The organism is Pseudomonas sp. GW456-12-1-14-TSB6, from assembly GCF_059424205.1.
On record NZ_JBWKZE010000016.1, the window covers coordinates 11,442 to 126,784 of the forward strand.

A 115,343-nucleotide genomic window follows, 5' to 3' on the forward strand; every position below is an offset into this window, starting at 1 on the left:
CCCAAAAAGGGCGCCGCCGGCTTTTTGATGTGCCGTCCATCGAACCTGCTGAGCAACACCGACAAACGTGATTTAATAGCCGCCTTTCACGGTTCCGGGACACGGGAGCAACGTGATCCGCGCGCCTTGCGCGGCACCCGCCACCCACCCCCATCGCCCTTAAGTCGTTCTCACATAAGGCTGTCATGGATACGGGTTCTCGACTCAAACTAGTACGCGAAAGCTACAAACTCTCCCAGCGCGAGCTGGCCCGGCGTAGCGGCGTGACCAATGCCACCATCTCCCTGATCGAACAGAATCGTGTCAGTCCTTCCGTCAGCTCACTGAAAAAGCTGCTCGAAGGCATCCCGATGTCCCTGGCCGACTTCTTCACCTTCGACCAGCCCCCCCGCGAACACCAATACGTCTTCCGCGCCAACGAACAACCCGACCTCGGCCGCCACGGCCTGCGCCTGCTGCTGATCGGCGCCTCGGTCCCAAGCCGCCAGATGCGCTTGCTGCGCGAGCAATACGCCCCGGGCGCGAGTTCCGGGGAAGAGCCGATTGTTCACGCGGAAGGCGAGGAGTGTGGGTTGGTGACCCGTGGCACCGTGGAGTTGACGGTGGATGGGCAGGTGAGCGTGTTGAGTGCGGGGGATGGGTATTATTTTCCGACGACGCTGCCGCATAAGTTTCGGAATATCGGGGCGGATGAGGCTGAGATTATTAGTGCGAATACGCCGGCGAATTTTTGATTCGTACAACTGCAGCGCGTGAATAATTTTATGTTTAAAGTAAAAGCCGGCGTGCAAATACTGCCGGCTAAATTTTTCGTAGCTACTACAATAGATGGTTTCTTGCTGTCGGCTAATTGCCTCTAGGCTATATTTTTTAGACGTCTTTTATTTTTAAGTTTACATGCGCTTTCGTGGGCTGATCGCTAAATAGACTTTATTGTTTTTATCATTATTTTTACCGGCGGAGCCGGATGTTTGATCAGGCCGCGAGGAGGTCCGTCTGCAATGAAAATATTTGCTAAAAGGGATACTAATGCGCCTAGTAATACATACCCATAAAGAACCTGCGCGATTATTACGCATTGGGCTGTCCAACTGCCTAGAGATGCTGACATGTCTCCATAGCCTAATGTTGTCATCGTAACTATGGAGAAATAAAGAGATTGTACGGGTTCGTGCGTGCCTAGACCTTTGATGAGTCCTGGAAAGAGAAAATATATTGAGGCGAAAAATATGGAGGCGATTAGGAAGGCATAGATAACATGTCTTGCTGATCTTCCATAGTCGGAGTGTAACCAGAATGTTCTCACCAGAAAGCTTTTAAGGTGTCCTTGATCTCTATACCAATCTATCCAATTGTGTCGGCGATTGCAGTATTGTAGTGATTGTTTAAGGCCACACGAAAATGTCGAGTTTTCGAAAGTGCTAGATCTGAAATCAGTGTTTTTAGATATGTTAAATAAATCGAAGTAAGTGGCGTTGTTAAATTTCGCTCTGTTGAACGATGCTCCGCACATGTTTCGTCGTTGCTCTTTTTTTAAAAAAGGGTTGCGTCCGCCTCCCATGAATTTTGCACTCTCCACATTTGCCATCGTAAATAATGCTTCATAAAAGTCGCATTCATAAAATTCAGTGTTTCTTAAGTTTGCTTGATGTAAGTTTGCCCGAGAAAAGTTTACAAGTACAAATGTTGCGCTTGTGAAATTTGTTTTTATGCAGGTGCTTTCTGAAAATAAACAGTTTGAAATTTTAGCATTTCGAAAATTTACTTTTGAAAGGTGTACCTTTGAGAAGTCGATTGTATCAATTTTTGAGTTTTCTAAGTTTGCGGCGTAAAGATCTGCGCCTTTGCCTTTTTTGTTTGTGAGTAAAATGGATGTTAACGTGAGCCCGCTTAAGTCAGCTCCACGAAGCTTTATAACGTCATCACTAATAGATACGAAGTCGTTCCACTCGCTAAAGTCTTCTTTTTGTGCACATCTAAGCAATAGTTCGTAATGAGATTTGTTAGGGGTTTCTTCGGTTTCATCTGTCATGTTGTCTTCCATGTTTTTGCTTTTTTGGGTGTGCGGTTATAGATTTTGAATATTGTTTTCGATTTTCGTGGCGTACGCCCAAATGAAAGCGGCGGGAACCGTCCAGAAAAAAATTATCATAAATAAGTTGGTTATGGAGGTTGTTGCTGGGAGTTCTGGGGAGCATGCAAGTATGTATAAAGGGACTGCGAGTAGCATTTGAAATATAACAATTAGAAAAGAATTGCCGTGTTCTCTCATGTGTCTGTAGGATTCGATGTATTCGGCGTGTTTGGGCTCTTTTCTCTTGTCTATGATTGCTGTGTAAAATGTTATTGCTATGCTCCAGCTGCCACTTATAATTCTTGTAACGATTTGCAGTTGAAGTAATACAAGTATTAGGTACGCGGTTAGTGCTCCGGTTTCTGCATTGCTTATTCTATTGGTTGAGGAAAGAAAAGCGGGGATACCTATTGATATTGTGAGTAACGATAGGGTGCGTATTGATGCTCCCTTATAAGGTGTGGGATTCACAGCGCTTTTAAATATTAAGGCTCGACCCGCATGCATTACTAGAATTGGCGCGCTTGCAATGTAGCAATATGTCAGGCCATATATCGCGAGCAGTGTGAGGTGAGCTACTCCGAAGTCTTTAGCCTCTGTGGGCATGAATAGAAGTTTTTTTAAGTTGCTGTTTTGTGAAAATAAAAAATATACGATCATTGCACCAATTACAGTTCCTTGTGCATATCTTATTCCGTAAAATTCCCACCAGTTTTTTTCAGAACTATTGCTCATTTTAATATCCGTTTTTCGGCTGACTAATGATCGCTGGAAAAAGTGAAAAAGTGACAGATTTATTTGTGTGGTGTTTTATAGGTCTGTCACCTTTAAGTTTCGTACTTTAATTACCATGTAAGGCTTTTGTTCTTGGCTTCAAAATTTTTCTTATACATCATCCATATAGTGCTGTAATTACACATGTCAATTTTCTCGCAGTAGTCATGAATCACTGCGTTCATTATTTTTCGATCTGTGGCTTTAGTCGCTTCTTTAAAGGAGTCAAGATTCTTCTTTTCCATCATGCGAAGAGTGCTTTCCTGACACATGTCGATTTTTTCGCAGTAATCCTTCCTCACCGTTGCGGTGATGGAATCAATGACCTGTTGTTTCTGTGCTTCTGAACCGTCGAAATCCATCGGATTGAGAATTGTCGCGGCGGTGCAAGAAAATGAGCTGAAGAGTGTGAGAATGAAGAGCAGTTTTTTCATGGAGATATCCTTCCCTAGTCTACTGTTGCCGTGATTGTCGGTGATCAGGATCGAAGATCCTCAGTACACCGATCAATTGCTGGATGTCAGAGTGCCACTAAGTTTTTGTCAGTGGAAGACGCTGAGACCAAAGTCGATAGCCGGCGGAGGCTCAGCCGACTTTGCGACTGAGTTTTTACTCCGACCCATCCAAGGGACTAAAAAACCGCGGTATCGCGGTTTTTTATGGTTTCAAAGGGGGGCAGAGCGCTTGGGTCAGGATTCAATTGCTCGTTGCCCAATTACCCGAAATACATCCCTAACGTCCTGCACCAGGATCCTCGCGATCGTGGTGATGGTGCTGATGTCGTGTTCGGAATGGTCGGGGAGGCTGGTGCACGCCATGAGATCTAGATACTTGAGGACTGCCTCAAGGCGTTCGGATGCGCAGGCATGTAGGTCACTTAAGGGGGCTTCGGCATTAATCAGCAGGACAGGGTGATCCGAAGCCGGATAGGACATGTCAGCGCAGTAGTAGAGCGGTTTTTTGTTCGCCATGGTGCTAATCCTTTAATGAGAAGAATTGCCACCGTTCTGCTGCGAAACAAAATGGGTGGCAGCTATGCGCGGGTTCGCAGACCGGAGGATTAACACCAAGACCCGGCAGACCCGAAGGTCTCCCACGCACAACCGCCATAAAATTTGCGCAGCCGAGAGTCGGCCGTGCTAGGCGGAACAGGGTGTCAATCTTAAGGGCTGCGAAACCCTATCGCCAAATTCGTTCAGCGACAGACCCACTCTAGGCACCGATTCCCACCGTCGCAATTAGCCTGTAGGACGTGAAATCACCATGTCTGGCCAGAGAGTTCGCTCGCGTTCGGCGGCGCAATCGGCGTAAATCAAGGGCTGCGGAGCAACAGGGAAAAACGACTTGCCAGATTTCGGCCCGCTTCACAGCCCCGCAAGAACAAGCTCCCTCACCACGCAGGGTAATTTCCTACGCCGTTTTCAGATCAAAAAAATCATCACACATTCCAGCCCCGGAACTTTCCTCAAAACCGATGTCAATTTGATGGCGTGTCGCGACGCTCATTCAACGGCTCAAGCAGTGCCAGGCTGGTTCCTGGTCAACCATGGAAGTGTGTGATGAGACTATTACTCGCAATATTGTTGATGTTCAGCGGCTACAGCTTTGCCAGTTGCGGCAACATTGATGACCACGATCAGCGTGCCTATTGCAATGCGAGGGAGAGCGGCAGCAGTTGCGGCAACATCGACAATCACGATTTGCGGGCGGCGTGTAACGCGGAGATGGGCGGCAGTTCCTGCGGCAACATTGACGACCATGACCAGCGTGCCTACTGCAATGCCAAACAGAGCGGCAGCAGTTGCGGCAACATCGATGATCATGACCTGCGTGCGCGGTGCAACGCGGAGCAGGGTGGCAGTTCCTGCGGCAACATCGATGACCACGACCAGCGTGCTTACTGCAATGCCACCACGGGCGGCAGTAGTTGCGGGAATATCGATAACCATGACTTGCGTACGCGGTGTGAAGCCATGAAGCGCTGAGTTGATGGCGTGTCGCGAGGCTCATTCAATTCGGATTAAACAGCGCCAGTCTGCTTACTGGTAAGCCAAGGAAGCGTGTCATGAAGAAAATACTTGCGATGCTGTTGATGTTTGCCTTCGCCGGCCATGCTTTTGCTGGCTGCACCGGCATCAACGATCAGGATCAGCGCAGATATTGCGAAGCCAAGACTGGCAGCGGCAATTGCAGCGGGATCGGCAATCAGGATTTGCGCAGGATGTGCGAGGCAGAAACTGGCCATGGCAATTGCAGCGGCATCAACGATCAGGATCAGCGCAGATATTGCGAAGCCAAGTCCGGCAGTGGTAATTGCAGCGGGATTGGCAGTCAGGATCTTCGAAGAATGTGTGAAGCAGAGACAGGAAGCGGCAATTGCAGTGGTATCGGTAATCAGGACCAGCGCCGGTTCTGTGAAGCCAAGACCGGAAACGGCAATTGCAGCGGCATTGGTGATCAAGACCTGCGCCGTCAGTGTGAAGCCATGAAACGTTGATCGATCGGCTTACCCCAAACGTAAAAAGGGACGCCCAACGGTGTCCCTTTTTTGTGGCCGACTGAAACGGATTTCCCGGACTACCCAGTCAAACCTTTAACTTGTCACAACCCGGCTCATCACCAAAGGTTCCCCCCATCGGCACCACGTCGTAGACTGCGAAACAAGTTGTAACGCCTCTCCCACGGACGGAACCGCGCATGATTCACATCGGCAGCCGCAACAACGCCCCCACGCCGCAGCACAAAACCCAGGACATCTACATCTTCAGCATCGACCTGTCCCGCCCGGCGACGCCGTTCTGTTTCGAGCAATCGATTGGCGGCGGGCATGTTGAGCAGGGCGGTGCGCGGTGGTTGGCGCTGGATGAGCTGGATGGCTGGCCCGGTGAATGGCGTGAGCATTCGAAGAAGGCCGGTTGTGGCTGGGTGGCCGAATTGATGGACGCGCATTCGGGGGAGAGTCAGGCTGAACTGGTCTCGCTGATCCTCCAGCGCTATGCCGAGCCGGCGCAGCCCACCGGGCGTTTGCAGGCGATCGGGCGCTGGTTCAAGCGCCACTTCTATATTGGCGGCCGGTACGGCGTCTGACCCGAGGAAACCCCCATGACTCAGACACTGGAACGCGCCATCGCGATTGCCGCCACAGCCCACGCGGGGCAGGTGGACAAGGGCGGCGCGCCGTACATTTTGCATCCGCTGAAAGTCATGTTGCGCATGAACAGCCTGGAAGAGCGCATCGTTGCGGTGCTGCACGATGTGGTCGAGGACTGCGGCATCAGCCTGGAGGATTTGCGCAAGGAAGGTTTCAGCGAAGCCGTTTTGTCGGCCATCGAATCGGTGACCAAAGTGCCCGGCGAATCCTACGAGGACTTCGTCGAGCGCGCGGCGCAGAACCCGATCGGGCGGGTAGTGAAACTGGCGGATCTGGAAGAGAACAGCGACCTGTCGCGGATTGCCTCGCCGAGTTGGGAGGATCTGGAGCGGATCGAAAAATATCGGCGGGCGATTGGACGGTTGCGCGCCTGACTTAACTGAAAAGCATCTTGAATAGCCAGGAAGGCGACCATGAAATCCATTCTGTGTTTGTTGATTGCTGCCGGCTTCGGCGCGCTGTTGCAGTTCGAAGGCGTGCCTCACGGTTTGTTGTTGGGCTCGATCCTTGTCACCGCGCTTGTAGTCACCAGATTCGGCATCGTGCCGGCAACGCCTTATGGCCTGGGCTACATTCAGGTCACGCTGGGCATCGCCACCGGGCTGATGTTCGAAGCGTGGGACAGCGCGACCGTCTCGACGATGTTGCCGAGCCTCGGCGTGTTGTTGCTGTGCCTGGCAGTGCAAGTGGCGCTGGCCGCTTGGTGGCTGTCGCGCGGGGCTGGGTGGAATCGCACGGATGCCTTGTTGGCCGTGTATCCGGGTGCGCTGGCGGCGGTGTTCGATTTGCTGGAATCGCATCAGGCGTCGAGCAAGGTGATCATCGTGCACTTGATGCGGCTGCTGCTGATCACGGTGCTGGTGAGTTTGCTGATTCCCGGAACGGCACCGGTTGCCGTGGTCGAGGTCGATCCGCTGTCGACGGGCATGGCGTTGACCGTGCTGGCAGTGATCGGTTTAAGCGTGGTGGTCGGGCGTTTGCTGCTGGCCGTTGGCGTGCCGGCGCCGTTCATGCTGACAGCAATCATCATCACCGCCGTGTTCGTGAAATCAGGATGGCTGCAGGGCTTTCAAATGCCTGATTGGAGTCTGAATCTGGCTGCGCTGATTCTGGGTGTGCGGATCGGCTCCCGATTCCAGGGCTTGGGCCTCGCGGAACTGGGACGTCATGGTCGCACGGCATTGGTGTCGGTGGGTTTGATGATTCTGGTCGCGGCGGTTTTTGCATTGGCGGCGGCACGGTTGCTGGGCAGCGATGCGTTGTCGCTGTGGCTGGCCTACATGCCGGGGGCAATCGAAACCATCGCGATTGTGGCGTTCGCGGGCGGGCTGAATGTGGTGTTTATCCTGACTCACCATCTGGCGCGGATGGTGGTGCTGCATTTTGCGCCTGCGTTGCTAGTGCAGTTGCGGAGAGTTAAGGAGATAGTCTAGTTGGATTTTATTATCGTTGAATGCCTCTTTTACTTATGTTTGATTTTGTTGTAATTGGCTTTGGTATATTCCACTAATCTTGCGTAGGAGTTATTTAGTGCCGTATATATTTACATTGCATCGTGAAAGTCTGAAGCGTAAATATTCTATCTATGTAGTAGTGGCGGCGGGGGCGGAGGATATACAGTTGTACGTCGGGAAGGTTGGGGATAATAGGGAGGGCTGTAATCCCTTGATATCGCGATGTGGTAATCACTTTTCATATAATAAAATTCACAGCCAGATTCGTAATAAAATCACTGATCATGAAGATCGTGACTACACCTATGTGTTTGAACATATTGATGACTATCCTGAGGATAAAAAATGGAGGCGTGGGTGCATCGACAAAGTTAATGAGCTGGAACGATGGTTGAATAAAGAGGTGCAGTTGTTGATTGTCGGTATGGAAAGGGTGAAGTTAGTCAATCCTTTTGATGGAAAGTATTTGTCATCTAATGAGCGCAGCAAACGTCAAGCAATGCGAACGGAAGGGCTTGTCGCAATTATGGGTTCCATGGTTTCTGCAGTTTCGTCTGAAATAGTTAAGGCTCAACTGCTGTTGAAAGCAGAAAGTTAAATGCATTTTTCTTAATGGGTTGTTGCTAAATGGCAAAGAGTTTTGCGTACACGTCGCAATGGGGCGGGCACTCTGACAAAGTGACGGCGAAGCAAATAGAAAGTTGTCGCAGAGATGAGTTTAATGGGCAGCCAACGGGGCAAAGTTTTTATAGTACTCATAAGCCTGGTAGTCGAAAGGCGGTAAAGCATGTGATGAAAGGGGGCACAAGTTTTTTTGCGTACATAAATAGTAGCGGTGGCGGAGGAGGTGAAGGTGGTGAGTCTCTAAATCATCAGTTGTTCAAGGAAGCGTTGCTGACGATCGAAACTACCAGGCTAAGTCTGATTTTCAATGCGGGAACCAGAGCTCAACGGCAAGAAAATATTGTTGTTAAAATCATTCAGGCGGAATCAGAAAAAAGAGTGATCATTCCCCCGCAGGGTCATAGATCCGTTGATGTGTATCTAAAATTTGAAACGGATAGCCATATTGGGCGTAAGTGGGAGGGTGAACTTTATCTGGAAATACACAGTACTCATGCTGTAGATGCGGAGAAACAGACTGAGCTCAGGGCCCTTTCAGTGCCAGTAGTGGAGGTTGATATTCCAGATGTGTTTATTTATAAGTTTTCTGATGAGAATACAACTGATGAGCGCGAGGCTGCACATAAAGTTTTTGTTAGGAATGTTCTTGAAGGGGTGAATGGTTTTCTGAAGTGTGTGGTTTTAAGTAATCCTAGTTCTAAGGCTTATTTGGAGGAGCAGGTTGTTCTTCAGCAGCGGAGCCTGAGTGAACTGCGAAAGCGAAATGAAGAGTCGGAAGGGCTTCGCGCAGATCTTTCGAAGAGATTGGATGCAGTTGGCGATGCATTCAAGTCATCTGAAGCCAATGGCGTAAACTTGAAATTTCAGTTGAGTGCACTCGGTAATGCTCACGAAACGGCCTCGCGGCAACTAGTGATAGTTAGGAATTCTCTTGTTGAGGCAGAGGTTGCTAATCTGAAACTCAAAAGTGACATCGAGAATCTTTCAGATGCATTGGAAAAAAAGGACGGCGAACATAGAAAAATTCTGGAAGCCCTCACCAGGCTGAAGGCAGCTTACGGTGCTCTTAACACAGATAAACAGAAATATGTCATTCGTAGTCGGCGATTAGGGGTGGCTTTGGCGTCCCTGTTCATTGCTGGTGGCGGAGCTGTCTGGCTGGTCTCGTCGAGTGTAAAAATGTCTTCAGTGTTTAAACCACTTCATGCGATTTTGACCTGGTTCTGATTTCTTGAATTTTGGACGCGGAAGCTTGAAAAAGATACGCGAACTACACTGGTGGGCAGCCCCGTCTGTTGTGGTAAAGGCCCTGTGGGAGGTCATCATGAACCGTTTACCAATATTTAGCCTTTTCATCTTCGCAACACTTGCGACTACTCAAGCCTCAGCCGAATCCGTCGTCCCGCTCAAGGGCCAGACTTCCCAGCAAACCCAGATCGACATCAACGATTGCCATTCCATCGCGTCCACCTCAACCACGTCGACACCCCAGGCCGGTGGTCGGCTGAAGGGCGCTGCCGCGGGTGCGGCGGCCGGCGCTACTGCCGCTGAAGTGCGCGGGCGTCAGCACGACGAGTTCTATGAAGCCGTGGACGATGACCGCAAGCAGGATTACCGCCAGAACCGAGCCAAAGAGACGGCTGCCGCCGGTGCGGTAGTCGGCGGTGCGCGGCAGCGGCAGGATCGACGCGAGCAGCGGCGGACCGATGCTTCAGCCAGTTCAAGCGCCTACACCGGTTGCCTGCAAGGGCGGGGTTATCAGGTCACGCCCTGACGGTTTTCCCGGTGCGCGACGAGCAGGTGCATCATTACGCCGCTGTAGAGCGTCACCAGAATGAACAAGCCCATGCGCACCGCGAAGGCGGTGTAGACGTCCTTGCCCGCCGCGCTGTCCTCAACAGACTGGCCGAGCAGGATGATCATGGTGATCAGCGTATTGAGCCAGAACCCTGGCGCGAGCTGCGTCGGGTGCAGTCGATAGAGTTTGCGCGCCACCAACAGCCCGAACAGCAGCATCCACAGAAAGAACATCCACAGGTGCACGAACAGGCTCAACGCACACCAGAACAACACCGCCAGCAGCCCGCCCAATAAGGTCGAGCCGAGCAATTCGCGCCCGGCGTGGTGGGTGCGGGTGGTGGTGCTTTGCTGGCCAAGGCTGACGGCTTTGAGAATGATCGGCAGGTAGCTCGCCGGGTCGATTAGCACCAGCAAGAAGGTCGGCAGCACGATCAGCGTTGCGCGCATCGCTACGCGGGGCACGTCTTCGGCGGGCAGGGCGGGAGCGGGTGGTGGCGCGGGGCTGTTGGCCGGTTCCGGGAACAGGACGTGGCTCAGGCCGACGATGACGACGGCCAGCAACAGGCCTTTGACCAGCGCGCCGATCACCGCCATCGCCAGTTCGAATGAGGCAAAACCGGCGGCGGAGATCATGGTCATGCCGATCACCAGAAACGTCATGATCAGCACATTGCCGCCACGCAAGCCGTAGGTGAACACCAGAAACAGCCCGACACCAATCAGCAGCACGCCGCACACTGGGTAATAACGCAGCAACGGCACCAGCAACAGCCCGAGGCTGGTGGTGAATGCGGCGACCAACGTCAGCACCAGCGCCATTTTCACCGGCAACGGTCGGGGCATGCTGGCCAGCAGCAACACCGCGAGCACCGGCGACAGAAACGACAACGGCAAGGCGAGACCGTAACTGGCGGCGGTGCACAACGCCGTGCCGCAGGCCAGGCGCAAGGCACGTTGCGCCGGGACGCTGCGTTCAATAGGCATACGACAGCCAGCTCATCAGCCAGACAAACACCCGGCCCAACGGATTGAGCAGATTGCCCTCGCTGGGAAACGCCATGACTTCCGCCTGCCCGCCAGCGCGAATCGAACGACTCTCGAACAGGCGCTTTTTCGCCTCCTCGCTGAACTCGATGATCACCGGAAAACGCTGGGCCGGACGCAGCCAGTCGCGGCTGTTCTGGATCGTCGGCAGGGTGCCGGGCGGCGGCGTCTGGCCGATGCTGACCCCGTAACCGACGCTGCGCACCCGGCCGTCGAGCACTTCGCCGGGCAGGGCGTCGAGGATGATCGACACCGGCGTGCCGGGCTTGATCCGGCCGAGGTTGTTTTCGGTGAGATCGGCGCTGACCCACACGTCCTGGATCGTGATCAGCGTCATCACCGGGCTGCCGGCAGCGGCGAACTGGCCGACGTCGGTGCGCAAGTCGGTGATCAGGCCCGCCGAACGCGCACCAATGCGGGTGTTGGCCAGATCCAGTTCGGCCTTGGCCAGCGTGGCGGCGGCGCTGAGCAGTTTGGCGTTGGTGTCGGTGTTGCCGCCTTCCTGCTCCTGCGCGCGCAGCACTTCGGCCCGGGCGGCGGCGACCTGACTGACAGCGGCCTCGTGATTGGCCCGGGACACTTCCAGCAGCCGAACCGAAACCGTGCCCGGATCTTCTTTGTACAAGCCTTCCAGCCGTCGATTGTCCTGGCGCGTTTTGAGTTCATTGGCTTGCGCGGCCCGCAACGACGCCTGTGCCGAAGCGATGCCCGCGGTGCTGGCGCCGACCGTGCGCCGGGTGTTTTCCAGATCGGCGCGGGCCCGGTCGACAGCAATTTGCAGCGGCTGTGGATCGAGCTCGAAAAGGATGTCGCCGGCCTGCACGTCCTGATTGTTGCGCACGTTGACCTTGATCACCCGGCCCGCGACTTCCGCTGCCACCGGGATCACGAATGCGCCGACCCGCGCCTGTTGGGTGTAGGGCGTAAAACGGTCGGCCAGCAGATACCAGACCAGGCTCAGCACAATCACCAGCAGCACCCAGCGGATGCCTTTTTTCGCCGGATCCGGCGGCGCTTCATCACTCATGGCGGTCTACCTGCGAGGGAATCGGATAGGTCGGTTGCGGCGGCGGGGCGCTCAGCAGATCGCCCCAGTCGGTGCGTTGTTGCATCTGCTGGCGGGTTGCTGAATCAATCTGCGGCCCGGCGCTTTGCCAGCCACCGCCAACGGCGCGGTACAGGGCGATCAGATTGCTCACGGCGTTGCTGCGGCTGACCAGATAGTTGTCCTGCAGCTCCAGCAATGCGCGCTGGGCGTCGAGCACCCGCTGAAAGTCCGAATAGCCTTCGCGATATTGAGTGTTGGCCAGCACCAGCGAACGCCGCGCCGCGCCTTCGGCCTCGCCGAGAATACGCTCGCGTTCCAGCGCCTTGGTCAGGCCGCTGGCGGCGTCGTCGGCTTCGCGGGCAGCCTGGCGGACCTTGTCGCGATAGGCCTCGATCAGTTGCTGCAAGCGCGCATCCTGCACGCGGATGTTGTTGTGGATGCGGCCGTAGTCGAACAGGTTCCAGCGCAGGCTCGGGCCGCCGATCAGGTCGAGGCTGCGCGGGGTGGCGCCGAGGGTGTCGCTGGACCAGACGATGCTGCCGAGCAGGGTCAGCGAGGGATACAGATCGGTTTCAGCCACGCCGACCAGCGCCGATTGCGCAGCAACGTTCAGCTCCGCCGCGCGCACATCGGGACGGCGCAACAGCAGGTTGGCCGGGACATCCTGCAACACGGCGCGATCCACCAGCGGAATCAGCCCCGGTTGTTCGGCCAGGAACGCCGGGCCACCGGGCGGCTGGCCGACCAGCACCGCCAGCGCATTGCGGGTGCGCAGCAACTGGTCTTCGAACGCCGGAATGCTGCTCAGGGTGCCGAGGTATTGGGTTCTGGCCTGTTGCAGGTCGAGTTCGGCGGTCTGGCCGCTGCGAAAGAGTTTTTCGGTGATCTCGAAGTTGCGCTTTTGTTGGGCGGCATTTTCCCGGGCGACCCGCAGCCGGGCTTCGGTGGTGCGCAGGGCAAAGTAGGTGTCGGCCACTTGAGCGCGTAATAGAACGAGGGCGTCTTCGTAGTTGGCCTGGGCGGCGAAGTAGCTGGCGTCGGCGGATTCGATGGCGCGGCTGAAGCGACCCCAGAAATCCAGTTCCCAGCCGACATCGAATGCGGCGCTGTGCTGCCAGAAGTGCAAGTCCTGCGGGTTGTTGCCGCCGGACTGACGGCGGTCGATGTACAGGCTGTCGGCGCTGGCCTGTTGCAGTTGCGGGTAGCGACCGCTGTCGGCGATGCCCAGTTGCGCACGGGCTTCGAGCACCCGCAGGCCGGCGATTTTCAGGCTGCTGTTGCGGGCTTCGGCGTCGCTGATCAAGCGGTCGAGGATCGGATCGGCAAACACCTGCCACCACTGGCGCAGATCCGGTACCGTGCCGCGTTCGCTGGCCTGTTCCAACGCCGGACTTTGCCACTGCTTGCTCCAGGCCTCGGCCGGCGGCTGGAAATCCGGGCCCAGCCGCAGGCAGCCGCCAAGGCTCAGCGCACCGAGCAGCAGCAGGTGGCCGGGACGGATCAGCAGGGCTGGCGTTGCAGGCATACCGGGAGGCCCCAGCGGGAAATGTCACTGGAGCATAGACCGCAGATTGCGGGTTGTTCGAAGCAATCAGCTGCTACGCTTTTTCAGGCGAACGCCACCGAACCCCGCCCCGGATAAAAAGGTAGGAAGCCATGGACACTGCTCAAGAACCGCTTGCCCCCACCAGCAGCGCCAGCTGGCGTTTCAAGGTCGGCGTGGCAATCATCTGCCTGATGCTCGGTTCGTGGCTGATGGTGCCGATTGCCGCCGCCCTCGACGTGCCGGGCTCGAAAGTCGCGGCGCTGACCGGGGTGCTGTTCATCAGTAATAAAGTGCTGTTGCTGCTGGTGATCGCGGTGATGGGCAAGGCCGGGTTCGCCGAACTCAAGCGCACGATCGGCCACTATATTTCCGGCGTGATTCCGACCCCGGTGGCCGAAGTCAGCCCGCTGCGCCACAAGATCGGCGTGGTGATGTTCTGCCTGCCGCTGCTGTCGTCATTCCTGGAGCCGTATTTCGATAACTTCTTTCCGGGCGTGCGGCCCAATCTCTGGCAGTTGCAGGCGCTCGGCGACTTGATGTTCATCGGCAGCTTCTTCGTGCTGGGCGGCAACTTCTGGGACAAGGTGCATGCGTTGTTCGTGCGCAAGGCGCGGGTGGTGGAATGATCGCCAAGTGAGCCTTGATTTTGATCAGGCGTGCACGAGCGCGATGGCAAACGATACGACGACCATGCAGGCGAAAGCGAAATTGAGGTTCATGGGGTGTTCATCCTGGTCCTTTTGAAAGTGGGGCCATTCTGCCGGGGGCGGGTCAAAAGAAAAAATTCGGCTTCGTGATTCCAATGATCGAAGCCATTGATACCGGCGTTGTGTTTGCCGGTTTGCTTGGCTAAGCTCGCGCAAACCTGCAATTAAAGGCACAAACAGGCAAAACCATGCACGATCATTCCGCTTCCGAGCTTCCGTCCCTGCGTCGGCAGAAAATCCTTCTGATCCTCGAACGTGACGGCAAGGTCATGGCGTCCGAGTTGAGCCAGCATTTTGCGGTGTCCGAAGACACCATCCGCCGCGATCTCGCCGAGCTGGACAACGCCGGACTGGTGCAGCGAGTGCACGGCGGCGCGCTGCCGAGGCCCAAGGACACCGGCAAGGATTACTTCACCCGGCTGGATGAGATCGACGAGGTGAAGATTCGTCTGGCGCAGTTGGCGGCGCAGCAGGTGCGCAACGGGCAGACGGTGATGTTCGATTCCGGTTCCACCTCGTTGCAGGTGGCGCGCTCGTTGCCCAGGGACATCAGCCTCACGGCGGTCACGGCCTCACCGATGACGGCGATCGCGTTGTCCGAATACCCGGGCATCAAGGTGATTCTGGCAGGCGGGCAGTTGAATCCGAAAACCCTGTCTGCTGGCGGTCACGAGGCGTTGCGTCTGCTGTCGGGGATCAAGGCGGATCTGGCGATCACCGGGGTCTGCGCGATTCATCCGGAGGTGGGCATCACCTCGCTGCATTTCGATGAAGTGCCGGTCAAGCAGGCGCTGCTCGACTGTGCGGCGCGGGTGATTGCCGTGACCACGGCGGACAAGCTCGGTGCGGTGGAGCCGTTTGTGGTGGCGCCGTGCGAGCGCTTGCACACGCTGATCACCGAGCGGCATGTGGCGTCGGGGAATATTGAGGACTACCGGCGGTTGGGGATTGAGGTGGAGCAGTTGCCTGACTGAGGTTTTGCGGCAAAAAAGGCCCCATCACTGGCGATGGGGCCTGTTCGATCAGCGCAGTTTTTCCAGCATCTGGTAGTACCACATGCCCGCCGCCAACATCGGATTCCCCAGCAGATCGCCCATCGGCACGCGAATGTGCGAGCACGCGGCAAACGTGTCGAACTGCTGCATCTGCCCGGTGATCGCCCGGCTCATGATCTCGCCCATGATGTGGGTCGTGGCGATGCCGTGGCCGGAGTAACCCTGGCAATACCAGACGTTGTCCGAAAGCTTGCCCAGTTGCGGGATGCGGTTGATGACGATGCCCATCGCGCAGCTCCACTGGTAATCGATCTTCACCCCTTTGAGCGCCGGGAAAGTCTGTTCGATGCACGGCCGCAGTTCGCCGGCGATGTCTCGTGAGTCCTTGCCGCTGTAGTTGGCGCCGCCGCCGAACAGCAGGCGCCCGTCGGCGGTGAGGCGGTAGTAGTCGAGCACGAAGCGGCAGTCGTAAACGGCGAGGTCTTCAGGGTTGATCTGTTTTGCCAGATCGCCCAGCGGTTCGGTGGTGACAATGCCGCCCATGGCCGGGAAAATCTTGCCCTTGAGCTGGCCCGGTTCGAGTTTGTGGTAAACGTCGCCGGCCAGCAGCACCTGATTGGCGTCGACCCGGCCGTGGGCGGTGCGCACGCCAGGGCTGTCGCCGTGAATGATCTCCAGCACTTCGCTGTTTTCGAAGATCAGCGCGCCGAGGCTTTGCGCCGCTCGCGCCTCGCCGATGCACAGGTTGAGCGGGTGCAGGTGCATGTTGCGGGCGTTCTTGATGGCGCCGTGGTAGAGATCGCTTTGCAGCAGATCGCGCACCTGGCTGCGGTCGAGCAGGCTGACTTCATCACCCATGCCTCGGCGCACGGCTTCGTCGTAGTCGCTGCGCAAACCGGCCATGTGGCTCGGCTTGTAGGCGGCGTGCAAGTGGCCGTGCTTGAGGTCGCAATCGATCGTGTATTTCTCGACCCGTTGCTTGATGATTTCGTGGCCGCGCCAGCGCAGGTGCCAGATGAAATCATCGACCTCATCGCCCAATGTATTGCGCATCTGTTTGCGCATCGCGCCGTCGCCGGACAGGCTGCCTGTGACCTGCCCGCCATTGCGCCCGGTGGCGCCCCAGCCGATCTTGTGGCTTTCGACGATGGCGACTTTCAGGCCTTTTTCGGCCAGTTCGACGGCGGTGGCAACGCCGGTGAAACCGCCGCCGATGATCACCACATCGACCTTGTGCCGGCCTTGCAGGGTCGGGTAGTCGGTGTCGCGGTTGAGGGTCGCGGTGTAGTAGGAGTTGCTGCGTTCAGTCATGTCGGTATCCAAGGCAAAAAGAGGAAAAAAGGATCAGGCTTCGGTCAGATACCAGCGCCAGTCCTGCTCGCCCACTTCGGCCATGAACTGCCGGTATTCCGCACGTTTAACTGCCAGATACACCCCGAGAAATTCCTGCCCCAGCGCATCCCGCGCCCACGCCGAATTCTCCAGCGCCGTAAGCGAGGTCAGCCAGTCGGTCGGCAGCAATTCTTTCGCCTGCGCGTAACCGTTGCCTTCCACCGGTTCACCCGGATCGATGTCTTCTTTTATCCCGCGATGAATGCCCGCCAGGATCGCTGCCGCTGCCAGATAGGGGTTGGCATCGGCGCCGCAGATGCGGTGTTCGATGTGCCGGGTGTTGGCCGGGCCGCCCGGCACGCGCAGGCTGACGGTGCGGTTGTCGACGCCCCAGGTCGGTGCCAGCGGTGCGTAGCTGTTGGCCTGGAAACGGCGGTAGGAGTTGGCGTTCGGGCAGAACAGCAGCAGCGAATCGAGCAAGGAGGCGAGCATCCCGCCAATCGCCGTGCGCAACAGCGGCGTGCCGGCCGGGTCTTCGGAGGCAAACAGATTGCGCCCCTCGGCATCGGCAAGGCTGACGTGCATGTGCATGCCGGTACCCGCCAGATGATCGAACGGCTTGGCCATGAACGTCGCCTGCATCCCGTGCTTGTGCGCCACGGCTTTGACCAGCCGTTTGTAGCGCACGGCCTGGTCCATCGCCTCCAGCGCATCGCCGTGTTCGAGGGTGATTTCCACCTGGCCCGGCGCGTATTCCGAGATAGCCGTGCGCGCCGGAATGCCGTGCAGTTTGCAGGCGCTGTAGAGGTCGGCAAGGAACGGTTCGATCTGCTCCAGCTCACGCAAACCGTAGACCTGCGTGTGTCGCGGTCGCCCACCGTCGGCATCCAGCGCCGGTTGCGGACGACCGTTGTGATCGCGTTTGGCGTCGAGCAGATAGAACTCCAGCTCGCAGGCCATGACCGGGTGGTAACCCTCGGCTTTCAAGCGGTCGATGACCTTGATCAACAGGTGGCGCGGGTCGGCGATACTCGCCGGCATGCCTTGTTCCGGGTGCATGCTGACCTGCACCGCAGCGGTCGGAATCTGCCGCCACGGCAGGCGCACCAGACTGCCTTCCAATGGGTAGGCGCGGCAGTCGATGTCGCCGACGTCCCAGACCAGACCGGAGTTTTCTACGTCCTCGCCATGCACCGTCAGGCCGAGGATGGTGCTTGGCAGCGGGCGGCCGCTTTCGTACACGGCGAGCAGTTCTTCGCGGTGCAACAGCTTGCCGCGCGGCACGCCGTTGGCGTCGAGGATGAACAGCTCGATCATGTCGATGTCGGGGTTCTGCTCGAGAAAATGACGGGCGTCTTCAATGGCTGCGAATTTCATAATCAATCACTCACGATGGCGCCGCACAGGCGCGCAGATTCGGGCCGGACGCAGCTCGGCAAAAGGCGCGGGCGTCCTGGCAGGGATATCGAAAAAAGAGGGGGAGCTGTCGCGATTTTTACCGGCGCGATCAGACGGGCAGGCAGATATCCGGCGGGCGTGCGGAGTGACGCAGCTTGGAACGGCTCAGGGCCATGGGGAGATTGACGATGCGATTCATGCGCGGCCCCTGTGAAGAAGGGCGCGCAGTGCAGAGACGTTCAACGATTCTGATTGTTGGAGTGACGTGCTCATGACGCGTGTTTCCGTTGGCGGAAAACGTCGGCGGCGGGAGCGTCCCGCCATGCCGGTGTGGCTGGATAGTAAGGGGGAATCCCCGGATAAGTAAACGCCTGTTTCCGCAGGCGTTGGCGTGCACCCCGGTTCAGCGCAGCAGGTAAAACCCCAGCCCGACGAGGGCGCAAACGATCAACACCTCGATCACGCCGCGCTTGAAAAAGAACAGGGCGAGGGCGGCCATGAGGGCCAGCACGATCGAGAACACATCGGGCTGACCGGTAAAACCGGCGGGCCAGAACACGTGGTAAGCAAAGAAACACGCCAGATTGAGGATCACCCCGACCACCGCCGCCGTGATCGCGGTCAGCGGCGCGGTGAACTTCAATTCGTTGTGGGTCGACTCCACCAATGGCCCGCCGGCGAGGATGAACAGGAACGAAGGCAGGAAGGTGAACCAGGTCACCAGCGTCGCGGCCAGCGCGCCGGCGGCGAACGCGTGTTCCGGACCGAACGTCGGTTGCACGTAAGCGCCGACGAACCCGACAAACGCCACGACCATGATCAGCGGCCCCGGCGTGGTTTCGCCCAGGGCCAGGCCGTCGATCATCTGCGTCGGCGTCAGCCAGCCGTAATGCCCGACCGCGCCCTGATACACGTAGGGCAGCACGGCGTAAGCGCCGCCGAAGGTGAGCAACGCCGCTTTGGTGAAGAACCAGCCCATCTGCGTGAGGGTGCCGTCCCAGCCGAACAACGCGGTCAGCAACGCCATCGGCAGGCACCACAGCAGCGCACCGATCAGCGCCAGACGCAGCAGCCTGGGCAGGTTGAACCGCGCATGTTCGGGTGGCGGTGTGTCGTCATCGATCAGCGCCGGGCCGAAGGATTTTTCGCCGCCGCGATGGCCGCCGTTGCTGAACCGCTGCGGCGCCCAGCGTCCGCCGAAATAACCGATCAATGCCGCGCCGAGCACGATCAGCGGGAACGGCAGGTTGAAGGCAAAAATCGCCACGAACGCCGCTCCGGCGATCGCCCAGAGCCAGCTGTTCTTCAAGGCTCGGGAGCCGATGCGATGGGCCGCGTGCAACACAATCGCGGTCACCGCCGGTTTGATTCCGTAAAACACCCCGGCCACCGCCGGTACGTCGCCGAACGCGATGTACACCCACGACAAGGCGATCAGGATCAGCAACGATGGCATCACAAACAACGCCCCGGCCAGCACGCCGCCACGGGTGCGATGCAGCAGCCAGCCGATGTAAGTCGCCAGTTGCTGCGCCTCGGGGCCTGGCAGCAACATGCAGTAGTTGAGCGCATGCAGGAAACGTCGCTCCGAGATCCAGCGCCGGCGCTCCACCAGTTCCTGATGCATGATCGCGATCTGCCCGGCGGGGCCGCCGAAGCCGATGCAGCCGAGTTTGAGCCAGAACGGCCAGGCCTGGCGCAGGGTGATGGGTTGAGGACGGGGCAAGTCTTTTGGCGTTTGGCTCAAGTGTGGCTCCCGAGTTGAGTTGTGGTGGAGCGGCTATCTAATCAGGCTTTTGTTAAGGAGTGGTATCGAGATTGCAGCCCTCACCCCAGCCCTCTCACGGAGGGAGAGGGGGCCGACCGAAGTGTCTTGCGTCAAACATCGACCTGAAAGTCCGAGTCGATTATGGATTCGAAACTGCTTGCATTCGAATTCAACGCTATACGTTCAGGTCGGCGTATTTCTGAAATATCCCCCAATCGCTCCCCTCTCCCTCTGGGAGAGGGCTAGGGTGAGGGCTTTCGGTCTTCAGGCATGCGCCAGACTCCAGCGAAACGCCGCATTTTGATCACTCTCCCGCGCCTCGACCCAATGCGAACCCTCCGGCGTGGTCTCACGCTTCCAGAACGGCGCACGGGTCTTCAGCACATCCATGATGAACGCACAGGCCTCGAACGCCGCATGCCGATGCTTGCTGCTGACGCCAACGAACACGATCGGTTCGGTCACCGACAACGCACCGACCCGATGCACAATCTCCACCGCCAATAGCGGCCACCGCTCGCGGGCCTGTTCGGCGATCTGCTCCAAGGCCTTTTCGGTCATGCCCGGATAGTGCTCCAGAAACAGCTCGGTCACCGGCTGCCCGACGTTCAGATCCCGCACATAACCAATGAAATTCACCACCGCGCCCACCCGTGGATTGCGCGCATGCAGGTCGGCAATCAACTGACCGGCATCGAAGCCTTTACGCTGGACTCGAACACCCATGCCTCAACCCCCCGTAACTGGCGGGAAAAACGCAATCTCGTCGAAATCCTCGATCGTCTGATCCGGCTGACACAGCTCCTGATTCACCGCGCACATCAGGTTGCCGGCGCCGAGCACTTCACGCCAGACATCGCCACGCTGCATCAGCATCTGTCGTACATCCTCGACACAAGCGAGGGTGTCGCTGGCCGGAATCTTTTCACCGCCCAGATTGAGCCGGTCACGGTAGCTGGCGAAGTAGTTGATCAGAATCATTGCGGGTTCTCCCATTGAAAGTGGCCGGAGCGGCCGCCCTGTTTGCTCAGCAGGCGGATGTCGCCGATGACCATCGCCCGGTCCACCGCCTTGCACATGTCGTAGATCGTCAGTGCGGCGACGCTGGCGGCGGTCAGGGCCTCGAGTTCGACGCCGGTCTGGCCGGTGAGGCGGCAGGTGCTGGTGATCTGTACGCGGTCCGGTTCGCAGGCTTTGAGCTCGACGTGGATCGAGCTGAGCAGCAGCGCATGACACAGTGGAATCAACTCATGAGTGCGCTTGGCCGCCTGAATCCCGGCGATCCGCGCCACGGCGAACACATCGCCCTTGGGGTGGCCGTTGGACTGGATCATTTGCAGGGTTTCCGGACGCATCTGCACCCAGGCTTGCGCGGTGGCTTCGCGGCGGGTGGCGGCTTTGTCGCTGACGTCGACCATGTTGGCGCGACCCTGATCGTCGAGGTGGGTGAGGGTGTTGCTCATGCGGTGGGCTCCTGGATCGGGCTGTAGATTCGCGGGGCGTTGCGGTGCGGGACGTGGATCAGGTTCAAGCGGTGCTTGAGCGCCCAGCGCACGGTCAGCGCGGTGGGGGCAGACAGGCTGACGAGGGTGCCGAGGCGGGCGCGCACGGCTTTGTGAATCAGTTCGAGGCTGCAACGGCTGGTGACCACGACGAAGCCCTGACGCGCATCGAGACCTTCGAATTGCAGGGCGCCGATCAGCTTGTCGAGGGCGTTGTGGCGGCCGATGTCTTCGCGGCACAGCAACGCTTGGCCGTCGGCGTCGAAGTACAACGCCGCGTGCAGGGCGCCGCTGCTGCGGGCCAGTTGCTGGGCCTGTTCGATGCGTTGGCGGATCCCCTCGAAATGTGCGGAAGGTGGCAAGGGTGTCGGGGTCAGGATCTCCAGTTGCGGCAGCGCCTGCTCAAGGGCTTCCACGCCGCAGAGGCCGCAACCGCTGGTGCCTGCCATCTGCCGCCGGTGATCCTTCAGGGCCCAGAACGCGCGGCTGGAAATCTGCACGTCGGCCTGGCAGGCCTGGTCGAAATGGGTCAGGCGAATGTCGTGGATATCGTCGAGGCGGTCGACGATGGCGTTGCTCAGGCTGAACCCGCGAATGAAGTCCTCGATGTTGCCTGGAGAGACCATCATCACCGCCTGATTCAGGCCGTTGTAGCTGATGGCCAGGGCGATTTCCGCCGCCAGCGCCGCGTGGGACACCGGCGCGTCGTCGAGGTATTCGCGATAAGCCACTGACGCCGGTTGTGGCGCGGGGGCGTTGGCGTCGCCCGGTTCGATGAGTTGTTCAACTTGGCACAGCATCTTGAAAGTCCCACGAAGCGCTGAAGTGGGTTCAGGCTACGGGGCAGGGAAAAGTGCGTCCAATCGCTTGTTCCGATGCAGTGATTGGATTGGTCGATGACCGCAGGCGCACCTGAAGTCGTTGCACCGAAGTGCAATGGGGAGGGTTAAACGGCAGGCGCCTCGATCCCGAACATCTTGCGCGCCTCGGCAAAACACTTCTCGGCAATCGCCGAGCGCGGTTCGGTCTTGCGCATCACCAGCCCCAGCGGCGCGAGCACGCTGGCATCCGGCAGGTTAATGAAAGCCAGATGTTCGATCGGCTCTTCCAGCCCGCTGTCCAGCGGCATGATCGAGCAGCAGAAGCCCTGGTGAATCGCCTGCAGCAGTTGATAGGTCGAGTCGCTTTCCAGGATCGGCTGCGGATTCAACCCGCGACTGCGGAAACTCAGGTCGATGGATTTGCGGTAGTGCATGCCGGTAGTGATCATCCCCAGCGGCAGTTCGGCGGCGTCTTCCCAGCTCATTTCCGGGCCTTCGAAATGGAAGTGGCGGGTGTCGTAGAGCAGGCCGACGCGGGTTTCGCCGATCTCGAAGAACTCGAAATAGTTCGGGTTGACGTGGTCCAGATAACACACGCCCAGATCCAGCTGATTGTTGCCCAGGCCTTCGATGATCTCGTCCGAACTCAGCGACGACAGGCTGTACTTCAGCTCCGGATAAGTCCCGGACAAACCCTGAATGTAATTCACCGGATTGAAGTTGCTCAGCGGCACCAGCCCCAGGCGCAGGCTACCCACCAGTTGCCCCCGGCAGGCCGCCGCTTCGGCAAACAGCCCGTCGTGAGCGGCCAGCAACGTGCGGGCCCAGGCGAGGACGCGCTCGCCGGCCTGGGTGAAACCTTCGAAGCGCTGGCCGCGATTGACCAGCACCAGATCCAGCTCGTCTTCCAGATTGCGCAGGCGCATCGACAGGGTCGGCTGGGTGATGTGGCAGCGCGCGGCGGCCTGGCCGAAGTGGCGGGTTTCGTCCAGCGCGATCAGGAACTTGAGTTGTTTGATGTCCACGACGGCACCTGCTCGATAAGGAACTTTGATTGAGTATTGACGCAGATGCGTACAGCGCACGGAAAGCGCAGGGAACGACGATCCCATTGATGGTTTTTTTCGTCCAATCGGCAGTGTCTAAGAGCCTATCGAGGATTTCGATGACGCCCGGTTTCATTGGGCCGGACAGTGGTCGAGGGGCTGAAAAAAATCACCGATAGAGCAGGTCGATAGTGTGGTTGGCCAGAGTGATTAGACAGCTCTCACAAGCGGCACTTAGGCTCGTCACCCACTGAATTGACGACGGCCGGAGAGTGCCATGAGTGTGAAATCGGATGCCTTGTTCGTTCCCCTGAATATTGCCGTGCTGACGGTCAGCGATACCCGCGATTACGCCAGCGACACCTCCGGCCAGTTGCTGGTCAGCCGCCTGCTGGAGGCCGGCCACACCCTGAGCGAACGCAACCTGCTCAAGGACGACCTGTACAAGATCCGCGCCCAGGTCGCGCAGTGGATCGCCGACGACGGCATTCAAGTGGTGCTGATCACCGGTGGCACCGGTTTCACCGGTCGCGACAGCACTCCGGAAGCCGTGGCTTGCCTGCTGGACAAGCAGATCGACGGCTTTGGCGAGCTGTTCCGCGCCATCTCGATTCTCGACATCGGCACCTCGACCGTACAAAGCCGCGCGCTGGCCGGCCTGTCCAACGGCACGCTGGTGTGCTGCCTGCCGGGTTCCACCGGCGCTTGCCGCACCGCGTGGGAAGGCATCCTCGCCGAACAACTGGATAACCGTCACCGCCCGTGCAACTTCGTTCCGCACCTCAAACCGGTGCAAGCCTGCGGGCCGCGCGGATGAGCAAGCCCGGGTTGATGCCGGTCGAGGACGCCCTCGACCAACTGCTGGCCATGGCCAATGAACAACGTCTGCCGGACAGTGAATCGGTGCCGCTCAATGAGGCTCGCGGGCGCGTGCTGGCCAGCGATCTGGTCGCCACCCTCGACCTGCCGCCGTGGCCGAACAGCGCCATGGACGGTTATGCCTTGAACCTTGCCGACCTGCATCGCCAGCCGTTGAGCGTGTCACAGCGGGTCTACGCCGGGATGGCGCCGGACGCCTTGCTGTCCGGCACCTGCGCACGGATTTTCACCGGTGCGCCGTTGCCCATGGGCGCCAATTGCGTGGAGATGCAGGAAAACGTCGAAGTGCTGGAGGACGGTCGCGTACATTTCCTGCAACCGCTGAAGGTCGGCCAGAACATCCGTCCCCAGGGCCAGGAGAACCGCGTCGGCGACACCTTGCTGCGCGCCGGCAAACGCCTCGGCCCGTTCGAGCTGGCCGTCGCCGCAGGGCAGGGCATGACCCATTTGCCGGTGGTGCGTCGTCCGCGCGTGGCGTTGCTGTCGACCGGTGATGAGCTGGTGGAGCCGGGTCAGCCGCTGCGTCCTGGCAGCATCTACAACAGCAACCGCACCTTGCTCGACCACTGGTTGCGGGAACTGGGTTGCGAAGTGATCGACGCCGGGATTCTGCCTGATCGCCCGGCGCAGACCCGACTCAAGCTTGAGCAGTTGCAAGTGGCGGCCGATCTGATTCTGACCACCGGCGGCGTGTCTGCCGGTGACGCCGATTTTCTCGGCCAGGTGCTGCGCGACAATGGCAAACCGCTGCTGTGGAAACTCGCGATCAAACCCGGTAAACCGCTGACGGTCGGCCATTTCGGCACGGTGCCGGTGATCGGCCTGCCGGGCAATCCGACCTCGGCGCTGGTGACCTTCGGCCTGCTGGCGCGCCCGTACCTGCTGCGCATTCAAGGCGTGGAAGAGGTGATGCCGCTGAGCTTCACGGTCAACGCCGGCTTCGATTGGCCGAAACCCGGCAGCCGTCGCGAATACCTGCGCGTGCGTCTGGAGGGCGGTCAGGCGGCGCTGTATCCGAACCAGAGTTCCGGGGTGCTGCTCGGCGCGACCTGGGCTGACGGGCTGGTGGAAATTCCCGAGAACAGCACCTTGCGGGTCGGTGATCCGCTGCGCTTCATCCCGTTCAGCGAGCTGTTCTGAGCGCGATCAAAAGCTGTAGACCACTTGCCCGGCCAACGAGGTCTGCAACCGGCGCTCGACAATCGGGCTGTCGGCCGCTTCGTGGCTCAGGTACTGCACCGCCAGAACGGTCGACACGCTCCATTGCTCATCCAGCGGCAACGACCAGGTCAGATCCGCACCGCGACTGACCAGGCCACCTCGGGCGTTGTAGGCCCGGAACTGGCTGCGCGAGGCCTGGGTGTCGCTGACGCCGTACCAGGTGCGCATGTAGTTGCTGTCGCCGAACTGGCTGTTGAGGCCGCCGGTAACCTTGCCGTAACGGCCTTCGTAGAACGGCGCGCTGATGCTCAGCTTGAGGCGGTTCCACGACGAGCCGGTGTCGTGGTCATCGTCGTCCTTTTCCAGCGCATGCTCGAAACTCGCGCCGAGAATGATCGGGCCCATGTGATAGGTCCCGTCGAGCCCGATCACCGGGCGCAACTTGATCGAACCCATGCCGTTGAGCTCGTCCGAGCCTTTGAATCCGGTCTTGCGATCCTTGCGCACGTCGCTGGCGCCGACGTAGACGCTGAGGCCGAAATCCTCTTCGTCGAAGCCCCAGCCGAGGCCTCGGCTGCTGTCGAGAAACACACCATAAGGGCTGACGATTTCGACCCCCACCAACGGCGCCACCACCCGTTCATCACTGCCGCTGTAACGCGGCGCACTGGCCGCCCCGGCACGCAGGGTGGCGTGCCAGTCTTCGGCACGCAACGAATCGCCCGGCAGCAGCAGGCAGAGGGAAGTCAGGGACAGCGAAAGTGTGCGTAACGAAACCGGCATGGGGCACCCGAGGGAAGATTGGATGCGCCCATGCTAGTGAGGGGGCGGCCGGCAATCTTTGGCAGCTTTGTCGGGAAACTATCAAAGACTGTGAAGGCGGTTATCGGCTCAGTCCCAGCCGTTCGTGCCACTGGGCGATGGACTCTTCGGGATAGACCTCGAATTGTTGATCCTTCTTGCTCGCCTGCACTTCGACCCACGGTGCCTTCGAACCGAGCATCAGGTGGGTATGTTCCGGCGGCACCGGCAACGGCGTGTCGATGGCCGAGGCGAACGGGTGGATCAGCTCCGGCCATTCCGGGCTGAACAGCCACAGTCCGCTGCCGCACAACGAGCAGAAGTGCCGTTCGGCGCTGCTGCGGTGGGCGCGGGCATCGCCTTCGTCTTTCATTTTCGCGTGGTAGATCGTGATGTGTTTGCGTCCGCGCACCGTGAGGCTGGCCGCGTCGCCGCCGAGATTGATCGCATAGCCGCCACCGCCCTGGGTCTTGCGGCAGATCGAGCAGTAGCAGCGCTGATAAGGGTAGGGGTGGGCGCTGTCGAGGGTGAATGAAACCGCGCCGCAGTGGCAGGAGCCTTCGAGTTGCATGAGTGGCCTCCGGTTGGGCTGAAGTCGTTCGATTCAGCCTAGACGAGAAGATCCCGGGCGCCCGGAGCGTCAGTTGTATCTTTACCCCGCGCCGGTCTGGTGCTGGAAACTCGGCGCAAGGGCAGGCGTGGTGATGGATCACACAATCAGGGCGCAGAAACATCTGCAGAACGGCCGCAGACGCTGTTGGCCGGAGCGCGCCGGGAATCAATTTGAAGCGGTTTGTGCGTGGGTGGGCGTGGTCGGAGTCTGGTAGCCTTTTTTCGCCATGTAGATGAACCGGCAATGACGCCGAACACCGGCCGGCTTCAGATTCACAGGATTTGATCCGGCCATTTATCAAGGAAGTTGGATATGCCAGTCAAACCGCCAACCAAGGGTGCAGGCCCGGTTGATGTCCATTTTAAACCGCCCGCTGATGGCGCGGTGTCGGGGCCGACGATTCGCCCCGGTGGCCACTTCACGCAGCCAGATCCACCCGCTTTTTCCGGAGGCTCAAGGGCCCCGCATGACCGCACTGGAGAGGTCGTCAGTCCTCCGGCTTCGATCACTGTTCACGAGGCGCAGCCGACGATTGAAATACCCGCCTCCGGGCAACAGTCGTTGGAGGCCTACCACGTCCCGGGGGCAGGCCGGCTGACGGAGATCGATGCCGATGGCTTCAGGACGTTCAAAGGGCGCCAGTTCGCCGAATTGCCCGATCAGGCCATCGTCCAGGTCAGTGCCGATCCGCAGACGGGGTTGTACCGTGCCAGGCTGGCCAGCGAACTCAATCCTTCCGGCCCGGTTCTGGAGCGCGATAGCGATGGCAGGCGCTGGCACCCGCTTCAAGAGTTTGACACTGACCGTTTTCGCACCCCGGACCCGCGCAGTGAAGTCGACTCGCCCCTCGAGACAATGCCTCACCCGGAAGGTGACGAAGGGCGCAGTCGTCAGGACGCTTCTGACGACGAGTTCGAGCTGGCTTCCGAATCAATGCAGATCAAGCCTTACACCGAACAGGAACTGGCGGCCATGCGTCACGAGGTGCGCTATTCGTTCCGGGCCAATCGTCTGGCTTCGTACGACCGCACCAACAACGGCAAATACCCGTTGCGCGATCCGCAGGGCAGGCCGGTACGGATTCGCAAACTGGAAACGCTGGTGACCTTGCGCACGGGGGAGCGATATCGTTCGGAGCTGATCAAGCCTTACATCAAGTTCGAAGGCTATGAAGACGTTGCCAGGCTCTATGAAGAGAAACTCGAGCTGCGTACTTTCACCAGTGCCGACGTGAAAGTACCCGGCGAGAAAGCGCTGATCGGCCAGCTTATGGTGGTCGCGAACAAGCGAATCACCAGAGGCGAGGCGCTGGGCCTTTACGGCGGAACGATCAGCCGGGCAGGGCTGCTGCGGCCAGAGGAGCAGACGTACACCATGCTCGCGGGCACTTATTTGCATTACGGACCGGGAAGGTTCATCGAAGAGCCCCTGGTGGTCATCGGTGACAATATTGTTTCGCGGATCAACACGAACTTCGAATATGACGCCGCCGACAAGCCAGTCAGGCAAGCGGCGGGGGGCTATAACGTGAACATAATCGGGTTCAAGGTTGAAGCAGACCTGCAGATCGGCACCCGGTTCGAACGTCGGCGTTATATCCTGAGTGCGCTGTTCGCCGCGGACGATATTCCGGCGGGGACCGAGTTGCGCTGCAAGTACAATTATTCGGAACAGGACATGAAGCTGCTGTTTCCATGAGAAAACGGCGTGCGGCCGACTCCCTGGGGAGGAGCGAGATGAACGGCTCCTCACCTCGGCCTGTCGAAACATCCGACTGAACAGGGTAATGGGGCAAGGTCAGAGCGCCTTAGGCACACGCCACAGGTACCACGCCGCCACCGTGCGAAACGGACTCCACGCCAATCCGATGTCAATCATCTGCTTGCGCGTCGGCTGCACCTCCAGCCCCTTCAACCGCCGATAGCCCTCGCGTACGCCAAAGTCATCCGCCGGCAGAATATCCGGCCGCTCCAGGCTGTAGATCAGCAACATCTCTACAGTCCAGCGGCCAACCCCGCGCAGGCTGACCAGACGCTCGATCAGCGCTTCGTCCTCCATCACCAGCGCGCTCGAGTAATCCGGCACCACACCGTCCAGGGTCGCCTGGGCAATCCCCTGAATCGTCGCAATCTTGCCCGCCGAAAACCCGCAACCGCGCAATTGATCGAAGTCCGTCGCCAGAATCTGCTCGGGACGCGGAAACGTCTGCCCGGGAAACAACCCCACCAACCGCCCGACAATCGCATCGCCCGCCTTGGCGTGCAGTTGCTGATAGGCAATCGCCCGCACCAGCGACTCATACGGATCGCGCGTCGGATGCGGCTGATGTAGACAAGGGCCTATGGCAGCAATGTGGCGCTGCCAGTCGGCGTCGAGGCTGGCCAGAAACACGCTGGCCGGTTGGTAGGGATCGGGCATGAGTTACTTCAGCAAACCGTTGACTTCGCCATAGGTGAAGGCCTTGAGGTCATGGGTGTCGAGCTTGCCGCTGGCGAGAAAGCTTTTCACCAGCGAACCCATGGCGCCGTACATGAACTCGGCGATCCCGGAGCCTGCGCTCAAGCGGCGCACGCCGAGGGCTATCAGTTCTTCGGGAGAGGGCAGGCAAGCGAAGCCCAGAACGTTGACCGGTAAAGTTGTGCCCTTGCAGATTGCTTCGATTTCGTAGGCAGACGTCACCCCGGCAGCGAACAACCCATCGGCCCCGGCTGCCTGATAAAGCGCGGCGCGGTGCAGGGTTTCGGCGACGCGATCCTCGGCAGGCACCAGGCTTTTCAGATAAACGTCGGTGCGGGCATTGATAAACAGCTTCACATTGCGCTTGTCGGCCACTTGTCGCGCGACTTCGATCTTGCGCGCCAGCAGTTCCGGCGTGCCGCTGCCGTCTTCGATATTGATCCCGACCGCACCCGCAGCGATCACGGCATCGATCACTTCAGCGACCCGGCCGAGGTCATCGGAATAACCGGCCTCGATGTCCACGCTCAACGGCACCTCGATGACTCGCGCAATCGACTCCACGCTGCTGATCAAACGCTCGAGCGGCAGAGTGTTGCCGTCCGGGTAACCGTGGGCCCAGGCGACCGCGGCGCTGCTGGTGGCGACCGCTTTGCCACCCAGTTGCTCGACCAGTCGCGCGCCGGTGGCGTCGGCGACGTTGGTCAGGATCAGCAGGCCATCGTGGTGCAACTGGTGAAACTGAGTGTCGAGCGCGTTCATCGAGATCCCTTCTTGTCGGTTGTTCAGAAAGCCAGTGGTTGCGTCAGCTGCACGGCGGCGTTTTCCAGCCGGAGCAAAAACGCCTTGCGCGGTTGCCCACCACCATAGCCGGTCAACGAGCCGTCCGCACCGATCACCCGATGGCATGGCACCACGATCGACAGCCGATTCTGCCCGTTGGCCAGCCCCACAGCGCGACTGGCGCCGGGTTTGCCCAGCCGCGCTGCGATGGTGCCGTACGTGCTGGTGTGGCCGTAGGGGATTTGCCGCAGTTCGCTCCAGACCTGCCGGGCAAACTCGCTGCCGGGCAGGTGCAGCGGCACGCCGAATTCGCTCAGCTTGCCGGCGAAGTACAGCGCCAGCTCGTTTTCGAGCTGCTGCAAATGCGCGTTGTGCCCCGGTGCGACCACGTAGCCGTAGCGGTTCTGCAGTTCTTCGACTTCCCGGGTCAGCGCCGGGCGGTCGAGAAACTCCAGCAGCACCAGTCCACGGCGTTCGGCCATGGCGATCATCGGCCCCAGCGGCGTGGTCAGGCGAGTGAACAGCAGCGGCTCGCTGGCTGCCGCGCGTCCCGGCGTGATGTGGAACGATTTCTGAAACGCATCGCGAAAACCGCTGAGGGATTCATAGCCGGAATCGAACGCGGCGTGGTCGATGGACGTGCCTTGCTTGATCCCGCCCAACGCCATGCCGAGCCGGCGGGTGCGCAGCCACGCGTGGAAGGTCATGCCGAAATGCTGCTTGAACCAGCGCCGCAGCTTCAGCGGCTCGATGCCCTCGGCGAGCAATTGCGCATCGCTCCAGCGCAGCTCCGGATCGGCGTCGACCGCTTTTAGCAGCCGCTGCACCCAGTCCGGGGCGATGGCCGCAGCGTCTAGCGGTTTACAACGCAGACAAGCGCGGTAACCGGCGGACAGGCACTCGTCAGCGTGGGCGAAGAACTCGACATTTTCCGGTTTCGGCTTGCGCGCCGTGCAGGTAGGGCGGCAAAAGATCCCGGTGGTTTTCACGGCCGTGAAGAACACGCCTTCATAGGCAGTGTCGCTTGCGAGCATGGCGCGAACCATTTCGGCGTGAGGGGGCAGGGCAGCGGTCTGTATGTTCATGGGCCGAGGATAAAACCAGTTATTCGACGGCTCCACCGAAAAATCGACAGTGAATTTTTGGTGCGCTTCACTAAACGGACCCATTCAAGCTGTCGGTACCACGATGTTCTCGCTAAGGCAGATTACATGACCGTTTGTCGGTTTTCGACCGACACCTGTTATTTCTGACAGTAGACGTGATGATTGATTATGCGTTTACTTGCTGTGCCTCAGATTCTTATTGTTTGAGGGCTGTGAGATGCGTTTCTTTGTAACTGTTCGACGAAGCGTTTGCGGAGCATGAATCCTGTGTAAATGATTGAGGCCAATATAGAGGATTATAAAAATGTCCAATGAAGAAGCACTGCCAGCTATGAAGTTCCTTAATGTTTTTGGTGAGATTAAAAGGAGCAGTTTGATCGAGGGGAAATTATTTATTCTAATTAGAATGCCGAAGCCGGAGAGCGACGGTACCTGTACCGTATGGCTGGAAGCTGATGAAAAAACCGTAAAAACGATTGATTTTCCGGCCGGCTCCGAGAATTTCGTAATTACTCACTTATCTGAGGACGACTTAGTGAAGCTAGGTAATGGTAAGTATTATTTTGATTATGGTAAAGCGCCTACGCCTGGTCATCCGGTATTCATACCTTCCGATAAAGTGCAAGTGACGATCAATTTGTAAAAAAAAGGATCCTGGATTTGGCTCGGTTTGAGACTTGATAAGAAGATGAGTATGTTCTGATAACAATGGTTATTTGGATGTGCTTGGTAAGTTGAGCCATTTTTATTTGGGTTTTTCTGCAAGAAATTGAAGTCCGATGCCAGTATTGGCATCGGATTATTTTATGTGTCTCGCTCGGCATTGAAACTAACCTACCTCATCGCCTTCACCCCCCGGCGCTATTGATGGGCTGAATTCTTTGTTCGATCTTGCGCCCGCGGTTTGATCAGTTCGGCAAGCAGCGACGAACAGTTTCAGGTCAGATCCAGATTCGCGATCGAAGGGTTATGTGTCCACAAGCCGAGGATAAAACCAGTTATTCGATGGCTCCACCGAAAAATCGACAGTGAATTTTCGGGCCGCTGCACTACAGTGATCGGGTCGCTACAACTCGGGAAATGAAGGTATGCCACCGTTCACGATTCAACACATCGATCACATCGTGCTGCGCGTCGCCGATCTGCAACGCAGCATTGATTTCTACGACCGGGTTTTCGGCGCCGAAGTGGTCAAGCGCAATGAAAAGTTCGGTCTGGTGCACCTGCGCGCCGGCACGTCGATGATCGATCTGGTCGACCTCGACGGCGAAATCGGTCGCAAGGGCGGCGCCGCTGCCGGCAGCGAACGGCGCAATGTCGATCACTTCTGCCTGCGCATCGAGCCGTTCGATGAAGCGGCGCTGGTCAGTCATTTGCAAGCCTGCGGCCTGACCGTCGAAAAAGCCGCCACCCGTTTTGGCGCCGAGGGCTACGGCCTGTCGCTGTACTGCTTCGACCCGGACGGCAACCAGGTCGAACTCAAGGGCCCTTCCGAAGCTTAGGCGCGCTTGGCCATTAACAATACCGAAGCTGCCGCCGACAGCAGCCCGGCGCAGCAACGGTTGAAGATCCGTTTGCCGCGCGGCTCGGCGAACCAGCGGCGCATGTGCAGGCCCATGTAGGCGTAAGCGCTGATGGCGATCCATTCCAGCAGCAGGAACAGCACGCCCAGCAGCATGAACTGCGGGGTGATGGCGCGGGTCGGGTCAACGAATTGCGGCAGGAATGCGGTAAAGATCAGGATTGCCTTGGGATTGCCTGCCGCCACCAGAAACTCCTGACGCGCCAGGGCCAGAAGCCCGTTCGCCGGCGCAGTAACCGCGTCTTCGGCGGCAGGATTGGCCCGCCACAGCTGCCACGCCAGATACAACAGATACCCCGCGCCAATAATCTTGATCCCATAGAACAACAGTTCAGACGTTTGCAGCACCACCGCCAGCCCCGCCGCCGCGAGGGCGATCATCCCGGCGAACGCCAGCAGCCGACCGACCCCGGCCACGCAGGCGCGGCGATAGCCGTAGCGGGTGGCGTTGCTGACCGACAGCAGGTTGTTCGGCCCCGGCGCCATGTTCAAGGCAAAGCAGGCGGGCAGGAACAGGGAGAGGGTGGCAAGATCCATGGTGCGGGCTCCGGTGGCGGGAGCGCTATTTCTATCATGCAGGCGTGTGGGCCTGAACCGTACAGTCAGGTAGCAAAGTCGCGGTACAGCGATGGACGGGCGCGAATCCGTTCGAACTTTCTGCTGCCCCGTCAACTCTGAAACCATCAAAGGGTGATGAATCCGACAGAAAAAAATCATCTGGCGGGTCAGAAAGGCCAATTGCCGTGTAAGCTTTCGCGCCATGCTTCTCCATTCCCCCATGGCCCCAGGCGGCCCATTGTACGAGCGACTACATGCAAGCAAAGGCCCGCGAGGTTCATGTACCACCGGTGTTGCAAGATCTGCGCGCCGGCACGGCCGAACTGCACATTGCTCTGGAAAAACGCCTTCCTTTCTTCTCCGACACCCTTGATCTCCACGCTTTCGAGCGACTGATGCGCGCCTATTACGGCTTCTATCAGCCACTGGAAAGCGCATTGCAGGACAGCGGCGAGATCCCCGCCGATTTCGATCTGGTTTCGCGGCTCAAGACCCCGACTCTGCAACGCGATCTGCAGGCGCTGGGCGCAAGCGGCGGAGAGTTTTCGCTCTGCCGCCAGTTGCCCGCCATCGACTCCGCCGCCGCCTGCCTTGGCGTGCTGTACGTGCTGGAAGGCGCCACCCTCGGCGGACAGATCCTGCGCCGGGAAATCGCCACGCGGTTGAGCCTGGGCGCGGACAACGGCGCAGCGTTTCTGGACATCTACGGCGCTGCCACCGGCCGGCGCTGGCGCGATTTCATCGAATACCTGGGCAGTCGCCCGATGGACGCCGACGAGCGTGAAGCCGTCGTGGTGGCCGCCCACACTACATTCAGCTGTTTCGAGCAGTGGCTCGAAAGCCAGGAGGTTCTGGTATGAACCCGCAAGACAAAGAAGCCTTTGAAGAGTTGCTGGCCAACTGCGCCGACGAGCCGATCCGCTTTCCCGGCGCTATCCAGCCGCACGGTTTGCTGCTGACCCTGAGCGAGCCGGACCTTTCGATCATCCAGATCAGCGCCAACGTCGAAACCTTGCTCGCGCGCCCGGCGCAAGAGCTGATCGGCCAGCCCCTGCAAAGCCTGATCGGCGATGCCCACGCTGCGCAGGTTCGCCAGGCCTTGCAACAACCGACCCTGTCCGACGCGCCGCCGCTGCACTTTCGCCTCAACGGCACCGCGTTCGAAGGCTTGCTGCACCGGCATCAGGATGTGCTGATTCTGGAGCTGGAAATCCACGTCGAAAACTTCCAGCCACGCAACGTCGCCGGCACCGAGACCCATCTGGGGCGGATGCTCGCGCGCCTGCAAAAGGCCCAGAGCCTGCAGGCGCTGTACGACATCAGCGTCAAGGAAATCCAGGCCATGACCGGTTACGACCGGGTATTGATCTACCGTTTTGAGGAAGAGGGCCACGGCCAAGTCATTGCCGAAGCGTCCGACCCCTCGATGGAAGTGTTCAACGGTCTGTTTTTCCCGGCCTCCGACATCCCCGAGCAGGCCCGCGAGCTGTACCGCACCAACTGGCTGCGGATCATCCCGAATGCCGACTACCAACCGGTGCCGCTGGTGCCCAAGTTGCGCCCGGACACCCAGACTCCGCTGGACCTGAGCTTCGCGACGCTGCGCAGCGTGTCGCCGATCCACTGCCAGTACATGAAGAACATGGGCGTGCTGTCCTCGATGAGCATTTCCCTGCTCAAGGGCGACAAGCTCTGGGGCCTGATCAGTTGCGGCAATCGCCAGCCGCTGCATGTACCGCATGAATTGCGCACCGCGTGCCAGACCATCGGCCAGGTGCTGTCGTTGCAGATCAGCGCGATGGAAGCACTGGAAGTCAGCCGTCAACGGGAAGAAAAAGTCGAAGCGTTGGCGCTGCTCAATCAAGCAATGATCGATTCGCCACAGAACGTATTCGATGGTTTGGCCAACCAGCCACAAGTCCTGATGGCGCTGGCCAATGCCGGCGGCATCGCGATCATCGAAGACAAGCAATTGCACCGTTACGGCAACTGCCCGGAGCCGGAAGAGATCCGTGCCCTGCACAAATGGTTGCAGGAGCGTGGCGAGCCGGTGTTTGCCAGTCACCACCTGGCCAGCGTCTATCCGCCGGCCGCGCACTATCAGCAAGTTGCCAGCGGCGTGCTCGCCATGAGCCTGCCCAAACCGGTGGACAACGGCGTGCTGTGGTTCCGCCCCGAAGTCAAAGAGAACATCAACTGGAGCGGCGACCCGCGCAAGCCGCTGGATTTGGAAAACTCCGACGCCGGCCTGCGCCTGCGGCCGCGTACTTCGTTCGAAATCTGGAAGGTCGAGATGGCCGGGATTTCCACCAAGTGGAGTCACGGCGATCTGTTCGCCGCCAACGACTTGCGTCGCTCGGCGCTGGAAAATGATCTGGCCCGTCAGGTGCGCCGGGAGCAGGAGGCGGTGCGTGCCCGCGATGAATTGGTTGCTGTGGTTTCACACGATCTGCGCAACCCGATGACCGTGATCTCGATGCTGTGCGGCATGATGCAGAAGGCTTTCAGCTCCGACGGGCCGCACACTTCGCGGCGCATCTCGACTGCGATCGACACCATGCAACAAGCCGCCGGGCGCATGAACACGCTGCTGGAAGACTTGCTCGATACCTCGAAAATCGACGCCGGCCGCTACACCATCGCGCCGCAGAAACTCGATGTCGCGCAGATGTTCGAAGAGGCGCAATCGCTGCTCGCGCCGCTGGCGCTGGACAAGGACATCAGCATCTCGTTCGAGGCCGATCCCGACCTGAGCATCCATGCCGACCCCGAGCGACTGTTTCAGGTGCTGTCGAATCTGGTCGGCAACGCGATCAAATTCACTCCGCGCCTGGGCACGGTCGACGTGTATGCCAAATCGGTCGGTGACGACATCGTCTTCACGGTCCGCGACAGCGGCGAAGGCATTCCCAAGGATCACCTGCCGCACGTATTCGACCGTTACTGGACGGTGAAGGAAGGCAATCCGACCGGCACCGGGCTGGGCCTGTATATCACGCAAGGCATCGTCGAGGCCCATGGCGGGCAGATCGTTGCCGAGAGCGAGCCGGGGCAGGGCAGTGAGTTCCGTTTCACCGTGCCGCGTCTGGACTGAAACGCGGATCAGCGCTCGGGTGGCTGCAACATGGCCACCCATTCTGCGGCGAATCGATGGCAATCGCCTGGCCAGCGCGCTGTCAGCAGTTGGCCGTCGCGCACCACAAATCCTGATTGCAGTTTCTGCGCACAATCGCGCTTGGCGATCAGCGGCCCGCGTTGGAAGTCGGCTTTGCTGGCCAGCGCGGTCTTCACTTCCGCTTCGACGGTCTGCTTGTAGGTGCGGTAGTAGCGCCCCAGCCACGCAGCTGTCATCAGCCACGCCGGCAACTCCATGGTTGCCGCGAGCAACGCCGTCACCTTGCGCCCGAACAACACCGAACGCCCGGTGTCGGGGTCGAGCGTCCTCGCCAGCAACAGCACACCATGACACACCGCCGCCACGGGTTTTTCGGCCTTGAAAAATTGCAGGGCGATCTGCTGGGCCTGCGTCGATTCCAACAGCGTGCGCATCCCTTTGGCGTGGCCGCCGGGAATCAGCAGGCCCTCAAATTGGCTCGTATCGACATCGGCATACGCCAGCGGCTGCCTGAACGCTTCGGACTCGATCATCTGCGTGTAACTGTCCAGATCGGCCTTGCGCGTCATCAGCATCGGGCTCAACAGGCCGAAGCCGATATTCACCAACCGTGGATCGGCGTGGGCAGGCAAGCCTTGCGGCGTGGCAAAACGTACTTCGATGCCCGCATTGCGCATCGCCTGCCACGGCACGCTGCTTTCGGTCGGGTCGTAATCGGCAGAGGGCAACAGAATCAGAATCATCGAGGGGCAGACTTCCTGGTCAAAAGTGATCGCATAGCCAGAGCGTAGTGGGTCTGCGCGCGCGGGGGTAATTTCCTTCAATACCGCCTGCTGTGCGTCGGCTACCGTGAGCGCCTTGTTCCTCGATTTGAAGCAGGTGTGCGATGAGTCTGATTGTATCGATGGCGGCGTTTGCCCTGGCCGCGTCCATTACCCCCGGGCCGGTGAATATCGTGGCGTTGAGTTCGGGGGCGCAGTTCGGCTTTCGCGCGAGCCAGCGGCATGTGGCCGGGGCGACGCTGGGGTTTGTGTTGTTGCTGGTGTTGATGGGGCTGGGGCTGCACGAAGTACTGAAACTGTGGCCGTCGCTGACCCGCGTGGTGCAACTGGCCGGGGTGGCGTTTTTGCTGTTCATGGCCTGGAAGCTGGCAATGGATGACGGGAAGTTGAATGCGGGAGAAGCGGGAAGGGCACCTTCGATGCTCTACGGCGCGGTGATGCAGTGGCTCAACCCCAAGGCCTGGCTGGCCTGTGTGGCGGGGATGGGCGCGTTTGTCGCTGACGGCGAAGCGCGGCTGGTGTGGCAGTTTGCGGCGGTGTATCTGGTGATCTGTTATCTGTCGGTCGGGTGCTGGGCGTATGCCGGGACGTTTTTGCGTGGCTATCTCGGCAACCCGGCAGGGATGCGTTTGTTCAACCGGGTGATGGCATCGCTGCTGGCGGTGAGTGCGATTTACCTGCTGGCGCCTCAAGCCCCGTGGGAATCACTCCCACGGGTATTTGCAGGTTGAATCAGTTCAGTCCGCTCAGGGCGTCTTCAGCCGCTTTACCTAAAGGATGAAAGCGATTTTTGCGCAGCTCCGCAATCGCATACACCGCTCGCGCCGTGCGCCCGTTGCCATCGACAAAGCTGTGATAACCGAGCATCGCTCCCAGCATCTGCCTGGAAAAATGTTCACCCGCAGGATCCAGAGCCTTGGCGTGTTGTTCCAGCAACGCTGCGCCTGAAACATTGGAAGGATAGCGTGCCTCCCCCGTTGGACTGCGCAAGCCGCCGGCATCCTTGGGAGCAATGCGTTTGTGCAGCTCGGCGTATACCGCCGGATCGTTCAGTGGCTTGTTGTTACGGCTGAATTCGAGCAGAAGGTCCTTCACACGATCGACGTCGTTACGAGAACTGGATGCGTGAACAATCCAGGCCGCGGCGCGATCTGTGTTATCGGTCAGTCCAGCGGGATTGAACTTCATTTCATCCAGTAGGCTGTCGAATGGCGCCTTGCCCAAATCCGTGGTCAGCAGTGTGCGCTGGTGGTTGTGCATGAACTGCAGGTTTTTGTATTCAATGGTCAACGTCGTTTCGAACAACTCGGGCAGTGTATTGTGATTGCTGAACTGGTGGAGATTAGCCAGCGTATATTTTTTCGCCTGTTGCCTGATCAGACTTTCGACCACTTGTGGATCCAGCACTTTCTTCAACGACTGGGCCGCGTCGGACTGGCGCGCAATGTCGCCCAATGTCTTTTCCAACAGGTGCGCGAGCTCCGACTCGGGAATCTTGCTCAATCGTTTTGCGTCGTTTGCATGCAGTTTCTGCAGAACCTGATGCGCATCCTCTATGAGATCATTTTTGAACAGTGCTCGAGCGTGAGCGACGGTATCCAGCGACGTTCGAAGTTGGGTAGCCGAGCCGGTGTGCTCAATGGCTTTGATCAGGTCGTAGCTGTTGGCACCGGTCAGAAACCTGAGTTGCTGCTTGGCTTGATGTGCCAGTGAGAGCGTATGGCCGCTCAGTTTCGTCAGCCCTCGTCCGATCAGTTTGCCACCCGCCTTGAGCAGTTGCGGCAAACCCGATAACGGATTGAACAGGCTGAGGGCCGTCTTTGCCAGAACCCGCGAAGCGGACAGCAGTTTGCCGGCGATGGCCGCAGCTTTGCTGGCGGCGGCAGCGATGGCGACGGGCGCGGCAAAAATGGTCATCGCCAGTACGGCAGCGTCGACAATACAGTCGAAAATGGCACCGCCGTGTTTCTTCGGATCCCCTGAAGTCAGTCCTTCCACGCAGCCTTTGAAGGGAATGATCAGGTTGAGAATAATGTTGAAGATAGCGTCGGTTTTTTCGATCGCCTTTTCTCGTGCGGTTTGCTGCAGGCCCAACTGGTGAATCTCTTTTTCGGTGATGTACGGATTTTGCCTGGCGACCAGCCTGCCCAGTGTTTCCATGCGTGAGGATCGATAAAAGGGTATTTGATTATCCCGGTCGCTGTGGTCGGCAGGTGCTTCAAGTACGCCGATCCTGCGGACGTGGACTCTGGACAGGACACCCGTTTTGGGTGGCACGTTTTGCAAGTAGGCCTGAAGGTCGACGGGGATCAATTCAAATTTTTTCTTGTCTGCGAAGCGAGTGTCGAGCGGGTAGCCGTTTCCGGTTATCAGCGGCTTGAAGAACGCTTCAAGATTTGGGTTGTACCGGCATTCCATCCTGAGTGGAAACAGTTCAAAGCACTTGACGGCATAACCGTGCTTTACACAAAGAATGACGCCGTAGCGCCCGGTTTCACCCGGGACGTAAGTCGCCGGACTGAAACCATAACGCCCGGTAACTCTCGCCGGTTTGTAGTTCATATTCTGAACGCAATAGATCCCGATCGCACCGTATTGGAGGGACGCTGTATCTTCCGGGAGTACCTGAGAAATGGCGATCTGGATATTGCGCGCCAGCCCCTCGAGTACAGACTCGAAATGACTGTTGGTCGCCGACTCGTAAAGCTCGGTAACGGGATAGAGATAGGGCAGGTTCGGGAAGGATTTGTAGATACTGGTGCCTTTGATGCGATCCCAGTCTTGAGTGTGAAGTTCGTCGCCCATGTAAAGGTCCAGCACTGACACTTTACGACCGGCGCCACCACCACTGCCGCGATGTTTGACCAGCAGTTCATCGGGGTCGCAATGGCGCTCCTGCGATTTCAGCTCTTGCAACGCAAGTTGTCTTCGGTCGGGCAATGGTGTGGAAAAACATTCAGCGGCTTTCAGCGTCATGTCGATGTACTGATCGTATTCGCGCATCGCGCGTTCGATTTCTTTTGCGCTGAGATCGCCTTGCGCATCTCGCGTGATGACACCGTTCATCCAGGCCCAGGTCACCACCGGGTCCACCGAGCCCTCAGCTTGTAACGCAGCCAGAGGCGCGAGTGATTTCGTCGATTGGCTGAATCCCATCAAATGTTGATAAGTCATTTTGCGGCTGGCACCGGGTGCCAGTGCTTCTACCAGATGCACCGCCTGAGTAGCGATTACCCAGGCTGGTGTTCCCATTCGCAGGCTGGACGGCCAGTCTGCAAAAAGGTACTCCGGCGCCATGCCTGCCAGAATCATCTGTGCCACCAACGGAGCGAATGGGGGAGCGACGTGCAAATGCTTGATCAGATGCGCTTCCAGTTCCGTTCGAACCTGGCTCGGATGCTGTTTGAAGTAGCGTCTGGCGTATAGATCGAAACCGGCGAAGTGGGTATTGGCAATATCGAGCGCCGGGTCGAGATCAAGCAATATCGCGGCAACCGCCAGTTGCTCTGCGAGTTCAGTCGATTGTTGAGTGGCAGCTGCTTCATTAAGCCAGCCCAGTCGGGACAGATAATCTTGCCCGTGCCGGGACGCTGTACTTTCGAGCAATTGTTGAAGGCGGTAGTCCATGCTGGTTGTAGCGCCGTCACTTGGTCCGCTCTCAATCAGCACGCTTCTGCCGAGGACATTGACGATGGCTTCAGAATACATAGTGAAACTTTGTTTCAGATCAAGAATGATTGCCCGGTTGTTTCCTTCAAGCTTGAATGGCGACGTATCTGGCGCGTCCAGCAGTTGCCAATAGTTTCCATACTTCGGGGGCTCGGGCAATGTCGAGAAGTTCAACAGGTCCAGCAGGTCACGGGTCTCTTGTTCGTTTGTCGGTACTTGCAATCCGTTGAATCGCAGCCACTGGCCGACACTGATTTCGTCTCCTGACACGATCCATCCGCCGCTGGATGCGGCGATCCTGGCCAACAATCGCAGATCGTCTTCCAAGTCCGCCCGACCTGTGACATCCACGGTGATATCCCTGAGAGAAACAAACGGGGTAGCAGGCCGACCGTTGCTGGAAACCAGATTTCGATGACTGAAGTAGAGCCGGCCTCGCTCATCCAGCAGAAAAATCGCGTTGTCCGGAATCTGGTGGCGAGCGCGGACAAAGTGAAAATCGTCGTGGCGAAGAAGTATGGAAAGCGAAACTTTACTGCTGCGGTGAATCTGGTCAAATGTGCTGTCCTCCACGCACGGAACCAGAATTTCATCCCATTTCCAGCCAAGGCGTTCATTGGCGTATTTATCGTCGATAAAGTTTGTAATGGTCTGGCTTACTGTCTTCTTTTGAAGTGTGTTGTTGGAGTTGTAAACATAGTTGTCCATTGGCTTCATGACTCGGAATCCATTCTCTGGTAGCGAAATAAATGAGATGTGTGGTGGTTGTTTATTGACTGTCGTTTTTGTGCGGTAGACAGGTTTTTAGAGTAAGGCGCCAAGGCGAAAATTGGCGTGGATTAATGTTCGAAGTGTTTCTTTGTCGTGGCGGGAATGAGAGGGGGGATTATTTTTAAAGGCCTGAAGCTTTGTTGGCGATAAATATGTATATCTTTCCGGGTATGTAGACTTATCAAAGTGACCGAGGCGCCTCTGTAACCTGATCGTTCCCACGCTCTGGGTGGGAATGCCTCAAGGGACGCTCCGCGTTCCAGCTCTGGAAGGGACGCGGAGCGTCCCGGGCTGCATTCCCACGCAGAGCGTGGGAACGATCCAAAACATTTCAGTGCGACGGGATTGAGCGTGTGGAGCTATCCCCGATACTGCCCCGGCGTAGCCGCCAGATGCTGCTTGAACGCCCGCTGAAAATGCGCCTGATCAGCAAACCCCGCCTCCAGCGCCACATCCGCAATCAACTGCCCGCGCCGCAAGCGCTCGCGGGCGAACTGGATGCGCTGGTTGACCAAAAACGCATGGGGCGTCATGCCGTAATGCTGTTTGAAGGCGCGGATCAGGTAGGACGGTGACAGCTCGGCAGCGGCGCAGATGTCGTCGAGGCTGAGCAGGTCGGTGCAGTGTTGGCGGATGAAGTCGGCGGCGCGTTCGAGTTTGCAGTTCGGTTCGCGCAACGGTTGCTCGATGGGATTCAAACGTAGTTGCAGGTCGCTGAAAAACTCCACGGCTGCGCTCTGCTTGCACAGCACGTCTTGCTGATCGTCGACCAACACGCCGTACAACCCATTCAAGTCGCGAAACAGGCGGGCGTCATTCAAATGGGTATCGGTAAACCGCCGAAACTCAAGCTCCGCACTGAACCCCAGTTGATGCTGCAGATCCGTCAGCCACGGCGTTTCCACATACAGCATCAAATACGACCACGGTTGGTCATCGATCGGGTTGCACGCGTGCACGTCCCCCGGATTCATCAGCACCACGGTGCCGGCCGCCACTTCGAACGAGGATTGCTCATGCACATAGGTGCTGCGTCCGGCGGTGATCGCGCCGATGGAAAAGTGCGCGTGGGAATGACGGGAATAGCAGACCTCGCGGCCATCGGCGATGGCCCGCGCTTCAATGAAGGGCAGGGCGTCGTCGCGCCAGAAGCGAGGGGCTTGTTCGGGGTTCTTGGCGGCAGCGTGTTTCATCGTTGTGATTCTCGGCAGTCGGGCCTGAGTTTAGCGAGCGCTGACTGCCGTTGGCCAGTCATCGTTATTACACGAACTCCAGCTTATCGATTAACACACTATCACCGGTGACTTCGATCTGAACCCTCGTGAATGAAGGCTGGATGGTATGTCCGAATGCTTTCTCGCCAGCACCATGCGCAGGTTCAATGAACTCGTCAATCTTCGAACCATCCTGCGCAAAAAAGCGCACAGTCAGTCCTTTATCTGCGTTTGCAAACCAAAAGCTGAAGCTGTTTTGGGCCGGGTTGAGGTCGATCTCCACGGTGCCTGGACGAATGACCAGGACTTGCCCATTAACGTGGGTACCGCTTGATCCCTGAATGGACATCGGTGCTGTAGATCCTGGCAAAAGGTGAAAAGGTACCCCGTAGCTGGTGAATGTCTGCCCGGGAGCATAAGTTTTTGATGCCTGATCTTCGAAATCCACTGTGTTCATGGCGGCATACCTTCAAATGGAGGAATGGCCATGGTCAAGCACCGTCAGATCAAAAACACCTGTCATATCTGACAGGTTACGTGGATTCCCGATGAGCGGTTGGCTGCGTTCAGCGGCTTAGCTCTGGCCGGCGAAGGCTCGTTCCAGTTCGGCGATGTCGAGTTTTTTCATCCCGAACATGGCCTGCATTGCCCGTTGGACTTTGGTCTGGTCGGGGTCGGTCATCATGTGCATGAACGCCACCGGCACGATCTGCCACGACACGCCGAACCGGTCCTTGAGCCAGCCGCATTGCTGCGCTTGCACCGGCCCGCCGGCGCTGAGGTTGCCCCAGAAATGGTCGACTTCCTCCTGGTTCTGGCAATTGACCTGAAACGAAATCGCCTCGTTGAACGTGAACACCGGGCCGCCGTTGAGTCCGGTGAAGGTCTGGCCGTCGAGTTCGAAACTGACGGTCATCACCGAGCCTTCCGGGCGGCCGTGGAATTCCTGGCCGACCTTGCTGTAGTGGGTGAGGGCGGTGATTTTCGAATGATCGAAGATCGAGCAGTAAAACTTCGCCGCCGTTTCCGCCTGATCGTCGAACCACAGGCACGGCGTCAGCTTTTGAAAGCGTTGCATGGCAGTCATCCTCGGCAGGTTGGACACGCTGGATTAATAGCGTAGTCAGTCTGTGGTCGGCTGGCAGCGCAACGGGCCGAATGGTCGGTTGCTGCGAATCAAGCCGAGGCTGCAGGGTTTACCCGCGACGCTCGGCAATCATCAGCAACGACTGCGGCACCGGGCTTTGCGGATGCTGCGGCTCGCGCAGGCCGGTCAACTGCAGGCCGGCCATGTCCAGCGCATTGAGCCAGCTGGACAAGGTGCGGAAATACCACGGCATCGGCTGCCAATCGCCCTGGAGTCCGTCGAAGGTTTCTTCCCGCCAGCCGTCCTGATAATCACCGGCAGCCACCGACCACGGATGTAGCGTCTGGATCACCAACGCACCGCCCGGCACGAGCAGTGCATGCATCGCCGCGAGCAGCGGAATGATGTCCTGATGCAGCAGGGAAAAATTGGCGCAGATCAGGTCGTAATCGCGGCCAATGTCGACCTTCGCCTCAACCAAATCTTCGTAGCTGGCGACCTGCGCGGGCGATGATCCTGCCTCGCGCGCGGCCTCGATCAGCGTCGGATCACCGTCCACGCCTAACGCGTCGACCCCGCGCTCGGCCAGCGCCCGCAACAGCCAGCCCTCACCGCATCCCAGATCGAGAACCCGTTCGGGCTGGCGCCCCATCACCGCCAGCAGCATGGCCTGATCGGTCACCTGCCGGCGACTCTCGATGGCGCCGCTGCGCACGGCTTCGGTCCAGGCCCGGGCGTTGTGGTGCCAGCTCTGGAGCAGGGTGGATTCAGGCGAGGACATGACGGACTCCGGGATCGCGGGATGCAGGCAAGGATAGGTCAGGTGTAGTCGGCCAGCTGAATCCGGTTACGACCGCCGCGCTTGGATTCGTAGAGCGCGCTGTCGCCCTGTTCGATCAACGCCGCGAGGCTGGCCGGCGGCTGATCGAACACCTTGGCGCCGATGCTCAGGGTGACGGCCTGCGGGGTGGTGTAGGTCTGGGAAGTCATCTGCTGAAACTGCTCACGCAGCGCACAGCCCAGATCCATGATCTGTGCGTGGGACGCATCACCCAGCAGCATCACGAATTCGTCACCGCCCAGCCTTGCTGCCAGCGCGCCTTTGGGCAGCACCGCGCGGATCATTTCGCTGAGGGCGATAAGCAACCGGTCGCCGGCGGTGTGGCCGTACAGGTCGTTGATCAGTTTGAAATTGTCGATGTCGATCAGCAGCAGCGCGCCGGGGCGGGCGCTGGAGACTTCGTCGAGCAGACGCGGCGCGCGGACTTCCAGGGCGCGGCGGTTGTACAGCGCGGTCAGCGGGTCCCGGGCGGCCAGTTCGGCAATCTGCTTTTCCCGCCGGTAGCGCTCGGTGCCGGTCATCGACAGCGCGATCAGCATGATCGCCATCGCGCCTTCGACCAGGGAAATCTGAATGATCTCGCCGCGCAGCGACGCCAGATCGATCAGCGTGCCGGGAATCACCGCGATGATCGCCTTGGTGAAATAGAACGCGCCGTGGATCAGCAACACATAACGCAACTGCACCGCGCCTACGCTCAATGATTTGCCGTGCGGGCGCAGCAACAGGCTGGCTCGCAGCATCAATGCGGCCACCAGCAGCGAGTTGGCCATCAACATGATCTTCGACCACGACGGATCTTCCGGTAACAGCAGCAACGCCAGCCAGAGCAGGAACATCAAGTACCAGGCCCGCGACAACCGCTGCTGGGTAAACCGCGCGACCCCCAGCAGAAACAGCCAGTGCGCGACCACCAGCAAACCGTTGGCGAACCAGATGCCGATCAGCGGATAACCGTTGGCGCGCAACAGGGCCAGGCTCGAGCCGACGGTGATGGTGGCGAAACCGGCGCTCCAGAACAGCAGGGAAGATTCGCGGATACTGCGCCATTCGACCGCCAGATACAGGGCGGCCGCCGCGGCCAGGGCGGTGGAAATGGTGAGCATCGTGAGAGGATCGAGCGCCATGAAAGGACAGGTCTGCCTGGATAGTGTTAATGGGCCACGATTGTAAGCGTTCCCCCAATGGGCTGCTATTTTCACTCACCGGATATTCCATTTTCAGGCGGAGGTGTCCCATGGACCGATTGACCGGCGGTTGTCTGTGCGGCGAGGTGCGGATCGAGGCGTCGGGGCGACCCTACAGGGTTGGCGTTTGCCATTGTCTTGACTGCCGCAAACACCAGGGCGCGCTGTTTGCCGCGTCGGCGATCTTTCCCGAGGATGCTGTGACGATCAGCGGTGAAACCCGTGACTATGCGGGGCGGCATTTCTGTCCGCGCTGTGGCTCGTCGGTGTTCGGCCGCAGCGGCGATGAAGTCGAGGTCAATCTCGGCGCGCTGGATGCACCGGATCAATTCCAGCCCACGTACGAGCTGTGGACGGTGCGTCGCGAGTCGTGGCTACCGGCCTTTCCATTGGCCAGACACTACGTGCGCGATCGTGAGAGAACGGGGCGAACCGAAGAATAGCCGGGGTCAGGCAGGGCGCCTGACCCCGGCGGGTATGATCAGCCGCGAATGAACGCCAGCAGATCCGCGTTGATCGTCGCAGCCTCGGTGGTCGGCATCCCGTGGGGGAAGCCCGGATAGATCTTCAGCGTGCTGTTTTTCAGCAGTTTCGCCGACAGCACGCCGGCGTTCTCATAGGGCACGATCTGGTCGTCGTCGCCGTGCATCACCAGCACCGGAATCGAGATGCTTTTGAGGTCAGCGGTGAAGTCGGTCTGGGAAAAGGCAACGATGCCGTCGTAGTGAGCTTTGGCGCTGCCGATCATGCCTTGGCGCCACCAGTTCGCAATGATCCCTTCCGATGGCTTGGCGCCGGGGCGGTTGTAGCCGTAGAACGGCCCACTGGGCACGTCGCGATAGAACTGCGCACGATTGGCTGCCAGTTGCGCCTGAAGATCGTCGAACACCGACTTGGGCAAACCACCGGGGCTGCTGTCGGTTTTCACCATCAGCGGTGGCACGGCGCTGATGATCGCGGCTTTCGATACCCGATCCTCGCCATGCCGGGCGATGTAGTGAATCACTTCGCCGCCACCGGTGGAGTGGCCCACATGCACGGCTTTCTGCGTCCCCAGATGATTGACTACCGCCGCCACATCGTCGGCGTAGTGATCCATGTCGTGACCGTCCCAGACCTGGCTGGAACGCCCGTGACCCCGTCGATCATGGGCCACGACCCGGAACCCCTGCGCCAGGAAGAACAGCATCTGCGCATCCCAGTCGTCCGCACTCAGCGGCCAGCCGTGGTGGAAGTGAATGACCGGGGCGTCCTTGGGCCCCCAGTCCTTGTAGAAGATTTCGACGCCGTCTTTCGTTGTGACAAATCCCATGTTCGCGACTCCTGGAAAGTGTGAAAGGGCAGTTCTTGCGGTGACAAGCGGTATCAACTGTAGGAGCAAAAACGACACCCTGATCGATGATTTTCCGAACGGTGCCGGATGACCGGTGGTCGCGGCGGCTGGTCGTCGGGTCAAAATGCGCTTAGCTGAAAGGGATAAGCCGAGGCGCGCACCGCCAACGATGGCCGGAGCAGCGCCCTTCAGAACACCGTGAGTCTGAGGAAGTCCCCGATGCTGACCTTGAACATCAATGGCAAGGATCAGGAGCTCGATGTCCCCGCGGACATGCCGTTGCTCTGGGTCCTGCGCGATGTCGCGCACCTGACCGGTACCAAATTCGGCTGCGGCATGGCCCAGTGCGGTGCCTGCACCGTGCACGTCGATGGCGCACCGCTGCGCTCCTGCATCACCCCGGCCACGGCCGTCGCCCATGGCCAGAAAATCCTCACCATCGAAGGCCTGTCCAGCGACGGTTCGCACCCGGTGCAGCAGGCCTGGGCCGAACTGGACGTGGTGCAATGCGGCTACTGCCAGTCCGGGCAGATCATGTCCGCCGCCGCGTTGCTGGCGAAAATCCCCAAACCCACCGACAGCGATATCGATCAGGCGCTCTCCGGCAACATCTGCCGCTGCGGCACGTACCCAAGAATCCGCGCGGCGGTCAAACGTGCCGCCGACATCGGCTGAGCGAGGGGAGGTGAGTGATGAACAGTCCTGTATCCCGTCGCGGATTTCTCAAGGGCAGCGCCGTGCTTGGCGGTGGTCTGGTGGTGGCGTTCGTGGTGCCTGGCGGCAACCGGTTCGCCATGGCGGCCGAGAACGAAGGCAAGGTCTTTGCGCCGAACGCGTTCCTGCGCATCGCGGCAGATAACAGCGTCACTGTGCTGCTCGGCCATTCGGAAATGGGCCAGGGCATCTGGACCGGCCTGACCATGTTGATCGCCGAAGAGCTGGACGCCGACTGGTCGAAGATCCGCGTCGAGCATTCCCCGGCTTCGGCTGCCGATTACGGCATGCCTGCGTTTGGCGGGATGCAGATTACCGGCGGCTCCACTTCAACCTGGATGGAGTTCGACCGCTACCGGCTCGCCGGCGCCACCGCGCGGCAGATGCTGATCGAAGCGGCGGCCAAGCGTTTCAATGTGGCACCGTCGACGATTCGCACCGAATCCGGCGTGGTGATTGCCGGCGACAACCGCGCCACCTACGGCGAACTGGCGGACGCCGCCGGGCAACTGCCGGTGCCGGATCCGAAGTCGATCACCTTCAAGGAAGCCAAGGACTGGAAAGTCATCGGCAAACCCACCAAACGCCTCGACACCCCGGAAAAAATCACCGGTCGCGCCAAATTCGGCATGGACGTGCAGTTCGACGGATTGATGACCGCGATGGTGGCGCGCGCGCCGGCGTTCGGCGCCACGGTGAAATCCTTTGAGGGCGCAGAAGCCCTGGCGATTCCCGGCGTGCACAAAGTGGTGCAAGTGCCGACCGGTGTGGCGGTGGTCGCCGAGCATTACTGGGCGGCGAAGCTCGGTCGCGATGCGTTGAAGGTCGATTGGGACCTGGGGCCGAACGCTGATCTGAGCAGTGAAAAGTTGTTGGCGAGTTTCCGCAAACTGGCGGCTACACCGGGCACCTCGGCGGCGCAGGCCGGCGATGCCAAGGGCAATTTCGGCAAGGCAGCGAAGAAAATCGATGTCGAATACAGCGTGCCGTACCTGGCCCACGCGCCGATGGAGCCGCTGAACTGCACGGTGAAGATCAGCGCCGACAAGTGCGAGATCTGGACCGGCACCCAGTTCCAGACGCTGGATCAGATGGTTGCCGGCAAGATCACCGGGCTCAAGCCGGAGCAGGTGGAGATTCACACCGAATTTCTCGGTGGCGGTTTTGGTCGCCGAGCCAACCCGACCTCGGATTTTGTCGCCGAAGCGGTGCAAGTGGCCAAGGCTGCCGCGATGCCGGTGAAAACCGTGTGGTCGCGTGAAGACGATATTCGCGGTGGTTACTACCGCTCGATGTTTCTGCATCAGGCGAAGATCGGCCTCGGCGCCGACGGCCTGCCGCTGGCCTGGCAGCACGTGCTGGTTGGGCAGTCGATCATGGCCGGCACCATGCTCGAGAAAACCATGGTCAAGAACGGCGTCGACCAGACCTCGGTCGAGGGCGTTTCCGACAGCCCGTACATCAAGGGCCTGGCCCATCATCAGGTTGATCTGCACTCGCCGACCACCGGGATCAACGTGCTCTGGCTGCGTTCGGTGGGCCATAGCCATACCGCGTTTGTCATGGAATCGCTGATCGATGAAATGGCCACGGCGGCGGGCAAGGATCCGGTGGAGTACCGACGAACGCTGCTCAAGGATCATGCCCGGCATCTCGGCGTGCTGAACCTGGCGGTGGAGAAGGCCAACTGGAAAGCGCCGCTGCCGGACGGCCATGCGCTGGGCGTGGCGGTGCATGAGTCGTTCGGCAGTTATGTGGCGCAAGTGGCCGAGGTGTCCCAGGACAATCTGGCGATCCGCGTACACCGGGTGGTCTGTGCGGTGGACTGCGGAATTGCGGTCAACCCGCAGAGCATCGCGGCGCAGATGGAGTCGTGCATCACCTTCGGCCTGGGCATGGCGCTGCACAGCAAACTGACCCTCAAGGACGGCCATGTCGTGCAGTCCAACTATCACGACTATCAGGTGTTGCGGCTCAATGAAATGCCGCTGGTCGAGGTACACATCGTGCCGAGCAGCGAGAAACCCGGCGGCATCGGCGAGGCCGGTGTGCCGCCCACGGCGCCGGCGGTGGCCAACGCAGTGTTCGCCCTGACCGGGCAGCGCCTGCGGGAACTGCCACTGCAAATGTCGGGGGTGTGAGATGAAACGACATCTGTTGTTGGGCACGGTGATTCTGCTTGGGCTGGGCGGTTACGCGTCGGATCTGTTTGCCGACGATCAGGAAGCCTTGAAAGCTTTCGGCACGGTGCAGAAAGTCTTCCAGAGCCCGCGCTGCCAGAATTGTCACATTCCCGGCGATTCGCCGTTGCAGTTCGACGCCGGCATCCCCCACGCGATGAACGTGGTGCGCGGCATGGACGGCAAAGGCGCAGCCGGTTTGCCCTGTGCCACTTGCCACGCCGAAAGCAATCCGCCGGCCAGTTACGGCCCCCATGCGCCACCGGGCGCGCCGCACTGGAGCCTGCCGCCGGCCGCCCACAAAATGGCCTGGATCGGTCTGCCGCCGGATCGTTTGTGCGCAATGATCAAGGACCGCGCCAGCAACGGCGACCGGGACTTCGCCGCGCTGATCAAACACGTCAGCGAGGACAAACTGGTGCTCTGGGGCTGGAATCCCGGCGCAGGGCGCGCGCCGGTGCCGGTGCCGCACGATATCTTCGTGACCCAGTTCAAACTCTGGGCCGATGCGGGCGGACCATGTCCGGTGACCGGCGGATGAGAAGTTGAGTCATTGCTGATTCGGGCTACGCTCAACTGCATCGACGACAAAGGAGTGTGTGATGCTGGTACCCGGCAAACCCGCCAATGAAGCTGTCCGAGTTCAAGTGCTGCATGATTTGAAATTGCTCGATTCCGCACCGGAAGAGCGCTTCGACCGGCTGACGCGACTGGCCAAGCGGCTGTTCAACGTGCCGATCGCGCTGGTCACGCTGGTGGATAAGGAGCGGCAATGGTTCAAGTCCTGCGTGGGTCTGGACACGACCGAAACGCCACGCTCTATTTCATTCTGTGGCCATGCGATTCTCAGGGACGAGCTCATGCTAGTACCTGACGCCCGAGAGGACGAGCGTTTCCACGACAACCCTTTGGTTACCGGGGAGCCGAACATCCGGTTCTACGCCGGTTATCCGCTGACCGTACCCAGCGGCAACAAGATGGGCACCTTGTGCCTGATCGACACCAAACCCCGCGATCTCGACGAAGAGGAGCGCGCCCTGCTGCGCGATCTGGCGGGCATGGCCGAGCAGGAACTGATGGCCGTGCAGATGGCGAGCATGGACGAGCTGACGCTGCTGTCCAACCGTCGCGGCTTCAAGATGCTCGCCCAGCACGCGCTGGACGCCTGCGCGCGGCTGGAAAGACCGGCGACGCTGCTGTTTTTCGACCTCAATGATTTCAAGCAGATCAACGACCTTTATGGGCACGCCGAGGGCGACAGCGCGCTCAAGACTTTCGCCGATGTGCTGCGCATCGCGTTTCGCGAGAGCGATGTGGTGGGACGGCTAGGCGGTGATGAGTTCGTGGCGTTGCTGACCGGCTCGAGCCATGTCGAAACCACGGCGATCATGGCGCGACTCAAGGAAATCCTCGAAGAACGCAATGCCACGTTGCACCGCGGCTACGCGATTCGCTTCAGCGTCGGCCAGATCGAATACAACCCGCAGCGCCATGACACCGTGGATAAGCTGTTGGCGGACGCGGATGAGGCGATGTATGCGCACAAGCAGGCTTTGAAGCGTTGTTAGTGCTGGCGTCATCGCAAGCAGGCTCGCTCCCACAGCAGGCTTATTTCAAGTTGTATGCGCGGCTTCCTGCGAGGCGTTCTCCGGCGCCAGGTGAATCACCAATTGATGAGCAAAGAAATTGAAGTCGGCAGGTGTTTGAAAATTGTCTGCACGCAGAAGACTGGCGCCTCAATAGTCGGATGGCCGGTGGATTGCATTGCTATTCAACGAAAGTCAACTGGCATATTTGACAGTGGTTTTTGGCAAGGATCAAAGCTAAGGTCGGTATGGTCAAATTGAACATTCCGCGTTGTAGGGAGAGCGCTCTCGCTATATCTCAGGCAGGAATATAGCCGCTGAGGGAGTTGCCATGAATGTGCCCATCAATTCACAGCAGACATCTGGAGAGTTAGACGTACTTTTTGCCAATCAGGGAAAAATAGAGGCAGGTGAGGGGGCATGTTTCAGTGTCGCAAACATAGGCACAGACAAGCTGCTTTATGTAATCAGTGCCGACAATAATTCAGTGCGGATAAACCAAGCCAGGGCTGACGGTTCCGACGACCCTGTGTTCACCTCTTTCGACTGGTCATTCCTTGAAACTGGAAATTGTGCGGCGTCCAGCATTCTGATTCAACCCGACGGCAAGTTCCTGGTCGTAGGTGAAGTCGGCCCAAGTTTTGGCAGGTTGGCAGCGATTTCACGATTCAATTCTTCAGGAAGCTCGGATCTGGTTTTCGGAACAAAGAACTTTCCTTTGCCTGTTGATCCTCTTCCTCCAGGTCATAGCGTTGTCACTGATATTGCAGAGGGATGCATTCTTGCCGACGGGGTAGTCTTGCTGGTGCAAAGTTTCACTGAGGCTGATTCGGCTGGCGGAACTGTTGATCGAGTGGGGGTTGTCCGCTGTTATGACACGGGTGGTAATCCTGATTTGAGCTTTGGCGTTGCCGGCAAACTTGAGGTGAGATTCAAAGGCGAGTACTCACAAGTCGAAGGCATCGCCGCGTTGCCGGATGGAGGATTTGTTCTGTTGGGATCAATCAAACGTATATCTGACAACCAAATTCATTCCAGGGCTGTCCTGGCCAGCTATAACCGGGATGGAACACCGAAAACAACCTTCGCTGACAAGGGGGTCTGGGAATACGACCAAGAAAGTCAGTTCGGCAGGCTGGCGGTGAGCGGCAATAAAATTGTCATGAGTACTATGGTTGGTATCGCCAATGGTGAAAAACGCCTCGCGATCCTGCGATTCGAGCGTAACGGCGTGCTTGATCCGACCTTCAACAATGGTGCGCCTCGTTTGGTGGATCTGGACCCGAGATACATTGTCATTGGAGGTGTTGTTGTGCAGGCGGATGAAAAGATTGTTGTAACGGGACATTCAGGTGCTCGTGGCTCACAGATGTACTGTTTGCGACTTCTTGAAAATGGGCAGCCCGATACCGGGTTCGGTAACGGTGGCATTGCTCAGCGGCTCGAGGGGCGTATGCGCGACTGCGTTATTCAAAACAATACCAGCCGAATCATTATTGCCACCGATGAACACTCATCGGATGGCACACCGGAAGCAAAAGTGTTTGGTGTTTTAGGTTGATTGTTTCGTGTTCCAAGGCCTGCTCGACCAGAGAGGGGTCAAGCAACGAGTCCAATCCCTAGAGGGAATCGGGAGTCGAGACGAAGTTGTGGGTCAGCTCCAATGCCCGAGCCAAACGCATAAAAAAATCCGATGCCTATTCAGGCATCGGATTTTGATTTCTTGCGGCCAAGGGTCAAGCAACGAGGCTTAACTGATTGGCATTCGCCAGAGCAGGCGGTTTTTATCGCCTAGCCGAAGATCACTCTTCAATGTTGCCCATGGCGGTGGTGTTGAAGCCGCCGTCCACGTACATGATTTCACCGCTGATGCCCGACGCCAGGTCGGAGCACAGGAAGGCGCCGGCGTTGCCGACTTCTTCGATGGTGACGTTGCGGCGCAGCGGGGTTTGCGCTTCGTTGGCGGCCAGCATCTTGCGGAAGTTCTTGATGCCGGAAGCGGCCAGGGTGCGGATCGGGCCGGCCGATACGCAGTTGACGCGGGTGCCGTCCGGGCCCAGGGAGCCGGCCAGGTAACGCACGCCGGCTTCCAGCGAAGCCTTGGCCATGCCCATCACGTTGTAGTTCGGCATGGTGCGCTCGGCGCCCAGGTAGGACAGGGTCAGCAGGCTGCCGTTGCGGCCTTTCATCATTTCGCGACCGGCTTTGGCCAGGGCCACGAAGCTGTAGGCGCTGATGTCGTGAGCGATGCGGAAGCCTTCACGGGTGGTGGCTTCGGTGAAGTCGCCGTCCAGTTGGTCGCCCGGGGCGAAGCCGACGGAGTGCACGATGCAGTCCAGGCCGTCCCACTTTTTGCTCAGTTCTTCGAAGACCTTGGCGATTTCTTCATCGCTGGCCACGTCGCACGGGAAGCACAGCTCAGGGCTCGAACCCCAGCCCTGTGCGAACTCTTCTACGCGACCTTTCAGTTTGTCGTTCTGATAAGTGAAGGCAAGCTCAGCGCCCTCGCGATGCATGGCGGCAGCGATGCCGGATGCGATGGACAGCTTGCTGGCGACACCGACGATCAGTACGCGCTTACCGGCGAGAAAACCCATGTGTTGCTCCTCTTTCAGGTTATTGCGCAGTAGCTGGTGCCAGGAAAGCGGCCTCCAGCAACTGCTGTGTATACGGATGTTGGGGGGCGGCAAAGATACTTTGCGCGTCTCCCTGTTCGACCACTTGGCCATGCTTGACCACCATCAGCTGGTGGCTCAGCGCTTTGACGACAGCCAGGTCATGGCTGATGAACAAATACGTCAGGTTGTACTTGGCTTGCAGTGAACGCAACAGCTCCACCACTTGCCGCTGCACCGTCCGGTCGAGGGCCGAGGTCGGCTCGTCCAGCAGGATCAGCGCCGGTTTGAGCACCAGGGCCCGGGCTATGGCAATCCGCTGCCGCTGCCCACCGGAAAATTCGTGGGGGTAGCGGTGCCGGGTTTCCGGATCCAGACCTACCTCCTTCAATGCCGCAATAATCGCCGCTTCCTGCTCGGCGGCGGTGCCCATCTTGTGGATCCGCAGGCCTTCGCCAACGATGTCATTCACGCACATCCGCGGGCTCAGGCTGCCGAACGGGTCCTGAAACACCACCTGCATCTCCCGGCGTAGCGGCCGGACCTCGCTCTGCGTCAGGCAGTCTAGCTGCTTGCCCTCAAAACGGATCCCGCCTTGGCTGCCGATCAATCGCAGGATCGCCAGACCCAGGGTGGATTTACCGGAACCGCTTTCCCCCACGATCCCCAGGGTCTGACCCTGGGGCAGGCTGAAATTGATGCCGTCCACTGCCTTGACGTGATCCACCGTGCGCTTGAGCAGGCCTTTCTTGATCGGGAACCAGACTTTCAGATCCTCGACCTCAAGCAGCGGCGCCCCGATTTTATTGCTCGCCGGGCCTCCGCTGGGCTCCGCGCCAAGCAGTTCCCGAGTGTACGGATGCTGCGGCGAACGGAACAGCTCTTCGCACGATGCCTGTTCGACGATGCAACCGCGCTGCATGACACATACACGATGCGCAATTCTTCGCACGAGGTTCAAATCGTGACTGATCAGTAACAGCGCCATGCCCAATCGAGCCTGCAATTCCTTGAGCAGGTCGAGGATTTTCAGCTGAACGGTCACGTCCAGCGCAGTGGTCGGTTCGTCGGCAATCAGCAGTTCCGGCTCGTTGGCCAAGGCCATGGCGATCATCACCCGCTGACGCTGGCCGCCAGACAATTCGTGGGGCAGGGCCTTGAGGCGCTTGTGCGGCTCGGGGATGCCGACCATCTCCAGCAACTCCAGCGTACGCTTGGTCGCGACCTTGCCGGTCAGGCCCTTGTGGATGCCCAGCACCTCGTTGATCTGCTTCTCGATCGAGTGCAGCGGGTTGAGCGAGGTCATCGGCTCCTGAAAAATCATCGCGATCCGGTTGCCACGGATATGACGAATGGTCTTTTCACTCAGCTCCAGCAGGTTCTGCCCGGAATAATTGATGCTGCCGGCCGGATGCCGCGCCAGCGGGTAGGGCAGCAGGCGCAGGATCGAATGCGCCGTCACCGACTTGCCCGAGCCTGACTCGCCCACCAGCGCCAGGGTTTCGCCGCGCTTGATGTCGAAACTCACGCCTTCGACCACCCGTTGCACGCGATCACCGATGCCGAATTCGACGGCCAGGTCGCGGATTTCGATCAGATTGTCCTGATTCATGTCACTTCCTCGGGTCGAAGGCATCGCGAGCGGACTCGCCGATGAACACCAGCAAACTCAACATCAGCGCCAGCACCGCAAACGCGCTCATGCCCAGCCACGGCGCCTGCAGGTTGGATTTGCCCTGGGCCACCAGTTCACCCAGCGACGGGCTGCCGGCCGGCAAGCCGAAACCGAGGAAGTCCAGGGCGGTGAGGGTGCCGATGGCGCCGGTCAGGATGAAGGGCATGAAGGTCATGGTCGAAACCATCGCGTTAGGCAGGATGTGGCGGAACATGATCGCGCCGTTCTGCATGCCCAGCGCCCGGGCCGCACGCACGTATTCGAGGTTGCGCCCGCGCAGGAACTCGGCACGCACCACGTCCACCAGGCTCATCCACGAGAACAACAGCATGATGCCCAGCAGCCACCAGAAGTTCGGCTGGACGAAACTGGCGAGGATGATCAGCAGGTACAGCACCGGCAACCCCGACCAGATCTCCAGAAAGCGCTGGCCGGCCAGATCGACCCAGCCGCCATAGAAACCCTGCAAGGCGCCGGCGATCACGCCGATGATCGAGCTGAGCACGGTCAGGGTCAGGGCGAACAGCACCGAGACCCGGAAACCGTAGATCACTCGCGCCAGCACATCGCGGCCCTGATCGTCGGTGCCCAGCAGGTTGTCCGCCGACGGCGGCGCGGGGGCCGGGACTTTCAGGTCGTAGTTGATGCTCTGGTAGCTGAACGGAATCGGCGCCCACAGCACCCACGCGTCCTTGGCCTTGAGCAGTTCGCGGATGTACGGGCTCTTGTAGTTGGCTTCCAGCGGGAATTCGCCGCCGAAGGTGGTTTCCGGGTAGCGCTTGATCGCCGGGAAATACCAGTTGTTGTCGTAATGCACCACCAGCGGCTTGTCGTTGGCGATCAGCTCGGCACCGAGGCTCAGGCCGAACAGGATCAGGAACAGCCACAGCGACCACCAGCCACGCTTGTTGGCCTTGAACAGTTCGAAGCGCCGGCGGTTGAGAGGGGACAGGTTCATCTCAATGCTCCCGGCTGGCAAAGTCGATACGCGGATCGACCAGGGTGTAGGTGAGGTCGCCGATCAGTTTCACCACCAGCCCCAGCAGGGTGAAGATGAACAGGGTGCCGAAAACCACCGGGTAGTCGCGGTTGATCGCCGCTTCAAAGCTCATCAGGCCGAGGCCGTCGAGGGAGAAGATCACTTCCACCAGCAGGGAACCTGTGAAGAAGATGCCGATGAACGCCGAGGGGAAACCGGCGATCACCAGCAACATCGCATTGCGGAACACATGGCCATAGAGCACGCGGTGGCGCGTCAGGCCCTTGGCCTTGGCGGTGACCACGTACTGCTTGTTGATCTCGTCGAGGAAGCTGTTTTTGGTCAGCAGGGTCATGGTCGCGAAGTTGCCGATCACCAGCGCCGTCACGGGCAGCGCCAGGTGCCAGAAGTAATCGAGGATCTTGCCGCCCAGGCTCAGCTCGTCGAAGTTGTTCGAGGTCAGTCCGCGTAAAGGAAACCAGTCCAGATAACTGCCGCCGGCAAACACCACGATCAGCAAAATCGCAAACAGGAACGCCGGAATCGCATAGCCGACGATGATCGCCGAACTGGTCCAGACGTCGAAATGGCTGCCGTGCCGCGTGGCCTTGGCAATCCCCAGCGGGATCGACACCAGGTACATGATCAGCGTGCTCCACAGCCCGAGGGAGATCGACACCGGCATCTTTTCCTTGATCAGGTCGATGACCTTGGCGTCGCGGAAGAAGCTGTCGCCGAAATCCAGCCGGGCGTAGTTCTTGACCATGATCCACAGACGTTCCGGGGCCGATTTGTCGAACCCGTACATCTTCTCGATTTCCTTGATCAGCGCCGGGTCCAGGCCCTGCGCACCACGATAGGAGGAGCCGGCCACCGACACTTCGGCACCGCCGCCGGCGATGCGGCTGGTGGCGCCTTCGAAACCTTCGAGCTTGGCGATCATCTGCTCCACCGGCCCGCCGGGCGCGGCCTGGATGATCACGAAGTTGATCAGCAGAATGCCGAACAGGGTCGGGATGATCAGCAGCAGTCGCCGAAAAATGTACGCCAGCATCTGATTACTCCGTGCCCACAGGGTCGGCTTGCAGTTGGGTTTCGACTTCTACCGCAGGTTTCGCATCGGGTTTGATCCACCAGGTGTTAATGCCGATGTCGTACTTGGGGGAGACTTTCGGGTGGCCGATGTGGTTCCAGTACGCCACGCGCCAGGTCTTGATGTGCCAGTTGGGGATCACGTAGTAACCCCATTGCAGCACACGGTCCAGAGCGCGGGCGTGGGCCACCAGGCTTTTGCGCGAGTCGGCGTTGATCAGGTTTTCCACCAGATGGTCGACCACGGGGTCCTTGAGGCCCATTGAATTGCGGCTGCTGGACTTATCGGCGGCGGCGCTCATCCAGAACTCACGCTGTTCGTTACCCGGCGAGTTGGACTGCGGGAAGCTGCCGACGATCATGTCGAAATCCCGCGAACGCACGCGATTGACGTATTGCGAGACGTCGACGCGGCGGATCACCAGATCGATGCCCAGATCGCTGAGGTTGCGCTTGAACGGCAACAACACGCGCTCGAATTCGGTTTGCGCCAGCAGGAATTCGATGGCTACCGGTTTGCCAGTGGCGTCGACCATTTTGTCGTCGACGATTTTCCAGCCGGCCTCTTGCAGCAGTTGATACGCCTCGCGCTGTTGCGTGCGGATCATGCCGCTGGCGTCGGTTTTCGGATTCTCGAAGGCTTCGCTGAACACCTGCGCCGGCAGCTTGCTGCGGAACGGGTCGAGGATTGCCACCTGTTCTGCATCCGGCAGGCCGGTGGCGGCCATTTCCGAGTTTTCAAAATAACTGCGGGTGCGCGCATAAGCGCCGTTGAACAGTTGCTTGTTGGTCCATTCGAAGTCGAACAGCAGGCCGAGGGCCTGGCGTACCCGCACGTCCTGAAATACCGGACGGCGCAGATTGAAGACGAAGCCCTGCATGCCGGTCGGGTTGCTGTTGGCAATCTGTTCCTTGATCAGCCGCCCTTCGGTCACTGCCGGCACGTTGTAGGCATTGGCCCAGTTTTTCGCGGCCATTTCCAGCCAATAGTCGAATTGCCCGGCCTTCAACGCTTCCAGCGCGACGGTATTGTCGCGGTAATAGTCGGTGGTCATCACATCGAAGTTGTAGAAACCGCGATTGACCGGCAGGTCCTTGCCCCAGTAGTCCTTTACCCGCTCGTAACGCACCGAACGCCCGGCCTTCACTTCGGTGACCTTGTACGGGCCGCTGCCCAACGGGATTTCCAGGTTGCCCTTGTTGAAATCACGCTCGGCCCACCAATGTTTCGGCAGCACCGGCAACTGGCCGAGGATCAGCGGCAGTTCGCGGTTGTTGGTGTGCTTGAACTTGAACAGCACCTTGAGCGGATCTTCGGCGATTACCTCCTCAACGTCGGCGTAGTAACCGCGATACATCGGCGCGCCTTCCTTGGTCAGGGTCTGGAAGCTGAACACCACGTCGTCGGCGCGTACCGGGTGGCCGTCGTGAAACTTCGCTTCGGGACGCAGGTAGAAGCGCACCCAGCTGTTGTCCGGGGCTTTTTCGATCTTGCTGGCGATCAGGCCGTATTCGGTGAACGGCTCGTCGAGGCCCTGTTTGGCCAGGGTGTCGTAGATCAGGCCGATATCGTCCGCCGGCACGCCTTTGCTGATGAACGGGTTGAGGCTGTCGAAACCGCCGAAGCCGGCCTGGCGGAAGATCCCGCCCTTGGGTGCGTCGGGGTTCACGTAATCGAAGTGTTTGAAGTCGGCGGGGTATTTCGGCGGCTCGTTGTACAGGGTCACGGCGTGTTGCGGGGCGGCACAAGCCAGCCCGGCGAACAGCAGACCGCTGGCCTGCACAAGCAGGGCGCGGATAGGCTTCATCGATCTTTCTCCGAAGATTTCAGCCACCACGCGCTCAGGCCCAGGGTGTAGGGCGGCGTAGTGACGAAGGCGAACCGGTTGCGGTACGCCAGACGGTGATAATTGAGGTACCAGTTGGGAATGCTGTAGTGCTGCCAGAGCAGCACGCGGTCCAGCGCCTTGCCGGCGGCGACCTGTTCATCGCGGGTTTGCGCGGCGAGCAAGTGTTCAAGCAGATGATCGACCACCGGATTGGCGATGCCCGCGTAATTCTTGCTGCCCTTGACGTTTACCTGGCTGGAGTGGAAGTACTGCCATTGTTCCAGGCCCGGGCTTAAGGTCTGGCCCAGCGTCATCGAGATCATGTCGAAATCAAATTGATCGAGGCGCTGTTTGTACTGCGCGCGATCGACGGTGCGCAGGCGCGCCTCGATGCCGATACTGTTGAGGTTCTCGATGTACGGCTGATAGAGACGCTCCAGGCTGGGATTGACCAGCATTAGCTCGAAGCGCAGCGGCTGGCCGGCGGCGTTCTGCAGGCGCTGGCCGTTGAGCTTCCAGCCGGCCTCGGCCAGCAACGCCAGGGCTTTACGCATGGTTTCCCGGGGGATGCCGCGCCCGTCGGTCTGCGGCAGCGTGAACGGTTCGGTGAACAGGCGCGCCGGCAGTTGATCCTTGTACGGTTTGAGCATCAGCCATTCATGGCCGACCGGCAGGCCGACGGCGCTGAACTCGCTGTTGGGGTAGTAGCTGGTGGTGCGCTTGTAGGCGTCGCTGAACAGCGCGCGGTTGGTCCATTCGAAATCGAACATCAGGCCGAGAGCTTCGCGGGTCTTGACGTCAGCGAAGGTCGCGCGCCGGGTGTTCATGAACAGACCCTGGCTCTGGGTCGGGATCTGGTGCGGGATCTGCGCCTTGATCACGTCGCCACGGCGCACGGCCGGGAAGTTGTAGCCATTGGCCCAGTTCTTCGCCTGATGTTCGATATAGATGTCGAACTCGCCGGCCTTGAACGCTTCGAAGGCCACATCGCTGTCGCGGTAGAACTCGACTTCCATGCGATCGAAGTTGTATTTGCCGCGATTGACTGGCAGGTCCTTGCCCCAGTAGTCCTTGACTCGCTCGAATATCAACTGCCGCCCCGGCGTGACCGAGGTGATGCGGTAAGGTCCGCTGCCCAGTGGGGGCTCGAAGGTGGTGGCCTTGAAGTCGCGGCCCTTCCAGTAATGCTGGGGCAGCACCGGCAATTCACCGAGGCGCAGGATCAGCAACGGATTACCGCTGCGCTTGAGCACAAACCGGATGCGCTGCGGGTTGAGGATGTCGACGCGCAGCACTTCCTGAAGGGCGGTGCGGTACAGCGGGTGACCTTCCTTGAGCAGCAAACGGTAGGAGAACGCCACGTCGTAAGCGGTGATCGGCGTGCCGTCGTGGAAGCGCGCTTGCGGGCGCAGGTTGAACACCACCCAGCTGCGATCTTCGCTGTACTCCACCGACTGGGCGATCAAACCGTAACTGGAGGCCGGTTCGTCACCGGACGGCGCGTATTGCCCGGTGCCGACCATCAGCGGCTCGTTCAGCTCGTTGATGCCGTATTGCAGGAAATTCGCCGTGGTGACCGGGCTGGTGCCCTTGAAGGTGTAGGGGTTGAGCGTATCGAAGGTGCCAAACGCCATCACCCGCAACGTACCGCCCTTGGGCGCTTGCGGGTTGACCCAGTCGAAGTGGGTAAATCTGGCCGGGTACTTGAGCGTGCCGAACTGCGCATAACCGTGGCTTTCGGTGATCGTCGCGCTGACGGGGGAGCTCAAGGCCAGGCTGATCAGGAGCAGGAGGAGGGGACGCTTCAAGTCAGATCCGATCCAGGCGGCTTGGGCTTTGTGGGCCGTACAGTAACAGCTTGTATGGACAGGAAAAAGACAGGGGCTTAATGCGCGGTTAATTGTGGGAGCTGTCTGCGTCGATCTACGGAAATATCAAAAAATGACAGGCGAAAAAAAGCCCCTGAAATTCAGGGGCTCTTGGTCAGTGCGGCTGGTAGACCGTGAGCATCTGCCCAGGTTTGAGCGCCTTGCCGGCGCCCGGATTCCAGCGCTTGAGATGTTGCATCTCGACGTTGAAACGCTTGGCGACCACGTACAGTGTGTCGCCGCGTTTAACCTTGTACTGGGTCTGTTTACCGTCGTCCTTTTCTCTGGTCTTGCTGCTGGTCTTGCTGTTGGCTGCGATGACGGTGTTGATGCGCCCGCCACTGCTGCGCGCCGGTGTGCGCTTGCTGGTGTCCTGCATGACCAGGGTCTGGCCGACCTTGAGGTTCTTGCCGGTGAGCTTGTTCCAGCGTTGCAGGTCCTTGACCTCGACCTTGTTGGCCTTGGCGATGGAACCGAGGTTGTCGCCACGCTTGACCCGATAAGCGCGCTTGGCCTGTGCGATCTCGCTCGGATCGGCGCCTTCGAACACCGGTTTCAGCGAACGCGGGCTGATCAGTTCGTCAGGGCGCATGGTCTGCAGGCTGGCGGTCAGCAGCTGCGCCTTCGAGGTCGGCACCAGCAGGTGCTGCGGGCCGTCGATGGTGGTGCGCTGCTTGAAGGCGGGGTTGAGCTGGAACAGCTCGTCTTCGTCGATGTTGGCCACCGCCGCGACCTTGGACAGGTCCATGCGCTGGTTGATTTCGACAACCTGGAAATACGGTTCGTTGGCGATCGGGTTGAGGTTCACGCCATAGGCTTCAGGCGTCAGGACCACTTGCGAGAGCGCCAGCAGTTTCGGCACGTAGGCTTGGGTTTCCGCTGGCAGCGGCAGGTTCCAGTAGTCGGTCGGCAGGCCGAGCTTTTCGTTGCGCTCGATGGCGCGGCTGACCGTGCCTTCGCCGGCGTTGTACGCGGCCAGTGCCAGCAACCAGTCACCGTTGAACATGTCGTGCAGGCGGGTCAGGTAGTCCATCGCTGCCGTGGTCGAGGCAGTAATGTCGCGACGGCCATCGTAGAAACGGGTCTGACGCAGGTTGAAATAGCGCCCGGTGGACGGGATGAACTGCCAGAGGCCCACCGCGTCGGCCCGGGAATAGGCCATCGGGTTGTAGGCGCTTTCGATGACCGGCAGCAGCGCCAGTTCCAGCGGCATGTTGCGTTCTTCGAGGCGCTCGACGATGTAATGAATGTAGAGGCTGCCGCGTTCGCCGGCGTTCTCGAGGAAGGAAGGGTTACTGGCGAACCACAGGCGCTGTTGCTCGATGCGCGGGTTCACGCCCAGACCTTCCTGCAGCTGGAAACCCCCGCGCATGCGCTCCCAGATGTCCTGAGGCACCTGCGGGCTGGGCTTTTCCGACAACCAGATGGGCTTCTGCTTGGCTCGCGCAGCAATGTTCGGCGTATGTGTCGCTTCAGTCTGCGGAGCATGGCTGGAACAGCCCGCCAGTGTGGCGGACACAGCCACCGCGATGGCTTGCGCCAGGCGGGTCAATGCATCTGAATTGACGGACTTACGTATGGATGACGACATTGGCTGGAAGTAAGTTCCGGGCAAAAATGTCGGGCGATTCTAGAAAGCGCACCCCCTGCGGTCAACCATTCAGAATTTTTGGACCAGGCGGCGAGCCACTCAGAACGTATCTTTCCATGCCCGCAGAGCCGCAAAAACCTCACTCGGCGCCCGGTTTTGAGGGCCGTTCCGTTCGTCCACTTTTTGTGTAACCAATATTTCACCGGTGCGCAAAAACGGGTTTGTGAGCTTTTCCAGCGCAAGGGTCGAGGGCAGCGTCATCACGCCATTCGCACGTTGCTGGCTGACTTTTTCCAGACGGGCGGCGATGTCCCGGTTGCCCGGCTCCACGGCGGCGGCGAATTTCAGGTTGCTCAGGGTGTATTCGTGGGTGCAGTAGACCAGCGTGTCTTCCGGCAGGGCCGCCAGACGGCTTAACGACTGGTGCATCTGTTGCGGCGTGCCTTCGAACAAACGGCCGCAGCCGGCAGCGAACAGGGTATCGCCACAGAACAGCAGGCCATGATGGTAGTAGGCGATGTGTCCCAGGGTGTGGCCGGGAACGGCATGGACGTCGAAGTCCCAGCCGAGCACGCGCACCGTGTCGTTGTCCTTGAGGGCCACGTCGCGCCCCGGAATGCTTTCGCTGGCCGGTCCGTAGACCGTGGCCCCGGTGGCCTTTTTCAGCGTCTCGACGCCGCCGACATGGTCGTGGTGATGGTGAGTGATGAGGATGTCGCCGAGCACCCAGCCCGGATGCGCGTCGAGCCACGCCTGCACGGGGGCGGCATCCCCCGGATCGACCACTGCGCAACGCTGGGTGGCATGATCCTGTAACAACCAGATGTAGTTGTCGGTGAAGGCGGGCAGGGCACTGATCTGTATCATCGTCGAATTCGCCAAGCGGGTAACATTGGCGCATCTTAGAGGTTCCTGGCGTGTTGGAGAATGCAATGATCGATAAAGCGTTCGCTCAGGCCGATCCTGACTGGCTCGCGCTGATCGGTGCAGCCCGTGAATGGCTGTCCGGCCCCCTCGGGCAATTTCTGCTGGACGAAGAACGGCGCATGCTCGAAGACGAGCTGGGCCGGTTCTTCGGCGGCTATCTGGTGCATTACGGCCCGTCCGCCGAAACGCCGCCGTCGGCGCCGCAGGTGCAGCGCAACGTGCGGCTGGGCGCGCCCTTGCCGGGCGTGGAAATCGTCTGCGAAGAACAGGCCTGGCCGTTGAGCGAGCACGCCGCCGATGTGGTGGTGTTGCAGCACGGCCTGGATTTCTGTCTGTCGCCCCACGGTCTTCTGCGAGAAGCGGCCAGCAGCGTGCGCCCCGGCGGGCATCTGCTGATTGTCGGCATCAACCCCTGGAGCACCTGGGGGCTGCGCCACGTGTTCGCCCATGACGCCTTGCATCAGGCGCGCTGTATCTCGCCGTCGCGGGTGGCGGACTGGCTCAACCTGCTGGGCTTCGCGCTGGAGAAACGCCGCTTCGGGTGCTATCGTCCGCCGCTCGCGTCACCCAAGTGGCAGGCCCGTCTGGCCGGCTGGGAACGCAAGGCCGGCGATTGGCAACTGTCGGGCGGCGGCTTCTATTTGCTGGTCGCGCGCAAGATCGTGGTCGGCCTGCGTCCGGTGCGTCAGGAACGCCGCGAGCCGATGGGCAAGCTGATTCCGCTGCCGATGGCCAAGGTCAACCGCCGACGCATCGAACCGTAAACCTTCTTTTATTTATGGCCGGGTATATCCCGGCCTTGGCCATCGTCGATCCGTGATCGGCGAGGCCACGCATTTTTTCTGGATAGACTGGCATGAGCGAAAGCGTCGATAGCGTAGAACTGTTCACTGACGGCGCCTGTAAAGGCAACCCCGGCCCCGGCGGCTGGGGCGCCTTGCTGGTGTGCAAGGGTGTTGAAAAGGAACTGTGGGGCGGCGAAGCCAACACCACCAACAACCGCATGGAGCTGCTCGGCGCGATTCGCGGCCTGGAAGCCCTCAAGCGTCCGTGCGAAGTGCTGCTGGTCACCGACTCGCAATACGTGATGAAAGGCATCAACGAGTGGATGGCCAACTGGAAGAAACGCGGCTGGAAAACCGCCGCCAAGGAGCCAGTCAAAAACGCTGACCTGTGGAAGGAGCTCGACGAGCAGGTCAATCGCCACAAGGTCACCTGGAAATGGGTCCGCGGCCACATCGGCCACCACGGCAACGAACGGGCTGACCAGTTGGCCAACCGTGGGGTGGATGAGGTTCGCGGTTACAAGCAGGATTGATCAAAGCATCAAAATGGCCTTGGCCAGTTGCAGGTCGGTATAGGGCTGACCTGGCAGCAGGCTGCGAATTCGCGTCAGTGCTGCTTCCATCTGTGCGCCGCGAATGTCCCCGTCGCTGGCAACGAACGCCGCCGCGTCATCCTTGGCCGCCAACACGATCTTGTCGTCCTTGAACGAACCGCTGGTGCCTTTGCTGGCGCTGAGCGTAAGGCTCATGGTGATGTCGGTGCTGATGACGAAACTGGTGGCGTGCGCTTCGGCCGCCAGCAGGCAGCCGCCGAGCATTAAAACGTATGCAGTCTTCATGACGCTCTCAAATCCGCAGGAAACAAGGCGCGCACGCTAACAAGGCGGTTTGCCGCCGACTTTATGAACATTGCTAATGATTGTTAAAAACTGCATGAGCGCCGATCACCTGACGGCGCGCGACGCGTACCGCGAGCGTGTTAACATCGCCGCTTTTGCACGATTGACCCCGTTGAGAGCTGAACACTGATGGCCACCAGATCCGTTGTACTCGATACCGAAACCACCGGCATGCCAGTGACCGACGGCCACCGGATTATCGAAATCGGTTGTGTTGAGCTGATCGGTCGACGCCTGACGGGCCGGCACTTTCACGTTTATCTGCAACCGGATCGCGAGAGTGATGAAGGCGCGATCGCCGTTCACGGCATCACCAACGAATTCCTGGTCGGCAAGCCGCGCTTCGCGGAAGTGGCCGACGAATTTTTCGAGTTCATCAACGGCGCGCAGCTGATCATCCATAACGCGGCGTTCGACGTTGGCTTCATCAACAATGAATTCGCCCTGATGGGCCAGCAGGATCGCGCGGACATCACGCAGCACTGCACGATCCTCGACACCCTGATGATGGCCCGGGAACGTCACCCGGGTCAGCGCAACAGCCTCGATGCCTTGTGCAAACGCTACGGCGTCGACAACTCCGGCCGTGAGCTGCACGGCGCATTGCTCGACTCGGAGATTCTCGCCGACGTCTACCTGACCATGACCGGTGGCCAGACCAGCCTGTCGCTGGCCGGCAACGCCTCCGACGGCAATGGCACGGGCGAGGGCGCGGACAACTCGGCCACCGAAATCCGCCGTCTGCCGGCAGATCGCAAACCGGGGCGGATCATTCGCGCTACCGAAGCCGAACTGGCCGAACACCAGGTGCGCCTGGAAATCATCGCCAAGTCGGCCGGTGCCCCGGCGTTGTGGACTCAGCTGCTGGAAGCCGAAGCTCAGGCGTAAGACAAAAAGGATCGCCCGAACACCCAGGCCGTGTTCAGGCGATCCTTTGTTTTTGGCAGTACTGACAACTGGCCACCCTCGCCACATCCGCTCCGACCCTCTACCCTGAGGACATTGGCAGATCACTCTCCGCCGCCTCAGGACACTGAGCCTCATGTACAAAGATTTGAAGTTCCCGGTGTTGATCGTCCACCGCGACATCAAGGCCGACACGGTTGCCGGTGAACGCATTCGCGGCATCGCCCGAGAGCTGGAGCTGGAAGGTTTCAGTATCGTTTCGGCCACGGACTACACCGAGGGCCGGCTGGTGGCGTCGACCCACCATGGTCTGGCGTGCATGCTGATCGCCGCCGAAGACGCCAGCACCAACTCCCACTTGTTGCAGAACATGGCCGAACTGATCGGTCTGGCCCGGGTGCGGGCGCCGGATCTGCCGATTTTTGCCCTCGGCGAGCAAGTCACCCTGGAAAACGCCCCGGCCGATGCCATGGCCGAGCTCAATCAGTTGCGCGGCATTCTCTACCTGTTCGAAGACACGGTGCCGTTTCTCGCCCGGCAAGTGGCGCGGGCGGCACGCAAGTACCTGGACGGCCTGTTGCCGCCATTCTTCAAGGCGCTGGTGCAGCACACCGCCGATTCCAATTATTCCTGGCACACCCCAGGCCATGGCGGCGGGGTGGCTTATCACAAGAGTCCGGTGGGGCAGGCGTTTCACCAGTTCTTCGGGGAAAACACCCTGCGTTCGGATTTGTCGGTGTCGGTGCCGGAGCTGGGTTCCTTGCTCGACCACACCGGGCCATTGGCCGAGGCGGAAGCACGCGCCGCGCGCAATTTCGGCGCCGATCACACCTTTTTCGTGATCAATGGCACCTCGACCGCCAACAAGATCGTCTGGCACTCGATGGTCGGGCGCGATGATCTGGTGCTGGTGGATCGCAACTGCCACAAGTCGGTGTTGCACGCGATCATCATGACCGGCGCGATTCCACTGTACCTGTGCCCGGAACGCAATGAGCTGGGGATCATCGGGCCGATTCCGCTCAGTGAATTCAGCCGCGAATCGATCCAGGCCAAGATCGATGCCAGCCCGTTGACCAAGGGCCGCGAGCCGAAAGTCAAACTGGCGGTGATCACCAACTCCACCTACGACGGCCTCTGCTACAACGCCGAGCTGATCAAGCAGAGTCTGGGCAATAGCGTCGAAGTCCTGCATTTCGACGAGGCCTGGTACGCCTACGCCGCGTTTCACGAGTTTTTCGCCGGCCGTTACGGCATGGCTACCTCGCGCAGCGAGGACAGTCCGCTGGTGTTCACCACCCATTCCACCCACAAACTGCTGGCGGCGTTCAGCCAGGCCTCGATGATTCATGTGCAGGACGGCGGGGCGCGGCAGCTGGATCGGGACCGGTTCAACGAAGCGTTCATGATGCACATCTCGACGTCGCCGCAGTACAGCATCATCGCCTCGCTGGACGTGGCGTCGGCGATGATGGAAGGACCGGCCGGACGCTCGCTGCTACAGGAAACCTTCGACGAAGCCCTGAGTTTTCGCCGGGCGCTGGCCAATTTGCGCCAGCACATTGCCGCCGACGACTGGTGGTTTTCGATCTGGCAGCCGCCGGGTGTCGAAGGCATCGACCGGGTGCAGACCGAGGACTGGCTGCTGAAGCCTGATGCGGACTGGCATGGTTTCGGCGAGGTCAGCGACGATTATGTGCTGCTCGATCCGATCAAAGTGACTTTGGTGATGCCGGGCCTGACTGCTGGCGGCGCTTTGAGCGACAAGGGCATCCCGGCGGCAGTGGTCAGTCGCTTCCTCTGGGAGCGCGGACTGGTGGTGGAGAAAACCGGCCTGTATTCATTCCTGGTGCTGTTCTCCATGGGCATCACCAAGGGCAAGTGGAGCACGCTGCTGACCGAACTGCTGGAGTTCAAGCGCAGTTACGACGCCAACGTCAGCCTCGACATCTGCCTGAAGTGTGTGGCCCAGGAAGATCCTGTGCGCTATCGCGGCATGGGCCTGCGCGATCTGTGCGATCAACTCCACGCCTGCTATCGCAGTAACGCCACCGCCAAACACCTCAAGCGCATGTACACGGTGCTGCCGGACATCGCCATGAAACCGGCCCATGCTTACGATCAACTGGTGCGCGGCGAGGTCGAGGCGGTGCCGATCGATGAGCTGGAAGGCCGGGTGGCAGCGGTGATGCTGGTGCCATACCCGCCGGGCATTCCGCTGATCATGCCAGGCGAACGCTTTACCGAATCCACGCGCTCAATCATCGAATACCTCAGGTTTGCCCGCACGTTCGACGCAACGTTTCCGGGGTTCGTGGTCGATGTGCACGGTCTGCAACACGAAGATGAGGGCAATGGACGGCAATACACCGTCGATTGCGTCAAGGAATGAGGGCTTTTCCGAGTATGCAACCGGTCATGAATCCGAAATACCCAGGGTTGTCGGTGCGAGTCGCCGACGACGGTTTTGCCGCTTACATCTGGGGCAGCGATTTCAGCTTCGAGGTGGCTGCCTACGGCGCGGCCGAAATCGGCAAACCCGTGGCGCAATGGGCCGTGACGCCCATCGTGCCGTATCGCAAGTGCTATGGCATCGATCCGGAGGAATTCAGCAGTTTTCGCGATGCTGCCGACAGCGCGATTTTCATGGCGTACCTTGAGGATGAGCCGGTCGGGCACTTGGTGATCAGCACCAACTGGAACGGCTTTGCCCATATCGATGAACTGGCGGTGCACGCCCCGGCGCGGCGCCATGGGGTGGCCAAGGCCTTGCTCGACGTGGCGCAGTTCTGGAGTCGCAAGAAAAAGCTGCCGGGGATCATGCTGGAAACCCAGAACAACAACCTCGGCGCCTGCCGTCTGTATGAGCGCTGCGGGTATGTGATCGGCGGCATCGACCACTTGCGTTATCGCGGCATCGATCCGAACACCGCCGAAGTGGCGCTGTTCTGGTATCGTTTGTTCGATAACCCGCTGGAGCATCCGATCAGTTCGCCAGCATCGCCTCGGCTTGTTCCGTGACGATCCCGAGCAGCGTCTGAATCGCCGCTGACGGCGTGGCGTGTTTGAAGGTCAGGGCATAGAGGCTGATCGGCACCGCCGGCGACAACGGGCAGACGTCGAGACCGCCCGCCCGCGCACCAAGGGCGGTGAAGGGGTCGACGATCGCCAGGCCTTCGCCGGCCTCGACCATGCTGCGCATCATCTGGTGGGTCTGCACCCGGGTCTGGATGGTCGGCGCCGGGCGCAGGGCCTGGAGTTTGTTTTCCAGGGCCGGGCTCAGCGGGTCCTGACCTTCGAGGCCGACCATCGCCTGACCGGCCAGATCCTGCAGGGAAACGTATTTCTGCTTCGGTTGCAGCCAGCCGTGGGGCGCAAGCAATTGCAACTTGCCCTGGGCCAGCGGCTGGCAATGGATATCGGGGTGCTGTGGATCGTGCAGGCTCAGGCCCAGATCGCTGTCGCGCAGCAGCAGATGTCGGACGATGTCGCGGGTCGGTTCGCTGAGCAGGGTGCAGGGCAAGTCGGGCAGACGCCGGCGCAGGGCAGCGAGACTTTGCGGCAGCAGTTGCTGGGCCAGCGGCGGGGTGCCGATGATCCGCAAGGGTGGGGCGAGGTATTGTTTGAGGCTGCTGGCCAGCCGTTGCACCGGCTCCAGTGCTTCATAGATGTGGCCAATCTCGACTTGCAGCGCCCGGGCCTCCGGGGTTGGCTGAAGTCGTCCGCGTACGCTGGCGAACAGCATGAACCCGAGCTGACTCTCGGCTTCTCGCAAACGCTCCTCGACCTCGGGCGCCGGTAGTTGCAGCCATTCGGCGGCGGTGCCCACGTGACCGGTCTGCAAAAGCGCCTGAATCACTTCGATATGACGTAAACGCATGCGTGAAGTCCATGTCCGGCCGTTGGGGTCAGTGGCTGAATCCTACCCCAACTCGGCGCGGATGACTTCTGCTCATAACGATCGGTTATGAAGCGACCGATGGCTCGGGTTCGCGGATCAGGGTGATGCCCGACTGAACCAGCAGGAACTCGTTGTCGTCGATCTTGTTGACGCGGTCGCCAATCGCCAGCTTGTAGGTGGTAACGGGCTCCGTGCCGGTGAAACCGTCTGCCGACGGGTTGGATTCCTGGAACTCATGCACGGAATAAACGCGGCCTTCCGCATCTCTTGCATGGAACTGACCGACGAGTACTGCTGCCATCTGCTTAGAACCTCTGGAGATAAAACGCTTGATTTGCGGCTTGGTAGACCGTCATCGAGCTTGGTAAGTTTTCCTACAGGAAAAAAATATTCCAGACGCAGGAAATAACCTTCGGCGTCTGGTGGAATCGTCACCGGATCATCTATAACTAGTGGCTCCTCCCACGGACAGTCGAGAGTCTTCCAATGAGCAATGTCTATAACGTCGCAGTAGTGGTCGGCAGCCTGCGCAAGGCGTCCATCAACCGCAAGGTCGCCCTGGCGCTGGCGGAACTGGCACCGGCCAATCTCAAGCTGAACATTGTCGAAATTGGCGATCTGCCACTTTACAACGAAGACATCGACGGCGATTCACCGCCGGCAGCCTACAGCACTTTCCGGCAAAAAGTGGGTTCATCCGACGCTCTGCTGTTTGTCACCCCGGAGTACAACCGCTCGGTGCCGGCGCCTTTGAAGAACGCGATCGACGTCGGTTCGCGGCCGTATGGCAAGAGTGTCTGGAGCGGCAAACCGGGAGCGGTGATCAGCGTTTCGCCGGGTGCCATCGGTGGTTTCGGAGCCAACCAGCATCTGCGTCAGTCTTTTGTTTTCCTCAACGTGCCTTGCATGCAGCAGCCGGAAGCCTATCTGGGCGGCGCGGGCACGGCGTTCGACGAGGCGGGCAAACTGAACGAGTCGGTGAAGCCGTTCCTGCAAAGTTTCATCAATGCGTTTGGCGAGTGGGTGGCGCAGCACAAGAAGTGATTCGCTGAATTTTCTGACAAGATATCGACCCTGTGGGAGCGAGCCTGCTCGCGATCTCGGTGTATCAGCTGGCACATCAGTTGAATGACACACCGCCATCGCGAGCAGGCTCGCTCCCACAGGTTTTGTGGTGTGGCTCAATTTTTCCCTTTTATTGAAGGCTGTCGCGAATGCTCGCTGCTTCACTGATTTTCCTGCTGACCATTACCCTGGTGATCTGGCAACCCAAAGGCCTCGGGGTCGGCTGGAGTGCAACGTTCGGCGCCATCGTTGCGCTGATTTTCGGCGTGGTGCATCTGAGCGACATCCCGCTGGTGTGGCAGATCATCTGGAACGCCACTGGCACGTTCGTAGCGCTGATCATCATCAGCCTGTTGCTCGACGAGGCGGGGTTCTTCGCCTGGGCGGCGTTGCACGTAGCGCGGTGGGGACGGGGCAGCGGGCGCAAGCTGTTTGCCTTCATGGTGCTGCTGGGTGCGCTGGTCTCGGCGCTGTTCGCCAATGACGGTGCCGCGCTGATCCTCACACCCATCGTGATTTCCATGCTGCTGGCCCTGCGTTTTTCTCCGGCGGCGACCCTGGCGTTCGTCATGGGCGCGGGCTTCATTGCCGACACCGCGAGCCTGCCGCTGGTGGTGTCGAACCTGGTGAATATCGTCTCGGCCGATTTCTTTCACATCGGATTCAACCGTTATGCGGCGGTGATGGTGCCGGTCAACTTTGTCAGCGTCGCGGCCACGCTGGGCATGTTGCTCTGGTTCTTCCGCCGCGACATTCCCAAGGCCTACGACCCGGAACAGCTTGAACACCCGGAAACCGCCATCCACGACAAAGCCACGTTCTACGCCGGTTGGGCGGTGCTGGTGATTCTGCTGATCGGCTGTTTCGCGCTGGAGCCGCTGGGCATTCCGATCAGCGCGATCTCGGCGGTGTGCGCGGCGCTGTTGCTGGCGATTGCCGCGCGCGGGCACAAGATCTCCACGCGCAAGGTGATGAAAGAGGCGCCGTGGCAGATCGTGATTTTCTCGCTGGGCATGTATTTGGTGGTCTACGGACTGCGCAATGCCGGGCTCACCGACTATCTGGCCGGGTGGCTCGATGTGTTCGGCGATTACGGTGTATGGGGCGCGGCGATGGGCACCGGGGTGCTGACGGCGTTGTTGTCGTCGATCATGAACAACCTGCCGACGGTGCTGGTCGGTCTGCTGTCGATCGATGCCAGCCAGGCCAGCGGTGTGGTGAAGGAGGCGATGATCTACGCCAACGTGATCGGCAGCGACCTGGGACCGAAAATCACCCCGATCGGCAGTCTGGCGACCTTGCTCTGGCTGCATGTGCTGGAGCGCAAGAACATCAAGATCGGCTGGGGGTATTACTTCAAGGTCGGGATCGTGCTGACGGTGCCGGTGTTGCTGGTAACGCTGGCCGCACTGGCTGTGCGGTTGTCGGTTTAACTCTGGCCCGGCACATTCGGCCACAGATCCGACACCAGAAACAGCCGCTCGGCTTCTTCCCACTCGCCCCGGGCATTTTCGGTCAGGCGCACCATCAGTTGCGCCGGGGCCAGCGGTTCGAGCTCATCGAGCCAGGCCTGCAAATGCCCGTTGCTCCAGGTCTGCTCCGCCGGGTAGTGCGCCGGCGCCAGCCAGGCGTGGCGGGGCAGGGGTTGCCAGCGTCCGGCCGGGCGCTGAGCGACAAACGCCGGCCAGTCTTTCTGATGCAGCCAGCTGCCGCGCAAATGCTGCGGGTGGGCGCCGCTGGGCGGCACGGACTGACCGGGCCACGGATACAGCAAGTATCCGCCCAGCCACAGTTGCGCACTGAACGACCCGACATCCAGCGCCTCCAGCACTTCGCGGCTTTCCGGGCGCGCGGAGATCGGCAGCTGATGTTCGCTCAAATGCGCCAGTTTGCGATCCAGTCGATCATGACAACCCGGCCCCAGCCATGACGCCGGATCATGCCCGTCGCCGTTCTGCGGGCCGAGGTAGAGCTTGATGGCCAGTTCCAGGTGGTGCACGCCGTCGCGATCGCGCAGCAGCATGTCCCGCTCGCCGAGGGTGTGACCGTCGCGGCGGATCGGCAGGTTGGCGGCTATCAGTTCGATACCCGGCGCGTGTTCCACCGCAAATTGCCACAAACGCTCGTAATACAGGCCCAGGCGCCGGGTGCGGGCCTGGGACAGCCAGTGCAGCAGGCCGTAACTGTCGCGGTCGAGCTGGCGCAGCCAGTGTTCAAGGCGCTCGGGATCGCCGACCCAGTCGCTGCCCGCCAGCGGATGGCGCTGCGGCCACGGGGTAGCGGCGAGCATTGGCGGGGCGAGGATCACCCACGCCAGATCACGCACCTCGGGGTGGCGTAACTGGTGGGGCAACTGCAGCAAATCGGGAAATAGGATCATCTTGCGAGCATAGCCTCAAACACCGGTGCAGCCTCGGGGCTGAAAGGATTTTGTCTATCCGGCGCTTTCGCCCATAATCGTGCTTTTCGCCGTCTCAGTCCCCGCAGGAGTCCCATGGAGCAATTTCGTAATATCGGCATCATCGGTCGCTTGGGCAGCTCCCAGGTGCTGGATACCGTCCGCCGACTGAAACGCTTCCTGCTCGATCGTCACCTGCATGTGATTCTCGAAGACACCATCGCCGAAGTCCTGCCGGGCCATGGCCTGCAAACCTCGTCGCGCAAGATGCTCGGCGAAGTCTGCGACATGGTCATCGTGGTCGGCGGTGACGGCAGCCTGCTCGGCGCGGCGCGGGCACTGGCCAAACACAATATTCCGGTACTCGGGATCAACCGTGGCAGCCTCGGCTTTCTCACCGACATTCGCCCCGACGAGCTGGAAATCAAGGTCGCCGAAGTGCTCGACGGCCATTATCTGGTGGAAAACCGCTTCCTGTTGCAAGCCGAAGTCCGTCGCCACGCCGAAGCCATCGGCCAGGGCGATGCGCTGAACGACGTGGTGCTGCACCCCGGCAAATCGACGCGGATGATCGAGTTCGAGCTGTACATCGACGGCCAGTTCGTCTGCAGCCAGAAGGCTGACGGCCTGATCGTCGCCACCCCGACCGGTTCCACCGCGTACGCACTGTCCGCCGGCGGCCCGATCATGCATCCCAAGCTTGACGCTATTGTGATTGTGCCGATGTACCCCCATACCTTGTCGGGCAGACCGATCGTGGTCGATGGCAACAGTGAGCTGAAAATCGTCGTGTCCAAAGATATGCAGATCTACCCGCAGGTCTCCTGCGACGGGCAGAACCACTTCACCTGCGCGCCGGGCGACACCATTACCGTCAGCAAGAAAGCGCAGAAGCTGCGGCTGATTCATCCGCTCGACCACAACTACTACGAAGTCTGCCGGACCAAGCTTGGCTGGGGCAGCAAGTTGGGTGGTGGAGGCGACTGATGCTCGATCCCGCGCGCAGTTATGACCTGATTGGTGACGTGCACGGATGCGCCCTGACCCTGGAACACCTGCTGGACCGTCTGGGTTATCACAAGCAGGGCGGAGTCTGGCGGCATCCGTCGCGCATGGCCGTGTTTGTCGGCGACATCATCGACCGCGGCCCGCGGATTCGCGAGGCGCTGCACATCGTCCACGATATGGTCGAGGCCGGTCAGGCGTTGTGCATCATGGGCAACCACGAGTTCAACGCCCTCGGCTGGAGCACCCCGGCGCCTCCGGGCAGCGGCAAGCAGTTCGTCCGTGAACACACGCCGCGCCATGCCCGTCTGCTGCACGAAACCCTGACCCAGTTCGAAGACCATCCGGGCGACTGGCACGACTTCCAGCAGTGGTTCTACAAACTGCCGTTGTTCGTCGACGCCGGACGTTTCCGCGTGGTGCATGCCTGTTGGGATGCCGGCCTGATCGAGCCGTTGCGCGCGCTGTTCCCCGATGGCTGCATTGATGAACACTTTCTCCAGGCATCGGCCGTACCGGGCAGTTTCGCCTGCACCGTGTTCGATCGCCTGCTGCGTGGCACCGACATGCGCCTGCCGGATGGCCTGACCATGACCAGCGGTGATGGCCTGGTGCGTTCGTTCTTCCGCACCAAGTTCTGGGAAGACGACCCGCAAACCTACGGCGACATCGTGTTCCAGCCCGACGCACTGCCGGAGCCGGTAGCGCAGAAGCCGCTGACCTCCAGCGAAAAGAATTCCCTGCTGCGCTACGGCGTCGATGAGCCGTTGCTGTTCGTCGGTCATTACTGGCGCAGCGGCAAACCGGCGCCGATCCGGCCGAACCTCGCGTGCCTGGATTACAGCGCGGTGCTCTACGGCAAACTGGTCGCCTATCGTCTGGATCAGGAAACCCGCCTCGATCCGCATAAATTTGTCTGGGTCGACGTCGAGCGGCCGGAGGTGCTGCGATGAGTGCCATAGCGGTCTTGCGTGTGCCGTTGGCGGCGGACCTGAGTGGGTTCGTCAAACTGCTGCAACGCATGCAAGTGCCTCATCGCGTCAGCGAAGAGGCGGGCGAGCAGGTGTTGTGGGTGCCCTCGGAAATCAGCGACGACGTGCGCTCGCTGTACGAGCGTTTCCCGGCGGGTGATCCGGATCAGCAGCTGGAAATTCCGTCGGCGCCGACGCTCAAGCGCCCGAGCTTCGCCGAACAACTGAAACATGCCAGGGCCACCGGGTTCGTTCTGCTGCTGAGTCTGATCGTCGGCGGGTTGACCTTCCTTGGCGATAACCTCGACACCATGCGTTGGCTGACCTTCCTCGATTTTCGCGTGGTCGGCGACTACATCCACTTCACACCAATGGCCGACAGCCTGGCAGCGGGGCAGTGGTGGCGCCTGTTTACCCCGATGCTGATCCACTTCGGCATCCTGCACCTGGCCATGAACGGCATGTGGTACTGGGAGCTGGGGCGGCGCATCGAGTCGCGCCAGGGCAGCGTCAACCTGATCGGTCTGACGTTGCTGTTCGGCCTGGTGTCCAACTATGCGCAATTCGCGTGGAGCGGCCCGAGCCTGTTCGGCGGCCTGTCCGGCGTACTTTACGGATTGCTCGGTCACTGCTGGATCTTCCAGTTGCTGGCGCCGAACCCGGCCTATCGCCTGCCGCGCGGCGTGCTGGCAATGATGCTGGTGTGGTTGCTGGTGTGCATGTCCGGGCTGATCTCGATGATCGGTTTCGGCGAAATCGCCAACGCTGCCCACGTCAGCGGGTTACTCATCGGATGCTTAACCGGTTTGTTGGGCGGTTTGTACAACCGCCGTAAACTGGCCGCCTGAATTTTTTGAATAAAGAGCACGGAGACCCTGATGTCCTCTTTTAACGATTTGATCAAGAACATCACCCCGGACATCTACCAGAGCCTGAAACTGGCGGTAGAGATCGGCAAATGGTCCGACGGCGGCAAACTCACCGCCGAGCAGCGCGAGCTGTCGTTGCAGGCAATGATCGCCTGGGAAATGCAGAACCTGCCCGAGGAAGAGCGCACCGGTTACATGGGCCCACAGGAATGCGCCTCGAAGTCGATCGAAGTGCCGAACATTCTGTTCAAGTCGGACGCCCTCCATTGATCGAGATCGGCCGCGGTGCAATCAGCAAAATGTCGGCGCGCCTGGACGGGCCGAACGTGCAGTACGCGTTTCGTCTGGATGACGTCGAGGTGCCGGTCAACCCGTTGATCGGCAGCACGGTGCGTCTGGAATACCTGGGAGCGATTCACTGCACCCATTGCGGGCGCAGGACCAAGACCAGTTTCAGTCAGGGTTACTGCTACCCGTGCATGACCAAACTGGCCCAGTGCGACATTTGCATCATGAGCCCGGAGCGCTGCCACTTCGAGGCCGGCACCTGCCGTGAGCCGGAGTGGGGCGAGAAGTTCTGCATGACCGACCACATCGTCTACCTGGCCAATTCGTCGGGGATCAAGGTCGGCATCACCCGCGCCACCCAGTTGCCGACCCGCTGGCTCGACCAGGGCGCCAGTCAGGCGCTGCCGATCATGCGCGTTTCGACGCGGCAGCAGTCGGGCTTCGTCGAAGACCTGTTCCGCAGCCAGGTGGCGGACAAGACCAACTGGCGCGCCTTGCTCAAGGGCGATGCGGCGGCGGTGGATCTGGCGCAGGTGCGCGATCAACTGTTCGAAAGCTGCGCCCCGGGTCTGCAAGGTTTGCAGAAGCGATTCGGTCTCCAGGCCATTCAGACCATCGCCGATGTCGAGCCGCTGGAAATCCGCTACCCGGTCGAGCAGTACCCGGCCAAGATCGTCAGCTTCAACCTGGACAAGAACCCGATTGCCGAAGGCACGCTGCTGGGGATCAAGGGCCAGTACCTGATCTTCGACACCGGCGTGATCAACATTCGTAAATACACGGCCTACCAGCTCGCCGTGCATCAATAAGGACTTCAGCATGCGCACCGAACAACCGAAGATGATTTACCTGAAGGACTATCAGGCGCCCGAGTACCTGATCGACGAAACACACCTGACCTTCGAGTTGTTCGAGGACCACAGTCTGGTCCACGCGCAACTGGTGATGCGCCGCAACCCGGCTCGTGGCCCGGGCCTGCCGCCGCTGGTGCTCGACGGCCAGCAGCTGGAGTTGCTCTCGGTGACCCTGGCCGACCAGGAACTGAGCGCCGCCGACTACCAGCTGACGGAAAATCACCTGACCCTGCAACCGGCCAGCGAAACCTTCACGGTCGACACCAGCGTCAGGATCCATCCGGAAACCAACACTGCACTGGAAGGCCTGTACAAGTCCGGCACGATGTTCTGCACCCAGTGCGAGGCCGAAGGCTTCCGCAAGATCACCTATTACCTCGACCGCCCGGACGTGATGAGCAAGTTCACCACCACCGTGGTCGCCGAGCAGCACAGCTATCCGGTGCTCTTGTCCAACGGCAACCCGATCGCCAGCGGCCCCGGCGAAGATGGCCGGCACTGGGCGACCTGGGAAGACCCGTTCATGAAACCGGCGTACCTGTTCGCGCTGGTGGCCGGTGACCTGTGGTGCGTTGAAGACTCCTTCACCACCATGACCAACCGCAATGTGGCGCTGCGCATTTACGTCGAGCCGGAAAACATTGACAAGTGCCAGCACGCCATGAATAGCCTGAAGAAGTCGATGCGCTGGGACGAAGAGGTCTACGGTCGCGAGTACGATCTGGACATCTTCATGATCGTCGCCGTGAACGACTTCAACATGGGCGCGATGGAGAACAAGGGCCTCAACATCTTCAACTCCAGCGCCGTGCTGGCCCGCGCCGAAACCGCCACCGACGCCGCGCACCAGCGGGTCGAAGCGATCGTCGCCCACGAATACTTCCACAACTGGTCGGGCAACCGCGTGACCTGCCGCGACTGGTTCCAGCTGTCTCTCAAGGAAGGCTTCACGGTGTTCCGCGATGCCGGTTTCTCCTCTGACATGAACTCGGCCACGGTCAAGCGCATTCAGGACGTGGCGTACCTGCGTACCCACCAGTTCGCCGAAGATGCAGGTCCCATGGCCCACGCCGTCCGCCCGGACAGCTTCATCGAGATTTCCAACTTCTACACCCTGACCGTGTACGAAAAGGGCTCGGAAGTGGTCGGCATGATCCACACCCTGCTGGGCGCCGAAGGCTTCCGCAAGGGCAGCGATCTGTACTTCGAACGCCACGACGGCCAGGCCGTGACCTGCGATGACTTCATTAAGGCCATGGAAGATGCCAACGGCGTCGACCTGACTCAGTTCAAGCGCTGGTACAGCCAGGCCGGCACACCGCGTCTGGCGGTGAGCGAGTCTTACGATGCGGCCGCGAAAACCTACAGCCTGACCTTCCGCCAGAGCTGCCCGGAAACCCCGGACAAGGTTGAAAAACTGCCGTTCGTGATCCCGGTCGAACTGGGCCTGCTCGACAGCCAAGGCAACGAGATTGCCCTGCGTCTGGCCGGCGAAGACTCGGCTCAAGGCACCACCCGAGTGATTTCGGTGACCGAAGCCGAGCAGACCTTCACCTTCGTCGACATCGCCGAACAACCGCTGCCGTCCTTGCTGCGTGGCTTCTCGGCGCCGGTGAAACTGAGCTTCCCGTACAACCGCGATCAGCTGATGTTCCTGATGCAGCACGACACCGATGGTTTCAATCGTTGGGATGCCGGCCAGCAACTGTCGGTGCAGGTGCTGCAAGAGTTGATCGGCCAGCAGCAGAAGGGCGAAAGCCTGGTGCTCGACCCACGTCTGGTTTCCGCTTTGCGCACCGTGCTGTCGGACGAAACGCTGGATCAGGCGATGGTCGCGGAAATGCTCTCGCTGCCAAGTGAGGCGTACCTGACCGAAATCAGCGAAATCGCCGATGTGGACGCGATCCACACCGCCCGCGAATTCGCCCGTCAGCAACTGGCGGAGAACCTGTTCGAACCACTGTGGCTGCGTTATCAGGCCAACCGCGACTTGTCGAAGCAAACCCCGTACGTGGCCGAGGCCGAGCACTTCGCCCGTCGCGCGTTGCAGAACATCGCGCTGTCGTACCTGATGCTCAGCGGCAAGCCGGAAGTGCTGGCGGCAACGCTGGAACAGTTCGACAGCTGCGACAACATGACCGAGCGCCTGACCGCGCTGGCGGTGCTGGTCAACTCGCCGTTCGACGAGCAGAAAGCCACCGCACTGGCCAGTTTCGCCGAGCACTTCAAGGACAATCCGCTGGTCATGGATCAGTGGTTCAGCGTGCAGGCCGGCAGCACCTTGCCGGGCGGTCTGGAGCGTGTGAAGGCACTGATGCAGCACCCGGCGTTCAACATCAAGAACCCGAACAAGGTGCGCGCGCTGGTCGGTGCGTTCGCCGGACAGAACCTGATCAACTTCCACGCGGCGGATGGCTCGGGTTATCGCTTCCTGGCGGATCTGGTGATCGAGCTGAACGGCTTCAACCCGCAGATCGCTTCGCGTCAACTGGCGCCGCTGACCCGCTGGCGCAAGTATGACGGCGCTCGTCAGGCGCTGATGAAGGCTGAGTTGGAGCGGATTCTGGCTTCGGGGCAGCTGTCCAGCGATGTGTATGAGGTGGTGAGCAAGAGTTTGGCTTGAGGCTGGTTGGTTGGGGGTGGTCTTGAGGTGGTGTTTCAACTTTAGATCCAGCCCTCACCCTAACCCTCTCCCGGAGGGAGAGGGGACTGACCGAGTCGTTCTGTCGAGCTGCATCGACCTGATAGTGCTTTGCCGAATCCATAATCGACTCGATTCTTCAGGTCGATGTATCGCGCAATACACCTCGGTCGGCTCCCTCTCCCTCGGGGCGGTCCGACGTTTCGGGAGGGCTGGGGTGAGGGGGTTGGGTTTCAGCCGCACCACATCACTCACGCCGAATAGAAAAACGCCGCTCGATGAGCGGCGTTCTTTGTGGCTGGATGAAAAAGCCCTTATTGCCGCAAATCAAACCGATCCAGATCCATCACCTTCGCCCACGCAGCAACGAAGTCGTTGACGAACTTTTCCTTCGCATCGGAGCTGGCATACACCTCGGCCAGCGCCCGCAGTACGGCGTTGGAACCGAATACCAGATCGACCCGGGTCGCCGTCCATTTCACGCTGCCGGTTTTACGGTCGCGGCCTTCGAACTCGGTTTTCGACGTCGGTTTCCATTCCACGCCCATGTCCAGCAGGTTGCGGAAGAAGTCGTTGGTCAGGGTGCCGGGTTTGTCGGTGAACACGCCGTGTTTCGTTTTACCGACGTTGGTGTCCAGCACGCGCAGGCCGCCGATCAGTACGGTCATTTCCGGGGCGGAAAGGGTCAGCAGTTGCGCCTTGTCGATCAGCAACGCTTCGGCCGGCACGCGGTAGGTGTTGGCGGCGTAGTTGCGGAAGCCGTCGGTATGCGGCTCGAGGAAGCCGAATGACTCGACATCGGTTTGCTCCTGAGTTGCATCGGTGCGCCCCGGATTGAACGGCACGGTCACGGTATGCCCGGCGTTTTGCGCCGCTTGCTCGACACCGGCGTTACCGGCCAGCACGATCAGGTCCGCCAGCGAGACTTGCTTGCCTGTCGCCCCGGCGTTGAACTCGTTCTGAATGCCTTCAAGAACTTTCAGCACCTTGTCCAGTTGCTCAGGCTGGTTGGCCTGCCAGAATTTCTGCGGTGCCAGACGCAGACGCCCGCCATTGGCGCCGCCGCGTTTGTCCGAGCCCCGGAAGGTCGATGCGGCCGCCCAAGCGGTGGAAACCAGTTCCGAAACTGACAGCCCCGACGCCAGTACTTTGCCTTTCAACGCCCTGATATCGCTGTCGTCCACCAGTGGATGCGTGGCCACGGGAATCGGGTCTTGCCAAAGCAATTCTTCCTGGGGCAATTCCGGGCCGAGATAACGCGAGAGCGGGCCCATGTCGCGGTGAATCAGTTTGTACCAGGCCCGGGCGAAGGCATCGGCCAGTTGATCGGGATTGGCCAGGAAGCGCCGCGAAATCTTCTCGTAGGCCGGGTCGAAACGCAGGGCCAGGTCGGAGGTGAGCATGGTCGGGTCGATGCGTTTGTTCGGGTCGTGGGCGTGGGGGATGGTGCCGGCGCCGGCGCCGTTTTTCGGTTTCCACTGATGGGCACCAGCCGGGCTTTTGGTCAGTTCCCACTCGAAGCCGAACAGGTTTTCCAGGTAGTTGTTGCTCCACTTGGTCGGGGTGGTGGTCCAGGTCACTTCCAGGCCGCTGGTGATGGTGTCGGCGCCTTTGCCGGTGCCGAAGCTGTTTTTCCAGCCCAGGCCCTGTTCTTCGAGGCCGGCGGCTTCCGGTTCCGGGCCGACGTTGTCGGCGGGGCCGGCGCCGTGGGTCTTGCCGAAGGCGTGACCACCAGCGATCAGGGCGACGGTTTCCTCGTCGTTCATGGCCATGCGGCCGAAGGTTTCGCGGATGTCCTTGGCCGAGGCCACCGGGTCGGGATTGCCTTCGGGGCCCTCCGGGTTCACGTAGATCAGGCCCATCTGCACGGCGGCGAGCGGGTTTTCCAGGTTGCGTTCGCCTTGGTTGGTGCGGCTTTCCTCATTGCCGTGTTCGGCGGGTTCCGCGACCAGTGTGCCTTCGCCCGGCGGCTGCATGGATTCCGGATCCTTGCCGTAGCGGTTGTCGCCGCCCAGCCACTTGTTTTCCGAGCCCCAGTACACGTCTTCATCGGGTTCCCAGACGTCCGCGCGGCCACCGGAGAAACCGAAGGTCTTGAAGCCCATGGATTCCAGCGCGACGTTGCCGGTGAGCACGATCAGGTCGGCCCAGGAAATGTTGCGGCCATATTTCTGCTTGATCGGCCACAGCAGCCGTCGGGCCTTGTCGAGGCTGACGTTGTCTGGCCAGCTGTTGAGCGGGGCGAAGCGTTGCTGGCCGGAGCCGGCGCCACCACGGCCGTCAGCGGTGCGATAGGTGCCGGCGCTGTGCCAGGCCATGCGGATGAAGAGCGGGCCGTAGTGGCCGAAGTCCGCTGGCCACCACTCCTGGGAGTCGGTCATCAGCGCCGTCAGATCGCGTTTGAGGGCCTGGAAATCCAGGCTCTTGAAAGCCTTGGCGTAGTCGAAGTCCTTGCCCATCGGATCGGATGCGGGCGAGTGCTGACTCAGGATTTTCAGGTTCAGTTGATTCGGCCACCAATCGCGGTTCGTCGTGCCACCGCCGGCGGCGTGATTGAACGGGCATTTCGATTCATTTGCCATGTTCGGGATCCTTATCAGGTCTTCTGCGGCCGGCTCGTGCCGACTTCGGACTAGTAAGGCTAGACCCGACTTGGCAAGTCAGCTAATAGGCCGACTATTGGTGCCTGATAGGCGCAGTCTCTTATGCGAAGTGCGGGGAACCTGCAGGGGCAGGGCGCTGAAATGCCCGTGCTTGAGCGCTGGTTTGCATGTGTCTGGGCGAAACGGGATGGTCATTGGAAATGTTATTGTATAACATAAAAATGATTTCATCTGATTGCCGCCGGTAATACACCCTGTGTAGCGCTGGCATCGATCCTCACTTTTCTGCCTGACGGATTCCTGAAATGCCTTCCCGTTTCCACACCTTCCAACCCCGCCTGACGCTCATGGCCTCGGCGCTGCTGATCGCTTCGCCCGCATTTGCCGCCGACCCGCTGGAGCTGCAACCGCAAGTCATCACCGGCAATCCGCTGGGCAGTCAGACCCTGGCCTCGCCCTCGACCGTGTTGAGCGGTGACAGCCTGACGCTGCAGCAAAAGGGCAGCCTCGGCGAAACCCTGAACAAGCAGCCGGGCGTGTCGTCGTCCTACTTCGGCCCGGGTGCCAGTCGGCCGATCATTCGCGGGCAGGACGGCGATCGCATTCGCATCCTGCGCAACGGCGTCGGCGCGCTGGATGCCTCGTCGCTGTCCTACGATCACGCGGTGCCGCTGGACCCGGTCAATGTCGAGCGCATCGAAATCGTCCGTGGCCCGGCGGCCTTGCTGTACGGCGGCAGCGCCATCGGCGGGGTGGTCAACACCTTCGACAACCGCATCCCGACCGAAGCCATCGAAGGCATTCACGGTGCCGGCGAGTTGCGCTACGGCGGCGCCGACACCACCCGCAGCAGCGCCGGCAAGCTTGAAGCCGGTAACGGCCAGTTCGCCTTGCACCTGGACGCCAGCGCCCGCGAGTTCAATGACCTGAAGATTCCCGGCTACGCCAAAACCGGCCGTGAACGGGCGAACGACGATGGCGATTCGAAGAAACATCGGCTGGCCAACAGCGACGGTCGTCAGGACGGCGGTGCGGTGGGCGGTTCCTACACCTGGGATGACGGTTACGCGGGGCTGTCGTACAGCAATTACGACTCCAACTACGGCTCGCCGGCCGAAGACGATGTGCGCATCCGCATGGAGCAGGAGCACTACGCGTTCGCCTCGGAAATCCGCAACCTCGACGGCCCGTTCAGCTCGGTGAAACTCGACGCTGGTTACACCGATTACCAGCACCGGGAAATCGAGGGCGGCGAAGTCGGCACCACGTTCAAGAACAAGGGCTACGAGGCGCGGGTCGAGGCCCGGCATCAGCCGCTCGGGCCGTTCAACGGGGTGATTGGCGCGCAAGTCAGTCGCAACGAGTTCTCGGCGCTGGGCGAAGAAGCGTTCGTGCCGCACACCGATACCGACGCCGGTGCACTGTTCATTCTCGAAGAGCTGCAAGCCACGGATCGTCTGCTGTTCACCCTCGGCGGACGCCTTGAACACACCACGGTCGACCCGGACGCCAAAGGCAACGAGCGTTTCGCCAATGCCGATCGCTCCAGCAGTTTCACCGCCGGCAGCCTGTCATCCGGTGCGGTGTACACGCTGACGCCGGTCTGGTCGGTCGCCGCCACGCTGGGCTACACCGAGCGCGCGCCGACGTTCTATGAGCTTTACGCCAACGGCGCCCACGTCGCCACCGGCACTTATGAAGTCGGGGATGCGGGGCTGTCGAAAGAGAAAGCCGTCTCCAGCGACCTGGCCCTGCGTTTCGATAACGGTACGCACAAGGGCAGCGTTGGCGTGTTCTATAGCCATTTCTCCAACTACATCGGCCTGCTCGGGACCGGGCGCACGCTCAACGACGAAGGGGAGGAGGACGCCGACGGCATTCCTGAATACACCTACTCCGGCGTGCGGGCGCGCTTCAGTGGCATCGAAGCGCAGGATCGCTGGACCCTCGGCGAAAACGCCTACGGCAAGTTTGCGCTGGAACTGTCGGGCGACTACACCCGCGCCAAGAACCTCGACAACGGCCAGGACCTGCCGCGCATCGCACCGCTGCGGTTGAACACCGGTCTGTTGTGGGAGCTGGATCGCTGGCAGGCGCGCATCGATGTGGAACACGCCAGTTCCCAGCACCGGGTGCCGGACAATGAAAGCAGCACCGACGGCTACACCACGCTGGGGGCGAATGTGGGTTATCACTTTGATGTTGGCCAGAGCAAATGGCTGGCCTTCGTCAATGCCGAGAACCTGACCAACCAGACCGTGCGTTATGCCAGCTCGATCCTGCGCGATATTGCGCCGGCAGAAGGGCGCAGCATTCAGGTAGGGCTGCGCACCACGTTCTGATCGGTCACATCGGACAGGCGCCAGCGTCGTTGCGACGCTGGCGTCGACCTCAACTCGATTGAGCGGTGTCTTCTTCCGGGATCTCGTCCAGCAGATCCTGTTGCCCTGGCAGTTCGGTGATCACGCTGAAATCACTGACCTCCACGGCGCCCAGGCCATACCCCAACAAGTGAAACGAGAACGCCTTGCGCGGTTGCGGGTTGTCGAAGCTGAAATCCATCTCCAGCGGCTGATCCGCCGTGGCGACCATCTCGGTCGGCAGGCCCAGTTGCACGTCCTGTTCGAATTCCTTGGCCTTGAGCTGAATGTACGCTGCCTGCTGCGGATCGACCGAACGTACGGTCAGGCGTACGCGGGTGTGGGAGCCTTTAGGCATCTCCAGGTATTGCGCGCCGATCAGGTTGTCGGCCCAGTCGTCCTTGATCTGCGCTTGCAGCGGAATGACGTTGGTGCTGCCGAACTGATAACGCTGGTTCAGCGGGGTACGCAGCAGCGACAGGTCCAGGGCCGAGGCGCGGGCGGCGATGTCCCGGGCATTCTGGCTGCTGGCGTTGCCCTTGAACGTGGCGCTTTCGGCGATGAATCCATTGCTTGCGTAATTGCGGCAGCGGCGCGGCATGTCGCATTCGGTCAGCAGGCCGCGACCGTCGTGGTAACGCAGCTTGCCGTTGGTGAACGACATGATTTCGCGGCCCGAATCGTAATCGCGAAACAAAGAGCGACCGCTGAGGGCGGAGGGCACCGGAAAGTCGAAGTAATCCAGAATCGACGCGCTCAGATCGACGTGACCGTAGACCCCGGCGTTCAGGCGCGGCAACTGCGCCTGCTCCGGCGCGAGGGTCAGGTTGAAGCCCCAGGACGACGCGAGGCGGACACCGTCGATGCCGTGGGACTCGTCCGAAGTGATCACCACCAGCGTGTCTTTCAGCACGCCCTGGCGTTCGAGGCCGCTGAGAAACTGTTCCAGTGCATCGTCCAGATAACCGACGGCGGCCTGCTTGGGTGTGTCGTAGCGTTGCAGGTAATCCTCCGGCGCGGAGTAGGGCTGGTGGGTGCCGACGGTCAGCAGCGTCAGCATCCATGGCTGTTTCTGCTTCTTCAGTTCGCCGACGTATTTCAGTGCGCCTTCGAAAAACGCCTTGTCATCCTTGCCCCACGGGAATTCCAGGTAGTTGGCGTTGGTGAACCATTCCAAGCCATGGGTCGCATCGAACCCGATGTGCGGCATGATCTTGTCTTTGGCCATGAACCGCAGCCCTGCGCCTTGCAGGTAGTGCGTGGCAAAACCGTGCTGACGCAACTGGGCCGGCAGACAAGCCTGATTGCGTTCGTGCTGGGTCAGCATTTCCACGCCTTTGGGCGTGCCGTTGTCGAGTTTGTCGTAATCGCCGCAGAGCATGGCGTACAGACCGCGAATGGTCTGGTGGGTGTGCAGCACGTAATCCGGGGTGTTCATGCCGCGCTCGGCCCAGCGGCTGAGGTTGGGCATCAGGTCTTCCTGATAATGGCTGCCGATGGCCTGGCGATTGGCGCCGATGTAAGCGCCGGGAATGCCTTCGAGGGCGACGATCAGCACATTGCGCGCCTGGCCCTTGGCCGCCAGCAACGGGTGACCGTTCAGATCGACATCGGTGAGCCCGGCCATCGGTGGAGGCGCGACTTGAGTGTTGCCGTCCAGCCATTCTTCAGCCTGCATCTGCACGTCGGCAACCTGCGCGGCCAGCAGTTGGTGCGGCAGGTTGTACAGACGCCACGGATCGGCATCGCTCGGGTTCAGGTGCTGCGCGCCCCAGTACGCGGAGAACAGCAGCACCGGGGTCGCCCAGGCTGCTTGGGGCAGAGCGCGAACCGGTGTCGCACGTCGAGTCCAATGACTGAGCAGCCACAGGGCCAGGGCCACAAGCAGCGCAACCGCCACGCCGGGATGGGCGAAGCCGCCGCCGGTGGAGTTTTCCACGAACTGCGGGTCGATCAGATAATGCAGGTCCGCCACGGTCGGCAGGCGGCCGACCGCGCTGACCAGTTCCGCGGTCGCCACCGCCAGCAATCCCCAGAACAGCAGCACCGGCAGCGCCAGCCACCAGGGGCGGCGGTGCAACACCACCACCAGCAGACTGCCGATGGCCAGATCCGACAGGTAACCAAACAGGCTCGACCAGCCGAGTGCCGCCCGCAGGCACACCGGCACGATCAGTACCAGAAAAACCAGAGAGAGAAGGCGGGCATCCAGGCACCGCAGCCGTTGAAAAAGAGCGCTCACAAAAAAAGACCTTCCAGCCATTAAACCGTCATAAAAGTGTGGGCGATGATACCAAGCGTCGGCAGTCTGATCGCCTTTTTAAACGGCTGGATGATCCGGTCCCGAAGATCGCTGTGATCCATCCGCAAGGGGCGGGACCTTGATCGGCGTACGTCCTGGCGGTTTTCCGACCTGAGCGAGGCGCCGGTTTTATTGTTTCAGGCTGTTTAACCGGCCTTTGATCCGTTCGTGCTGCATTTGCGAACCAGTGCGATTTACAATGCGCGACCTCTGATGGAGATCAAGCTCCGTGGATGTCCTCACGCAACTCTTTGCGCAGCTCAGCCGCTGGGTGATCGATCCGGTCACCGAACGGTTCCTTGGCCTGTTCGATTTGAACGGCCGCCTCGGTGTGGTGTTTCTGCTCACGTCCTACGGCGTGGCATACGGCCTTTATCGCCACCGAAAATCCCGGCACCTGACGCAAGCCCGATCCTTCTGGCAATTTGTCGGCGGCGGTCGTGTTCACGGGCATCGTTCGGCCTGGCTGGATTACCGTTATTACTTCATCAAGGCGATTCTTCGGGTGACGCTGGTGTTGCCCGTGGTCGGCCTGGTCGACCCGCATATTCTGCGTTCGGGCGACTACGCACAGTTTTTCACTCAGCTGTGGGGCGCGCGCGAGCAAGTGCCGGATCACCCGATGATCGCGCTGTTCTACGGACTGGGCGTGTTCCTGCTCAGGGATTTTCTGCATTACTGGATTCACCGTGCCTTTCATTCCCGCTATCTGTGGGAGTTCCACAAGGTTCACCATTCGGCGCCGGTGCTGGTGCCGGCCACGGCCAGCCGGATTCACATTGCCGAATCGATCGTTGAACGAATCGTCATCACCGCCGGCCTCGGCGCGTTTGCCGGGGTGGTCTGGTACGCCTGTGGCGGTGAGGTCAGCCGCTACACGCTGTTCGGCGTGACCTGGCTGGTGCTGATCATCAACAGCCTGGGCTCCAATCTGCGCCACAGCCATGTCTGGCTGTCGTTCGGGCCGGCAGTCGAGCATGTGCTCAGCAGCCCGGCCCAGCACCAGATTCACCACAGCGACGCACCGCGCCATTTCAACAAGAATTTCGCGATCAATCTGTCACTCTGGGACTGGCTGTTCGGCACACTTTACGTCACCACTTCAAAGCCCGAAGCCTTGCGCTTCGGCACGGGCGAGCAGGACCGCACGCGTTATCTGACGCTGTACAGCCTGATCGTCACGCCGTTCGTGGACACCGCGAAGCGCCTGTCGTTGAACGCCGACGGTCTTAGAACCCGGTTCAATCAGCGTACGCCTTGAACTTCGGTATCAGCCTGTTCATCAGTTTTTCGAAGCTGGTTTTCCAGTGATATCAATATGCGATAACGGTATTTAAATTTCGTTTTTTATAGCGATAAAGTCCGGCCTCACAGATTTCTCTATAAATCGTTGCGAGGTTGTCATGGCCCTACCGTTCAAACGTTCTGCACTGACGCTGCTGGCGGCCTCGCTGGCCGGCGCATTGCTCGGTAACACTGCACAAGCCGAAGGCAAGATCAGCATCGCCCAGCAATTCGGCATCGGTTATCTGATTCTGGATGTGGTGCGCGATCAGCACTTGATCGAGAAGCATGGCAAGGCCCAGGGCCTGGACATCAAGGTCGACTGGAACAGCATTTCCGGCGCCACCGCCATGAATGAAGCGCTGCTCACCGGATCGCTGGACGTGGTCTCGGCGGGCGTGCCGCCGATGCTCACCGTGTGGGATCGCACCAAGGGCAAGCAGAACGTCAAGGCCATCGCTTCGCTGGGTTCGATGCCCAACTACCTGCTGACCAATAACCCGAACGTGAAAACCCTCAAGGACTTCAGCGACAAGGATCGCATCGCCGTTCCGGCGGCGGGTGTGGGCTTCCAGTCGCGCACGCTGCAGATCGAAACGGCCAAGGAATTCGGCAATGACCAATACAAGAAATTCGACGACATCTCCGTCAGCCTGCCGCACCCGGATGCGACGGCTGCACTGATCGCCGGCGGCTCGGAAATCAACGCGCATTTCTCCAGCCCGCCGTTCCAGTACCAGGCGTTGCAGAATCCCAACGTGCATAAAGTGCTGAGTTCCTACGACGTGCTCGGCGGCCAGGCCACGTTCAACGTGCTCTACACCACGGAAAAATTCCACGACGAAAACCCGAAAACCTACAAGGCGTTCTACGACGCGCTGGCCGAGGCCGCGAAAATCATCAAGGCCGACAAGCCTGCGGCGGCTCAGGCCTACATTCGGGTTGAACAGTCAAAGCTGCCGCTGGCGCTGGTCGAGAAAATCGTCACCGATCCGGAAATCGATTTCACCGTGGTGCCGCAGCGCACCTTTATCTATGCCGAGAAATTGCAGGAGCTGGGCGTGCTGAAAAACAAGGCGGACAGCTGGAAGGATTATTTCTTTGAAGAGGCGCATGGTGGGGCGGGGAGTTGAACGGCCGTCATTTCTGAACAACCCGCACGTCCGCCGACCGGGTAAGCGACAAACCCACGTCTATAGTGAGAGGGCTGTGTGAAACCGGTGGCGCACCTCAAGGCTGCGGGGAGAGGCGCCGAGTGAACAATCTGCTGTTATTCATTCAGGAGAACGCCATGAGTCAGATCGAAAAAGTCCTCTACACCGCGAAAACCCACACCACCGGCGGACGTGACGGCGCCTCGCGCAGTTCCGACGGGATCCTCGACGTAAAACTGTCGTCGCCCGGTTCCAGTGGCGGCGGGACCAATCCGGAACAATTGTTCGCGGCAGGCTGGTCGGCGTGTTTCATCGGTGCGATGAAAGCGGTGGCGGGGCAGCAGAAAATCAGCCTGCCAGCGGACCTGGCGGTGGATGCCGAAGTGGACCTGGGTACCAACTCGGGAGGTTATCTGTTGCAGGCGCGACTCAATGTAAGCCTGCCGGGCATGGAGCGCGGCGCGGCGCAGCAGCTGGTGGATGCGGCGCATCAGGTGTGCCCGTACTCCAAGGCCACGCGCAACAATATAGAGGTCGAATTGAAACTGGTCTGACATCCGGATGCAAAAGGGGCGGCATGATCATCGATCATGCCGCCCCTTTTGTTTTTTGAGGCCGTAAATCTGTCAGTCAGCGATCAATGCATCTTGCTGTGATCGTGGCCTTCCATGGTCAGCGCCTTGACCGGCGCTTTCACTTCCACGGTTTCCTTTTCGCCCTTGGCGTTTTCGATAGTCAGGGTCAGCGGGACGCTGTCGCCTTCCTTCAGTTGAGCGGTCAGGCCCATCAGCATCACGTGGTAGCCATTCGGATCGAAGTTGACGGCTTTGCCCGCCGGCAGGTCGACCGATTTCACCGGGCCCATGCTCATCACGTCGTTTTTCATGGTCATCTCATGAATCTGCACGTCCTTGGCCGCCGGCGAAGCAACGCTGAGCAGCTTGCTGTCGCTGTCGGCGGTGACGCTCATGAACGCGCCGCTGGCCGACTGGTTCGGCACGGTCGCACGCACCCAGGCGTCGTCGACCCTGGTCTGCGCCGATACCTGGAACGCCAGGCCCAGCAGGGACAGGCCCAGTGCGGCACGTTTGATGTGGTTCAGAAAAGGGTTCATCAGCAGACCTCCATGACGGTAAGCAAATCTTCCGTGCACTCTTGTGCAGAAAGCGATTGAGACAGGCCCACACGCAACGTGCCCCGGGTGTCGTAGACATAGCTGGTGGCGGTGTGGGAGAGGGTATAGGTGTCGCCGGCCGGGACTTTTTCGTAGAAAACGTCGAATTCCTTGGCGGTGGCCTTGGTTTCTTCGAGGGTGCCGTACAGCGCGACGAAGCTCGGGTCGAAGGTCTTGACGTAGGCGTCGAGGATTTCCGGGGTGTCGCGTTCCGGGTCGAGGGTGATGAACACCACTTGCAGGATGTCACCGTCCTTGCCCATCAGCTTCTTGATTTTCGCGGCGCGGGCCAGCGTCGTCGGGCAGATCGCCGGGCACTGGGTGAAGCCGAAGAAAATCATCGGCATCAGACCGCGAAAGCTCGACAGCGTCACGGTGTTGCCTTCGGTGTCCTTGAGCTTGAAGGTGCGTCCGAGGATCTTGTCGCTCAGATCCTTGCCGTACTTGTACGACAGTTCGCCGCGGGTGTCGCAGCCGGCGAGCAGGCCGAGACCGAGTACGCCCATTCCCGCAAGCACCTTGCGGCGAGTCAACAAAGCCGTCATTTCATACCGCCCTTTGGAGCCCGCCGGTCGGCAGGACAGGCGGGGGGTTAACCGTAAAAGCGGCGCATGATACCAAAATGATCCGGCAGGTCGGTTTTTGATCACCTGTCAATGTCGGAACAGGCGACAAAAGGTGTAAGAAAACATGACTCAAGGTGCTGGCGGTGGCGACTCGACCGGGCTCCAGCCGCCGCCCAGCGCGGTGTACAGATTCACTTGCGCCACCAGCTGCGCCAACCGATCGGTAATCAGCCCTTGCTGAGAACTGAACAACGAACGCTGGGCATCGAGGAACGTCAGGCTGCTGTCGACGCCGCTGCGATAGCGATGCTGCGCCATGTCGTAATAATCCTGGGTCGCCTGCACCAGATCGCGCTGGGCCTGGAGCTGTTGTCCGTAGGTCTGGCGCGCCGCGAGGCCGTCGGATACTTCCTTGAATGCCGTCTGAATGGTCTTTTCGTACTCGGCGACGCTGATGTCTTTTTGCAGCTTCGCGTAGTCCAGGCTGGCGCGCAGACTGCCGGCGTTGAAGATCGGCAGGTTGATCTGCGGCTGGAATGTCCAGGCACCGGAGCCGCCCTTGAACAGCCCGGACAGATCGCGGCTGGATGTCCCGGCATTGGCGGTCAGGCTGACACTCGGGAAAAACGCCGCCCGCGCCGCGCCGATGTTGGCATTGGCAGCGCGCAGCTTGTATTCGGCCTGGAGAATGTCCGGCCGACGTTGCAGCAGATCGGACGGCAACCCGGCCGGCACGGATGCCACCAGGTCGCTGTCCAGCGGACGCGCCGGAAGGTGCTCGGGCACCGGCGCACCCACCAGCAACGTCAGGCTGTTCAAGTCCTGGGCGACCTGACGCTGATAACGAGCGAGGCTTGCGCGGGTGCTGTCGACGCTGGTCTGCGCCTGAATCTGGTCCAGCGCCGAGGATTTGCCGGCCTCGCGGTTGCGGGTGGTCAGGTGCAGGCTTCGTTCGTCGGCGGCCAGCGTTTCCCGGGCCAGCACCAGCAACTCCTGATCGGCGCGCCAGGTCAGGTAAGCGTTGGCGACATTGGCCACCAGACTCAATTGCGCACTGCGCCGGGCCTCTTCGGTGGACAGCCAGGTCAGCAGCGCCTGCTCGCTGAGGCTGCGCACCCGGCCGAAGAAGTCCAGTTCATAGGCGCTGATGCCCAGATTCACCGAGTAGGTCGAGGTGATCGCCGCTTGGGTTCGGGTCACGCTGGACGGCACCCGCTGACGCAGTTGGTTGGCATTGGCCGAGACCGCCGGCAGCAGATCGGCGCGCTGGATGCGGTATTGCGCCTGAAACGCCTCGACATTCAGCGCGGCCACCCGCAGATCGCGGTTGTTGACCAGCGCGCTTTCAATCAATTGCTGCAACGCCGGGTCATTGAACAGTGCGCGCCAGTCCTCGGCGCGGGGTGTGACCGGGGATTGCGCGGCATACGCGGGACCTTGCGGATACTGCGCGGCACTCGGCGATGCCGGTCGCTGGTAATCGGGGATCAACGAACAACCGCCCAGCAGCGCAGCGGACAGCAGGGAAATCGGCAACCTGAACATCAAACAGCCTCGTTCACGAATGAGGGCGGACGCCGGGCGCCCGGAATGAGAAAAATGCCGGATCAGGCCCCGGCCATCCATTTCGCCAGACCGTGTCGCCCGCTGACCCCGAGCTTGGCGGCCGCACGTTTGAGGTAGGTCTCTATCGAGCTGTTCTTGACCCGCAACTTTTCCGCCATCTGCGGCACGGTGCCGCCGGTCAGCAGGCCCAGACAGACCTCTTTCTCACGCACCGACAAGGTGATGTCACCCAACGCCAGGCGTTCGTCGAACACCTGTTGCAACGGCGTCTGGGGTTGATCGGCTTGTGGCGCGCGGGGTTGGCGGGCGATGGCTTGTCGACTGATGTGCGCGTGGCGCTCGATCAAGGGCAACAGGGTGTCGGACAGGCGCTTGAGAAACGACAGCTCCGGCAGGGAAAACACCCGATGCGTGTGGGGACGGTAGAACGAAATGACGCAACGGCGGTTGGACGTGCGGGACACCAGATTGCATTGGTGGACGCTGTGGTGCGGGTGTCGATGCTGGAGCGAGGCTTTCAATTGAATCAATAGCGAGTCGTTCATCTCGATCATCTGTTGCAGCAGCGGGTGGTCGTCCGGGTGCTGCAACGGGGCCGGGGGCGGGAAGGTGTCCGGCAAACCGGCGCTGCCCAATGCCCTGATCTCGACCACACTGGACTCCCGTTCGTCCAGGGTCCACTCACTGAGATCGACGCGATTGACCGGAACGAGGTTGTCGACCAGCTGGAACATGTTGGTGGCAAAACGCTCGTTGCCGGTGCTGGCGATCAGTTCTCCCAGTTGCCAGTAAAAGTGCGGATTTTCCATGTTGCGAAGACTGCCGGTCAGGTTCATATCCTTGTCATCCTTGATTTAGAGCCATTGCCGAATCGTCTGCCGTGCATGCACCCGTGAAACGCCCACCCAGTTGTTTCTCCTGAAAATCGATCTGGAACGGGATTTAAGCCTATGCATTTGTCCTACGTCTGTAGGGGAAAACAGGGACACAAAGTGCCACCATTTCCGAAAAAATGGCGTCACGTTTCTGTCAGATCAATGTGTACGGACTCGTAGTCTATGACTGTACGATCTAGTACGAACCCCGGATTCCGGGGCTCGGACCGCGGTGCCCCGCCATTGCGGGGCACTAACGGGTAGTCGAGTGTGGCGATTGTCCTACAGGATTTTCAGTCATTTCTTTCCGAACTTTTAGGGGATTAGCTGACTTCTCAGGCCCTGTTGGTTCGCACAACTGTACAAAGTGGGGAGTGCTGTCCGGGTTTTACGTGTCACGCGGATTTCGGGGCCGATGCTTGAATACGCGCCAAATCACGTGAGATGGATCTTATGAACCAATTTGCTGCCGATGCGGCGGACGGTCTGTCCGCGATTTCCGAGGCCTTTCCGCTGACTGCCGCCCAGCGCGACATCTGGCTTGATCAACTGCGTCAGGGGAACTCGCCGATGTACAACATCGGTGGCTATGTCGAACTGACCGGGCCGCTGGATCCGGCGCTGATGCAGGCGGCGCTTGAAGGGCTCGTGGCCCGGCATGACGCGATGCGCACCAGCCTGCTGCCGGGGGCCGGCGAGGATGGGCTGCCGTTGCAACGTTTTGCCCGGTCCATGCCGGTGCCGATGCCGGTACACGATTTACGCAGCCATCCCGATCCATACGCCGCAGCGCGCCAACTGACGCAGGAAAACATCGAGCAACTGTTTACGCTGGATGGCGGGCCGTTGTTCCGGTTTCGTCTGCTCTGGCTCGATGACGACCGTCATTGGCTGTCACTCCAGGCCCACCACCTGATCGTCGATGGCTGGGGTTTCGGCGAGATGCTCAAATCCCTCGACGAGATCTACAACGCGCTGGCGCTCGGGCAATTGCCGCCCGATTCGGCGCCGTCCTATGTCGATTTCATCCGTGACGATGCGCGGTATTTTCAGTCCGACCGTTACGCCCGTGACCGGGCGTATTGGCTGGACAAATACCAACATCGGCCCGAGCCTCTGTTGCTGCCGCGTTATCAAGAGCGCTTTGCCAGTGCTGCGGCACCGACCCGGATTTTCTCGCAAGTGTTTCCGGCTCGCTTGCACGAACGCATGAAACAGGTGGCCCGGGAGTACGGCGCATCGGCGTTTCATGTGCTGCTGGCAGCGATCCATGTGTATTTCAGCCGCAGCGCCCAGCGTGACGAATGGGTGGTGGGCGTGCCGCTGCTCAACCGCTCCGGCGCCCGGTTCAAATCGACCCTGGGGCTGTTCACCCAGGTCAGCGCGGTGCGCATGGGGTTTGGCCGCGAGTTGTCATTCAAGACGCTGGTCAAGGCGATTCACGACGAGTTGAAAAAAGACTTTCGCCATCAGCGTTTTCCCTTGAGCGAAATGAACCGTGCCCTCGGCTTGCTGCGCGAGGATCGCTCGCAGTTGTTCGAAGTGACCGTGTCCTATGAGCGCGATGTGCATGAATACCGCTACGGCGAGGCGCAGGGGCGGGTGGTCAAAGTGTCGAACCACGAAGAGGGCACGCCGTTGTCGGTGCACCTGCTGAGCAGCCGTGGCGACTACGAGGACAGTTTGTACATGGTGTACAACGAGGCCTACTTTGACGCCGATGAAATCGCGGCGCTGAGCGGGCGCTTGCTGTGGGTGCTGGAGCAGGGGCTTGAAGAACCCGCGCTGGCGGTGGGCGATTTCAGCCTGAGCCTGCCGGCCGAAACGGCGTTGCTGCAACAATGGAATGACACACGCGCGCAATACCCTCAAAACCTGACCATCCACCAGCGCATCGAAGCGCAAGTGGCGACACGCCCGGATGCGGTAGCGGTCGAACTTCAGGGACAGCGGCTGACCTATGCCGAGCTGAACCGACAGGCCAACGCCCTGGCCCATCATTTGATCGGGCTTGGCGTTCGACCCGACGCCCGCGTGGCGCTGGTCGCGCGCCGAGGGCTGGACACGCTGGTCGCGCTGCTGGCGATTCTCAAGTCCGGCGCCGGTTATGTGCCGGTCGATCCGGCTCATCCTGCGGAACGGCTGAGCTATTTATTGCGCGACAGTGCTCCGGCCGTGGTCCTGACCCAGCACGATCTGCGCGAGCGTTTGCCGATGCTCGACGTGCCGGTGATTGAAATCGATTCGCGCGGCTGGCCGATCAACGATCTCAACCCTGACGTTTCGGGGCTGACCACTGCACATCTGGCCTACGTGATCTACACCTCCGGTTCTACCGGCCAGCCCAAAGGCGTGATGGTCGAACATCACACGTTATCGAACCTGGTCGACTGGCATTGCACGGCCTTTGACCTGAGCGCCGGTTGCCACACGTCAAGCCTCGCCGGCTTCGGTTTCGACGCCATGGCCTGGGAAGTCTGGCCGGCGCTGTGTGCCGGCGCGACCCTGCACCTGGCGCCGTCCCGTGATGGCGGCGAAGACATCGACGCGCTGCTCGACTGGTGGCGTGCGCAACCGCTGGACGTGAGTTTCCTGCCGACCCCGATTGCCGAGTACGCCTTCAGCCGTCACCTCGAACACCCGACCCTGCGCACACTGCTGATCGGCGGCGATCGCCTGCGCCAGTTCAATCGCCAGCAGACGTTCGCGGTGATCAACAACTACGGCCCGACCGAAGCGACAGTGGTCGCGACCTCGGGGCGAATCGAACCGGGTCGGACGCTGCACATCGGCAAACCCGTGAGCAATGCCACGGCCTATCTGCTGGATGACCGACAACGCCCGGTGCCGATTGGCGTGGCCGGTGAACTGTACGTCGGAGGCGCCGGGGTGGCGCGGGGTTACTTCAACCGGCCGGAGCTGACCGCCGAACGCTTTCTCGACGATCCTTTCAGCCGCCAGCCCAACGCCCGGATGTACCGCACCGGCGACCTCGCACGCTGGCGCCCGGACGGCACCCTCGAGTACCTGGGCCGCAACGACGATCAGGTGAAAATCCGTGGCGTGCGCATCGAGCCCGGCGAAATCGAAGCGGCGTTGAGCAGCCATGAGTCGGTGCGCGATGCGGTGGTGCAGGTGCGCGACGGACAGTTGCTGGCCTGGTTCACCGAACGCCAGCCGCTGGATATCACGCAGCTGCATGCTCACCTCAAGACCCGTCTGCCCAGCGCGATGCTGCCATCGGCCTATGTGCGCTTGACGGCGTTGCCGCTGACGGCCAACGGCAAACTGGATCGCCAGGCGTTGCCGGCGCCGGGGCCGGAGGCGTTGATCCGCCGCGAATATGAAGCCCCGCAAGGCGACGTCGAAATCCTCCTGGCGCAGATCTGGGCCGAGGTGCTGCAAGTCGAAAATGTCGGGCGTCACGATCACTTTTTCGAACTGGGCGGGCACTCGCTGCTGGCGGTCAACCTGATCGAACGCATGCGTCAGCTGGGGATGAGCAGCGATGTGCGCGTGCTGTTTGGCCAGCCGACGCTGGCGGCACTGGCCGCATCGGTGGGCACTGGTCGCGAGATCGAAGTGCCGGCCAACCGTATTGCGCCAGGTTGCACGCAGATCACCCCGGATCTGTTGCCGTTGGTGCAACTGGATCAGGCAACCCTCGACCGGATCATCGCCACGGTGCCGGGTGGGGCGGCCAACGTGCAGGACATTTATCCGCTGGCGCCGTTGCAGGAAGGCATCCTTTATCACCACATCACCGCCGCACAGGGTGATCCGTACCTGCTGCAGTCGCAGCTGGCGTTCGACAGCGTCGAGCGGGTCGAGGCCTATGCGGCGGCGCTGCGTCAGGTCATGGCGCGCCACGATATTCTGCGCACTGCGGTGGTCTGGGAAGGTTTGACCACTCCGGTGCAGGTGGTCTGGCGCGAAGCCGAGTTGCCGGTACAGGAAGTCAATCTTGATCCGGTCGAGGGCGATGTCCTCGCGCAACTGCATGAGCGCTTCGATGCCCGGCGGTATCGCATCGATGTCAGTCAGGCGCCGCTGATCCGGCTGATGTATGCGCGCGACCCGGCCCACGGGCGGATCGTGGCGATTCTGTTGTTTCATCACCTGGCGCTGGATCACATCGCGCTGGAAGTCCTGCGTCATGAAATGCGCGCCAATTTGCTTGGGCAGCGCGAACCGCTGCCGCCAGCGGTGCCGTATCGCAATTACGTGGCCCAGACCCGATTCGGTGTCAGCGAGCAGGAACACGAAGCGTTCTTCCGCGAGATGCTCGCCGACATCGACGAGCCGACCTTGCCGTTCGGCTTGCAGGATGTGCAGGGCGACGGTCGCGGTATCGACGAAGCCGTGCGAACGCTTGCGCCTGAACTGGATCGGCGCTTGCGTCTTCAGGCGCGGCAGGCCGGCGTCAGCGTGGCCAGCCTGATTCACCTGGCCTGGGCGCAGGTGCTGGCGGCGACCTCGGGGCAGGAACACGTGGTGTTTGGCAGCGTTTTTATGGGCCGGATGCAAGGCGGCGAGGGCGCGGATCGGGCGCTCGGGGTGTTCATCAACACCTTGCCATTGCGGGTGGACATGGACCGTGGCGCGCGCGATGCGGTGCTGCTCACCCACGCCCGACTGACCGATTTGCTCGGGCACGAACATGCGTCACTGGCGCTGGCCCAGCGTTGCAGCGGGGTTGCGTCACCGGCACCGCTGTTCAGTGCGTTGCTCAACTATCGGCACACCGACCTTGAGGCGCAGGAATCGGCGTCGGAGCCAGCCTGGCAAGGCATTCAGACCCTGGAGAACGAAGAGCGCACCAACTACCCGATGACCCTGAGCGTCGATGATCTGGGCAGCGCTTTGCAGATCACCACGCGAACCCTGATGAGCATCGGTGCGCAGCGCATCGGCGACTACGTGCAAAGCGCGTTGCAGGCACTGGTCGATGCCCTTGAGCAAACCCCGCAACAGCCGCTGAATCGCTTGCCGATCCTGCCGGCGGCGGAGCTTGAACAACTGCTGGTCGAGTTCAATGCCAGCGAAGTCGATTGTCCGCTCGATCAGCCGCTTCAGGTGTTGTTCGAGCAACAAGTACAGCGCAGACCCGACACCATCGCATTGCAGGCTGGCGAGCAGCAACTGACCTATCGACAACTGAACGAACAGGCCAACCGTCTGGCGCATCATCTGCGCGAGCAAGGCGTGCAGCCCGATTCACGAGTGGCGATCTGTGTCGAACGCAGCCTGGATCTGGTGATCGGCTTGCTCGGCATTCTCAAGGCCGGCGGTGCGTATGTGCCGCTGGATCCCGACTATCCGCTGGAACGCCTGCATTACATGCTGCAGGACAGCGCGCCGGTGGCGGTGCTGGTGCATGAGGCCACCCGCAATCTGTTGGACGATCCGGGTGTGCCGGTCATCGATTTCGACCGCTGCACCTGGCAGGGCGGATCGACTGAAAACCTGCAAGTACCGGGTTTGAGCGCTTCAAACCTGGCCTACATGATCTACACCTCGGGCTCCACCGGCACGCCGAAGGGCGTGATGATCGAACATCGGGGGTTATGCAATCTGGTGCATTGGGGGTCGCAGATCAGTCCCCCGAGGACGCATGGTGCGTTGTTGCAGAAAGCACCGTTCAGTTTCGATGGCTCAGTGTGGGAGTTTTTCTGGCCGCTGACAGTCGGTATGCGACTGGTTCTGGCACGTCCCGGCGGCCATCGTGAACCGGCCTATCTGGCGCAAGCGATCGGCGAGCAGCAGATCAGCGTGGTCAAATTCGTCCCGGCGCTGTTACAACAGTTTCTTGAGTTGGACGATGTCAGTCAGTGCACCACTCTCACTGATGTGTTTTGTGGGGGTGGCGAACTCACCGCTGCACTGGCCCAAGCGGTGCGCAAAAAACTGCCATGGGTGCGCTTGCACAATGTCTATGGTCCAACCGAAGCCACGGTCGACAGCTCCGCATGGACGCTGGAACCGTACATGCCTGTACCCGACTCCGTGCTACCGATTGGCAGGGCCATTTGCAACACCCGGCTCTACGTGCTGGACGCCCACGATCAACCGGTGCCATTCGGTGTCAGCGGTCACCTGCACATCGGCGGGGTCGGGGTCGCGCGGGGGTATCTGGGCTTGCCGGAGATGCAGGCCGAACGCTTCATCGACAGCCCGTTCGTGGCCGGTGATCGCCTGTATCGCACCGGCGATCTGGTGCGCTACCGGGCGGACGGCAACCTCGAATTCCTCGGTCGCAACGACTTCCAGATCAAGCTGCGCGGCCTGCGTCTGGAACCGGGGGAAATCGAAGCACGGCTGATCGAGCATCCCGCCGTGCGTGAAGCGGTAGTGCTGGTGCGGGACGAGCGGCTGGTGGCGTATTTCACCGTGCGCGAAGGCTTCGACGCGCCCCCCATCGAAACCTTGCGCGCCCATGTGCTCGAGCGTTTGCCGGAGTACATGGCACCGGGTGCTTACGTAAAACTCGACGCATTGCCCCTGACCCCGAACGGCAAGGTTGACCGCAAAGCCTTGCCGGCACCGGGGGCTGAGGCGGTGCTCAGTCGCCGCTACGAGGCGCCCGAGGGCGAAGTCGAAATCCGGCTGGCGCAGATCTGGGCCGAAGTGCTGCAACTGGAGCAGGTCGGGCGCAACGATCACTTCTTTGAACTCGGCGGGCATTCGTTGCTGGCGGTCAGCCTGGTGGCGCGCATGCGTCAGGCCGGGCTACACGTCGATGCGCGAACGCTGTTCAGCCAGCCGACTCTGGCCGCGCTGGCGGCGCAAACCTCGGACCAGGCAAAACAGGTGGAAGTCCCACCAACCACCATACCGACGCTCAACCGCAAACGCCGGCTCTGAGCCGACACCGGCGTCGATTCGCGGTTCCCGCGGATCGACGCCATGACTGGCCGGTCACGGGTCTTGTCCCCGCTTCCCATGTCAGACACCCAAGCCCCGATGTTTTAGCTTTTCCAGGCTGCGCGCCGCCGTACGGACTCGCCGCTGCGCGCTCCTTTTTCCCGAATTTACAGCAGGTTACCCCCATGCAATTTCGCGAGCTGATGGCTGTTATTTCCACCCATGCGATCCGCCTTCAACAGGACGATGAAGACCTGGTCATTCTGGGCGATGACGACGCACTGGACGATGCGTTGTGGGACAGCCTCGCCAAACACAAGGCGCAGTTGCTGGAACTGGTGGCGAGCCACGGCGGCGACTGGTCGAGCCCGGCGTTGCGCATCACCCCGGACATGCTGCCGCTGGTGCAACTGGATCAGCCGGCTATCGACCGCATCGTCGCCACCGTGCCGGGCGGCGTGGCGAATGTGCAGGACATCTATCCGCTGGCTCCGCTGCAGGAGGGGCTGCTTTATCACTACCTTTCCGCCCCCGAGGGTGATCCCTATGTGTCGCAGGCGCGGTTCACGTTCGACAGTCGCGAACGGCTGGAGGCATTCACCGAAGCGTTGCGTCGGGTGATCGAGCGCCATGACATTTTGCGCACCTCCATCCTCTGGGAGCATCTGGACGAACCTGTGCAGGTGGTCTGGCGTGAAGCCCCGCTGGTCTGTGAGGAAGTCAATCTGAATGACCGTGAGGATGTACTCGCGCAATTGCTGGCACGCCACGACCCACAATATTTCCGCCTCGACCTGCAACAGGCCCCGTTGCTGCGGCTGGTGTTCGCCGAGGATCCGGTCAACGACCGGGTGGTCGCATTGTTGCTGTTCCATCACATGATCATGGATCACGTCGCGCTCGATGTGGTGCGCCGGGAAATTCAGGCCTACCTGTCCGGCCGCGATGCCGAAGTCGCGAGGGCGGTGCCGTTTCGCGACCACCTGGCGAGGGCACGTCTGGGGTCGGATGAGCAAGCGCATCAAGACTTTTTCCGCGAGATGCTCGGCGAAATCGACGAGCCGACACTGCCCGGTGGCTTGCACGATGTACAAGGTGACGGGCAGGGCATCGAGGAAGTCTCGTGCATGCTCGACAGCGATCTGAGCCAGCGCCTGCGTACCCACGCGCGACAATCGGGGGTGAGCGTGGCGAGCCTGATGCACCTGGCCATGGCGCGGGTGCTGGGTCAGCTGTGCGGGCGCTCGGCGGTGGTGTTCGGCACCGTTCTGTTGGGACGGATGAACGCGGCCGACGGTGTCGAACAGGCCTTGGGGATGTTCATCAATACCTTGCCTTTGCGGGTGGATGTCGGCGCGTCGAGCGTTCATGACGGCGTGCTGGCGACGCACCGGCGCCTGACCGCGCTGCTCGCCCATGAGCAGGCGTCCCTGGCACTGGCCCAGCGTTGCAGCGCCGTGGCGGTACCGACGCCGCTGTTCAGCGCCATGCTCAACTACCGCCACAGCAGTGTGGAGGAAGTCGCCGAAGTGATCGAGCTGTCGCCGGGGGTGCACGTGTTGGGTGCCCGCGAGCGCACCAATTACCCGCTGACCGTCAACATCGATGACCTCGGTCAGGACCTGCGCATCACGGTACTGGCCGATGTGACGCTTGGCGCCTCACGCATCGCCGGTTACCTGCGCACGGCACTGGCAAGTCTCGTCGATGCGTTGCAGAACAACCCGCAAGCCGCATTGCACAGCCTCAACATCCTGCCGCCCGCCGAGCGTGAGCACTGGCTGTATGGCGTCAATTCACCGAAGGCGACGTTTCCCGACACGCCTTTGATCCATCAGCAATTCGAAGCGCATGCGCACACTCGGCCCGAGGCAGTCGCGTTGCTGTTCGAGGGCCGTACTTACAGCTATGGAGCACTCAACCGACAGGCCAACCAGGTGGCCCATCGTTTGCTCGCCCTTGGCATTCGTCCGGATGACCGGGTAGCGATCTGCGTCGAACGCGGCCCGCAAATGATCGTCGGCCTGCTCGGCGTGCTCAAGGCGGGCGCCGGATATGTGCCGATCGATCCGGCTTATCCGCTGGAGCGCATCACCTTCACTTTGCAAGACAGTGCGCCGGTGGCGGTGCTGATGCAGGCCGCGACTCTGGATCGGATTGCCGGGCTATCCGTGCCGCAGATCGACCTCGATAACGACGATTTGCAGACCGAACCTGAATTCAACCCGCAGATCTCGGACTTGAATCCGGCGCATCTGGCCTACGTGATCTACACCTCTGGCTCCACCGGGCTGCCCAAAGGCGTGATGGTCGAGCATCGCAACGTGGCCCGCCTGTTTGGCGCGACCCACGATTGGTTCCGGTTCAATGCGCAAGACGTCTGGGCGTTGTTCCACTCGTTTGCCTTTGACTTCTCGGTCTGGGAAATCTGGGGCGCGCTGGCTTACGGCGGTCAGTTGCTGGTGGTGCCGCAACACATCAGTCGCTCGCCGGACGAGTGTTATGCGTTGCTCTGCCGCACGGGTGTCACCGTACTCAACCAGACGCCGAGCGCTTTCCGCCAGTTGGTCGCCGCCCAGGGCCGCAGCCCGTTGCAGCATTCGCTGCGCGAGGTGATTTTTGGTGGTGAGGCGCTGGAGCCAGGATCACTCAAACCCTGGTACGCGCGGATCGGCAACGCTGGCACCCGGCTGGTGAACATGTACGGCATCACCGAAACCACGGTGCATGTGACCTATCGCCCGCTGGTGGTGGCAGACGCGCAACTGACCGCCAGCAGCCCGATCGGCGTGCGCATTCCCGACCTGCAGCTATACGTCCTCGATGCTCGGCGAGAACCCGTGCCAGCCGGGGTGACCGGTGAGTTGTATGTGGGTGGCTCCGGGGTTGCCCGTGGTTATCTGAACCGTGAGGCGTTGACCGCCGAGCGCTTCATCGCCGACCCGTTCAGCGGGCATGCCGAAGCGCGTTTGTACAAGACCGGCGATCTGGCACGCTGGACGGTGGACGGCGAACTCGAATACCTGGGACGCAACGACGATCAGGTGAAAATCCGTGGTTTTCGTATCGAGCTTGGCGAGATCCAGGCACGTCTTGCCTCCTGCGACGGTGTGCGCGATGCGCTGGTGATCGCCCGCGAGGACAGTCCTGGCGATACGCGTCTGGTGGCCTACTGGCTGGCCGCCGAAGGTGTCGAACCGAGCGTTGCGCAATTGCGCGATCACCTGCTGGCATCGCTGGCCGAGCATATGGTGCCGGGCGCGTTCGTGCGTCTCGATGCCTTCCCGCTGACGGCCAACGGCAAACTCGATCGCCGGGCGTTGCCGCAGCCGGACAACGAAGCCTTCGCCCGGCGGGCGTTTGAAGCACCGCTTGGCGAAATCGAAACCCGCATCGCTGTGATCTGGCAGACCTTGCTCGGATTGGACCGGGTGGGCAGACATGACAATTTCTTCGAACTGGGCGGGCATTCGCTGCTGGCGGTGAAGCTGATCGAGCGCATGCGCCAGCAAAACATGCAGTGCGACGTCCGTGTGCTGTTCGGCCAGCCAAGCGTGGCGGCACTCGCCGCGACGCTGGGAGGGGACGCCACGGTCAGCGTGCCGGCCAACCGCATCGAACCCGGTTGCACCCGCATCACCCCGGACATGCTGCCGCTGGCCACGCTGGATCAAGCGGCCATCGACCGTATCGTCGAGACCGTCGAGGGCGGTATCGACAACGTGCAGGACATCTATGCCCTGGCACCGTTGCAGGCGGGCATCCTCTATCACCATCTGGCCATTGCCGACGGTGACCCGTACGTGCTGCAAGCGCAGTTCGCCTTCGACGGACTGGCGCAGATCAAGGCGTTCGTTCGCGCGTTGAACAGTGTCATCGCCCGGCACGACATCCTGCGTACCAGCGTGGTCAGGGAAAACCTCGACGAGCCAGTGCAAGTGGTGTGGCGTTCGGCGCCGCTGGCACTGGAGCGGGTGGATGCCGATCCGCAGGACGGTGATGTGTTGCAGCAAATGCAGGCGCGCTTCGATCCGCGACACTATCGCCTGGACTTGCAGCGTGCGCCGTTGATGCGCTTCGCCTACACCGAGGACCCTTTGCAAAACCGCTGGGTCGGGATCCTGCTGTTGCACCACATCGTGCTCGATCACACCGCGCTTGAGGTGTTGGTGGCCGAGATGAGCGACGCCCTTGACGGGCAAGTCGGCGTGCTGCCGCCCCCCGTGCAATACCGCAACTATGTCGCTCAGGCCCGTCTCGGTTCGAATGCCGAGGCCCATGAAGCGTTCTTTCGCGAGATGCTCGGCGACATCGTCGAACCGACCCTGGCGTTTGGCTTGCGGGACGTACTCGGCGATGGCACAAACATCGTGGACAGCGAATTGGCACTGGATGAGCATCTTGCCGGGCGCCTGCGCAAACAGGCCCGCACGCTGGGCATCAGTGTTGCGAGTCTGGTGCATCAGGCCTGGGGTCAGGTACTTGCACAGGTCTGCGGGCGCGAGGAAGTGGTATTCGGCACGGTGTTGCTGGGGCGCATGCAGGGTGGCGAGGGCGCCGATCGTTCGTTGGGCATGTTCATCAACACCCTGCCGTTAAGGGTCAATGTAGGGGCCACGGCGGTGGAGGCGGGTGTCAGGGCGACCCACGAGCGTCTGGCGCAACTGCTGGTGCATGAGCAAGCGCCGCTGATGCTGGCTCAACGTTGCAGTGGCGTGACGGGTTCGCAACCGCTGTTCAATACCTTGCTCAACTATCGCCACAGCGCGCAACAGACGGCGACGCCGGGCTGGGAAGGCATCCGGATTCTTGATTCTCGTGAGCGCAGCAACTATCCGCTGGTGGTCAGCGTCGACGACCTTGGACAGGGCTTCCGGCTTTCTGTGCAGGCAGTGCCCGAAGTGGATGGCGCGCGGGTCTGCGATTACCTGCAAACGGCACTGCACAATGTGCTGAGCGCGCTGGAACAGGATCGGCATGCGCCATTGAATCAGGTGTCGATTCTGTCGGCGGCCGAACGCCAGCGCGTGCTGGTCGGTTTCAATGTCACCGGTCGCGACTTTGCCCACGGCCATGTGGTGCACCAATTGTTTGAAGCGCGAGCGGCGACCCAACCTGACGCTGTGGCAGTGGTGCAGGGCGGGCAAAGCCTGAGCTACGACGGGTTGAACCGCCGCGCCAACCGCCTGGCCCATCACCTGATCGGCCTCGGTGTGCAACCGGACGATCGCGTCGCGCTCTGTGTGCAGCGGGGTCCGCAGATGCTGGTCGGGCTGCTGGCGATCCTCAAGGCTGGCGCCGGTTATGTTCCGGTCGATCCGGCACATCCGGCGGAACGGATCGCTTACCTGCTGCAGGACAGCGATCCGGTGGCGGTTCTGGCACAGACGGCCACTCGCGACCTGCTGGGTGCCGTGCCGGTGATCAATCTTGACAGCGACGCCTGGCAGCATCTGCAGGACAGCAATCCACAGTTGCCGGACCTGACCCCCGAGCATCTGGCCTACGTGATCTACACCTCGGGCTCCACCGGCCAGCCAAAAGGCGTGATGGTCGAACACGCGACCCTGGAAAACCTTGTGCACTGGCACGCCGAAGCCTTTGACCTGCAGGCCGGCAGTCACACCGCCAGCGTGGCCGGGTTCGGCTTCGATGCGATGGCCTGGGAAGTCTGGCCGGCGTTGTGCGTCGGCGCGACATTGCACCTGCCTCCGGAATCGGTGAGCAACGAGCACCTGGACGAACTGCTCGACTGGTGGCGAGCGCAGCCGTTGCAGGTGAGTTTCCTGCCAACCCCGGTGGCCGAGTACGCCTTCAGCCGCGAGCTGCAACACCCGACCTTGCGCACTTTGCTGATCGGTGGTGACAAGCTGCGTCAGTTCAATCGAGAACAGAGTTTCGCGGTGATCAACAACTACGGCCCGACCGAGGCTACGGTGGTCGCCACCTCGGGTCCGGTTGAAGTCGGTCAAACGCTGCACATCGGCCGGCCGATGGCCAACGCTCGTATCTATCTGCTCGACGATCAGCAACGGCCAGTGCCAGTAGGTGTGACGGGGGAGTTGTACGTCGCCGGCGCCGGTGTCGCACGGGGTTATCTGAACCGTCCCGATCTGACCGCCGAGCGCTTCCTGAATGACCCGTTCAGCGAAGGACGCATGTACCGCACCGGCGACCTCGCACGCTGGCTGGTAGACGGCAATATCGAGTACCTGGGCCGCAACGACGATCAGGTGAAACTGCGCGGCGTGCGGGTTGAACTGGGGGAAATCGAAGCGGCGCTGGCCAGCCATCCGGCAGTGCAGGACGCAGTAGCGCTGGTGCGCGACGGGCAATTGCTGGTGTGGTTCACCGAGTGTGCGCCGACCGATATCGAAGCCCTGCGCAATCATCTGCAAACTCGTCTACCGCAAGCCCTGATCCCGGCGGCTTACGTGCGCCTCGACGCCTTGCCCCTGACCGCCAACGGCAAACTCGACCGCAAGGCCTTGCCGGAGCCGGATCAAAGCGCCTGGCTCAGCCGCGAATACGAAGCCCCGCAAGGCCCGGTGGAAACCGCGCTGGCGCAGATCTGGGCTGACGTGTTGAAACTGGAGCAGGTCGGACGTCACGACAACTTCTTCGAACTGGGTGGCCACTCGTTGCTGGCCGTGAGTCTGATCGAACGCCTGCGCCAGATCGGCCTCAACACCGACGTGCGCGTGCTGTTCAGCCAGCCGACCCTGGCCTCCCTGGCGGCTGCGGTGGGCTGCGGTCGCGAAATCGAAGTGCCGGCCAATCGCATTTCTGCCGACTGCACCCACATCACCCCGGAGCTGCTGAGTCTGACCGAACTGGATCAGGCCAGCATCGACCGGATCGTGGCCAGCGTGCCGGGCGGCGCCGCCAACGTGCAGGACATTTATCCGCTGGCGCCGTTGCAGGAGGGCATCCTTTATCACCACTTGAGCGCGGAGCAGGGTGACCCGTACCTGCTGCAATCATGCCTGGCCTTTGCCAGCGTCGAGCGCTTGCGCGCTTTTGCCAACGCCTTGCAAAAGGTGATTGCGCGTCACGACATCCTGCGCACCAGTCTGGTGTGGGAAGGATTGCCGAGCCCGCAGCAAGTGGTATGGCGAGAGGCCGAGCTGGCGGTGCAATCGGTCGATTTGAGTCCGCTGGATGGCGATATCCTCCATCAGTTGCGCGCACGGTTCGATGCCCGGGATTATCGCCTCGACCTCGGTCAGGCACCGCTGATCCGTCTGGTATATGCCGAAGATCCGCTGCGTGACCGGGTGGCAGGTGTGCTGTTGTTTCATCACGTCGTGCTGGATCACACCGCACTGGAGGTGGTTCGCCGGGAAATGCAGTTGTATCTGCCGGGGCAGGTTGAGTCTTTGCCGCCTGCCGCGCCCTACCGCAACTACGTACATCAGGCTCGCCAAGGCATCAGCGAGGAAGAACACGAAAGCTTCTTTCGCGAGATGCTCGGTGATATTGACGAGCCGACCCTGCCATTCGGCTTGCAGGACGTACAGGGCGACGGCCGCAACATCGAGGAGCACTCGCTGGCGCTGCCGGTGCAATTGAATCGGCACTTGCGCCGACAGGCGCGGCAATACGGGGTCAGCGTCGCAAGCCTGTTTCATCTCGCCTGGGCGCGGGTGCTGGCGGCGACTTCCGGACGCCGGGACGTGGTGTTCGGCACCGTGCTGCTGGGGCGGATGCAAGGCGGCGAGGGCGCGGATCGGGCTTTGGGGATGTTCATCAACACCTTGCCGTTGCGCGTGGAAGTTGCCGGGCAAAGTGTGAGCGAAGCGGTTCGAACGGTTCATGAGCGGTTGGCGGCTTTACTGGGACATGAGCATGCGTCGCTGGCACTGGCTCAGCGTTGCAGCGCCGTGGCCGCCCCTTTGCCGCTGTTCAGCGCGGTACTCAACTATCGACACAGCGGCCACGACGCTGCGCGACAGACGGTTGACCCGGTCTGGCAAGGCATCGAATTCCTGGCCCAGGACGGGCGCACGAATTATCCGCTGACCTTGAGCATCAACGACCGGGGCGATGGCTTCAATCTGTCGGTGCTGACCCCGGATCATGTGGGGGCGCAGCGGGTCTGCGAGCTGATGCACAGCGCTCTGACGGAGCTGGCGACAGCGTTGGCTGACAACCCCGGACAGGCCTTTGAACGTCTCAACGTCCTGTCAGCGGCGGCGCGCGCGCAGCTGCTTGGCGATTTCAACGCGAGCACGGCGGTTTACCCGTCAGCGCAAGGTGTTCATCGTCTGTTCGAAGCGCAGGTTGCGCGGACGCCGGATGCCGTGGCGGTTCAGGCGGGCACGCAGCGCCTGACGTTCAGGCAATTGAACCAGCGCGCCAATCGCCTGGCCCATCATCTGCAGGGGCTGGGGGTCACTACCGAGACACGAGTGGCGATCTGTCTCAAACGCAGCCCGGACATGCTGGTCGGCTTGCTGGCGATCCTCAAGGCAGGCGCCGCTTATGTACCGGTCGACCCGGCTTATCCGCCCGAGCGAATTGCTTACATGCTGGCCGACAGTGCGCCGAGGGTGGTACTGGTTCGCGATGTAGCTTTGCCGAATCAGGCTGGCGTACCTGTGATTGATCTTGCCCATGAGACCTGGCAAGACCTGTCGGTTGCTGATCCGCAGGTTGCCGAGTTTACGCCGGACGACCTGGCCTACGTGATCTACACCTCAGGCTCCACCGGCCAGCCGAAAGGCGTGATGGTCGAACACGCGACCCTGGAAAACCTTGTGCACTGGCACGCCGAAGCCTTTGACCTGCAGGCTGGCAGCCACACCGCCAGCGTGGCCGGGTTCGGCTTCGATGCGATGGCCTGGGAAGTCTGGCCGGCGTTGTGCGTCGGTGCGACGTTGCATCTGCCGCCGGAATCGGTGAGCAACGAGCATCTGGACGAACTGCTTGACTGGTGGCGGGCGCAGCCGTTGCAGGTCAGCTTCCTGCCAACTCCAGTGGCCGAATATGCGTTCAGCCGCGAACTGCAACATCCGACCCTGCGTACCTTGCTGATTGGTGGCGACAAGCTGCGTCAGTTCAGCCGTGAACAGACCTTCTCGGTGATCAACAACTACGGCCCGACCGAAGCCACGGTGGTCGCGACGTCCGGCCGGGTCGAAGTCGGCCAGCCGCTGCACATCGGTCGGCCGATGGCCAACGCCCGAATCTATCTGCTCGATGACCAGCAACGTCCGGTGCCCGTGGGTGTGACGGGTGAGTTGTACGTCGCCGGCGCTGGCGTGGCGCGCGGTTACCTGAACCGTCCCGATCTGACCGCCGAACGCTTTCTTACTGATCCGTTCAGCGATCAGCCGCAGGCGCGGATGTACCGCACCGGCGACCTCGCACGCTGGCTGGCGGACGGCAACATCGAATACCTGGGCCGCAATGACGATCAGGTGAAACTGCGCGGCGTGCGGGTTGAACTGGGGGAAATCGAAGCCGCCCTGAGCAGCCATCCGGCAGTGCAGGACGCGGTGGCGCTGGTGCGCGACGGCCAGTTGCTGGTGTGGTTCACCGAGTGTGCGCCGACCGACATCGAAGCCCTGCGCAATCATCTGCAAACGCGTCTACCGCAAGCATTGATCCCGGCGGCTTACGTTCGACTCGACACCTTGCCGCTGACCGCCAACGGCAAACTCGACCGCAAGGCCTTGCCGGAGCCGGATCAAAGTGCCTGGCTCAGCCGTGAATACGAAGCCCCGCAAGGCCCGGTGGAAACCGCGCTGGCGCAGATCTGGGCCGATGTCCTGAAGCTGGAAAAAGTCGGTCGCCACGACAACTTCTTCGAACTGGGCGGCCACTCGTTGCTGGCCGTGAGTCTGATCGAACGCCTGCGCCAGATCGGCCTGAACACCGACGTGCGTGTGCTGTTCAGCCAGCCGACCCTGGCAGCCCTGGCCGCAGCAGTGGGCAGCGGTCGTGAGATCGAAGTGCCGGCCAATCGCATTCCTGCCAACTGCACCCACATCACCCCGGAGCTGCTGAGCCTGACCGAACTGGATCAGTCGAGCATCGACCGGATCGTCGCCAGCGTGCCGGGTGGCGCCGCCAACGTGCAGGACATTTATCCGCTGGCGCCGTTGCAGGAGGGCATCCTCTATCATCACTTGAGCGCGGAGCAGGGCGACCCGTACCTGCTCCAATCGCGGCTGGCCTTCGACAGCGTCGAGCGTGTGGAAGCGTTCGCGGCGGCGCTGCGCCAGGTCATTGCCCGTCACGACATCCTGCGCACGGCGGTGATCTGGCAGAAGCTGGCCGAGCCGATGCAAGTGGTCTGGCGTCACGCAGACTTGCCTGCGCAGGAAATAGTGCTCGATCCGGCGGATGGCGACATCCTTGACCAGTTGCACGAGCGTTTCGATGCCCGGCACTACCGGCTCGACATCAGCCAGGCGCCGTTGCTGCGCCTGGTGTATGCCCGTGATCCGGCTCACAACCGGGTGGTCGCGATGTTGCTGTTCCACCATCTTGTGCTCGATCACACCGCGCTGGACGTGGTGCAGCACGAAATGCTCGCCTGCCTGCAAGGGCGCGAAGCCTCGCTGGGCGCGGCGGTGCCTTACCGCAACTACGTGGCACAGGCGCGGCTGGGTGTCAGCGAGCAGGAGCACGAAGCGTTCTTCCACGACATGCTCGGCGACATCGACGAGCCGACCCTGCCGTTCGGTTTGCAGGATGTGCAAGGTGACGGTAGCGATATCGAGGAAACGCGACAGGCCTTGACCGCCGCCACCGGCCAGCGTCTGCGCAGCCTCGCACGGCAACTGGGCATCAGCGTGGCCAGCCTGTTCCACCTCGCGTGGGCACAGGTGCTGGCCGCGACATCCGGGCAGGATCGTGTGGTATTCGGCACGGTGCTGATGGGCCGGATGCAGGGCGGCGAGGGGGCCGACCGGGCGTTGGGGATGTTCATCAACACCTTGCCGCTGCGGGTCGATCTGGGAGCAAACCCGGTGCGTGATGGGGCTCGGGCGACGCATGCGCGGCTCAGTGCGCTGCTCGGTCATGAGCACGCGTCACTGGCGCTGGCCCAGCGTTGCAGTGGCGTCGCCGCGCCGTCACCGCTGTTCAGTTCGATGCTCAACTACCGGCACAGCGCCGACGCGGCGCAACAGCAAAACCGGCGTCAGGCCTGGCAGGGCATCGAGACCCTGAGCAGCGAAGAGCGCACCAACTATCCGCTGAGTCTGGGCGTCGATGATCTGGGCAGCGGGTTCGTGCTCACCGCCATGACCCCGGCGAGCATCGGCTCGCAGCGGATCTGCGACTACATGCAGACCGCGCTGGAGCAACTGGCGGATGCTCTGGAGCAGGCTCCGGATCAGCCGCTGAACCGCTTGCCGATCCTTGACGGCGCAGAACGTCAGCGGGTGCTTTACGACCTTAACGTCACCGGCACCGCCGACGATCTGGAGCAAACCGTTCACGCTATGTTCGAGGCGCAAGTGCAACGCACGCCGCAAGCCATCGCGTTGCAGGCCGGTGAGCAGCGGCTGACCTACGCCGAACTCAACGCACAGGCCAATCGCCTGGCCCATTACCTGTGTGAGCTGGGCGTGGGGCCGGATTCGCGGGTGGCAATCTGCGTCGAGCGCGGGCTGGGGCTGATCGTCGGACTGCTCGGCATTCTCAAGGCGGGTGGTGCCTATGTGCCGCTGGACCCGGCGTACCCGGCGGAACGTCTGGATTACATGCTCAAGGACAGCGCGCCGGTAGCGGTGCTGGTGCATGGGGCGACTCGCGCTTTGCTCGACGAGAGCACCGCGCGGGTGATCGATCTGGATCAGGCGCAACGGACATCCAACCCGGATGACAACCCGCAAGTACCGGGCCTGAGCGCTTCGAACCTGGCTTACGTGATCTACACCTCCGGTTCGACCGGTGCGCCGAAAGGCGTGATGGTCGAGCATCGCGGCGTCGGCAACCTGTTGCACTGGAGTTCGCAGCTGTGTCCCGCCGTGGCCGACGGCGCCCTGTTACAGAAAACCCCGTTCAGTTTCGATGCCTCGGTCTGGGAGCTGTTCTGGCCTCTGAGCGCTGGCCTGCGTCTGGTGCTGGCACGTCCTGACGGACACCGCGAACCGGCGTATCTGGCGCGGGTGATTCGCGAGCAGCGGATCAGCGTGATCCAGTTCGTGCCGGTGTTGTTGCAGCAGTTCCTCGAGCAGGACGACGTCAGCCAGTGCAGCAGCCTCACCGACGTGTTCTGTGGCGGCGGTGACCTGACCCCAGCGCTGGCTCGCCGTGTGCGCGAGCGTTTGCCGCAAGTGCGCTTGCACAACGTCTATGGCCCGACCGAAGCCACGGTCGACAGCACGGTGTGGACGCTGGAACCGTCGATGCCGGTGCCGGACAGTGCTTTGCCGATCGGACGGCCGATCAACAACACCCGTCTATATGTCCTCGATGCCGCTCAGCGGCCGGTGCCGATGGGCGTGATCGGCCAGTTGTACATTGGTGGTGCCGGGGTTGCGCGGGGTTATCTGGGCCTGCCGCAATTGATGGCCGAACGGTTTATCCCGAGCCCGTTCGTGGCCGGCGATCGGCTGTACGCCACGGGCGACCGGGTGCGCTATCGCACCGATGGCCAGCTCGAATTCATCGGGCGCAACGACTTCCAGGTCAAGCTGCGGGGCCTGCGTCTGGAACCGGGTGAGATCGAAGCGCAACTGCTCAGCCATCCAGCCCTGCGCGAAGCCGTGGTGCTGGTGCGTGATGAGCGTCTGGTGGCGTACTTCACCTGGCATGCCGAAGTCGGGCAACCGGGGATCGAGGCGTTGCGCGAACACTTGCTGGCACGCTTGCCCGATTACATGGTGCCGTCGGCGTTTGTAGCGCTCGACAGCCTGCCGCTGAGCCCCAACGGCAAGGTCGATCGCAAGGCGCTGCCTGCACCGGATTCGGCTGCAGTCAGCATTCGCGAATACGAAGCGCCGGTCGGCGAGATGGAAATCCTCCTCGCGGCACTGTGGAGCGAATTGCTCAAAGTCGAGCGCGTCGGGCGACAAGACCATTTCTTTGAGCTGGGTGGGCATTCGTTGCTGGCAGTCAGTCTGATCGGGCGCCTGCAACAGGCAGGTATCGAAGCCGATGTCCGGACGTTGTTCGAGCAACCGACCCTGGCTGGTTACGCAGCCATCACGGAAAGAATGGAGATCGTCCTGTGAACCTGAATGAACTGTTGGCGACGCTGAAGACAAAAGACATCCAGTTGGCAATCACGGACGGGCAATTACGGGTCAATGGCAACAAGCAGGCCCTGAGTGAACCGGCCTTGCTGGCCGCATTGCGCGAGCACAAACCAGCATTGATCGAGCTGATCGAGGCGGGCGGTTACTCGCCCGCACGGGAAGGGCAGGTTGCAGTGCCGGTCAATGGCATTTCACCGGGCACAACACGGGTCACCCCGGCGATGCTGACAATGGTTGACCTGAGCCAGGACACCCTCGATCAAATTGTCGCGCAGATCCCTGGCGGCGGCGCCAATGTCCAGGACATCTATCCACTGACGCCGTTGCAGGAGGGCATCCTCTACCACCACGCGAGCGCTGCACAGGGTGATCCGTATGTGATGCAGGCGAAATTCGCGTTCAGCGGACCCGAGCGGTTCGAGGCATTCGTTCGGGCTCTGCAGACTGTCATCGAGCGCCACGACATTCTGCGCACCGCCATCGTCTGGGAAGGACTGGACACGCCGGTGCAAGTCGTCCTGCGAAGTGTCGAGTTGCCTTTGGAGAACGTGCAGCTTGATGCGGCTGAGGGCGATGTCCTTGAGCAGTTGCATGCGCGATTCGACGCCCGGCATTTCCGTCTCGACGTGACACGTGCGCCGCTATTGCGCCTGGCTCATGCCCGGGATTCAGAGACCGGGCGTATCGTCGCGATGTTGCTGTTTCACCACATGGCGA

92 protein-coding genes and 1 pseudogene (1 of these 93 only partly in view) are annotated in these 115,343 nt (G+C 60.7%); 44 read left to right on the plus strand and 49 right to left on the minus strand.

Translation table 11 applies throughout. The features are described 5' to 3' along the window. Positions 1 to 185: 185 nt before the first annotated feature. On the plus strand, positions 186 to 734 hold the full coding sequence (locus tag AC07Y2_RS16365) for a cupin domain-containing protein (RefSeq protein ID WP_011333561.1): 549 nt from the start codon (positions 186 to 188) through the stop codon (positions 732 to 734). Positions 735 to 919: 185 nt separating this feature from the next. Here AC07Y2_RS16365 and AC07Y2_RS16370 read toward each other — a convergent pair whose 3' ends face one another. The 4 genes from AC07Y2_RS16370 to AC07Y2_RS16385 form a co-directional block, all read right to left on the minus strand. Continuing rightward, on the minus strand, positions 920 to 2,032 hold the full coding sequence (locus AC07Y2_RS16370) for a pentapeptide repeat-containing protein (RefSeq protein ID WP_158248861.1): 1,113 nt from the start codon (positions 2,030 to 2,032) through the stop codon (positions 920 to 922). A gap of 36 nt (positions 2,033 to 2,068) precedes the next feature. Continuing rightward, positions 2,069 to 2,809, minus strand: coding sequence for a hypothetical protein (locus tag AC07Y2_RS16375; protein WP_146040487.1), 741 nt, complete (start codon positions 2,807 to 2,809; stop codon positions 2,069 to 2,071). Positions 2,810 to 2,919: 110 nt separating this feature from the next. After that, a complete protein-coding gene (locus AC07Y2_RS16380) occupies positions 2,920 to 3,282 on the minus strand; it encodes a hypothetical protein (RefSeq protein ID WP_103386518.1) in 363 nt (120 codons plus the stop codon). Positions 3,283 to 3,537: 255 nt separating this feature from the next. Beyond that, positions 3,538 to 3,819 (minus strand): fructose-bisphosphate aldolase, encoded by a 282-nt coding sequence (locus tag AC07Y2_RS16385; protein ID WP_103386517.1) that lies wholly within the window; start codon positions 3,817 to 3,819, stop codon positions 3,538 to 3,540. A 588-nt stretch (positions 3,820 to 4,407) separates the two neighbouring features. Between AC07Y2_RS16385 and AC07Y2_RS16390 the strand changes: the two genes are divergently transcribed. Then, positions 4,408 to 4,833 carry a hypothetical protein gene (locus AC07Y2_RS16390; protein WP_103386516.1) on the plus strand — a complete coding sequence of 142 codons (426 nt, stop codon included), beginning with the start codon at positions 4,408 to 4,410 and terminating at the stop codon, positions 4,831 to 4,833. Positions 4,834 to 4,868: 35 nt separating this feature from the next. Here the strand turns inward: AC07Y2_RS16390 and AC07Y2_RS16395 are convergent, their stop codons facing one another. Further along, the gene (locus AC07Y2_RS16395; RefSeq protein WP_158248860.1) at positions 4,869 to 5,309 is read right to left on the minus strand and encodes a hypothetical protein; all 441 of its coding nucleotides are present in this window, start codon (positions 5,307 to 5,309) and stop codon (positions 4,869 to 4,871) included. A 236-nt stretch (positions 5,310 to 5,545) separates the two neighbouring features. On the opposite strand from AC07Y2_RS16395, the gene AC07Y2_RS16400 reads away from it, so the two are divergent. From AC07Y2_RS16400 to AC07Y2_RS16425, 6 genes are all read left to right on the plus strand, one after another. Next, positions 5,546 to 5,935 (plus strand): hypothetical protein, encoded by a 390-nt coding sequence (locus tag AC07Y2_RS16400; protein WP_103386514.1) that lies wholly within the window; start codon positions 5,546 to 5,548, stop codon positions 5,933 to 5,935. A gap of 15 nt (positions 5,936 to 5,950) precedes the next feature. Further along, positions 5,951 to 6,373, plus strand: coding sequence for an HD domain-containing protein (locus AC07Y2_RS16405; RefSeq protein ID WP_103386513.1), 423 nt, complete (start codon positions 5,951 to 5,953; stop codon positions 6,371 to 6,373). A 39-nt stretch (positions 6,374 to 6,412) separates the two neighbouring features. Beyond that, positions 6,413 to 7,432 carry an AbrB family transcriptional regulator gene (locus AC07Y2_RS16410; protein ID WP_103386512.1) on the plus strand — a complete coding sequence of 340 codons (1,020 nt, stop codon included), beginning with the start codon at positions 6,413 to 6,415 and terminating at the stop codon, positions 7,430 to 7,432. A 97-nt stretch (positions 7,433 to 7,529) separates the two neighbouring features. Continuing rightward, a complete protein-coding gene (locus AC07Y2_RS16415; protein WP_103386511.1) occupies positions 7,530 to 8,051 on the plus strand; it encodes a hypothetical protein in 522 nt (173 codons plus the stop codon). A 29-nt stretch (positions 8,052 to 8,080) separates the two neighbouring features. Then, positions 8,081 to 9,304 (plus strand): hypothetical protein, encoded by a 1,224-nt coding sequence (locus tag AC07Y2_RS16420; RefSeq protein WP_146040486.1) that lies wholly within the window; start codon positions 8,081 to 8,083, stop codon positions 9,302 to 9,304. 97 nt (positions 9,305 to 9,401) lie between these two features. Next, positions 9,402 to 9,851 (plus strand): YMGG-like glycine zipper-containing protein, encoded by a 450-nt coding sequence (locus tag AC07Y2_RS16425; RefSeq protein ID WP_178082861.1) that lies wholly within the window; start codon positions 9,402 to 9,404, stop codon positions 9,849 to 9,851. On the opposite strand, the gene AC07Y2_RS16430 is transcribed toward AC07Y2_RS16425, so the two are convergent. The 3 genes from AC07Y2_RS16430 to AC07Y2_RS16440 are packed head-to-tail and all read right to left on the minus strand — an operon-like array spanning position 9,836 to position 13,494. Then, the gene (locus AC07Y2_RS16430; protein ID WP_103386509.1) at positions 9,836 to 10,861 is read right to left on the minus strand and encodes a DUF2955 domain-containing protein; all 1,026 of its coding nucleotides are present in this window, start codon (positions 10,859 to 10,861) and stop codon (positions 9,836 to 9,838) included. The genes AC07Y2_RS16425 and AC07Y2_RS16430 overlap by 16 nt on opposite strands. Next, positions 10,851 to 11,948, minus strand: a complete 1,098-nt coding sequence (locus AC07Y2_RS16435; RefSeq protein ID WP_103386508.1) for an HlyD family secretion protein — start codon at positions 11,946 to 11,948, stop codon at positions 10,851 to 10,853. The genes AC07Y2_RS16430 and AC07Y2_RS16435 overlap by 11 nt, the downstream gene beginning before the upstream one ends. After that, the gene (locus tag AC07Y2_RS16440; protein WP_103386507.1) at positions 11,941 to 13,494 is read right to left on the minus strand and encodes a TolC family protein; all 1,554 of its coding nucleotides are present in this window, start codon (positions 13,492 to 13,494) and stop codon (positions 11,941 to 11,943) included. Before AC07Y2_RS16440 ends, AC07Y2_RS16435 begins: the two co-directional genes overlap by 8 nt. Before the next feature lie 131 nt (positions 13,495 to 13,625). Between AC07Y2_RS16440 and AC07Y2_RS16445 the strand changes: the two genes are divergently transcribed. Beyond that, entirely contained in the window at positions 13,626 to 14,141 is a 516-nt protein-coding gene (locus AC07Y2_RS16445) for a transporter suffix domain-containing protein (RefSeq protein ID WP_039770887.1), read from the plus strand. Positions 14,142 to 14,410: 269 nt separating this feature from the next. Continuing rightward, complete coding sequence (locus AC07Y2_RS16450; protein ID WP_039770886.1) at positions 14,411 to 15,196, plus strand: DeoR/GlpR family DNA-binding transcription regulator; 786 nt, start codon at positions 14,411 to 14,413, stop codon at positions 15,194 to 15,196. A gap of 48 nt (positions 15,197 to 15,244) precedes the next feature. On the opposite strand, the gene AC07Y2_RS16455 is transcribed toward AC07Y2_RS16450, so the two are convergent. The 8 genes from AC07Y2_RS16455 to AC07Y2_RS16490 form a co-directional block, all read right to left on the minus strand. Next, positions 15,245 to 16,528 (minus strand): NAD(P)/FAD-dependent oxidoreductase, encoded by a 1,284-nt coding sequence (locus tag AC07Y2_RS16455; protein ID WP_103386506.1) that lies wholly within the window; start codon positions 16,526 to 16,528, stop codon positions 15,245 to 15,247. 33 nt (positions 16,529 to 16,561) lie between these two features. Further along, positions 16,562 to 17,926, minus strand: coding sequence for a glutamine synthetase family protein (locus AC07Y2_RS16460; RefSeq protein WP_103386505.1), 1,365 nt, complete (start codon positions 17,924 to 17,926; stop codon positions 16,562 to 16,564). 424 nt (positions 17,927 to 18,350) lie between these two features. Beyond that, complete coding sequence (gene chrA / locus AC07Y2_RS16465; protein WP_103386504.1) at positions 18,351 to 19,694, minus strand: chromate efflux transporter; 1,344 nt, start codon at positions 19,692 to 19,694, stop codon at positions 18,351 to 18,353. Positions 19,695 to 19,979: 285 nt separating this feature from the next. Continuing rightward, positions 19,980 to 20,441, minus strand: coding sequence for a molybdopterin synthase catalytic subunit MoaE (gene moaE, locus AC07Y2_RS16470; RefSeq protein ID WP_103386503.1), 462 nt, complete (start codon positions 20,439 to 20,441; stop codon positions 19,980 to 19,982). Between the two features lie 3 nt (positions 20,442 to 20,444). After that, complete coding sequence (locus AC07Y2_RS16475; protein WP_074687836.1) at positions 20,445 to 20,696, minus strand: MoaD/ThiS family protein; 252 nt, start codon at positions 20,694 to 20,696, stop codon at positions 20,445 to 20,447. Then, positions 20,693 to 21,178 carry a cyclic pyranopterin monophosphate synthase MoaC gene (gene moaC / locus AC07Y2_RS16480; RefSeq protein WP_039770876.1) on the minus strand — a complete coding sequence of 162 codons (486 nt, stop codon included), beginning with the start codon at positions 21,176 to 21,178 and terminating at the stop codon, positions 20,693 to 20,695. The genes AC07Y2_RS16475 and moaC overlap by 4 nt, the downstream gene beginning before the upstream one ends. Next, a complete protein-coding gene (gene fdhD, locus AC07Y2_RS16485) occupies positions 21,175 to 22,017 on the minus strand; it encodes a formate dehydrogenase accessory sulfurtransferase FdhD (RefSeq protein WP_074687837.1) in 843 nt (280 codons plus the stop codon). The genes moaC and fdhD overlap by 4 nt, the downstream gene beginning before the upstream one ends. Positions 22,018 to 22,163: 146 nt before the next feature. After that, positions 22,164 to 23,063 carry a LysR family transcriptional regulator gene (locus AC07Y2_RS16490; protein ID WP_039770870.1) on the minus strand — a complete coding sequence of 300 codons (900 nt, stop codon included), beginning with the start codon at positions 23,061 to 23,063 and terminating at the stop codon, positions 22,164 to 22,166. 298 nt (positions 23,064 to 23,361) lie between these two features. Between AC07Y2_RS16490 and moaB the strand changes: the two genes are divergently transcribed. Next, complete coding sequence (moaB, locus tag AC07Y2_RS16495) at positions 23,362 to 23,901, plus strand: molybdenum cofactor biosynthesis protein B (protein WP_039770868.1); 540 nt, start codon at positions 23,362 to 23,364, stop codon at positions 23,899 to 23,901. Beyond that, on the plus strand, positions 23,898 to 25,103 hold the full coding sequence (locus AC07Y2_RS16500) for a molybdopterin molybdotransferase MoeA (RefSeq protein WP_103386502.1): 1,206 nt from the start codon (positions 23,898 to 23,900) through the stop codon (positions 25,101 to 25,103). Before moaB ends, AC07Y2_RS16500 begins: the two co-directional genes overlap by 4 nt. Before the next feature lie 6 nt (positions 25,104 to 25,109). Here AC07Y2_RS16500 and AC07Y2_RS16505 read toward each other — a convergent pair whose 3' ends face one another. Beyond that, positions 25,110 to 25,907: a MipA/OmpV family protein gene (locus tag AC07Y2_RS16505; protein WP_103386501.1), complete on the minus strand. Its 798-nt coding sequence runs from the start codon at positions 25,905 to 25,907 to the stop codon at positions 25,110 to 25,112. Between the two features lie 100 nt (positions 25,908 to 26,007). Further along, complete coding sequence (locus AC07Y2_RS16510; RefSeq protein WP_103386500.1) at positions 26,008 to 26,496, minus strand: GFA family protein; 489 nt, start codon at positions 26,494 to 26,496, stop codon at positions 26,008 to 26,010. Positions 26,497 to 26,850: 354 nt separating this feature from the next. On the opposite strand from AC07Y2_RS16510, the gene AC07Y2_RS16515 reads away from it, so the two are divergent. After that, positions 26,851 to 28,236, plus strand: a complete 1,386-nt coding sequence (locus AC07Y2_RS16515) for a hypothetical protein (RefSeq protein WP_039770862.1) — start codon at positions 26,851 to 26,853, stop codon at positions 28,234 to 28,236. A gap of 99 nt (positions 28,237 to 28,335) precedes the next feature. Here AC07Y2_RS16515 and AC07Y2_RS16520 read toward each other — a convergent pair whose 3' ends face one another. From AC07Y2_RS16520 to AC07Y2_RS16530, 3 genes are read right to left on the minus strand one after another with little or no spacing between them, the layout of a single operon-like run. Next, entirely contained in the window at positions 28,336 to 28,956 is a 621-nt protein-coding gene (locus tag AC07Y2_RS16520; RefSeq protein ID WP_074687841.1) for a DNA-3-methyladenine glycosylase family protein, read from the minus strand. A 3-nt stretch (positions 28,957 to 28,959) separates the two neighbouring features. Then, a complete protein-coding gene (locus AC07Y2_RS16525; protein ID WP_103386499.1) occupies positions 28,960 to 29,757 on the minus strand; it encodes an isocitrate lyase/PEP mutase family protein in 798 nt (265 codons plus the stop codon). A gap of 23 nt (positions 29,758 to 29,780) precedes the next feature. Then, positions 29,781 to 30,863: a bifunctional transcriptional activator/DNA repair enzyme AdaA gene (locus tag AC07Y2_RS16530; RefSeq protein WP_103386498.1), complete on the minus strand. Its 1,083-nt coding sequence runs from the start codon at positions 30,861 to 30,863 to the stop codon at positions 29,781 to 29,783. Between the two features lie 325 nt (positions 30,864 to 31,188). Here AC07Y2_RS16530 and AC07Y2_RS16535 point away from each other — a divergent pair, with 325 nt between their 5' ends. After that, entirely contained in the window at positions 31,189 to 31,527 is a 339-nt protein-coding gene (locus AC07Y2_RS16535; RefSeq protein WP_103386497.1) for a hypothetical protein, read from the plus strand. Between the two features lie 445 nt (positions 31,528 to 31,972). Then, positions 31,973 to 32,386, plus strand: a complete 414-nt coding sequence (locus AC07Y2_RS16540; RefSeq protein WP_039770856.1) for a VOC family protein — start codon at positions 31,973 to 31,975, stop codon at positions 32,384 to 32,386. Here the strand turns inward: AC07Y2_RS16540 and AC07Y2_RS16545 are convergent. Then, positions 32,383 to 33,003, minus strand: coding sequence for a LysE family translocator (locus AC07Y2_RS16545; RefSeq protein ID WP_103386496.1), 621 nt, complete (start codon positions 33,001 to 33,003; stop codon positions 32,383 to 32,385). The two genes, AC07Y2_RS16540 and AC07Y2_RS16545, sit on opposite strands and share 4 nt — an antisense overlap. Positions 33,004 to 33,278: 275 nt before the next feature. Between AC07Y2_RS16545 and AC07Y2_RS16550 the strand changes: the two genes are divergently transcribed. Continuing rightward, a complete protein-coding gene (locus tag AC07Y2_RS16550) occupies positions 33,279 to 33,884 on the plus strand; it encodes a biliverdin-producing heme oxygenase (RefSeq protein WP_103386495.1) in 606 nt (201 codons plus the stop codon). Next, positions 33,881 to 36,118 (plus strand): ATP-binding protein, encoded by a 2,238-nt coding sequence (locus AC07Y2_RS16555; RefSeq protein WP_085648905.1) that lies wholly within the window; start codon positions 33,881 to 33,883, stop codon positions 36,116 to 36,118. Before AC07Y2_RS16550 ends, AC07Y2_RS16555 begins: the two co-directional genes overlap by 4 nt. An 8-nt stretch (positions 36,119 to 36,126) precedes the next feature. Here the strand turns inward: AC07Y2_RS16555 and AC07Y2_RS16560 are convergent, their stop codons facing one another. Further along, positions 36,127 to 36,882 (minus strand): type 1 glutamine amidotransferase domain-containing protein, encoded by a 756-nt coding sequence (locus AC07Y2_RS16560; protein WP_103386494.1) that lies wholly within the window; start codon positions 36,880 to 36,882, stop codon positions 36,127 to 36,129. A 143-nt stretch (positions 36,883 to 37,025) separates the two neighbouring features. Here AC07Y2_RS16560 and AC07Y2_RS16565 point away from each other — a divergent pair, with 143 nt between their 5' ends. Beyond that, positions 37,026 to 37,652 (plus strand): LysE family translocator, encoded by a 627-nt coding sequence (locus AC07Y2_RS16565; protein ID WP_103386493.1) that lies wholly within the window; start codon positions 37,026 to 37,028, stop codon positions 37,650 to 37,652. A gap of 1 nt (position 37,653) precedes the next feature. Here the strand turns inward: AC07Y2_RS16565 and AC07Y2_RS16570 are convergent, their stop codons facing one another. From AC07Y2_RS16570 to AC07Y2_RS16595, 6 genes are all read right to left on the minus strand, one after another. Next, complete coding sequence (locus AC07Y2_RS16570; protein WP_103386492.1) at positions 37,654 to 41,307, minus strand: hypothetical protein; 3,654 nt, start codon at positions 41,305 to 41,307, stop codon at positions 37,654 to 37,656. A gap of 413 nt (positions 41,308 to 41,720) precedes the next feature. Further along, the gene (locus AC07Y2_RS16575; protein ID WP_039770846.1) at positions 41,721 to 42,554 is read right to left on the minus strand and encodes an AraC family transcriptional regulator; all 834 of its coding nucleotides are present in this window, start codon (positions 42,552 to 42,554) and stop codon (positions 41,721 to 41,723) included. 67 nt (positions 42,555 to 42,621) lie between these two features. Further along, positions 42,622 to 43,032 carry a hypothetical protein gene (locus tag AC07Y2_RS16580; RefSeq protein ID WP_146040484.1) on the minus strand — a complete coding sequence of 137 codons (411 nt, stop codon included), beginning with the start codon at positions 43,030 to 43,032 and terminating at the stop codon, positions 42,622 to 42,624. 117 nt (positions 43,033 to 43,149) lie between these two features. Continuing rightward, the gene (locus AC07Y2_RS16585) at positions 43,150 to 43,653 is read right to left on the minus strand and encodes a VOC family protein (RefSeq protein ID WP_074687852.1); all 504 of its coding nucleotides are present in this window, start codon (positions 43,651 to 43,653) and stop codon (positions 43,150 to 43,152) included. A 118-nt stretch (positions 43,654 to 43,771) separates the two neighbouring features. Next, entirely contained in the window at positions 43,772 to 44,443 is a 672-nt protein-coding gene (locus AC07Y2_RS16590; protein ID WP_103386490.1) for a class I SAM-dependent methyltransferase, read from the minus strand. Between the two features lie 38 nt (positions 44,444 to 44,481). Continuing rightward, positions 44,482 to 45,630 (minus strand): GGDEF domain-containing protein, encoded by a 1,149-nt coding sequence (locus AC07Y2_RS16595; RefSeq protein ID WP_039770838.1) that lies wholly within the window; start codon positions 45,628 to 45,630, stop codon positions 44,482 to 44,484. 110 nt (positions 45,631 to 45,740) lie between these two features. On the opposite strand from AC07Y2_RS16595, the gene AC07Y2_RS16600 reads away from it, so the two are divergent. After that, a complete protein-coding gene (locus AC07Y2_RS16600; RefSeq protein ID WP_039770837.1) occupies positions 45,741 to 46,133 on the plus strand; it encodes a GFA family protein in 393 nt (130 codons plus the stop codon). A gap of 38 nt (positions 46,134 to 46,171) precedes the next feature. Here AC07Y2_RS16600 and AC07Y2_RS16605 read toward each other — a convergent pair whose 3' ends face one another. After that, complete coding sequence (locus AC07Y2_RS16605) at positions 46,172 to 47,002, minus strand: alpha/beta fold hydrolase (RefSeq protein WP_039770835.1); 831 nt, start codon at positions 47,000 to 47,002, stop codon at positions 46,172 to 46,174. Between the two features lie 240 nt (positions 47,003 to 47,242). Between AC07Y2_RS16605 and AC07Y2_RS16610 the strand changes: the two genes are divergently transcribed. The 4 genes from AC07Y2_RS16610 to AC07Y2_RS16625 all read left to right on the plus strand — a co-directional run bounded on the left by AC07Y2_RS16610 (position 47,243) and on the right by AC07Y2_RS16625 (position 51,485). Next, positions 47,243 to 47,698: a (2Fe-2S)-binding protein gene (locus AC07Y2_RS16610; protein ID WP_007956954.1), complete on the plus strand. Its 456-nt coding sequence runs from the start codon at positions 47,243 to 47,245 to the stop codon at positions 47,696 to 47,698. Positions 47,699 to 47,715: 17 nt separating this feature from the next. Continuing rightward, positions 47,716 to 49,878, plus strand: a complete 2,163-nt coding sequence (locus AC07Y2_RS16615; protein WP_074687855.1) for a xanthine dehydrogenase family protein molybdopterin-binding subunit — start codon at positions 47,716 to 47,718, stop codon at positions 49,876 to 49,878. 1 nt (position 49,879) lies between these two features. Continuing rightward, positions 49,880 to 50,458: a hypothetical protein gene (locus AC07Y2_RS16620; protein ID WP_103386489.1), complete on the plus strand. Its 579-nt coding sequence runs from the start codon at positions 49,880 to 49,882 to the stop codon at positions 50,456 to 50,458. Positions 50,459 to 50,519: 61 nt separating this feature from the next. Continuing rightward, positions 50,520 to 51,485, plus strand: coding sequence for a sensor domain-containing diguanylate cyclase (locus AC07Y2_RS16625; protein ID WP_103386488.1), 966 nt, complete (start codon positions 50,520 to 50,522; stop codon positions 51,483 to 51,485). A gap of 51 nt (positions 51,486 to 51,536) precedes the next feature. On the opposite strand, the pseudogene AC07Y2_RS16630 reads toward AC07Y2_RS16625, so the two are convergent. Next, positions 51,537 to 51,611, minus strand: a pseudogene (locus tag AC07Y2_RS16630) (VOC family protein); the annotation flags it as partial. 223 nt (positions 51,612 to 51,834) lie between these two features. On the opposite strand from AC07Y2_RS16630, the gene AC07Y2_RS16635 reads away from it, so the two are divergent. Continuing rightward, entirely contained in the window at positions 51,835 to 53,064 is a 1,230-nt protein-coding gene (locus AC07Y2_RS16635; RefSeq protein ID WP_103386487.1) for an NHL repeat-containing protein, read from the plus strand. A gap of 241 nt (positions 53,065 to 53,305) precedes the next feature. Here the strand turns inward: AC07Y2_RS16635 and fabI are convergent, their stop codons facing one another. The 8 genes from fabI to gloB form a co-directional block, all read right to left on the minus strand. Next, positions 53,306 to 54,100 (minus strand): enoyl-ACP reductase FabI, encoded by a 795-nt coding sequence (gene fabI, locus AC07Y2_RS16640; protein WP_003202751.1) that lies wholly within the window; start codon positions 54,098 to 54,100, stop codon positions 53,306 to 53,308. Positions 54,101 to 54,119: 19 nt separating this feature from the next. Next, positions 54,120 to 55,730 (minus strand): ABC transporter ATP-binding protein, encoded by a 1,611-nt coding sequence (locus AC07Y2_RS16645; protein ID WP_103386486.1) that lies wholly within the window; start codon positions 55,728 to 55,730, stop codon positions 54,120 to 54,122. A 1-nt stretch (position 55,731) separates the two neighbouring features. Continuing rightward, entirely contained in the window at positions 55,732 to 56,751 is a 1,020-nt protein-coding gene (locus AC07Y2_RS16650) for an ABC transporter permease (protein WP_007956945.1), read from the minus strand. A gap of 1 nt (position 56,752) precedes the next feature. After that, the gene (locus tag AC07Y2_RS16655) at positions 56,753 to 57,826 is read right to left on the minus strand and encodes a microcin C ABC transporter permease YejB (RefSeq protein WP_039770815.1); all 1,074 of its coding nucleotides are present in this window, start codon (positions 57,824 to 57,826) and stop codon (positions 56,753 to 56,755) included. A gap of 4 nt (positions 57,827 to 57,830) precedes the next feature. Then, positions 57,831 to 59,672: an extracellular solute-binding protein gene (locus AC07Y2_RS16660; RefSeq protein ID WP_103386485.1), complete on the minus strand. Its 1,842-nt coding sequence runs from the start codon at positions 59,670 to 59,672 to the stop codon at positions 57,831 to 57,833. Continuing rightward, complete coding sequence (locus AC07Y2_RS16665) at positions 59,669 to 61,501, minus strand: extracellular solute-binding protein (RefSeq protein ID WP_103386484.1); 1,833 nt, start codon at positions 61,499 to 61,501, stop codon at positions 59,669 to 59,671. Before AC07Y2_RS16665 ends, AC07Y2_RS16660 begins: the two co-directional genes overlap by 4 nt. Positions 61,502 to 61,676: 175 nt before the next feature. Then, positions 61,677 to 63,152 carry a transglycosylase SLT domain-containing protein gene (locus AC07Y2_RS16670; RefSeq protein ID WP_064595503.1) on the minus strand — a complete coding sequence of 492 codons (1,476 nt, stop codon included), beginning with the start codon at positions 63,150 to 63,152 and terminating at the stop codon, positions 61,677 to 61,679. 99 nt (positions 63,153 to 63,251) lie between these two features. Next, positions 63,252 to 64,019 (minus strand): hydroxyacylglutathione hydrolase, encoded by a 768-nt coding sequence (gene gloB, locus AC07Y2_RS16675; RefSeq protein ID WP_039770970.1) that lies wholly within the window; start codon positions 64,017 to 64,019, stop codon positions 63,252 to 63,254. A 65-nt stretch (positions 64,020 to 64,084) separates the two neighbouring features. On the opposite strand from gloB, the gene AC07Y2_RS16680 reads away from it, so the two are divergent. Both AC07Y2_RS16680 and rnhA read left to right on the plus strand, forming a co-directional pair. After that, positions 64,085 to 64,843 (plus strand): methyltransferase domain-containing protein, encoded by a 759-nt coding sequence (locus AC07Y2_RS16680; protein ID WP_011333614.1) that lies wholly within the window; start codon positions 64,085 to 64,087, stop codon positions 64,841 to 64,843. A gap of 92 nt (positions 64,844 to 64,935) precedes the next feature. Continuing rightward, the gene (rnhA, locus tag AC07Y2_RS16685; protein ID WP_039770807.1) at positions 64,936 to 65,397 is read left to right on the plus strand and encodes a ribonuclease HI; all 462 of its coding nucleotides are present in this window, start codon (positions 64,936 to 64,938) and stop codon (positions 65,395 to 65,397) included. Here rnhA and AC07Y2_RS16690 read toward each other — a convergent pair whose 3' ends face one another. Then, entirely contained in the window at positions 65,398 to 65,703 is a 306-nt protein-coding gene (locus tag AC07Y2_RS16690; RefSeq protein WP_103386483.1) for a DUF2388 domain-containing protein, read from the minus strand. 189 nt (positions 65,704 to 65,892) lie between these two features. On the opposite strand from AC07Y2_RS16690, the gene dnaQ reads away from it, so the two are divergent. The 3 genes from dnaQ to AC07Y2_RS16705 all read left to right on the plus strand — a co-directional run bounded on the left by dnaQ (position 65,893) and on the right by AC07Y2_RS16705 (position 69,690). Continuing rightward, a complete protein-coding gene (gene dnaQ, locus AC07Y2_RS16695) occupies positions 65,893 to 66,651 on the plus strand; it encodes a DNA polymerase III subunit epsilon (RefSeq protein WP_039770804.1) in 759 nt (252 codons plus the stop codon). Positions 66,652 to 66,805: 154 nt separating this feature from the next. Then, a complete protein-coding gene (locus tag AC07Y2_RS16700) occupies positions 66,806 to 69,061 on the plus strand; it encodes an Orn/Lys/Arg family decarboxylase (protein ID WP_085667802.1) in 2,256 nt (751 codons plus the stop codon). A 14-nt stretch (positions 69,062 to 69,075) separates the two neighbouring features. After that, on the plus strand, positions 69,076 to 69,690 hold the full coding sequence (locus AC07Y2_RS16705) for a GNAT family N-acetyltransferase (protein ID WP_039770802.1): 615 nt from the start codon (positions 69,076 to 69,078) through the stop codon (positions 69,688 to 69,690). Here AC07Y2_RS16705 and AC07Y2_RS16710 read toward each other — a convergent pair. Both AC07Y2_RS16710 and AC07Y2_RS16715 read right to left on the minus strand, forming a co-directional pair. Then, a complete protein-coding gene (locus AC07Y2_RS16710) occupies positions 69,656 to 70,549 on the minus strand; it encodes a LysR family transcriptional regulator (RefSeq protein WP_103386482.1) in 894 nt (297 codons plus the stop codon). The two genes, AC07Y2_RS16705 and AC07Y2_RS16710, sit on opposite strands and share 35 nt — an antisense overlap. 85 nt (positions 70,550 to 70,634) lie before the next feature. Continuing rightward, positions 70,635 to 70,871: a hypothetical protein gene (locus AC07Y2_RS16715; protein WP_007956926.1), complete on the minus strand. Its 237-nt coding sequence runs from the start codon at positions 70,869 to 70,871 to the stop codon at positions 70,635 to 70,637. Positions 70,872 to 71,056: 185 nt separating this feature from the next. On the opposite strand from AC07Y2_RS16715, the gene AC07Y2_RS16720 reads away from it, so the two are divergent. Next, complete coding sequence (locus tag AC07Y2_RS16720) at positions 71,057 to 71,614, plus strand: NADPH-dependent FMN reductase (RefSeq protein ID WP_007956924.1); 558 nt, start codon at positions 71,057 to 71,059, stop codon at positions 71,612 to 71,614. A 170-nt stretch (positions 71,615 to 71,784) separates the two neighbouring features. Beyond that, positions 71,785 to 73,068: an arsenic transporter gene (locus AC07Y2_RS16725; RefSeq protein WP_103386481.1), complete on the plus strand. Its 1,284-nt coding sequence runs from the start codon at positions 71,785 to 71,787 to the stop codon at positions 73,066 to 73,068. On the opposite strand, the gene AC07Y2_RS16730 is transcribed toward AC07Y2_RS16725, so the two are convergent. After that, positions 73,065 to 74,015, minus strand: coding sequence for a DUF1853 family protein (locus tag AC07Y2_RS16730; RefSeq protein ID WP_103386480.1), 951 nt, complete (start codon positions 74,013 to 74,015; stop codon positions 73,065 to 73,067). The genes AC07Y2_RS16725 and AC07Y2_RS16730 overlap by 4 nt on opposite strands. A gap of 114 nt (positions 74,016 to 74,129) precedes the next feature. Between AC07Y2_RS16730 and AC07Y2_RS16735 the strand changes: the two genes are divergently transcribed. The 6 genes from AC07Y2_RS16735 to pepN are packed head-to-tail and all read left to right on the plus strand — an operon-like array spanning position 74,130 to position 80,643. Further along, positions 74,130 to 75,020 (plus strand): NAD(+) kinase, encoded by an 891-nt coding sequence (locus AC07Y2_RS16735; RefSeq protein ID WP_011333623.1) that lies wholly within the window; start codon positions 74,130 to 74,132, stop codon positions 75,018 to 75,020. Continuing rightward, entirely contained in the window at positions 75,017 to 75,991 is a 975-nt protein-coding gene (locus AC07Y2_RS16740) for a metallophosphoesterase (protein ID WP_371855265.1), read from the plus strand. Before AC07Y2_RS16735 ends, AC07Y2_RS16740 begins: the two co-directional genes overlap by 4 nt. Beyond that, positions 75,988 to 76,857, plus strand: coding sequence for a rhomboid family intramembrane serine protease (locus AC07Y2_RS16745; protein WP_103386479.1), 870 nt, complete (start codon positions 75,988 to 75,990; stop codon positions 76,855 to 76,857). The genes AC07Y2_RS16740 and AC07Y2_RS16745 overlap by 4 nt, the downstream gene beginning before the upstream one ends. A 30-nt stretch (positions 76,858 to 76,887) precedes the next feature. Further along, positions 76,888 to 77,148, plus strand: coding sequence for a YeaC family protein (locus AC07Y2_RS16750; protein WP_011333626.1), 261 nt, complete (start codon positions 76,888 to 76,890; stop codon positions 77,146 to 77,148). Further along, on the plus strand, positions 77,145 to 77,975 hold the full coding sequence (locus tag AC07Y2_RS16755; RefSeq protein WP_103386478.1) for a DUF2797 domain-containing protein: 831 nt from the start codon (positions 77,145 to 77,147) through the stop codon (positions 77,973 to 77,975). Before AC07Y2_RS16750 ends, AC07Y2_RS16755 begins: the two co-directional genes overlap by 4 nt. A gap of 10 nt (positions 77,976 to 77,985) precedes the next feature. After that, on the plus strand, positions 77,986 to 80,643 hold the full coding sequence (gene pepN, locus AC07Y2_RS16760) for an aminopeptidase N (protein WP_103386477.1): 2,658 nt from the start codon (positions 77,986 to 77,988) through the stop codon (positions 80,641 to 80,643). Between the two features lie 332 nt (positions 80,644 to 80,975). On the opposite strand, the gene katG is transcribed toward pepN, so the two are convergent. Beyond that, positions 80,976 to 83,243 carry a catalase/peroxidase HPI gene (katG, locus tag AC07Y2_RS16765; protein ID WP_085667798.1) on the minus strand — a complete coding sequence of 756 codons (2,268 nt, stop codon included), beginning with the start codon at positions 83,241 to 83,243 and terminating at the stop codon, positions 80,976 to 80,978. Positions 83,244 to 83,569: 326 nt separating this feature from the next. Here katG and AC07Y2_RS16770 point away from each other — a divergent pair, with 326 nt between their 5' ends. Then, a complete protein-coding gene (locus AC07Y2_RS16770; protein ID WP_103386476.1) occupies positions 83,570 to 85,606 on the plus strand; it encodes a TonB-dependent receptor in 2,037 nt (678 codons plus the stop codon). 49 nt (positions 85,607 to 85,655) lie between these two features. Here AC07Y2_RS16770 and AC07Y2_RS16775 read toward each other — a convergent pair whose 3' ends face one another. Continuing rightward, a complete protein-coding gene (locus AC07Y2_RS16775) occupies positions 85,656 to 87,866 on the minus strand; it encodes an LTA synthase family protein (protein ID WP_103386475.1) in 2,211 nt (736 codons plus the stop codon). A 289-nt stretch (positions 87,867 to 88,155) separates the two neighbouring features. Between AC07Y2_RS16775 and AC07Y2_RS16780 the strand changes: the two genes are divergently transcribed. The 3 genes from AC07Y2_RS16780 to AC07Y2_RS16790 all read left to right on the plus strand — a co-directional run bounded on the left by AC07Y2_RS16780 (position 88,156) and on the right by AC07Y2_RS16790 (position 90,918). Continuing rightward, complete coding sequence (locus AC07Y2_RS16780) at positions 88,156 to 89,187, plus strand: sterol desaturase family protein (protein ID WP_103386474.1); 1,032 nt, start codon at positions 88,156 to 88,158, stop codon at positions 89,185 to 89,187. 142 nt (positions 89,188 to 89,329) lie between these two features. Next, positions 89,330 to 90,343, plus strand: coding sequence for an ABC transporter substrate-binding protein (locus AC07Y2_RS16785; protein ID WP_103386473.1), 1,014 nt, complete (start codon positions 89,330 to 89,332; stop codon positions 90,341 to 90,343). 158 nt (positions 90,344 to 90,501) lie between these two features. After that, positions 90,502 to 90,918: an organic hydroperoxide resistance protein gene (locus AC07Y2_RS16790; protein ID WP_007956881.1), complete on the plus strand. Its 417-nt coding sequence runs from the start codon at positions 90,502 to 90,504 to the stop codon at positions 90,916 to 90,918. 83 nt (positions 90,919 to 91,001) lie between these two features. On the opposite strand, the gene AC07Y2_RS16795 is transcribed toward AC07Y2_RS16790, so the two are convergent. From AC07Y2_RS16795 to AC07Y2_RS16810, 4 genes are all read right to left on the minus strand, one after another. Further along, a complete protein-coding gene (locus AC07Y2_RS16795; RefSeq protein ID WP_103386472.1) occupies positions 91,002 to 91,478 on the minus strand; it encodes a copper chaperone PCu(A)C in 477 nt (158 codons plus the stop codon). Then, positions 91,478 to 92,083 (minus strand): SCO family protein, encoded by a 606-nt coding sequence (locus AC07Y2_RS16800; RefSeq protein WP_039770777.1) that lies wholly within the window; start codon positions 92,081 to 92,083, stop codon positions 91,478 to 91,480. The genes AC07Y2_RS16795 and AC07Y2_RS16800 overlap by 1 nt, the downstream gene beginning before the upstream one ends. Positions 92,084 to 92,233: 150 nt before the next feature. Beyond that, positions 92,234 to 93,649 carry an AdeC/AdeK/OprM family multidrug efflux complex outer membrane factor gene (adeC, locus tag AC07Y2_RS16805; protein WP_103386471.1) on the minus strand — a complete coding sequence of 472 codons (1,416 nt, stop codon included), beginning with the start codon at positions 93,647 to 93,649 and terminating at the stop codon, positions 92,234 to 92,236. A gap of 62 nt (positions 93,650 to 93,711) precedes the next feature. Beyond that, complete coding sequence (locus AC07Y2_RS16810; protein WP_039770774.1) at positions 93,712 to 94,506, minus strand: helix-turn-helix transcriptional regulator; 795 nt, start codon at positions 94,504 to 94,506, stop codon at positions 93,712 to 93,714. A gap of 492 nt (positions 94,507 to 94,998) precedes the next feature. Between AC07Y2_RS16810 and AC07Y2_RS16815 the strand changes: the two genes are divergently transcribed. The 3 genes from AC07Y2_RS16815 to AC07Y2_RS16825 form a co-directional block, all read left to right on the plus strand. Further along, positions 94,999 to 101,409 (plus strand): non-ribosomal peptide synthetase, encoded by a 6,411-nt coding sequence (locus AC07Y2_RS16815; RefSeq protein WP_103386470.1) that lies wholly within the window; start codon positions 94,999 to 95,001, stop codon positions 101,407 to 101,409. A gap of 185 nt (positions 101,410 to 101,594) precedes the next feature. Then, on the plus strand, positions 101,595 to 114,602 hold the full coding sequence (locus tag AC07Y2_RS16820) for a non-ribosomal peptide synthetase (protein ID WP_103386469.1): 13,008 nt from the start codon (positions 101,595 to 101,597) through the stop codon (positions 114,600 to 114,602). After that, on the plus strand, positions 114,599 to 115,343 hold the beginning of the coding sequence (locus AC07Y2_RS16825; RefSeq protein WP_103386468.1) for a non-ribosomal peptide synthetase. The gene runs 7,556 nt beyond the window's last position; only the first 745 of its 8,301 coding nucleotides appear in the window; it begins with the start codon at positions 114,599 to 114,601; its stop codon lies off the right edge, out of view. Before AC07Y2_RS16820 ends, AC07Y2_RS16825 begins: the two co-directional genes overlap by 4 nt.

Excerpts from the sequence above, each read along its gene's own strand:
- AC07Y2_RS16365 (WP_011333561.1), top strand. The coding sequence starts at position 186 with ATGGATACGGGTTCTCGACTCAAACTAGTACGCGAAAGCTACAAACTC.
- AC07Y2_RS16370 (WP_158248861.1), bottom strand. The coding sequence starts at position 2,032 with ATGACAGATGAAACCGAAGAAACCCCTAACAAATCTCATTACGAACTA.
- AC07Y2_RS16375 (WP_146040487.1), bottom strand. The coding sequence starts at position 2,809 with ATGAGCAATAGTTCTGAAAAAAACTGGTGGGAATTTTACGGAATAAGA.
- AC07Y2_RS16380 (WP_103386518.1), bottom strand. The coding sequence starts at position 3,282 with ATGAAAAAACTGCTCTTCATTCTCACACTCTTCAGCTCATTTTCTTGC.
- AC07Y2_RS16385 (WP_103386517.1), bottom strand. The coding sequence starts at position 3,819 with ATGGCGAACAAAAAACCGCTCTACTACTGCGCTGACATGTCCTATCCG.
- AC07Y2_RS16390 (WP_103386516.1), top strand. The coding sequence starts at position 4,408 with ATGAGACTATTACTCGCAATATTGTTGATGTTCAGCGGCTACAGCTTT.
- AC07Y2_RS16400 (WP_103386514.1), top strand. The coding sequence starts at position 5,546 with ATGATTCACATCGGCAGCCGCAACAACGCCCCCACGCCGCAGCACAAA.
- AC07Y2_RS16405 (WP_103386513.1), top strand. The coding sequence starts at position 5,951 with ATGACTCAGACACTGGAACGCGCCATCGCGATTGCCGCCACAGCCCAC.
- AC07Y2_RS16410 (WP_103386512.1), top strand. The coding sequence starts at position 6,413 with ATGAAATCCATTCTGTGTTTGTTGATTGCTGCCGGCTTCGGCGCGCTG.
- AC07Y2_RS16420 (WP_146040486.1), top strand. The coding sequence starts at position 8,081 with ATGGCAAAGAGTTTTGCGTACACGTCGCAATGGGGCGGGCACTCTGAC.
- AC07Y2_RS16425 (WP_178082861.1), top strand. The coding sequence starts at position 9,402 with ATGAACCGTTTACCAATATTTAGCCTTTTCATCTTCGCAACACTTGCG.
- AC07Y2_RS16430 (WP_103386509.1), bottom strand. The coding sequence starts at position 10,861 with ATGCCTATTGAACGCAGCGTCCCGGCGCAACGTGCCTTGCGCCTGGCC.
- AC07Y2_RS16435 (WP_103386508.1), bottom strand. The coding sequence starts at position 11,948 with ATGAGTGATGAAGCGCCGCCGGATCCGGCGAAAAAAGGCATCCGCTGG.
- AC07Y2_RS16440 (WP_103386507.1), bottom strand. The coding sequence starts at position 13,494 with ATGCCTGCAACGCCAGCCCTGCTGATCCGTCCCGGCCACCTGCTGCTG.
- AC07Y2_RS16445 (WP_039770887.1), top strand. The coding sequence starts at position 13,626 with ATGGACACTGCTCAAGAACCGCTTGCCCCCACCAGCAGCGCCAGCTGG.
- AC07Y2_RS16450 (WP_039770886.1), top strand. The coding sequence starts at position 14,411 with ATGCACGATCATTCCGCTTCCGAGCTTCCGTCCCTGCGTCGGCAGAAA.
- AC07Y2_RS16455 (WP_103386506.1), bottom strand. The coding sequence starts at position 16,528 with ATGACTGAACGCAGCAACTCCTACTACACCGCGACCCTCAACCGCGAC.
- AC07Y2_RS16460 (WP_103386505.1), bottom strand. The coding sequence starts at position 17,926 with ATGAAATTCGCAGCCATTGAAGACGCCCGTCATTTTCTCGAGCAGAAC.
- moaE (WP_103386503.1), bottom strand. The coding sequence starts at position 20,441 with ATGGGTGTTCGAGTCCAGCGTAAAGGCTTCGATGCCGGTCAGTTGATT.
- AC07Y2_RS16475 (WP_074687836.1), bottom strand. The coding sequence starts at position 20,696 with ATGATTCTGATCAACTACTTCGCCAGCTACCGTGACCGGCTCAATCTG.
- moaC (WP_039770876.1), bottom strand. The coding sequence starts at position 21,178 with ATGAGCAACACCCTCACCCACCTCGACGATCAGGGTCGCGCCAACATG.
- fdhD (WP_074687837.1), bottom strand. The coding sequence starts at position 22,017 with ATGCTGTGCCAAGTTGAACAACTCATCGAACCGGGCGACGCCAACGCC.
- moaB (WP_039770868.1), top strand. The coding sequence starts at position 23,362 with ATGAGTGTGAAATCGGATGCCTTGTTCGTTCCCCTGAATATTGCCGTG.
- AC07Y2_RS16500 (WP_103386502.1), top strand. The coding sequence starts at position 23,898 with ATGAGCAAGCCCGGGTTGATGCCGGTCGAGGACGCCCTCGACCAACTG.
- AC07Y2_RS16505 (WP_103386501.1), bottom strand. The coding sequence starts at position 25,907 with ATGCCGGTTTCGTTACGCACACTTTCGCTGTCCCTGACTTCCCTCTGC.
- AC07Y2_RS16510 (WP_103386500.1), bottom strand. The coding sequence starts at position 26,496 with ATGCAACTCGAAGGCTCCTGCCACTGCGGCGCGGTTTCATTCACCCTC.
- AC07Y2_RS16515 (WP_039770862.1), top strand. The coding sequence starts at position 26,851 with ATGCCAGTCAAACCGCCAACCAAGGGTGCAGGCCCGGTTGATGTCCAT.
- AC07Y2_RS16520 (WP_074687841.1), bottom strand. The coding sequence starts at position 28,956 with ATGCCCGATCCCTACCAACCGGCCAGCGTGTTTCTGGCCAGCCTCGAC.
- AC07Y2_RS16525 (WP_103386499.1), bottom strand. The coding sequence starts at position 29,757 with ATGAACGCGCTCGACACTCAGTTTCACCAGTTGCACCACGATGGCCTG.
- AC07Y2_RS16530 (WP_103386498.1), bottom strand. The coding sequence starts at position 30,863 with ATGAACATACAGACCGCTGCCCTGCCCCCTCACGCCGAAATGGTTCGC.
- AC07Y2_RS16535 (WP_103386497.1), top strand. The coding sequence starts at position 31,189 with ATGTCCAATGAAGAAGCACTGCCAGCTATGAAGTTCCTTAATGTTTTT.
- AC07Y2_RS16540 (WP_039770856.1), top strand. The coding sequence starts at position 31,973 with ATGCCACCGTTCACGATTCAACACATCGATCACATCGTGCTGCGCGTC.
- AC07Y2_RS16545 (WP_103386496.1), bottom strand. The coding sequence starts at position 33,003 with ATGGATCTTGCCACCCTCTCCCTGTTCCTGCCCGCCTGCTTTGCCTTG.
- AC07Y2_RS16550 (WP_103386495.1), top strand. The coding sequence starts at position 33,279 with ATGCAAGCAAAGGCCCGCGAGGTTCATGTACCACCGGTGTTGCAAGAT.
- AC07Y2_RS16555 (WP_085648905.1), top strand. The coding sequence starts at position 33,881 with ATGAACCCGCAAGACAAAGAAGCCTTTGAAGAGTTGCTGGCCAACTGC.
- AC07Y2_RS16560 (WP_103386494.1), bottom strand. The coding sequence starts at position 36,882 with ATGATTCTGATTCTGTTGCCCTCTGCCGATTACGACCCGACCGAAAGC.
- AC07Y2_RS16565 (WP_103386493.1), top strand. The coding sequence starts at position 37,026 with ATGAGTCTGATTGTATCGATGGCGGCGTTTGCCCTGGCCGCGTCCATT.
- AC07Y2_RS16570 (WP_103386492.1), bottom strand. The coding sequence starts at position 41,307 with ATGAAGCCAATGGACAACTATGTTTACAACTCCAACAACACACTTCAA.
- AC07Y2_RS16575 (WP_039770846.1), bottom strand. The coding sequence starts at position 42,554 with ATGAAACACGCTGCCGCCAAGAACCCCGAACAAGCCCCTCGCTTCTGG.
- AC07Y2_RS16580 (WP_146040484.1), bottom strand. The coding sequence starts at position 43,032 with ATGAACACAGTGGATTTCGAAGATCAGGCATCAAAAACTTATGCTCCC.
- AC07Y2_RS16585 (WP_074687852.1), bottom strand. The coding sequence starts at position 43,653 with ATGCAACGCTTTCAAAAGCTGACGCCGTGCCTGTGGTTCGACGATCAG.
- AC07Y2_RS16590 (WP_103386490.1), bottom strand. The coding sequence starts at position 44,443 with ATGTCCTCGCCTGAATCCACCCTGCTCCAGAGCTGGCACCACAACGCC.
- AC07Y2_RS16595 (WP_039770838.1), bottom strand. The coding sequence starts at position 45,630 with ATGGCGCTCGATCCTCTCACGATGCTCACCATTTCCACCGCCCTGGCC.
- AC07Y2_RS16600 (WP_039770837.1), top strand. The coding sequence starts at position 45,741 with ATGGACCGATTGACCGGCGGTTGTCTGTGCGGCGAGGTGCGGATCGAG.
- AC07Y2_RS16605 (WP_039770835.1), bottom strand. The coding sequence starts at position 47,002 with ATGGGATTTGTCACAACGAAAGACGGCGTCGAAATCTTCTACAAGGAC.
- AC07Y2_RS16610 (WP_007956954.1), top strand. The coding sequence starts at position 47,243 with ATGCTGACCTTGAACATCAATGGCAAGGATCAGGAGCTCGATGTCCCC.
- AC07Y2_RS16615 (WP_074687855.1), top strand. The coding sequence starts at position 47,716 with ATGAACAGTCCTGTATCCCGTCGCGGATTTCTCAAGGGCAGCGCCGTG.
- AC07Y2_RS16620 (WP_103386489.1), top strand. The coding sequence starts at position 49,880 with ATGAAACGACATCTGTTGTTGGGCACGGTGATTCTGCTTGGGCTGGGC.
- AC07Y2_RS16625 (WP_103386488.1), top strand. The coding sequence starts at position 50,520 with ATGCTGGTACCCGGCAAACCCGCCAATGAAGCTGTCCGAGTTCAAGTG.
- AC07Y2_RS16635 (WP_103386487.1), top strand. The coding sequence starts at position 51,835 with ATGAATGTGCCCATCAATTCACAGCAGACATCTGGAGAGTTAGACGTA.
- fabI (WP_003202751.1), bottom strand. The coding sequence starts at position 54,100 with ATGGGTTTTCTCGCCGGTAAGCGCGTACTGATCGTCGGTGTCGCCAGC.
- AC07Y2_RS16645 (WP_103386486.1), bottom strand. The coding sequence starts at position 55,730 with ATGAATCAGGACAATCTGATCGAAATCCGCGACCTGGCCGTCGAATTC.
- AC07Y2_RS16650 (WP_007956945.1), bottom strand. The coding sequence starts at position 56,751 with ATGAACCTGTCCCCTCTCAACCGCCGGCGCTTCGAACTGTTCAAGGCC.
- AC07Y2_RS16655 (WP_039770815.1), bottom strand. The coding sequence starts at position 57,826 with ATGCTGGCGTACATTTTTCGGCGACTGCTGCTGATCATCCCGACCCTG.
- AC07Y2_RS16660 (WP_103386485.1), bottom strand. The coding sequence starts at position 59,672 with ATGAAGCCTATCCGCGCCCTGCTTGTGCAGGCCAGCGGTCTGCTGTTC.
- AC07Y2_RS16670 (WP_064595503.1), bottom strand. The coding sequence starts at position 63,152 with ATGTCGTCATCCATACGTAAGTCCGTCAATTCAGATGCATTGACCCGC.
- gloB (WP_039770970.1), bottom strand. The coding sequence starts at position 64,019 with ATGATACAGATCAGTGCCCTGCCCGCCTTCACCGACAACTACATCTGG.
- AC07Y2_RS16680 (WP_011333614.1), top strand. The coding sequence starts at position 64,085 with ATGATCGATAAAGCGTTCGCTCAGGCCGATCCTGACTGGCTCGCGCTG.
- rnhA (WP_039770807.1), top strand. The coding sequence starts at position 64,936 with ATGAGCGAAAGCGTCGATAGCGTAGAACTGTTCACTGACGGCGCCTGT.
- AC07Y2_RS16690 (WP_103386483.1), bottom strand. The coding sequence starts at position 65,703 with ATGAAGACTGCATACGTTTTAATGCTCGGCGGCTGCCTGCTGGCGGCC.
- dnaQ (WP_039770804.1), top strand. The coding sequence starts at position 65,893 with ATGGCCACCAGATCCGTTGTACTCGATACCGAAACCACCGGCATGCCA.
- AC07Y2_RS16700 (WP_085667802.1), top strand. The coding sequence starts at position 66,806 with ATGTACAAAGATTTGAAGTTCCCGGTGTTGATCGTCCACCGCGACATC.
- AC07Y2_RS16705 (WP_039770802.1), top strand. The coding sequence starts at position 69,076 with ATGCAACCGGTCATGAATCCGAAATACCCAGGGTTGTCGGTGCGAGTC.
- AC07Y2_RS16710 (WP_103386482.1), bottom strand. The coding sequence starts at position 70,549 with ATGCGTTTACGTCATATCGAAGTGATTCAGGCGCTTTTGCAGACCGGT.
- AC07Y2_RS16715 (WP_007956926.1), bottom strand. The coding sequence starts at position 70,871 with ATGGCAGCAGTACTCGTCGGTCAGTTCCATGCAAGAGATGCGGAAGGC.
- AC07Y2_RS16720 (WP_007956924.1), top strand. The coding sequence starts at position 71,057 with ATGAGCAATGTCTATAACGTCGCAGTAGTGGTCGGCAGCCTGCGCAAG.
- AC07Y2_RS16725 (WP_103386481.1), top strand. The coding sequence starts at position 71,785 with ATGCTCGCTGCTTCACTGATTTTCCTGCTGACCATTACCCTGGTGATC.
- AC07Y2_RS16730 (WP_103386480.1), bottom strand. The coding sequence starts at position 74,015 with ATGATCCTATTTCCCGATTTGCTGCAGTTGCCCCACCAGTTACGCCAC.
- AC07Y2_RS16735 (WP_011333623.1), top strand. The coding sequence starts at position 74,130 with ATGGAGCAATTTCGTAATATCGGCATCATCGGTCGCTTGGGCAGCTCC.
- AC07Y2_RS16745 (WP_103386479.1), top strand. The coding sequence starts at position 75,988 with ATGAGTGCCATAGCGGTCTTGCGTGTGCCGTTGGCGGCGGACCTGAGT.
- AC07Y2_RS16750 (WP_011333626.1), top strand. The coding sequence starts at position 76,888 with ATGTCCTCTTTTAACGATTTGATCAAGAACATCACCCCGGACATCTAC.
- pepN (WP_103386477.1), top strand. The coding sequence starts at position 77,986 with ATGCGCACCGAACAACCGAAGATGATTTACCTGAAGGACTATCAGGCG.
- katG (WP_085667798.1), bottom strand. The coding sequence starts at position 83,243 with ATGGCAAATGAATCGAAATGCCCGTTCAATCACGCCGCCGGCGGTGGC.
- AC07Y2_RS16770 (WP_103386476.1), top strand. The coding sequence starts at position 83,570 with ATGCCTTCCCGTTTCCACACCTTCCAACCCCGCCTGACGCTCATGGCC.
- AC07Y2_RS16785 (WP_103386473.1), top strand. The coding sequence starts at position 89,330 with ATGGCCCTACCGTTCAAACGTTCTGCACTGACGCTGCTGGCGGCCTCG.
- AC07Y2_RS16790 (WP_007956881.1), top strand. The coding sequence starts at position 90,502 with ATGAGTCAGATCGAAAAAGTCCTCTACACCGCGAAAACCCACACCACC.
- AC07Y2_RS16795 (WP_103386472.1), bottom strand. The coding sequence starts at position 91,478 with ATGAACCCTTTTCTGAACCACATCAAACGTGCCGCACTGGGCCTGTCC.
- AC07Y2_RS16800 (WP_039770777.1), bottom strand. The coding sequence starts at position 92,083 with ATGACGGCTTTGTTGACTCGCCGCAAGGTGCTTGCGGGAATGGGCGTA.
- adeC (WP_103386471.1), bottom strand. The coding sequence starts at position 93,649 with ATGTTCAGGTTGCCGATTTCCCTGCTGTCCGCTGCGCTGCTGGGCGGT.
- AC07Y2_RS16810 (WP_039770774.1), bottom strand. The coding sequence starts at position 94,506 with ATGAACCTGACCGGCAGTCTTCGCAACATGGAAAATCCGCACTTTTAC.
- AC07Y2_RS16815 (WP_103386470.1), top strand. The coding sequence starts at position 94,999 with ATGAACCAATTTGCTGCCGATGCGGCGGACGGTCTGTCCGCGATTTCC.
- AC07Y2_RS16820 (WP_103386469.1), top strand. The coding sequence starts at position 101,595 with ATGCAATTTCGCGAGCTGATGGCTGTTATTTCCACCCATGCGATCCGC.